Below are 111,975 nucleotides of genomic sequence, written 5' to 3'. Positions count from 1 at the left end.
GATCAAGAGAGCGGCTTGTCCGGTGGCCACTTGCGGGTATGGTGTCGGCATGACGACAGATCAGATTATTCTATTTACCCTTTTTGCAACTGTATTTGGAATGCTGCTGTGGGGGCGTTACCGGTATGATCTCGTGGCGTTTTCCGCCCTGTTGATCGGGGTCCTGCTTGGGGTCGTACCAGTGGACGATGCCTTTGCCGGGTTCGGTCATCCGGCCACGATTATCGTGGCGCTGGTTCTTGTCGTTTCCGCCGGGCTGGTGCGGTCGGGTGCCGTTTTCATGATCACACGCACATTGGTCGATGCGTCGCGCGGCCTGGGTGCTCATATCGCTCTGATGGGCGGAATCGGGGCTGTTCTGTCAGCGTTCATGAATAACGTGGCAGCGCTGGCGCTTTTGATGCCTGTCGACATTCAGACCGCGCGAAAAGCGGGGCGGTCCGTCGGGCTAACGCTGATGCCGCTTAGCTTTGCGACCATTCTGGGCGGTATGGCCACGCTGATCGGCACACCCCCCAATATCATCATTGCCTCGATCCGCGCGGAAACACTGGGTGAGCCGTTCCATATGTTCGATTTTGCCCCGGTTGGCGGTCTGGCAGCTATTGCGGGCCTGGCTTTTGTCTCGTTGATTGGCTGGCGGCTGATTCCCAATCGCGGACCGCAAGAAGAAAGCTCCGAGGCGCTGGCCGAGTATATTGCCGAACTGACGATCCCACCGGATTCGGCCCACATCGGCAAACGGGTCAGCGAACTGTACGAGGTCGCCGAAAAATCGGACGTCGCCATCATCGGCCTGATCCGGGATGGCAAACGGCGGTACGGCCGTTCGGCACATGCAACCCTGCGCGAGGGCGACGCGCTTGTATTGGAGGCCCGCCCCGAAGCACTTGACGAATTCCGCGCGGCGCTGAACCTGAATTTCTCGGACACGCGTCGACAGGAATTGCTGACGGCCGAAGGTGATGGGCTGGAAGTGATCGAAGTCGTCGCCACCGAGAGCGCGCGCATTACTGGACGTACCGCGCAAGGGTTGGGCTTGGCTTGGCGCCAAAGCACGGTTCTTATGGGTATCTCGCGCCAGGGTCGCAGGATCACCCAGCAAGTTCGGAAAACTGAAGTCGAGGCCGGTGATATCCTTTTGCTGCTCTGCCCACGCGACCGGAGTGCGGATGTCACCGAATGGCTTGGATGCCTGCCTTTGGCTGAACGCGGGTTGAATGTCACCGCCAATGACAAGGCTTGGCTGGCGATTGGCCTGTTTGCTGCTGCCGTTATTGCAGCCAGCGTTGGGCTGTTCTACCTGCCGATTGCGCTGGGGCTGGTGGTCGTTGCCTACGTGCTGACCAAGATCATGCCCATTGCAGATCTCTACAACCATATCGAATGGCCCGTGGTCGTTCTGCTGGGGTCGATGATCCCGTTGGGCAGCGCGCTTGAAACCTCTGGCGGTACGGAACTGATTGCAAACGGGCTGATCCAACTCACCAATGGAATGCCCGCCTGGGCTATTTTGACGGTGCTGATGGTCGTCACGATGACGCTGTCCGATGTGCTGAATAACACGGCAACGGCGATCGTTGCCGCCCCGGTGGGCATCCAGATGGCCCGCACGCTTGAGGTTTCGCCTGACCCGTTTCTAATGACCGTCGCCGTCGCAGCCTCGGCCGCGTTCCTCACGCCGATCGGACATAAGAACAACACGCTGGTGCTGGGCCCCGGCGGGTATCGCTTTGGCGACTACTGGCGCATGGGGCTGCCGCTGGAAATTCTGATCATTGCGGTTTCGATCCCCGCAATCCTTGTGTTCTGGCCGCTGTGACGGGTAAAGGCTGCGTATGAAACGATTTCTGATCCTGCAACTGCGCCCTGAAACCGATGCATCAGACGCTGAGTATGCCTCGATCCTGGACAAGACCGGGCTGACACCCGACCAGACGCATCGTTTCCAGCTGGACCGCGAAGACCTGCCCGAAGGTTTGAACGTGACGGATTATGCAGGCGTGATTGTCGGCGGAGGTCCCGGTTGTGTCAGCGACGACCCGGCGACAAAATCTGCGGTCGATGCGCGGGTTGAGGCGGCGATCATGGGGCTGATGCCGCAGATCACCGCGCAGGACCATCCCTTCATGGGGTGCTGTTACGGTTTGGGGATTCTGGCGGCCCATCTGGGCGGAGAAGTCAGCAAAGATCGCTTCGGCGAACCCGTCGGCCCATCTACTTGCCGCCTGACGGAAGACGGAATGCAGGACCCGCTGACCTCGGGGCTAGAGCCACGCTTTGACGCCTTTGTTGGCCACAAGGAAGCGGTTCAGGCCTTGCCCGAGGGTTGCGTGCACCTGTTGGCCTCGGACCCCTGCCCGTTTCAGATGATCCGTTGGGGCCAGAACGTATATGCCACTCAGTTCCATCCCGAAGCCGACGCACGCGATTTTGAAGAACGGATCAACATCTACAAGCATCACGGCTATTTCCCGCCCGAAGATGCCCAGCGCCTGATCGACATCTGCCATGCGGCGGACGTCACCCAGCCGCGCAAAATCCTTCGGCGGTTTGCACAACGGTATGGATGACCCTACGGCGCTGTTGCCTGATCGCGCGCCCCTCGCATAGGCTGCCCGGAACGGCTTTGGGAGGAGTTGTTCTTGGATCTCATAATAAATGTCGGCCTGCCCTTGTCGCTGGCCATCATAATGCTGTCATTGGGCATCGGGCTGGAAGTCGCCGATTTTCGCCGTGTCCTAAGCAGGGGCTACCCGTTCGCGATCGGCGCCATATCGCAGATTATCCTGCTGCCCGTTGCGGCCTTTGCGACGGTCAAACTGTTTGCCTTGCCGCCGGAAATCGCGGTCGGCTTCATGCTTCTCAGCTTTTGCCCCGGCGGGGTCACAAGCAATATCCTGTCCAAACTGGCCAAGGGCGACGTCGCGCTTTCCGTTAGTCTGACAGCGGTCATAAGCCTGTTGTCCATGCTGACCGTTCCCATTCTGGCCGCTTGGTCCATTGCTCATTTCATGGGAGAGGACGCGCCCGAAGTCTCGATCACAGGGTTGGCCATCGCCCTGTTCCTGATCACCACACTGCCCGTCGCCATCGGCGTCAGCATCCGACATTTCGCAACCGGGTTCGCCAATCGGGTCGACGCGCCGTTATCAAAGCTTGCCACGATCCTGTTTGTCCTGATCGTCATTGCCGCGCTTGCCGGTAACTGGCAGTTGTTCGTGGACAATCTCAGCGTTATGGGCGCAGGCTTGATTACACTGAATATCGCCTTGCTGCTGATTGGCCTTGGTTTAGCGCGCGCCGCAAATCTGTCGTGGGATGAGAGTAAGACGGTCTCAATCGAAACCGGCATTCAGAACTCGACCTTAGGAATAACACTGGCCGCCTTGATTACAGGCACCGAAAGCGGGTTTAGTCCACTTGCGCTTCCGTCCGCCGTTTACGGGATCACGATGTACGCGGTCGCCCTTCCCCTGATCCTTTGGTTCCGCCGCCGCTGAGAGGAGTTTTCATGTCCAACAATACTGCTGACGCCATTGTCGTCGGGGCTGGTCTGGCTGGTCTGGCCGCCGCAGCCGAACTAGGGGATCGCGGCAAGAAAGTGATCATACTGGATCAGGAGCCGCAGCACTTTCTTGGCGGGCAAGCGTTCTGGAGCCTTGGCGGACTGTTCATGGTCGACACGCCCGAACAGCGCCGGATGGGAATTCGCGACAGTCACGAACTGGCCATGAGAGATTGGCTGGGCAGCGCCCAATTCGACCGGGACGACGACGCCTGGCCGCGTAAATGGGCGGAAGCCTATGTCGAGTTCGCCGCCGGGGAAATGCGCCCCTGGCTGCATGATATGGGTCTGCGGTGGTTCCCAATCGTCGGCTGGGCAGAACGCGGCGGGTCCTATGCGGACGGTCACGGAAACTCGGTTCCCCGGTTTCACATCACATGGGGTACCGGTCCGGGCGTTTTGGAACACTTCATCCGCCGTGTGCAAGAGCATGTCGCCACCGGACTGGTCGAGATCAAGTTCCGCCATCAGGTCAGCCACATCATCATGCAAAACGGCTGCGCCAAAGGTGTCTCGGGCGAAGTGTTAGCCGATGACCCCGCCCAGCATGGGGCCAAAACCAACCGCGACGAAGTCGGAGAATTCGAGATTTACGCACCATCTGTCATCGTCAGTTCCGGCGGGATCGGTGGTAATTTCGAGATGGTCCGCAAGAACTGGCCCCGCGACCGGCTTGGGGAACCCCCAAAGGATATGGTTGCGGGCGTGCCCTTTCACGTTGATGGCCGAATGATCGCGATCAGTGAAAAGGCTGGTGGGCACGTGATCAATGGCGACCGGATGTGGCATTATACCGAAGGGGTGCGAAACTGGAATCCGATCTGGCCCTCGCACGGAATTCGTATCTTGCCCGGCCCAAGTTCGATGTGGTTTGATGCGCGTGGAAACCGGATGAAACCACCCTGCCTGCCGGGGTTTGACACACTGGGCACACTGAAGGAAATCTTGAAAACCGGGTATGAATACAGCTGGTTCGTCCTGACCCAGAAGGTGATCAAAAAAGAATTCGCGCTTTCGGGGTCCGAGCAGAACCCTGACATGACCGATGGCGGTTGGCGCGAAGTTCTGTTGCAGCGCATTTTGACCGGCTCGAAGGCAACAGCCCCGGTTGAGGCGTTCAAGGAACACGGTGAGGATTTCATAGTCGCCAATACGTTGACCGAGCTGGTGAGCGGCATGAATCAGATGGGCAGTGGTCTGATCGACGAAGCCCACCTTCGCGCCCAGATCGAAGCGCGGGACTCACAGATCGACAATCCGTTCACCAAAGATGCGCAGATGGCGGAGATTCTGGCGGCGCGCAACTATCGCGGGGATCGTTTGATCCGAACCGCCAAACCGCACAAGTTTCTTGATCCGGCCAATGGGCCACTGATCGCGGTTAAGCTGCACGTTCTGACCCGTAAAACTCTGGGCGGTCTGCAAACAAATCTCGACAGTCAGATGGTCGGAGCCGACGGTCAGGTCGTCCCCGGCCTGTTTGCCGCCGGAGAGGTCGCCGGGTTCGGTGGTGGCGGCTACCACGGGTACAACGCGCTCGAGGGCACGTTCCTTGGGGGCTGCATTTTCTCTGGCCGCAATGCCGGGCGGTCTCGGGCCGTCGCGTGACGGCCCCAGCTATCAACTCGCGCGTGCGAACTGGATAACGGCCTGCCCTGCGCTGTCTAGCAGCACAAGCGTGTCGCCTTTGAACGCATAAGCCGTCACGCCGGACAGGGCTTTGAAGAACTCGCGCTCGATCTCATCCAGCAGCGGCGGGCAAGCCATCAGGGTCGCGGCCATGTTGTCCGGAAAATCAATCTGACTTCCGGTAATCTCGGCCTCGCCTGCGAACCGGTTGCAGCCGCCGCTGCCTGAAAACGCCCCACCTTCGGCAAAGGCCAGTTCTGGGCGCTTTTCTGTCTCAAGCGGTTTTCCGTTAAGCCCGGTCGCCATCCACTTTGTGTTTTCCAACGTGGCGACCCCCTGTGGTTGGGCTTGGACCAGAACCAGATCGACAGTGTTTCCTTCCCCATTCGTCAGAACCGGATACGCCGTGTCCGTCGTGAACAGCAGCTTGTCACCCTGAAAGATCGACCCACGCACCACATACCGCATCCTGTCTCGGATCAGCGCATCGTCATAGCTAAGCTCGAATTGGGCGGGCACTCCGGTCAATGCATAGCGTTTGGAAGACAGCGTCACTGACGGCGCATCGGCGCGCGAAACATCCTGCAACTGCACCAACAGGGTTGCATCAGGCGGCACTGCGATACGTTCGCGATAGGTGGCCGTGCCTTCAATCGTTCCGGCACTCGCAGCGCCCCCCAGAACGGCGGTCAGCGCGACAGCGGCCAGGGCAGAAGATCCGGATTTGAGCATATGTTTGCTCCTTCCAGCAAAATCATTTCCAGAAACATTGTAATAGAGGTCGATTTTACAAGGACTTCGCCGAAAAACCAGCGGTAATACGCCGATCTTACAAAGGCCAGATCAGAGGGATTAGAAGCGACGCCAGCAAGCCCACGGTCAGGTTCAGTGGGATACCCACCTTCATGAAGTCGACGAACCTGTACCCGCCCGGACCATAAACCATCATGTTGGTTTGATACCCAATCGGAGTAGCGAATGACGCTGAGGCCGCAACCATTACCGCAACGACAAGTGGGCGCGGGTCAATACCAACGGCCTGCGCCAACCCAATGGCGATGGGCGTTACAACGACAGCGACCGCATTGTTGGACACCAGTTCGGTCAGCACTGAGGTCAGCAGGTACACGGCCCAAATGATCAGGAAAGGCGGCAGCGCGCTAAGTCCCGGCGCGACAGCTTCGACGATCAACGAGACTGCGCCCGATTTGTCCAGCGCGGCACCAATGGCGAGCATGAAAAAGATCAGCGCCAACAGGCGGCCTTCGACAAAGGAAAACGCCTCGTCCGCGTCGATACACCGTGTCAGCAGAACCACGGCAACGGCCAGAACCGACAACAGCAGAATTGGCGCAATGCCCATTGCGGCCAGAACGACGATGCCTGCAAGTGCGCCGATCGCAATCGGTGCATGGCTGCGGCGGAACGCGCGGGCCGAGGGCTGCGTGACATCGACCATCTCCATATCTGCCGCAAGACGCTGAATATCCTCCGGCGAACCTTCCAGCAGCAGAGTATCGCCTACCCGCACCACAAGTTCATCCAGTTGCCGGCCGATATTCTGGTTCCGGCGGTGTACCGCCAGCACATAAACGCCATAGCGCCGCCGTAAGCGCATCGCGCCCAGCGTACGCCCAACCATGCGGCAACCCGGAGTGATCAGTACCTCGACCGTTTTGGTCTCAACCGCTGAAACCTGATCCACACGCTTCAGTTCCTTGTTGCGCTGCAGGCTTAACAACTCGGTCATCTGGGTACGCAAAACCACGCGATCACCAAGCTGTAGCTGAACGCCTTTAAGGTTCCGACGTAGCGATTCGTCACCCCGGATGACGTCGATCAGGCGCACGCCGGGGCGTTTGAAAAGCTGAACACCGGTGACTTCGCGGCCGATCAGGTTGCTTTCCGGGGGGATAACCGCCTCGGTAAAGAACTTCATCTTGGACCTGTCGCTTAACAGCGACGCCATGCTGTCGCGCTCGGGCAGTAAACGTGGCGCGATGAATCGGAGGTACACCATACCATAGATCACCAGCGCGACCCCCAGCGGCGTAACCTCGAAGATCGTGAACGGAGTCATGCCCTGCGACCGGGCGACACCGTCCACCAAAAGGTTGGTCGACGTGCCGATAAGGGTCAGCGTTCCGCCCAGAATGGCCGCATAGCTGAGTGGGATCAGCAGTTTTGAGGCCGGGACGTTAAGCGTCCGCGCAATCTGCACAAATACCGGAATCATCACGACAACGACCGGTGTGTTCGACACAACCGCCGACGCCAGAACCACGAAGGCCATCAGTAGTCCGATAGCGATACGCGGGTTCACCTGCGCCTGTTTCTGGGCAGTCGAGGTGAACGCATCCAACGCTCCGGTCCGTACCAGCGCGCCCATGATGATGAACATCGCGGCAATGGTCCAAGGCGCGGGGTTTGACAGGACAGCCAAGGCACTTTGGTATGGAAGAATGCCTGTCACCAGCATCACGGCCACGCCGCCAATGGCGACGACCTCGGTCGGATAGACCTCTCGCAGGAACATGACGAACATGCCTGCGACGACCAACAGCGCCAGTATCGCGCTTCCTGTTTCTGTCAGTTGGAGGAATTGCATTCTTGGTATTCTGTCCGAACCCTGGCTTGGCATACGCGCCCGGCACGCAGTTTCCCGCATTGCGCGGGTCAGAGCAAGCCTTACTGCGGCCCCGCCTGCTGTAACCGCCCGCCAACGCGTACCATTTGAACAGATTTTGCCTGCCCGTTCTGATCGTCGGTCTCGACGAACACCCCGCTGAGGGTCGCCTCACCATTGGCCGGAGTAAATCTGGCCTTAGGCATTCCGGTGATAAAACGGCGCATGGGTTCTACCTTGTCCATGCCGATCACCGAGTCATAATCCCCGCACATACCCGCATCGGTCAAATAGGCCGTGCCGCCCGGAAGGATCTGCGCGTCCGCCGTTGGCACATGCGTATGCGTGCCCACCACAAGGCTGGCACGTTTGTCGCAATAATGGCCCATCGCCATTTTTTCCGAGGTCGCCTCACAATGCATGTCGACGATGATCGCCTGAGCTTGCCCACCGCGCGGATGGGAATTCAGGATTGGCTCAACAGCCGAAAACGGGTCATCAAAGGGTCGCTTCATGAACACCTGCCCCAGCACCTGCACCACAAGCACCTTGCGTCCCCCCGGCGCGGTATACAGACGATGCCCCCGCCCCGGTGCGCCTTTGGCAAAGTTCAAGGGGCGCACAATGCGCGGTTCATTTTCGATGAACTGCTGCATGTCCTTTTGGTCGAATGCGTGATCGCCCAACGTCAGGCTATCCGCGCCCGCATCCAGCAACAGTTTTGCGTGATCCCCGCTCAGCCCCATCCCGTTCGAGGCGTTCTCACCATTGACCACAACAAAATCGAGCCGCCATTCGTCGCGCAAACGCGGCAAGTGCTGCTGAACGGCCGAGCGTCCCGCCCGGCCCATGACGTCACCCAAAAACAGAATCCTCATTTAAACCGTCCTAAGTGTGGCATCCATCAAGCACAAGTGGTTAAACTGACACCATAAACCGCAAATTCCCATTCCAAAGGAGCTCTTGATGAACCGATTCCTTTTGTTGGCTGCAATTCTGACGCCGCTTGCCGCCTGTGACCCAGTGCCTGAGCAATCAGCCGAACTGGCGAATCCCGCAGCGACATTCTGCGTTGAAAGCGGTGGAACATACGAAATCCGTGACGGTGCCGACGGGCAGACCGGAATCTGCAAACTGGCAGACGGTCAGGAAGTCGATGCCTGGGATTATTTCCGCGAGAACCACTCGGGATAATATTCCATTCACGACGGAAAGGTCAGTACACGACTTTCTGTAACGACCATGTCCAACGGTTGATCGGTTGACTCAAGAGGCAGCCGATCGGCCTGTTGCGCATCGAACGCAAAACCAATGGCAAGTGTTGGCCGCTTTGCCCGCAGCCCTTCCAGCGTGCGGTCATAAAAGCCGCCGCCATACCCCAGTCGTCCCCCTTGGGCGTCAAACGCGACCAGTGGGACGATCAGGATTTCCGGCTCGAAATAGTCATCGACCTCGGGAACCTTGGCCCCGAATGGCCCGTCCTTCAACGCGCCCTCAGGTATCCAGCGAGAGAACTTCAAGGGCTGTCCTGCGGCCTGTATGACAGGCACACCAACCGGGCCATAAGCCGATGCCTCGGCCATTGCCGGAAGTGGGTCAATTTCGGTTCGGATCGGCATATAGCCAGACAGAGGCACACCCCGGTGCCCCGCCAGAACTTCGGACAGGCGCCCGGCCGCACCGGGTAAGCGCGCATCAAACGCGGCCTTTCGACGGGCGAACGCCTCTTTCCGTGCTGCCGCCTTAATTTCGGTCAGATCGGTCACAATAGCACCACGCTGGCAAGTCCAAGGAACAGGAAGAACCCCATGACATCCGTCGTGGTTGTCACAAAGGTGCCGGACGCAAGCGCCGGGTCAGCGCCCAGACGGTCCAGCACAACCGGTACTACCGTACCAACGAAACCAGCGATGATCATGTTCACGACCAAGGCGGCCCCGATCACGACACCCAAGAGCGGCGAGTCGAACCACAGCATCCCGACCGTTCCCAGCACGATGGCGAAACACAGGCCGTTCAACATCCCCACCAGCAACTCACGACGGATCACCCGCAGCACGTTCGACGGCGTCAGGTCGCGCGTTGCCAGTGCGCGCACGGCAACCGTCAACGACTGTGTCCCGGCATTGCCGCCCATCGACGCCACAATCGGCATCAGGATCGCCAGCGCCACCAACTGATCAATCGCCGCCTCGAATTGCGAGATAACCAGCGAAGCACAGATCGCTGTGCACAGGTTCACGGCCAGCCACGGCAGACGCCGCTTACTGGTTGCCGCCACCGAGTCGGACAGCGAGCTTTCGTCGCTCACCCCCGCCAGACGCAGGATGTCTTCCTCATGCTCTTCGTCCAGAACCACCATGGCGTCGTCGATTGTGATGACCCCGACCAGCCGACCGTCAGCATCGACAACCGGGGCCGAGATCAGGTGGTACTGGTTGAAGGCATAGGCCACGTCTTCCTCATCCTGATCGACGGGAATTGTGTGAAATTCCTCTTCGGTGATGTCCTGCAACGGCACGTCGCGCCGCGCCGCCATAAGCTTACCCAACATGACCTGAGCCGAGGGCTTCAGGCGGGGATCAACCAGCACGACGTGATAGAACTGCTCGGGCAGACCATCATTGGCTCGCATGAAATCGATGGCTTGTCCCACTGTCCAATGCTCAGGCGCCATGACGACTTCGCGCTGCATAAGACGACCGGCTGAATTTTCGGGGTAGGACAGGGCCTGTTCCGCCGCGATCCGCTCGGAATCCTCCAGCGCGTCCAGAATGGCTTCTTGCTGCGGTTCTTCAAGGTCCTCGAGCAGGTCAACGACATCGTCGCTTTCCATGTCGCGGACGGCATCGGCCAGAACGTCCGGCTTGAGGATGCCGATGATCTCCTCACGAACGGCCTCATCGAGTTCCGACAAGATATCGCCGTCGAATTCCTTGTCATAAAGCCGGATCAGCCGGGCGCGATCATATGGGTTGATCTGCTCAAGAAGGTCCGCAATATCAGCCGGGTGCAACGGCTCCATCAACTCGATCAACTTGTCGCGGTCATCCACATCCACCGCGTAAAGGATCGAAGCCACGGTTTTGCGATCCAGCGCATAGACGTCTTCGTCGCTGTGCGTATCTATTACGGGTTCATCAAAGCCTGTGGTCATATCTGCCCCCGTTCCGTTCGGTCATTGCCCCCTAATTAGAAGAAGCAGCTACCGGAAAACAATGACAATGCGCCGATTTACCGGCAAGTTTCCCGCCCTTATGCTGTTTCGCAGTCCCATACAGGCGGAGATGAATGAAAATGGCGCAAAAAACGCTGCTGAAAGGGCGTGTTCTGAGCTTTACAGGTTCCCCCTTAGAAGGAGAGCCGACCGAGGCCGTCAAGATCAGCGAGGCCGTTCTGATCGAAGACGGCCGGATTTCGGCGGTGGCGGATGCTGACAGCCTGCGTTCCGCACATCCCGAGGCCGCCGTGGTTGACCACGGCAATCATGTCATCATGGCTGGGTTCGTGGATGCGCATGTGCACTATCCCCAGACCGCGATGATCGCCAGTTGGGGCAAACGCCTGATCGACTGGCTGAACACCTATACTTTCCCCGAGGAGATGAAGTTCGGCGATCCGGCTTATGCCTCGGAGATTGCGAACCGCTATCTCGATCTGACGGCAGCCCATGGAACGACGACGATGTGCAGCTTCTGCACCATCCACCCCGAAAGCGTCGACGCCTTTTTCACAGCCGCACAGCAGCGCAATCAGCGCGTGGTTGCGGGCAAGACCTGCATGGATCGCAATTCACCCGAGGGGCTGCGGGACACGGCCCAGACGGCCTATGATCAGTCCCAAGCGTTGCTGGAGAACTGGCATGGAGTCGACCGCCTGTCTTATGCGATCACGCCCCGCTTCTCTCCTACATCCACGCCCGAACAACTTGAGGCGATGGGTGCGCTGTGGGCCGAGCACCCGCATTGCCTGATGCAAACCCATCTTAGCGAGCAGACTGACGAAATCGCATGGGTTCGCGAGCTGTTCCCCGAGGCGCGGGATTATCTGGATACATATGAGAAATTCGGCCTGCTGGGATCGTACGGCGTCTACGGCCACGTCATCCATCTGGAGGCGCGCGAACGCGATCGCCTGCGCGAAGTGGATGCGGCCCTGATCCACTGCCCGACGTCCAACACGTTCATCGGCTCAGGCTTGTTCGACATGACCGGCCTGATGCAGGACGGCCACCGCGTCGGCTTGGCAACGGATACAGGCGGCGGGTCAAGCTTTTCGATGCTGCACACCATGGCTTCGGCCTACGAGATTGGCCAACTGCGCGGCGCGCCTTTGCACGCGGCGCAACTGCTTTGGCTGGGCACCGTCGGTTCCGCCCGCTCGCTGCGGCTGGATGACAGCATCGGCAACGTCGCACCGGGGATGGAGGCGGACTTGGTCGTACTTGACCTTGCCTCAACCCCCGCGATTGCCCAGCGTGAAGCCTGCGCCGAGGATCTGTGGGAAGCCATTTTCCCAACCATCATGATGGGCGACGACCGTGCCATTGCTGAGGTTTGGATCGGCGGGCGGGCCGTATCGCGCTGAAAGGAATGGGCCTACGGCCCATGCCTCCGGCGGGGATATTTTGAGCCAGATGAAGAGCGGACCCTGACCTAGCCTGCCAAAGCGCGGGCGAGGCGGTTTTGGGTTTCGATAGTTCTGGGCAGGTCGAGCGTTGTGATCTGCCCGTCACGCACGATCTGGCGGCCTTCAACAAACAGGTGCTTGACCTTCATCGGCCCCGCCAGCAGCAAGGCTGCCGGGTCCCAACTGCCGGCGCTTTCGATGCCGCGCGTATCCCAGATGGCAATATCGGCGCGTTTGCCGGGCGCTAACCGTCCGCAATCGGGGCGGTTCAGCACATCTGCACCGCCTCGGGTTGCGATTTCCAGTGCCTCGCGCGAAGACATTGCATCTGCTCCGTTTGCGACCCGTTGCAGCAACATGGCCTGCCGTGCCTCAAGGACCAAACTTCCATTATCATTGCTGGCCGAACCATCCGCGCCGAGCCCGACTGGTACGCCGCGATCTCGCATGGCGCGCACTGGTGCGATGCCGGACCCAAGGCGGCAATTCGAACAGGGGCAATGAGCCACCCCGGTTTGTGTGCGGGCGAACAGGTCGATCTCAGCCCCGTCCAGCTTAACGCAGTGGGCGTGCCAGACATCTGATCCGGTCCAGCCCAATTCTTCGGCATATTGCCCCGGTCGGCAGCCAAACTGCGCCTGCGAATAAGCGATATCCTCGTCGTTCTCAGCCAAATGTGTATGAAGCATTACACCCTTGTCGCGGGCCAGTACCGCGGAGTCCCGCATAAGGTCGCGGCTGACCGAGAAAGGTGAACAGGGTGCTAGCCCCACCCGGCACATGGCTCCGTCAGAAGGGTCGTGGAATGTATCAACCACGCGGATCATGTCCTCGAGAATGGCGGGTTCGGCCTCGACCAGAGAATCCGGCGGAAGGCCACCTTCGCTTTCACCTATGCTCATCGCGCCGCGTGTGGGATGAAACCGCATACCGACCTCAGCCGCCGCAGCAATGGTGTCGTCCAGCTTGGCGCCGTTCGGATACAGGTACAGGTGATCTGAGCTCAGGGTGCATCCCGACAGGGCAAGCTCTGCCAGTCCAATCTGTGCTGAGACAAACATCTCTTCCGGTCCGAACCGGGACCAGATTGGATAGAGCGTTTTCAACCAGCCGAACAACAGCGCATCCTGCCCCCCCGGAACAGCGCGCGTCAGGGTTTGATACAGGTGGTGATGCGTGTTCACCAGTCCGGGGGTCACAACGCAACCCGAAGCATCGTGGATATCGCCGCCCGTCTGCAACGCATGCCCGACCTGGGCAATCTGGCCGTCACGGATCAGGATATCCGCGCCCGAAAGCTCTTGGCGCGTGTCATCCATTGTCAGGATTGTGTCGGCATTTTTGATAAGGATTTCGGTCATTTCGCCCTCCTTGCACAAGCCCGTTTCATGCATGGAGTGCGAAGGCTGGCGGAAAACGGGCATAAGAACCAGCCGGGCTGAACCTACCCGACCGGCTCCGCCACGGCAACAGGTTTCAATAGTTGCGCAGGATTTCCAAAGCTGCGGCATGGACATCCGCATTTGCCGCAGCCAGTGCGCGCCCTCCATTATGGGCAGCGCCGCCTTGCCAGTCGGTGACAATACCGCCTGCGGCCTGGATCACCGCAATTGGGGCTTGGATGTCATAGGCGTTCAGACCCGACTCGATCACCAGGTCAACCTGACCAGCGGCCAGCAAGGCATAAGCGTAGCAATCCATGCCGTACCGGGTCAGGCGTACGTGTTGTGCGACGGCCTCGAACCCTGCACGATCCTGCAAAGATCCGACTTCGGGGAACGTCGTGAACAGAATCGCTTCATCTAAAGTGCGCGTCGACCGCGTGCTGAGCTGCATCGTCCCAGTCGGCCCGACCGCCTGAGCGATATCTGCGGAACCCAAAAACCTTTCACCGATATAGGGCTGGTCAATGACGCCCATTATCGGGCCGTCCTGACCGCTCAACGCGATCAGAACACCCCAGGTCGGCGTGCCACTGATGAACCCCCGCGTACCGTCGATCGGGTCCAGAACCCAAGTGCGACCTGTGCTGCCTTGGACCTGTCCGAATTCCTCGCCGAAAATGCCGTCATCGGGCCGGTGACGGGCAAGAACTTCGCGCATGGCTTTTTCAGCCTCGCGGTCGGCAATGGTGACGGGATCGAACCCACCAGACAGTTTATTGGATGTTTCCAGGTTGGATTGCCTGAAATAAGGAAGAATGGCCTCGCGTGCTGCATCGGCCATTTCTTCAGCGACTTCCAAGTCATTCAGCGAAGTTTTTTGCATGCGCTACCCGTGCGGCCCGCACGCACCGAAGTCAACCCGGCAAATTACGCGACATCGCTTAGGACACGCGCCAGTTCGAACAAACGGCGGCGCTGATTTTCGGGGATCGCGTAATAGGACCGGACCAGATCCAGCGCTTCTTTGTCGCCCATCAGATCGGCAGGAACAGACTTCTTGCCGGCTGTGTCTTTCTCGGTCTCTTCCAGACCTTCAAAGAAAAAACTGACGGGAACATCCAATGCTTCGGCAATATCCCACAGACGAGAGGCGCTGATCCGATTGGCGCCGGTCTCGTATTTTTGGATCTGTTGAAACTTAATACCAACCTGCTGCGCCAGCTGCTGCTGGGTCATGCCTATCAGCCAGCGGCGATGCCGGACGCGTTTGCCCACATGGACATCGACGTGATGAGTCATTGGTATTCTCCTCTCCTACACACAACCACAGGGGGCGCGCGACCGCTTTCACTGCCGCATCACTAGTGAGCTGTGCTTAACCACTCCCTAATTTGGATCATGCCCCCAAATCAGCACCATAGCGCAATATTGCTTCTTTTGGCTATTTTTTCAAGAAGGTTGAATCTTCGTCCGGTAACAAAGGTTTATGGTTGTACGGATCCACCAAATCCTGCACGTGCACTTATTACATATAATGTTCAATATTGAGATTTCCGCCCCAATTGTCTCGTGGGGTAAACGATTGACATTCGCAGGCCAAAACGAATCTATGCACATAAAATACGGAGCGTGATCATGCTGGCCTATAGAATTCAATCCAAAGGGGCTGAGGCCCAACTTTGCAACATGCCCCAGCCCGAACCCGGCCCCGGCGAAATACGCATCCGGATCAAGGCCTGTGGTTTGAATTTTGCCGACCTTCTGATGCAGAAAGGCACGTATCAGGACACACCTGATGCGCCGTTTACTCAGGGTATGGAAATCGCAGGTGTCGTAGATTCACTGGGCGCAGACGTCACGCATCTACGCCCCGGAGATCGCGTGGCGGTGTATTCCGGCCAAGGCGGACTGGCTGAGTTCGGTGTTTTCGACGCCGCTCGCGCGATTTCTTTGCCCGACTCGATGAGCTTTGAAGACGCAGCAGCGATCCAGATTGCCTACGGCACAAGCCATATCGCGCTGGACCATCGCGCGCGCCTTCAGCCCGGTGAAACGCTGTTGGTCACCGGTGCGGCTGGGGGCGTGGGTCTGACTGCTGTCGAGATCGGTAAACTGATGGGGGCGACGGTCATCGCGCAGGCGCGCGGCGCCGACAAGCTTGAAGTGGCCCGGGCCGCTGGCGCTGACCATCTGATCGACGCATCGGAAGACCTGCGTGAGCGGGTTCGGGATTTGGGCGGGGCAGACGTTGTTTACGACGCGATTGGCGGAGAGGTTTTCAAAGCGGCGTTTCGCGCGACAAACCCCGAAGGCCGTCTGCTTCCGATCGGTTTCGCGGGCGGGGATGTTCCTCAAATCCCCGCAAACCACCTGCTGGTCAAAAACCTGACCGTGATCGGCTTCTACATTGGCGGATACTTAAAATTCCGCCCCCAGATCGTTCAGGACAGCTTTGACACCTTGTTTCGGTGGCATACCGAAGGCCGGATCAAGCCCCACGTCAGCCACACCCTGCCTTTGGCCGAGGTCGAAAAAGGGTTGCAGCTTTTGCGGGACCGTACAGCGACAGGCAAAGTCGTGATAACCCCCTAGCCCACTACGGCCTTCAACTGCGTCCCACCAACCAGACGGAAATTCTGCCGAACCAAAGAGGCCAATGCCTCAACAACCGCGCCGCGACCGGCTTCACCGCCATAGAGGTTGATCATGTGCGCCGGCAGTTCCGGCAAAACGCCCCCGTCGTCAATTTGCGCAAGATGCGCCGCTTCGGTTCCGTCCAGCATCGCATGAACGGCCAGATCCGCGCTGACCGTCGCTTCGATCGTGCGGTCGTTTTCGGTTTCGACCGACAGCTCCCACGGGATTTCTGCTTCGTCCAAGGCCGCGATTACTTGCGGGCGGAACAAACACCGACGACCAAGCGCCAAGGGTAAAGGGCGTTTGCGCCAGGCAGAGCCGCCGGGGGCCCCTATCCAACGCAGCGGAAGCTCGGCAATTGTTTCGGCCCCATCGCCGACAGACGCTTCTGTTGTCAGGATCAGGTCGCACTCTCCCTTTTTGTACATATCCTTCAGTTGCAGCGAATAGGACGACACCAACTGAACACGCACGCGCGGGAAATCGGCATTGAAGCGTTGCAGTACCCGAGGGATGGCCGGGTAGACGATGTCATGGGGCACACCCAAAACAACTTCTCCTTCAAATGCCTGATCCGTGAGCTTTGAAATCACCTCATCATTCAGGGCGATCATGCGACGGGCATAGGCCAGCAACTGTTCGCCGGACGCGGTCAACGCAATCGTTCTGCCGCTGCGGTCCAGCAATTCAAGCCCCAGCAGTTCCTCCAGACGTTTCAATTGCATGGAAACGGCGGATTGCGTCAGGTGCAAAAACCCTGCCGCCCGCGTCACACCGCCCTGATCGGCAACCGCCACGAAAGAGCGCAACGTGGTGATGTCCAGATTTCGCATGTTCACGTTTCCTTATGCATCAGTTCATAAATATTCATTTTTAAAATGTGTCATATCGAGCCATATAAATCAAGGAAGTTGATAAGATCGACGCAAACCATCGAAATTCACGGAAAGGACATAAGCTATGACCCAGTTAACACTCGCTTCGAATTGCAATCCACGCAGCCGTTTTTCAGTAACTTCTCTTTGGGACGCGCTGTCGCTCATGCGTCAACGCCGCGCCCTTGGCCAACTGGACGACCGGGCGTTAGAGGATATTGGAATCACAAGAGAACAAGCCCAATCAGAGGCAACCCGTCATATTTGGGACGCACCGGAGTTCTGGCAAAAGTGACCATAGGATGCATCTTTTTTCGCTGAATGGCGGCCCGTGTCAGCAGGCCGCCATTTTTGTAGCGTGTTTTAGCCAGTTTCCGGTGTTAAACCCTTGAAACGTAGCTCGCACTTGCCGATATTTGCGGGGAACGCGCACTGATTTCAGGGCGCAACAAGAATAAGTAAAGGGAGACCCTTTAATGGCACAATTTGACACGATCCGGACAGCGGCCGGTGCCCGCGCTGCCGAGATTGATGAGGGCCTGCGCGCCCATATGAACAAAGTCTACGGCACAATGTCCGTTGGCATGCTGATCACCTTTGCTGCGGCTTGGGCGATTGCTGGTCTTGCAACGACAACCGATCCGTCGGCCGCCGCCGCTCAGCTAAGCGCCAACAAATACCTGACCTCGTTCGGCGCAACGCTTTTCGCGTCGCCCCTGAAGTGGGTCATCATGTTTGCACCGCTGGCCTTTGTTTTTGGCTTCAGCGCCGGAATCAATCGCCTGTCCGCATCGGGCGCTCAGTCGGTCTTTTACTTGTTCGCCGCCGTCATGGGTGTTTCGATAAGCTGGATTTTCCTGGTCTTTACCGGTCAGTCGATCATTCAGGTCTTTCTGATCACGTCGATCGCCTTTGCCGGTCTGTCGCTATACGGCTACACCACCAAGAAAGACCTGTCCGCAATGGGCACGTTCCTGATCATGGGCGTTATCGGCCTAATCGTCGCGTCCATCGTGAACATCTTCATCGCCTCTTCCGCGGTGGCCTTCGCAATTTCGGTGATTGGCGTTCTGATCTTTGCTGGTCTGACGGCCTATGACACGCAGAACATCAAAACTACCTACCTGCAGATGGCGCACTCGGGCGATCAGGAATGGTTGGGCAAAGCCGCGATCATGGGCGCACTGAGCCTGTATCTGGACTTTATCAACATGTTCATGTTCCTGCTGCAACTCTTCGGCAACCGGGAATAACAGACGAACAAGCTTCGGCTTTTTGGGGCGGGCCGTTGGGTCCGCCCTTTTCTTTTGGCCAGTGATGCAAGATTTTCCTGTGGCGCACTGCCCCCATTACGTCCAGCAGGGCAAGAAAAAGCCCCCACCGATTGGTGGAGGCTCTGTCAGTTATATGTGATTTGCTCTTAGCTACAGTTCAGAGGAACCGCAAAGCCCGAACTGCGCTGCGACGAACCTTTGCGGAACACGTCACCTGCTGCAAGGCATCCGGTAAACTGTTCGGCATTCTGGCCGAACGCTGCGCCAATTTGATTGTCGACCCGGGTACTGTTGTTTTCCGTGCGCAGGACGCCATAGAGCGTGCCGTTTACGCTTACAGTGCTCAGGAACATGTTCGTGGACAATCCGGTCAGAACAACCGAGTTGGTGTCGCTGCGTCCGCCATTATCAATGGCAACCCGTGCAAGTTTCTGCGGATCGGTCTCACCGGAAGTCACCCGGATCGGCGGCAACACGGCCAATTCTGCGGGTACGTTGGTTGCCCGAGGCAGGAAAGCCACGGCTCCGGGGACATCAGACAAGGTTCGTGGTTCACCATCGATACCCGTGAACCCGACCCCCTGACGGTTGTAAGGGTCTTCACAAGCCGCAAGGGCCAACACAGTGATTGTGGATAACAAGATTTTTTTCATGACGGCCAACATTTTGGAACGAGTTGTTGAAGCGTAGTGGCAAGCCATTCAAAAAAGCAACCCATGCCCCATTCGATTGATCTGACCGCTGATGCTTCGTTGCAACGCGTGCTTTTCGATCGAGGGTCCGTTTTTTGTCTGCCACCCCATCATATTGCAAAGAAAAAGGGGCCTGCAGCAGCAGACCCCTGAACTTGTCCAAGCTGGACGGCAGATTACTTAATCTTGCCTTCCTTGTACTCGACATGCTTCCGAGCGACCGGATCGTATTTACGAACGGTCATCTTCTCGGTCATGGTGCGCGCGTTCTTCTTGGTCACGTAGAAGTGGCCCGTGCCCGCGGTCGAGTTCAGGCGGATCTTGATTGTCGTCGGCTTCGCCATGGTTATCTCCTGCGTCCGAAAAGGCAGGGCCTTTCGGTTGAATTCCTATGAGCGTGCGCTTTTACGCCCTGCACCGCCCATGTCAAGCGCAATCGCACCTGAAAACCAGCCTAAGCGGGATTGGCATCAGACGGACGGGTTGGCGAGCTGAAACGAGACTGAATCTAACCCGAATTAACTGCACGGAGCGCACTCCGCAGCACTTTCTGCATCAAGTCCGATGATCCATGATCGGTATCCGCCCGAATCGCGCCCTGCCCTCAGGATGTCAGATTTGGCGATCCGTTTAACCTTAGAGGTCGCGCAAAAAGCGGCATCTCAATAAAACGATTTATGGCGAAAACCCCCAAAGTTTGTGGCAATCACTTAACCGTGATAACTTCCCCTCAGTTCCAAAATCGAAGAAGCCCCCGAACGGCTCGGTTTCGAGGCACCAAAAACAGGCAAGCACCAATGACAGCGGTGTTTGTAGCTATATTTTTTTGGGGGGACATCATGACGGAATGGGCGATTCAGGGCGAAGAACTGGCCAATTGCAACTGCAACTTCGGGTGCCCGTGCCAGTTCAGTGTGTTGCCGACGCACGGCAATTGCGAGGCGGTCGTCGCGTATGACATTCAATCCGGGCATTACGGGGACACCGATCTGGCTGGGCTGCGCGCGGCAGGCGTCTACTACTGGCCGGGCCCCATCCACGAAGGCAATGGCCAGATGCAATTGATCATCGACGAAAGCGCCTCGGCGGATCAAAGGGCTGCTTTGGAAGCCATCATGAAAGGCGAAGACACCGACGAGATGGCGACCTTCTGGTACGTCTACAGCGCGATGGCGCCGAAAAAACACGAAACACTTTACCTTCCGATTGAGTTGGATTGGTCCCGCGAAGACCGCAAGGGTTATGCAAAGGTAAAAGGTATCTTCGATCTTGAGGTGAACCCGATCCCTCATATCGTTTCCGGGCTGCCGCATCGAGCGTCCATCCAACTGCCCAACGGTTTTGAGTATCGGCACGCTGAGTCCGCATCCGGGACAACAAAAACCACGGGTGGGGAAATCAGCCTGACCTTTGATGCGACGCACGCGCATCTGGCCCACCTCAATATCTCTGGCCACGGCGTAATCGGCGCGTGATACCCAGCCGATATGACCTCTGAGACAAATCAATCGCACGCAGGAGCAGTAGATTACGTTCTGCGGCGGGACAGCGGCGTCGTTTTGCTTTGCGTCACCCTGATCGTGTTGGCGGCCGCGTGGTACACCATTGTCGGCATCGGGATGAACATGACCGCCGTCGAGATGACCCGCATGGCCGGGCCAATTGGCGAACCTATGCAGATGGGCGGACCAGTCGTCTGGTCCCTGCCCTACACCATCCTGATATTCCTCATGTGGTGGGTCATGATGATCGCGATGATGACGCCCAGCGCCGCCCCAACCGTGCTATTGTACGCCGCCATCAAGCGTATGGGGCCGGATAAGAAGCGCACGACATGGCTCAGCCTGGTTTTTCTAAGCGGCTACCTCGTCGCTTGGGCTGTGTTCAGCGCGCTTGCGACTGGTGGGCAATGGGGGCTGGAGCAGATTGGTTTGTCGGACGGTCCTATGATGACGATCCGGTCCAAGGTTTTTGCCGGGTGTGTTTTGCTGGCAGCGGGTCTGTATCAATTGTCCAGTCTGAAGTCCGCATGTCTTCGACACTGCCGCAGCCCGGCCCAGTTTCTGGCCGAGCACAACCGACCCGGCGCAACGGGTGCCTTTCGCGTGGGCGCAGTGCACGGGGCATATTGTCTGGGCTGCTGCTGGGCGTTGATGCTGCTGCTGTTCGTCGGAGGCGTGATGAACCTCTACTGGATTGTCGGTATTGCTATTTATGTGGGGCTGGAAAAGCTCCTGCCGCGTGCGCGATGGCTAGGCCCCGCAACCGGGATTGCCCTGATCGTTGCGGGTCTGTGGCTGATTGGAAGCGCAATTGCTGTGGGGACTTAAAGGAAGAATACGCGCGGAGGGCCTGTAAGCCGGATCTTGTTCCAGGGTTGCCCCCTTCGATGACCATTCCTCTAGGCCGTGCATTGCTGCGCGGCTCAAGCTGCCAACCCGGTCCCTCTCGGCCAAGACGCGCTTAGCGGCGGTATCGGCTTGCGCCGACCGGCCCGCGCGGGGACCCTATTTGGCATTGCTCCCGGTGGGGCTTGCCGTGCCGCCCCTGTTACCAGGGGCGCGGTGGGCTCTTACCCCACCCTTTCACCCTTACCTTTGACCGAAGCCGCAGGCGGTCTGATTTCTGTGGCGCTTTCCGTCGGGTTGCCCCGCCCGGGCGTTACCCGGCACCGTTGTCTTGTGGAGTCCGGACTTTCCTCTCGGGCCTAGGCCCCAGCGGCCATCCGGCCCTCCGCGCAGTGCGGTGGGTATGCTTTGGGTTGGGTGGCGTCAAGGGGTTAGGACGTGAAGGGGCCAGCCCCTTCTTGGCCTGCGGCCAATTCAACCCCGGGATATTTTTGGCCAGATGAAGAGCGGATCAGCTTGATCCGGTCTTCTCTATTAGCGGAGTGAAGTCGTCGGGTGTCAGAGGTCCCCTGGCCCAAGGTCGATATCGAAGGCGAACTGTATTTAGAAGTTTCTCATCGTCGACGTTTGCGGTGAAACCAGCCGCGCGCGCCGAGCTTATGAACTCTTGCATTTCAGCGATCTGTGGGGGCTGACCTTTACCGCGCGGCTTTGCTAGCCCCTGATGCTCGAGGCGTTGCCAGTCAAATCGGGAACCCGGGTCCAGCTTGCGGCCGGGCGCCATATCAGAATGGCCGATGACGCCATTGGGGGGGATCTTCCATCTATGTAAAAGAGCGGTCAGAAGACGCTCAAGAACCATCATCTGCGGCTCAGCGAACGGATGGTCGCCGCGATTATCGAGTTCGATGCCGATTGACCGAGAGTTGATGTCGGACTGACCATGCCATTCTCCTGCTCCGGCGTGCCAGGCGCGATCCTTTTCGCGCACCATCCGCCAGAGTTTACCGTCTGAACCGATCAGGAAATGGGCGGAAACTTCGTGTTGCGGATCGCATAGGCGCTTTAAGGCGTCCTGCGCGCTGTCCATTGCGGTGTAGTGGATAACCACCATCGACGGCTTCAAACCGCCCCGGCGTTCCCCGAAATTGGGTGACGGGTGCCAGATTGGGTTAAGGTCAGTTATTGACGGCACTGCGGAACGCGCTTGGGTCCCAACCACATGCGTAGCCGTCCCCGTCCGGGTCCAGCCCTTTGCGATCGCGCTGGGGGCCGCCGCTTGCGAGGAATTCGATCTGTGCCTGATCTGACGACGGATACCGGGCGCAATTACGTTGTGCCTTGGCCTGCAAGTTAAACCCCGCGCGGCTGTAAAGCTGTGTGCCAACCGGGTTCGATGTATTCAGAGCGTATTGCACGATATTGGGCTGACCATCCGTGCCCCGTTGCGGCACGGCGGTCGGTGCCACAACTTCGTAGGTTTGGCGATTTTGCTCGATCCGGGCCGCGTCGGATTCAATGGTACGGCGCCCGGACACGGCCTCAAAATCCTGCTCGTCCGAAATCGCGTTATTGCTTGCGACTGGCGTCGTCGCAGGAACGGAGGTGTTGGCCAGGGCCACAGCAGTTGCCGACGCGATATCCGCGTTCTCTCCGGTTGGTGGAAGCGGATCGCCGGGGGCGCCAAGCTGTTGTTCGGTCACATCAACCGGTCCCAGCAAGGGGTTACCGGTCAGCCCTTGCCCAGCCAATTCAGCCTCGCGCTGCGCCTGATATTGCGGCGTATTGAAGCTTGTGCTCTGTATCGGGGCCACCGTATTGCAGGCGGCCACCAAGCCAATGGCGGGAATCAGAAGCGTAATGCGCATTCGGCTGCTCCGTTTTAAGTCGTCTTGCCTGAACCGAGATTTACCACCATTTGCCCGGCTTGGCTACAAAACCCGCCGCGTTTTCCAGCGCGTAAGCCGTGTTCAGCAGATCGCCTTCGTCCCATGGACGACCGATCAGCTGAAGGCCAAGCGGCAAGCCCTGCGCATCCAGACCCGCAGGTACCGAAATGCCCGGAAGACCAGCCAAGTTTACGGTCACGGTAAAGACGTCGTTAAGATACATCTGCACCGGATCGGCCTCGGTCATCTCACCAAGACCAAACGAGGCCGACGGGGTGGCCGGGGTCAGTATCGCGTCGACACCTGCGGCAAAGACGTCTTCGAAGTCTTTCTTGATCAGGGTGCGAACACGGCGGGCGCGGTTGTAATATGCGTCGTAGAAACCTGCCGACAGTACGTAGGTGCCAACCATCACGCGGCGCTGGACCTCGTGACCGAAACCTTCAGCGCGGGTTTTCTCGTACATCTCGGTGATGCCGTCGCCCTGCGCCAGCGTCGCGCGGCGGCCATAGCGGACACCGTCATAGCGCGCGAGGTTCGAGGACGCCTCGGCCGGGGCAATCACGTAGTAGGCTGGCAGCGCGTATTTGGTGTGCGGCAGCGAGATATCGACGATCTCGGCCCCCGCGTCCTTGAGCATTGCCGCGCCGTCGGACCAGAGCTTTTCGATCTCGGCAGGCATACCGTCCATGCGGTATTCTTTCGGGATACCGATTTTCTTGCCCTTGATATCGCCGGTCAGCATCGCCTCAAAGTTCGGCACGGCCAGCTCGGCGCTGGTGGAATCCTTTGGGTCGTGGCCGCACATGGTTTCCAGCATGATTGCCGCGTCGCGCACGTTCTTTGTCATCGGACCAGCCTGATCCAGCGAAGAGGCAAAGGCCACGATGCCCCAGCGTGAGCAGCGCCCGTAGGTGGGCTTGATACCGGTGATCCCGGTGAAGGCCGCAGGCTGACGGATCGAACCGCCGGTATCTGTACCGGTCGCGGCCAGACACAGATCAGCGGCCACAGCCGAGGCCGACCCACCGGACGAGCCGCCCGGTGTCAATTGCGCATCGTCATTGCCGCGTCGCCACGGGCTGACGGCATTGCCGTAGACCGAGGTTTCGTTGGACGAGCCCATGGCGAATTCGTCCATGTTCAGCTTGCCCAACATGACAGCGCCCGCATCGGCCAATTGCTGCGAAACGGTCGATTCGTACTCGGGCTTGAATCCTTCCAGAATTTTGGATGCCGCCTGTGAGGGCACGCCTTTGGTGCAGAACAGATCCTTGATGCCGATCGGCAGACCGCACATGGCAGGCGCGTCGCCTTCTTTGATTCGGGCATCCGCAGCCTTGGCGCGCTCCAGAGCAATCTCAGGTGTTTTGTGGACGAAGGCGTTCAGCGCGTCTGCGTCATCAATGGCCTTCAGGCAGGATTCGGTCAGCTCGACCGAGGTCACATCACCCTTGCGCAGCGCGTCGCGGGCCTCGGACAAACCCAGTTTATTCAGATCGCTCATGTCTTACTCCACCACTTTGGGGACTGCGAAAAAGCCCTCGCGCGCGTCGGGGGCGTTGGCCAGAACTTTGTCCTGCTGATTTCCGTCGGTGACCACATCCTCACGACGTTTCAGGCGCATCGGCTCGACCGAGACCATCGGTTCGACGCCTTCGACATCCACTTCGTTAAGCTGTTCGATAAACCCAAGGATGGTGTTGAATTCGGATGCCAGCGCAGGCAGCGCATCATCCTCGACCTTGATACGGGCCAGTTTAGCCACCTTTGCGGCAGTGCTTTGGTCAATCGACATCGGAAAACCTCATATGCGTTAGGGGGCGTTTACCTGTCTGATGCTTCGGTCGCAAGGGCACCGCTTAGCTGATCTGAGACTACGGCGCAGAGTTTTCCAGGGTGATCATTCATTTTTGCATATCGGGTATGTGAAAAAGTGAACCGATTAGTTCACTTTTGATCTTGAAAAAGTAAACTGAACTGTTCATTTCAATAACACGACACAGCCATCACCGGAGTAAGACGATGAAAACCCTCATGACTGCCTTTGTATTGGCAACCACGGTTCTTGCCGCGCAAGCCCATGCGTTTGGGCCAACAATGGACAGCATGTTTCCAGATCTGAGCTTCCCCGATCAGGTCTCGGAACCGGTATCACAAGATAAGGCGAAGCCTGCCAGCTAATTTGCCCGCTTCGTCCGGGCCGGGTACTCCTCTCCCCGGCCCGAAAATTCATTTGGCTGCTGCACGCAACGCGGCAACTCGATAGGGTAGCTTTGGATATACGGCCAGACATGACCGCTGAGCCGGCACAACAACGGAGCACCCAATGAGCCCCCGCAAGCAAGCTGTACTGGACGCAATAGATGCGGCCAACGCCAAGGACCCCAATCTGGAAGACGGCCAGCCCGCCGCCCTGCTCTATGGTCAGCGCATGAGTGCCGAGCTGGACAGGTTATTTCCGGACGCCTCGGATGCGCTGACAATTGCCGCGCGCGGTCAGCACGTTGAACGCTGGAAACTGGCGCGTACCGAATTCCCGGAAGGGCGTGCAGGATATTTGGCCTGGCGAAAAGCGCAGGGCGTGCATCATGCCGAGATTGTCATGGGCCTGATGGAGCTGAGCGAATATGGCGCCGAAGATACCGAAGCGGCCGGTCGGATGCTGCGCAAACAGGGACTCAAGCGCGATGACGAGGTTCAGGCACTTGAGGACGTGATCTGCTTCGTTTTCCTAAAATGGTATTTTGCCCCTTTCGCTGCCAAACATTCGGCTGAAAAAATTCAAAGCATTGTCGAAAAGACAGCCCGCAAGATGTCAGCCGAAGGCCGCTCACGTGTGCTGGAAGAATTTGACCTGCCCGCAAACCTTGCCACTGCTTTTCAGGCCTGAGACGTTCGTTTCAGGTGCCTGCGATATACTTCGATCATCCAGCCCAACATGGTCGCGTTCAAGATGTGCCACATGAAATGCGTTCCAGTTTCGAATTGAACGCAGATCGGTTCATCCAGTGCGCGGAACGTAATTGAGGCAATCAGGATCACAGCACCAAACGCCAGCCCTGCTGCCGTCTCGGGAAACCTACGGCGCAGGAAGACTGCGTAGATCAGGATCAGCAGCGGAACCGGCGCGTAAGCCGCCGACCCGCCCAGACCGGGCACCAGTTGAAAGACCGGGATTGTCGCAGTGGAATAGGGTACAAACAGCGCGGTGGCGACACCGGCATAAAGCGGACGCATTTGCCAGACGTCGCGATTGATCGCGTATATATAGACCAGAATATACAGCAGGATTGGCGCCACGTCCGCCAGTGCTGCCCATACCTGCGCATGGGTGTGAAACAGGTAGCTGCCCAATCCGATCGCGGCCAGAATCACCACCAATGCCACTGCCAACGGCATCCCCTGCCCGCGCACCCGCCTCCACATGATGAAAGCGGCGACGATAAATGCGGCGTTTGTCACCGCATTGATCGGCTCTGCCCAATAGTCGGGCGACAATCTCTCGCAATATCCGTCAATTTCCTGAAACCAATCCATGAAATTTTACATAGCCGATGCTAGGTTAATGCCAACAGTCTGTTTCGGAGGATTTTTTCATGAATATCATTTGGCTGGGCCACGGCAGTTTCCGCATCGAGACCGGAGGGCAAGTGCTGCTGATCGACCCTTGGCTGACCGGCAACCCCGTTCTGCCCGAGGATCAGCACGACGCGGCCCTTGACGGCGCGACGCATATCCTTCTGACACATACGCATTTCGACCACGTGGCCGATGTAGTCTCGCTGGCCAAACACCTCAAGGTTCCGGTTGTGGGTCAGTACGACCTGATGGGGTACTGGAGCGAGTCCGAGGGGATTGAGACCGTAGGCTTCAACAAAGGCGGCACTGTGAACTTGAACGGGGTGATGGTGTCGATGGTTCCGGCCTCGCATAGCTCGACCTTTTCCACACCCGACGGACTGCGTACCGGCGGCAGCGAGGTCGGGTTCATGATCGCGGGGGATGGTCACATGCTATATGTGTCAGGTGACACAGATATCATGGCCGACATGGACTGGATGGGGGATTATTACAAACCCGACATCGGCATTCTGTCGGCAGGCGGACACTTTACCATGGACATGAAGGGCGCAGCTTACGCCGCCAAGCGCTATTTCAACTTCAAGACCGTGATCCCCTGCCACTACAAGACTTTCCCGATTCTGGAACAATCGGCGCGGCCTTTGGTCGAGGGCTTGCCCGGCGTCGATGTAATCGAGCCCGAAGTGATGCAGCCCATCAAGTTATAAAAAAAACCTATAGGCCGGGCTTCAGCCCGGCACATCCCCCCGACGCGCCGCGAAGAATGCCTTTAGCAGTTCGGCAGCTTCCTGCGCTGCGATACCATCATAGACTTCGGGCACATGGTGCGCCTGCGAATGGGTGAAAACCCGCGCGCCATGGGCCACGCCACCCGATTTCGGGTCAGCCGCGCCGTAGTAGATCCGCCGGATACGCGCCGCAGCTAAAGCCGCCGCACACATCGCACAAGGCTCCAGCGTGACGTACAGGTCATGATCCGGCAAACGCTCGGACCCAACAGCGGCACAGGCTGCGCGCAAGGCAAGGATTTCGGCGTGTGCAGTCGGGTCGTTCATCTCGCGCGTGCGGTTGCCTGCTGCGGCCACGACGCGATCGCCTGCGACAATCACGGCCCCCACTGGAACCTCACCCCGGTCTGCCGCGGCGCGTGCCTCTTGCAGTGCGATATTCATGAATGATCTGAACTCCATGCCTTTGACTGCATCAGAAACGCGTCTTTCGCAAGGCAACGGGATGCGCTATGGGCTGCGGATGAGCAAAACCCCTCCTCCCGGCGACCGGATCGCCAAAGTGATTGCCCGCGCGGGCGTTGCCTCGCGCCGTGAAGCCGAACGCATGATCGAAGCCGGTCGTGTGAGCGTGAATGGCAAGACCATCACCAGCCCCGCCCTGAACGTCACCGGCAAAGACAAGATCACCGTGGACGGCAAGCCGGTGTCCGAACCCGAGCCGTCGCGCCTGTGGCTTTATCATAAACCACCGGGTCTGGTGACGACGACACGGGACGAAAAGGGCCGCGCGACGATCTTCGACAACCTGCCTGAGGACATGCCCCGCGTCATGAGTGTCGGACGGCTGGACCTGAATTCAGAAGGGTTGCTGCTGCTGACGAATGACGGCGGCATCAAGCGTAAGCTGGAGCTGCCCTCGACCGGCTGGCTGCGCAAATACCGCGTGCGGGTGAATGGTCGCCCCAAGGACGAAGACTTCGCCCCCCTGCGCAAGGGTCTGGTGATCGACGGCGAACGGTTTCTGCCGATGGATGTCTCGCTGGACCGTCAACAGGGCGCAAACGCATGGCTGACAATCGGTCTTCGTGAAGGCAAGAACCGCGAAATTCGCCGCGCGATGGAGGATATCGGCTATGCCGTGAACCGGCTGTTGCGCGTATCTTATGGCCCATTCCAACTGGGCAATCTAAAGCCCGGCGAAGTCGAAGAAATCCGACGCCGCGTGATGCGCGACCAACTTGGTTTAGACGCTGATCCCGCAACTCCGGCCAAACGCCCCGCGCGGCCGCAAAGAAAACGTGCGCCCATCGGCAAGAAACCTCGCAAGTGACGCCAGTTAAACAACCTTCCCCCTAGCTTCGCAGGGTCTCTTGCCCTAGATTTTCCAGTAGGAAAGTCTTTGGGGGGCGTCATGTCCGGGACCGGAGTACAAAAACTGGCCTATGTGGTCCTACTTGTACTGCTCTTCGGTGTTTGCACCGGCGTACTTGGGGGCTTGTGAGCAGATGGCCAAACGCTATGGCGGAAAATTTAGTCCTCAGGGCGACGCTTCTCAGCCAGACCAACCCGCGCGCGGTCAATTCGACGGCGCGCGCGTAGAACCTGCGGGCGCGCGCGCAAACCTGCTTTTCCTGCCTGCCGTGCCGCTGGTGTTTCTGTCGCTCAACGATGGCGCGGTTGGAATGACGATCGGATTGATCGCGGCGGGCGTTCTGACTGCGGCAGCGTTCCTTTTGCGTGAAGGCTTGCGCGCCGAAGCCGCGTATAACGCGCGCCGCGTTGCGCGAAAGCCCGCATTTCCACGAAAAATTTTCGCAAGTATTCTCACCGGCCTCGGCGCAGCGCTGGCCTCCTATCGTTCCGAATTTTTGGACGCGGCCTCTGCGTCTGAGGTCAGCTTGATCGCGCCAATCCTGTTTGGCTGTGTGGCGACGGTATTGCATTCGGTTTCCTTCGGGTTTGATCCGCTTTCAGACAAAGGGATGGAAGGCGTCGACACATTCCAGCAAGACCGCGTTGCGCGGGTTGTAGAAGATGCCGAACAGCACCTGACTGAGATAACAGACGCCATTAAGCGCGCTGGCGACCGAAGGATCGAGGCCCGCGTGGAACAGTTTCAGGACACCGCCCGAGATTTGTTTCGAACCGTCGAAGAAGACCCCCGCGATCTGGCCGGGGCGCGCAAATACATGACTGTATATTTACAGGGCGCGCGGGATGCGACGATTAAGTTTGCTGATGTGTATGCACGTACCCGCGACGCGCAGGCATTGGCTGACTATTCGGCCCTTTTGGATGATCTTGAACAGAATTTCGCGGCGCGAACCCGTAAATTGCTTTTGGATGACCGCAGCGACCTGAATGTTGAAATTGACGTGCTGCGCGAAAGGTTGCAGCGCGAAGGGGTTCGGTTGGATTGACCGGCCATTTTTTGAGAAAGGATTTCAAATGTCCAATGAGATCAAGAACAAGGCGGTAGAAGCAGAAACGCTTGTGCAGGAAGTAACGGCCGTCGCGCTGCCCGAACCCGCAGCCGAAGTGGTTTCGCTGGAAGAAGCAGATGAACCCGTCAGCGCGGAAATTCGCAAACGCATGGACGAGATTGACATGGACAACACGAATTCGATTGTCGCGTTCGGTTCATCGGCCCAGGCCGAGTTGCAGGAAATCAGCCAGGCGATGCTGGCAGACGTACGAAACAAGGACGTCGGCCCAGCCGGAGACAGCCTGCGCAATATCGTCACCACGATCCGGGGATTCTCGGTTAGTGAACTGGATGTGCGCCGTGAAAGAAGCTGGTGGGAAAAGCTGATCGGAAAAGCGGCCCCATTTGCAAAGTTCACCGCGCAATACGAAGAAGTCCAGGGCCAGATCGACAAGATCACGGACGACTTGCTGGGGCATGAACACACGTTGCTCAAGGACATCAAGTCGCTGGACTTACTGTATGAAAAGACGCTTAGTTTCTATGACGAACTTGCGCTTTACATCGCCGCTGGCGAAGAAAAGCTGACCGAGCTGGACAGCCATGACATTCCTGAAAAGGAAGCCGAAGTTAACGCCGCGCCCGAAGAAGAACAGGTGATGAAGGCGCAGGAATTGCGCGACATGCGCGCTGCCCGTGACGATCTGGAGCGCCGGGTCCACGACCTTAAGCTGACGCGGCAGGTGACGATGCAATCTCTGCCCTCGATCCGGTTGGTGCAGGAAAACGACAAGTCGCTTGTAACCAAGATCAACTCGACATTGGTAAACACCGTCCCGCTGTGGGAGACTCAACTTGCGCAGGCCGTCACCATCCAGCGCAGCGCGGAAGCAGCCTCGGCTGTGCGGGATGCGAATGATCTGACCAACGAGTTGCTGACATCCAACGCGGCCAACCTGCGGCAATCGAACAAGATGATCCGCGAGGAAATGGAACGTGGCGTATTTGATATCGAAGCGGTCAAACAGGCCAATGCCGACCTGATCGGGACGATTAACGAAAGCCTGGCAATTGCAGACGAAGGCAAAGCGCGACGCGCAGCCGCGGAACAAGAATTGCAAAAGATGGAGGCCGAGTTGCGCGATACTTTGGCCTCGGCCAAAGCACGCAAGGACGGCACTGGCGACAACGCCGGCAACGCTGTGCCGGGATAACCGAATGCGGAGACCGGGATTTCCAAAAGCTGTTCTGGGCATTGTTTCGCTGTTGGCGCTGGCCAATTGTGATGAGACACTGACGTCTTCCGTCGTCCCTGAAACGCGGCCTGCGCCCCCAGCACCTGCGGCGAATGCCTATGTCGCTCCGTCTGCCGCCAGCCAGGACCTTGCGCGATTTTATGAACGGGTTGAGCGTGATCTGCTGACACGCGGTTTGCTACGCACCGATGGCGGCGGGCCGGACACCCCGTTCGATGCAGACGACTTGGCGCGGAACTTTGAAGCTATCGCTTTCTACAGCGAATATCCCGATCACGCGGTCGCAGCATCGTCCCGGCAGACAGACGGGCAACTCAGTCGCTGGTCGGGGCCTGTGAGGGTACAGACAGAGTTCGGTCCCTCGGTCTTGCCTGCCACACGCACGCAAGATGCAACCGAGGTTGAATCCTTTACCGCACGGCTGGCAAAACTGACCGGGCACCCGATCTCGGTCGTGAATCGCCGCGCAAACTTTCACGTCTTTTTCGCAGGCAAGGATGACAGCGCCTACGTCGTGACCCGTCTGAAAGAACTGATCCCGAATATCAGTCAGGCCTCGCTGGAACTGGTTGCCAATCCGCGCGCGAATATCGACTGTTTCGTCTTTGCCTCAGCCACAAGTTCTTCACCATATAAATACGTGCGTGCCGTCACCTTGATCCGAACCGAGTTGCCGGAATTGCTGCGTCGTAGCTGCATCCACGAAGAAATTGCACAAGGGTTGGGATTGTCGAACGACAGCCCTGCAGCGCGGCCTTCGATTTTCAACGATGATGATGAATTTGCGCTGTTGACCAGCCATGACGAAAAGCTTCTGACCATGCTGTATGATCCGCGCCTCGAACCCGGCGTGACGGTGGATAGCGCGCGCCCGGTAGTCCGGATTATTGCACGCGAATTAATGGGCCAGCCGCTCTGAGCCCCCTGAAAGGAGACCCCAAATGGGTATTTTCGATTTTCTGACCGGCGAATTTATTGACGTCATTCACTGGGTCGATGACACCCGCGACACAATGGTTTGGCGGTTCGAGCGTGAAGGTCATGAGATCAAATACGGGGCCAAACTGACCGTGCGCGAAGGTCAGGCCGCCGTGTTCGTGCATGAAGGACAATTGGCGGATGTGTTCACGCCGGGCCTTTATATGCTTGAGACCAACAACATGCCGATCCTGACAACCCTGCAGCATTGGGATCACGGGTTCCAGTCACCGTTCAAGTCCGAGATCTATTTCGTCAACACCACCCGGTTCAACGACCTGAAATGGGGCACCAAGAACCCTATCATGCTGCGCGACCCCGAATTCGGACCGACCCGAATTCGCGCGTTCGGAACCTATACAATCCGCGTCAAAGATCCGGCGAAATTCATGGTCGAGATTGTCGGCACTGATGGCGAATTCACGATGGATGAGATCAGCTATCAGATCCGCAACGTCATCGTGCAGGAATTCAGCCGCGTGATCGCCGGATCGGGCATTCCGGTTTTGGACATGGCCGCCAACACCGCGGATTTGGGCAAGCTGATCGCGGCCGAAGTCTCACCGGTATTGGACAGCTACGGGCTGGAGATGCCCGAGTTTTACATTGAGAATATCTCGCTTCCGCCTGCGGTCGAGGCGGCGCTGGACAAGCGCACGTCAATGGGGCTGGCGGGCGATCTGGGTAAGTTCACGCAATATTCAGCGGCCGAGGCAATGACAGCGGCTGCCAACAATCCCGGTCAGGGCGGCGGTATGGGCGCAGGTCTTGGAATGGGCATGGGAATGGCGATGGCCCAGCAGATGTCGAACATGGCAGCGGGTCAACAGAGCGGCCCGTGGGGAAGCCCCGCCCCCGCTGCCCCGCAACCGTCGGCGCACGCGGCACCGCCGCCGCCACCCGTCGAACATGTCTGGCATATCGCCGTGGATGGGCAGACCAGCGGACCATTTTCGAAAGCTAAGATGGGACGCATGGCCGCCGAGGGTGAAGTCACACGCGACACCCATGTTTGGACAGCAGGTCAGGATGGGTGGAAAAAGGCCGGCGATGTTCAGGAGCTTGCTCAGTTGTTCACCATCCTGCCACCACCTCCGCCGGGGACCTGATCCGGTCCGCGTTTATTTTTGATGAACGAGGGGGCAACATGACCAAAGAGCACAGATTTCCCTGCGATCAATGCGGTGCGGACTATCGGTTCAATCCGGGCGACGGAACGCTGAAGTGCGATCATTGCGGCCATTCCCAGAGCATCGCCGCCGGCCCTTGGGGCGGCGCAACCCTGAAGGAACTGGATTTCAACGCCGCCCTGTCAGAAAACCTGCCGGAAGGTGAAATCGAAGAAACCCGCGTTCTGACCTGCCCCAATTGCGCAGCCCAAGTCGAGTTTGACCCCGACACCCATGCAGCGGAATGTCCGTTTTGCGCCACCCCAGTGGTCACAGGTACCGGCGTCAGCCGACATATCAAGCCACGCGGTGTTCTGCCCTTTGCACTGGACGAGCGTTCCGCGCACAAAGCGATGGGGGATTGGCTTGGTCGTTTGTGGTTCGCGCCCAACGGTCTCAAGGACTATGCCCGCAAAGGGCGCAAGATGCAGGGTATCTACGTACCCTACTGGACATTCGACGCGGATACGCAATCCTCTTACCGGGGCGAGCGCGGGACGGTTTATTACGAAACCCACACGGTGATGCGCGACGGAAAGCGGGTGCAGCAGCAGGTCGCCAAGATCCGCTGGTCACCAAAATCGGGGCGGGTCGCGCGCTTTTTCGATGACGTTCTGGTCCTGGCTTCTCGATCCCTGCCCAAAAGCTATACCGATGCGTTGGAACCGTGGGACCTACCTGCGCTGGAACCTTATCAACCCGAGTATCTGGCGGGCTTTCGTGCTGAGGCTTACACCGTCGAACTGAACGAAGGTTATACAGAGGCTCGGGGGTATATGGCTCGTGTGATTGAACGCGACGTTCGGTTCGATATTGGTGGTGATCGCCAACGCATTCATTCGGTCGATACGGACGTTCGGGATGTGACCTTCAAGCATATTCTGCTGCCGGTCTGGATGGCCGCCTACAAGTACCGTGGCCAGACCTATCGGTTTGTTGTCAACGGACGTACCGGTCGAGTTCAGGGTGAGCGTCCATGGTCGGCGATCAAGATCACGATCGCGGTTGTTGTCGGCCTGCTGGTCGCGGCAGGGGTTGGGTATCTGCTGGCGACTGGGCAACAGTGATCGGGCGAACGGCATCAGGACCGGTTTCGCCGTTTAAGCGCTTGAACATCCTCAAACCACACGCCATCCTCGCCCCGTCGACGCCGATGGGGAGGCCAGTGTGACGTTATCGGACCTGAACACGCTATTGGCTGCGCGCCACTCCTGCCGGGCATTCCGCCCCGATCCGGTTCCACGGGAACACATCGAGCAAATCCTGATCAGCGCAGGCCGTGTGCCCAGTTGGTGTAATGCACAACCTTGGAATGTCGTGGTCACCAGCGGCACTGAAACCGAGCGTTTTCGCAATGCCCTGCGAGAGGAGGCAATGTCCGGCGCGCCAGCCCCTGACCTGCCCTTCCCCACATCCTATTCGGGCGTCTATCGGGATCGCCGCCGCGAATGCGGGTGGGCCCTTTATGAAGCCGTCGGCGTGGAACGTGGCGACCGCGCGGCTTCGGCACGACAAATGATAAAGAACTTTACTCTGTTTGATGCGCCGCACTGTGCGATCTTGTCTAGCCCGGCTGAGCTTGGGCCCTATGGGGCGATGGATTGCGGCGGGTTCGTCACCGCTTTTACGCTTGCGGCCCAAAGCCTTGGCGTGGCCACCATTCCGCAAGCGGCAGTTGCAAGTTATGGCCCGTTCCTGCACCGCTATTTTGACATCCCGGAAGACCGTCTGATCCTGTGCGCGATATCCTTTGGCTATGCCGACAAAGACCACCCGGCTAACGGTTTTCGTACGGATCGCGCCAGCCCGGACGCTTTTGTCGACTGGCTCGGCTAAGAACATTTTGGAGAAACAGATTGCGCGCAGTTTTACAACGGGTCTCTCACGCCAAGGTTTCGGTGGATGGCGACGTGATTGGTCGAACTGGCCCCGGCCTCATGGTGCTTGTTTGTGCAATGCAGGAAGATGACGAGGCGTCTGCACAGCGGCTTGCGACCAAAATCTCCAAGCTACGCATATTCAAGGATGATGCAGGCAAGATGAACCGGTCCGTTCTGGATATTGGCGGATCCGCTCTTGTGATCAGTCAGTTCACGCTGGCCGCTGACACATCGCGCGGAAATCGCCCCGGGTTCTCAGAAGCTGCCTCGCCTGAGCTTGGTAAGCATCTGTACGAGGTGTTCGCTGCACAGTTGAGTAGTCTCGGTATTCCTACGGAAACAGGGCAGTTCGGGGCGGATATGGCGGTGGAGCTGGTCAATGATGGCCCCGTCACGATTTGGGTAGAAAGCTGATGGATCAAAAACAACGTGCAATTCGCATCTGGCAAGCCGGTGTGGATGCAGTCGGCGGGCACGCGGCGACCACAGCAGTCTTGGACAGCATTGCGGCACCCGATCAAATTCTGGCCGTTGGGAAACCCGCCGCAGCGATGGCGCGAGCCGCGCTGGAACATTTTGGGCCTAAACCGACATTGGTTGTCACCAAAGATGATCACGGACGCGATCTGCCTGACCATGTGACGATTATAGAAGCCGCACACCCCGTGCCGAATTCTCGCAGCCTTGACGGGGGCCGCGCCCTACGTGAGGCGGTAGAAGCGATGGGCCCTGCCTCGCATTTGCTGCTGTTGGTGTCAGGCGGCGCATCCTCGCTTGCCGAGGATCTTGTTCCCGGCAAAACGCTGGCTGATTTGGAGCAGTTGAACCAAAAGCTGCTGTCTGAAGGGCTGGACATAACGGCCATGAACGCCGAGCGTCGCAAGCTGTCGCGCATCAAGGGCGGTGGGCTTCTCTCGCATTTTCGCGGCGACAGGGCGACTGTACTTGCGATTTCTGACGTGCCCGGCGATGACCTGAATGTCATCGGGTCGGGAATTGGTGCATTGCCCGACGCACCAAAGTTTCAAGCCTCGACTCAGATCGTGGCCTCTAACGCCATTGCCCGGGCTGCTGCGGTTGCTGCCGCAAAGTCAGAAGGCTGCGATGTGATTGCGAATGAAGAATGCTTGCACGATGACTATCTGAGCGTCGCAAGTCAGTTGGGACAACGTCTGCGCGACATGCCGAAAGGCGTCATGGTCTTTGGCGGAGAACCAACGGTTGTTCTGCCAAAAAAACCCGGACGCGGTGGGCGCAATCAGGCACTGGCGCTGGCCTTGGCCAAAGAGGTTTCGGGCATTCCGGGCTTAACGATCGTGGTCGGCGGCACTGATGGAACCGACGGCCCGACAAACGCAGCGGGGGCCGTGATTGATGGGGCCACCTGGAATCCAACAGCGGAAGAATTTCTGAGAAACGCCGATAGCGGCAGCTATCTGGATCAGGTTGGGGCCTTGCTGGTTACGGGTCCGACCGGGACAAACGTAATGGACTTGCTTGTCGCAATCCGCACGTAGTTTGACGATTTTCAATGGACCGAAAAAATCAAAGACGCTGAGACTGAGACAATGACGCCCAATCCCAACACGCTGTACGATATTCAGGATCTGCCGGATGTTGGCATTCACATGCCGGACGGTTGCCGCCTTTCGGCGCGAATCTGGATGCCCGAAAAAGCTACCGAGACCCCCGTTCCTGCCATTCTGGAATTTTTACCGTATCGCAAACGCGACGGGACCGCGACACGCGACGAGCTGACCCATCCCTGGTTTGCCAAACGCGGTTACGCCTGCGTTCGTGTCGACATGCGCGGCAATGGCGACAGCGAAGGGCTGATGGAGGATGAATATACCCAGCAGGAACTGGACGATGCAGTCGCGACGATCGAATGGTTGACGAAACAGCCTTGGTGCACGGGCAGCGTCGGCATGATGGGTATCAGTTGGGGCGGTTTCAACGCGCTACAGGTCGCGGCCATGCAGCCCGAGGCGCTGAAGGCGATCATCACGCTCTGTTCGACGGCTGATCGCTATGCGGATGACATCCATTACAAGGGTGGTTGCCTGCTGAATGAAAACCTCGGATGGGGCGCGACAATGTGGTCCTATTCTTCGCGCGCGCCCGATCCGGCCTTACGCCCGAATTGGCGTCAACTTTGGCTGGACCGGCTTGAGAATGAACCGTTCCTGCCCTCGGTTTGGCTCCGCCATCAAACGCGGGATGCGTATTGGCAGCATGGCTCGGTTTGCGAGGATTTCAGCGCGATCCAAGCTGCGACTTTGGCCGTCGGGGGCTGGGGCGACGCGTACAAAAACACGGTTCCCTTGCTGGTTGAGCAGTTGAAGGCCCCAGCCAAAGGCATCGTTGGGCCTTGGGTTCACAAGTACCCGCATTTCGCCGTGCCCGAACCCCGGATCGGGTTTCTACAAGAAGCGTTGCGCTGGTGGGACCACTGGCTGAAAGATGCAGATACCGGGGTTGAGAGCGACCCGGATTACCGCGCATATCTGATGGACGGGGTTCGCCCGCAACGCTGGTACAACGACCGCCCCGGACGCTGGATCGCAGAAACCGAAGGCGCCACATCCCATTTGCCGACGCAGGATTGGCACCTGACCAATTCCGGAATGGGCGCGTCGGGTTCTTTGGATGTTAGGGTCTGTTCGCCTCAGACATGCGGTATGGAAAGCGGTGAGTATTGCGCCATCTGGCTGGGTCCGGACATGCCGGGTGACCAGCGCACAGACGATGCCATGTCCGCCTGTTTTGACGGCGAACCATTGAGTGCGGATCTTGATATCGTCGGTGCACCCCGCATTCGGTTGCGGATCAGCGCAGACCAACCTCAGTCGCAGGTTGCCATACGTTTGAATCACCTGCACCCGGACGGGGCCTCTACGCGCATCACATATGGCGTGTTGAACCTGTCCCATCGTGACAGCCACGCGCAGCCTGCCCCCTTGTCCCCCGGCGTCGCGTATGATGTCACGCTGGATCTGGACCACATCGCCTATCGGGTTCCGAAAGGTCACCGCCTACGCGTGGCTGTTTCAAGTGCCTATTGGCCCTTGATCTGGCCGTCGCCGGAGCCGGTTGAACTACATCTGACTCAGGGCGAAGTCTCGATCCCTGTTCGTCCGACAGAAACAGATGAATATGTTTTCCCGCCCCCCGAATCCGAGGCGCCGCGTGACGCCACCATCCTACGCAAGGCCCAAAACAACAGACGTGTCGAAACGGATATGAACACCGGTGAGACCCGCCTGATCATCGAAGATGACTTTGGCCTGACAAAGGACAATCACCACGGCCTGACAAATGGCGGAACCGCTTACGAATGCTGGTCGATCCACCCGGATGACCCTCTTTCAGCCAAAGGGCATTGCCTCTGGACGCAGGAATTGCAGCGGGACGGTATTGAATTGCGAACCGAAACATCCTGTCTAATGTGGTCAGATCACACTAGTTTCTTCCTCAGGGCGAAATTGACAGCCTATGAGGGGGAGGTTGAGGTGTTTTCGAAGGAACTGGAGGATACCATACCGCGCAACCAGATGTGATTTTTCGGGCTGAAAAGGTAAGACATTTATCCTTGCTCAGAAGCGCGAATTGCGCCTAACTTGACTCATGCGTCAATAAAAGCCCGCAAAGGGCCAAAAATATCCAACCAATTGGGAGATCATTGGATGAACGAACAACTCACTCACATGACCAAAGAGGTCACAGCGGGCAAGCTGACCCGCCGCGAATTCATGGGGAAAGCTGCGGCCTTGGGTGTATCGACAGCGATGGCCAGCACACTGTTCGCAGATGCTGCACGCGCGGCAGGCCCGAAAAAAGGCGGTGATCTGAAATTTGGTCTGCAAGGCGGCGAATCGACCAACTCGCTTGATCCGGCAACCTATGCAAGCTCGGTTCCGTTCCAAAACGGCAAGCAATTCGGCGACCAACTGGTCGAAGTTGCGCCTGACGGCTCGATCGAACCGCGCCTTGCTGAAAGCGTTGAAGGCAGCGCCGACGCTAAGGTCTGGACCTTCAAGCTGCGTCAGGGCGTGGAATTCCATAACGGCAAAACCATGACCAGCGAAGACGTGCTGAAGACGATGGAGCGCCATTCGAACGAGGACTCCAAGTCCGGTGCTTTGGGCATCATGAAGGGCATCGAGTCGATGAAGGCCGATGGCGACAACTTCCAGGTCACGCTGACCGAACCGAACGCCGACCTTCCTTACCTGATGGCCGATTATCACCTGATCGTTCAGCCCGATGGCGGCATGGACAACCCAGGCGCGGGTATTGGCACCGGCCCATACCAGTTGGAAGTCGATGAGCCCGGCGTGCGCCACGTGTTCAAGAAGTTCGCCAACCACTGGAACCCGGATTTCGGCAATTTCGACAGCGTCGAAGTGGTCGTCATCAACGATGCCACTGCGCGTACCGCTGCGTTGCAATCCGGTCAGGTTCACGCGATCAACCGCGTCGAGCCCAAAGTCGCAGACCTGCTGGGTCGTGCGCCCAACCTGACCGTACACTCGACGGCCGGTCGTGGGCACTATGTGTTCATCATGCATTGCGACACTGCACCGTTCGACCAGAATGAGCTGCGCCTGGCACTTAAGCACGCAATCAATCGTCAGGAACTGGTGGACAAAGTTCTGCGTGGCTATGGCACCATCGGGAACGACATGCCAATCAACGCGGCCTATCCGCTGTTCGATGGTTCGATCCCGCAGCGTGAATTCAGCCTCGAAAAAGCGGCCGAGCACTATAAGAAGTCCGGCCATGACGGCTCGCCGATCATTCTGCGTGTTGCAGACGGCGCCTTCCCCGGTGCTGTCGACGCGGCGGCGCTGTTCCAGCAGACCGCAGCGCAAGCTGGTATCCCGCTGGAAATCAAGCGCGAGCCCAATGACGGCTATTGGTCCGAAGTCTGGAACGTACAGCCTTTCTGCGCCTCGTACTGGGGTGGCCGTCCGGTGCAGGATCAGATGTACGCAACCGCGTATCTGTCGACAGCGGATTGGAACGACACGCGCTTCAAGGTCCCGGCCTTTGACGAGATGCTGTTCCAGGCCCGTGCAGAGCTGGATAACGACAAGCGTAAGGACATCTACAGCCAGATGGGTCAGATGGTCCGCGACGAAGGCGGCCTGATCTGCCCGATGTTCAACGACTTTGTCGAAGGCATCAGCAACCAGCTTGCCGGGTGGGATTCCGATCCGACCCAAGAGATGATGAACGGCAACGTTTCTCGTAAGATGTGGTTCGCCTGATACGGGTCACGGATTTATGCATCCTATTTTGAAACTGGTTTCCCAGCGCCTGGCGCTGGGACTCCTTTTGCTGCTCGGCGCTTCGGCCCTGATTTTTGGCATGACCGAAGCCCTTCCCGGAGACGCCGCGCAAGCCGTCCTGGGGCAGTCCGCAACCCCAGAAGCCCTTGAAAACCTACGCGAAGAGATGGGCCTAAACCGGCCTGCGCTGACCCGCTATTTCGAATGGCTGGGGGGCCTTGTTCAAGGTGATCTGGGACAATCCCTGACCAACAAGCTCGACATTGCCGAATCCGTCGGTGGCCGTCTGAGCAATACCCTGTTTCTTGCATTCTGGGCGGCGGTTATATCCGTCCCGCTTGCTATCTTTCTGGGCCTGCTGGCCGTGCGCTACCGCAACCGCTGGCCCGACAAGCTGATCTCGGCGGTCACCCTAACCACGATCTCGATCCCCGAATTCCTGATCGGCTACGTTCTGGTCTATTTCGTGGCTGTGAAGCTGGGCATGTTCTCACCGCTTGCGATGATCAATGACAGCATGACACTTGGTCAAAAGCTGAACTCGATCGCATTGCCTGTTATCGTTCTGACGCTGGTGGTCCTTGCGCATATGATGCGAATGACACGCGCAGCGATCCTGAACGTGATGCAGTCGGCCTATGTCGAGACTGCTGAACTGAAGGGGTTGACCAACTTCAAGATCATCTACCGCCACGCGCTGCCCAACGCGGTTGCGCCAATTGTCAACGTGGTGATGCTGAACCTGGCCTATCTGGTGGTCGGCGTCGTCGTGGTCGAGGTGGTGTTCGTCTATCCCGGCATGGGACAGTACCTTGTGGACCACGTGACCAAGCGTGATGTTCCGGTGGTTCTGGCCTGCGGCGTGATCTTTGCCGCGATCTATATCGGGTTGAACATGGTTGCCGACATCGTTGCCATTCTTGCCAACCCAAGGCTGAGGCATCCGAAATGAAGAACATCCCAATCTCTGCAATGATCGGGCTGGCCTTCACAGCCCTCTACTTCATCATCGCTCTACTTGCGCCCCTGTTGGCCCCTTATGGCATGGCCGAGGTCGTGGGCGACGTGTGGGAGCCTTCGAGTTCTCAGTTCTGGCTTGGCACCGACAATATTGGGCGCGACCTTCTCAGCCGCATGATCTATGGCGGGCGGACGACGATCTTTATCGCTACTGCTGCGACTATCCTCAGCTTTGTGACCGGTTCTATCCTTGGGTTTCTGGCTGCTGTGCTGGGCGGTTGGGCCGATCAGGTCATGTCGCGGACCGTCGATCTGATCATGTCGATCCCGACGCTGATCAGCGCGCTGGTCGTTCTGGCGATGGTCCCCGTGACCATCCCGGTTCTGATCCTGGTTATGGGGCTGCTGGATTCCACCCGCGTCTATCGTCTGGCCCGTGCGGTCGCGGTAGATATCGCTGTGATGGACTATGTCGAGGCCGCAAAACTGCGCGGTGAAGGCCAATCGTGGATCATCTTCCGCGAAATCCTACCCAACGCTTTGTCACCGCTGGTTGCGGAACTAGGTCTGCGCTTTATCTTTGCGGTTCTCTTTGTGTCGACACTGTCGTTCCTTGGCTTGGGTGTTCAACCACCCTTGGCCGATTGGGGCGGGATCGTGAAGGAAAACAAGGACGGTATCGTCTATGGCATCGGCGCGGCGCTATACCCGGCTGTGGCCATCGCAACGCTGGCGATCTCGGTCAACCTGGTGGCTGACTGGGTCTTGAACCGCACCACATCGCTGAAAGGAGGCCGGGGATGAGTGATACCCTTCTCAAGGTCCGCGACCTCAAGATCGGCGCGACCGTTTATCCGCCGGGTGAAAAACCCCATGACATCGAGATCGTGCACGGGGTCAGCTTTGACCTCGAACGCGGCAAGGTGCTGGGGCTGATCGGAGAATCCGGCGCTGGTAAGTCAACCATCGGTCTGGCCTCGATGGCCTATGGCCGGGGCGGTGTGCAGATCACAGGCGGTGAGGTTTGGGTCAACGGGCGTGACATGCTGAAGACCTCATACGGCGATATCCGAAAGCTGCGCGGGGGTGAGGTTACTTACGTGTCTCAATCTGCAGCGGCGTCCTTCAACCCCGCCAAGAAGATCATGGATCAGGTGGTTGAGGCTGCGGTGGAACAAAAGAAGTTCAGCCGTAAAGAAGCCGAAAAACGCGCGCGGGAATTGTTTGCCAAGCTGGGTCTGCCCGACCCCGACAATATCGGTGAGCGTTATCCGCACCAGGTGTCAGGCGGTCAGCTACAGCGCTGTATGACTGCTTTGGCGCTATGTCCCGAACCCGATCTGGTGGTGTTTGATGAACCCACCACGGCGTTGGACGTGACCACCCAGATCGACGTTCTGATGGCCATCAAAGAAGCCATCGCGGATACCGGTGTTGCCGCGCTTTATATCACGCACGACCTTGCCGTGGTCGCGCAGGTCAGCGACGACATCATGGTTCTGCGCATGGGCAATACGGTCGAGTACGGCAACACCGACCAGATCATCAACAACCCGCAGGAAGAGTATACCAAGGCTCTGGTCTCGGTCCGCTCGATCGAACACGAAGAGAAAAAACCCACACCTGAACCGGTGCTTAGCGTTGACGGCATCACCGCGCGCTATAAGGGGCTGAATTTCGACGTGCTGCACAACGTCAATGTCGAGCTTCACCCGGGGCAGACGCTGGCGGTTGTGGGTGAATCCGGCTCGGGCAAGTCGACGCTGGCGCGGGTGATCACCGGCCTTCTGCCGCCGCGCGATGGTGAGATCACCTTTGCCGGGCGCAAGCTGTCGGCAGACCTTAAGGGTCGCACCCGCGAGGACCTGCGCGAGTTGCAGATGATCTACCAGATGGCCGACGTTGCGATGAATCCGCGTCAGACTGTCGGGACCATCATCGGTCGCCCGCTAGAGTTCTATTTCAACATGCGCGGCGCGGAAAAGCGCAAGCGGATCATCGAACTGCTGGATGAGATCGAGCTGGGCGAAAAGTTCATCGACCGTTATCCGGCGGAACTGTCGGGCGGGCAGAAACAGCGTGTCTGTATCGCCCGGTCTCTGGCGGCCAAGCCCAAGATGATCATCTGTGATGAGGTGACCTCGGCACTGGACCCGCTGGTGGCAGATGGCATCCTGAAACTGCTGCTGGACCTGCAAAAGATCGAGGATGTGGCCTATCTGTTCATCACGCACGATCTGGCGACGGTCCGCGCGATCAGCGACAGTATCGCGGTGATGTATCAGGGCCGTGTGGTCCGTTACGGCCCTAAGTCACAAGTGTTGAGCCCACCGTTCGACGACTATACCGACCTTCTGCTCAGCTCGGTCCCCGAGATGCATCTGGGCTGGTTGGAAGAGGTTGTCGCCCACCGCAAAATGGAAAGCGCGGGGAACTGATCCCGCAAAAAACACTCATGAAATCCCGGCACGTGTCACAAACAGGTGTCGGGATTTTGCTATTTGGGACGGGAATGGGCGGCTTATCCGGGGCGAATCCCCTAGGCTCACCCAATGAACTAACGAAAAGGCCGGACCATGGACCGCAAACTCCTCCTCATCATTCTTGACGGTGTGCCGTGGCGCAATTTCCGCCGCTTGTTCGGCAATCTTGAGGGCTGGGTCGAGAGTGGTGAGGCGCGGGTCTGGAAGCTGCGTTCGGTGCTGCCATCGACCTCGGCCAGTTGCTATGCCTCGATCCACACGGGCGTCACTCCACAGGAACATGGGTGCACCGGCAACGGCAATGTCTTCCGCCTGAGTCACAAGGACGTGTTCAGTCAGGTGCGCGAGGCCGGGGGCATCACCGGGGCCGTCACCCACAGCTATTGGTCGCAATTCTTCAACCGCCACCCGTTCGATTACGTGCGCGACGTTGAATATGATGAACTGGACAGCAAGACGATCAATCATGGTCGGTTTCACACCATGACCGGCTATGGCAAGGCCAACCAGATGACGCCCTGCGACGTAGACCTATTTGCCCAGCTCACCAACATGTGCCTGCGCTTCGGGCTGGATTACGGCATCCTGCACACCTGCACGCTGGACAGCATGGGACATCGCTTTTTCCATGAAAGCGAGGAAATGGACCACGCCTGTTTTGTCATGGACGAGATGCTGGCCCCTTTCATCCCCCGTTGGCGGCAACTAGGATACGAGGTGATCGTCACGGCCGACCATGGCCAAGATGAACGTGGCCACCACGGAGGCCGCAGCCCATTGCAGCAGGAAACGGCGCTGTATTATTTCGGCGATGCAGAAGGCCCCGAGGCGGATGTGGTCATCGACCAGCTTCAACTTGCCCCTACGATCCTGACCCGGATGGGCACGCCCGTGGCCGAGACCATGAAGGCACAGCCATTCCTCAAGTAATCAGTCATAAGGCCATATCTGCTGACCCAGCGCTTCGATCGCCACGGATATCCGCTCAAAACTGTCCGCGGCACGCTTGACCGAGGTTCGCGCCCGTAGATAGCCGTGCACCAGCCCCGCTTCGTTGATGCAGTGTGCTTTGCCGCCGGCCTCGGTGATCCGGGCGCAATAGTCTGGCCCGTCATCGCGCAACGGATCGCAGTCTGCCGTTACGACCACAGTCGGCGGCAGGTTTGAGAAATCGCTATCGTGCAACGGAGCATAGGTCGGATCATCCTGCGGCGCTGGTCCGCCGCACCGCACCTTTTCATAGAAGACGATATCCTCCAGCGTCAAAAGCGGCGCATGGGCATGTTCAAGATACGACCCCTTCGACCGGTCCCCGCCCAGACCGGGATAGATCAGCACCTGCCCCAGAATCATATCCAAACGTCCGCGCGCGTGATGAGCGACAGCCGCTGCCAGATTCCCTCCGGCGCTGTCTCCGGCCAGTACCAGCGCATCCCCGAATTCCGTTGCAGCCCAATTCACTGCAGTCCAGGCGTCCTGAAATTGGGCGGGATGAACATGTTCCGGGCACAGCCGGTAATCCACTGAGACAACCCGATAACCAGTTTGCGCGCAAATCTCGGCGCAAACATCATCGTGGCTGTCCAAGCCGCCTACGACAAAGCCGCCCCCATGCAGGTAAACTACCGTTCGTGTGGGATCGCCTGCAGCATAGACGCGAACAGGCACGCCGTCGGCATGCCTGTCTTCTGTTTCTACCCCCGCGGGACGCGGTTGGCGAAAGTCCTGACACATCGCGTCATAGACGCGGCGCTGGTCGTCAATCGACAGCTCGACCGCGTCATCGGGATAGCTTTCGGCGGTACGTCTTATGAACGCCCAGGTTTCTTCGTCAATCAGGCGTTCATAATCCATGTCCCCTCCGCGATCAGACAGCCCATTCCCATGGCTGGGTGAAAGAGCCCAGCACTTTGCTGACATCGTCGTCCGAGGAACCGTTCGCGTCAAGCTGTGCAACCAGCCCGCGCTTTTTGTCGTCAATCACCGATACAACGCGGGCATCGACGCCTGCTTTTTCCAGCGCGCCGTTATAGATACGTGTGATTGCCTGTTTGCGCAGTTCGGGTTTGAACACCTTGCCAACTGCGGTCTTGGGAAGCTCGTCCAGAATGGTCATGTGCTTGGGCTGCGCCGCACGTTCGTGAACATGGACGTCGCAATATTCCAACAGCTCCTTTTCGGTAACCGAGGCGCCCTCGACTAGTTCGACAAAGGCACAGGGTACCTCTCCCGCATAGGCATCGGGCTGTCCAATGGCACCGGCAAAGGCAACGGCATCATGTCCCAGCAGCGCCTCTTCGATTTCGGCGGGGTCGATATTGTGACCGCCACGGATGATCAGGTCCTTGGCGCGGCCTGTGATCCACAGATAACCGTCCTCGTCGAAACGACCCAGATCGCCGGTGCGCAGATATGTGTCAAAGTGGTAAAGATCCACGTTCTTGTCGGCTTCGGTATAGGTGTTGCCGGCATAGACACCTGGGTTCGAGATACAGATCTCACCGATCTCGTTAGGGGCGGCTTCCGCTGGCCCATCCTGTCCATCGTTCAGGATTTTGACATCCGTATAGGGGAACGGAATCCCGATCGAACCGATCTTCTTCTCTCCATCTGTCGGGTTACAGGACACCAGACAAGTCGCCTCGGTCAGGCCATAACCTTCGATGATGGTCACACCGGTCGCTTCCTCGAAGCGGCGGAACAGCTCTACCGGCAGCGGGGCCGAGCCCGAGAACGCAGTTTTCACGGTCGAGATATCGGCATCCACCGGGCGCTGCATCTTTGCGGCAATCGCGGTGGGCACGGTAATGATGAACGTGACTTTCCAACGCTCGATCAGTTTCCAAAAATTGTCGAACACGCCGTCGCCGCGATATCCGGCAGGTGTCGGGAACACCACATGCGCACCCGAAGACACAGCGGACATCATGATCACGTGAACCGCAAACACGTGGAACATCGGCAATGGACACATCACCACGTCCTTGTCCGTAAACAGCAGCGTGCCGCCCAGCCAGCCATTGTAAATCAGGCCAGAATACTTGTGCTGCGCCACCTTCGGCATACCCGTGGTTCCGCCGGTGTGGAAATAGCAGGCGACGCGGTCTTCCTTTCTGTCCTCGAAGGTCAGGGTCGTCGGCTGCTTTGCCAACTCTTTGTTGAAATTTTTATAGTTCGCGTGGGCCAGATGTTCCTTGTCGCCCATCTTGGGGCGCAGGAACGGAACCAGCCATGACTTGGGAGGCGTCAGATAACGGTTCAGGTCAATTTCAAGAATGGTGTTGACCTTGGGCGCATGGCGCACGGCCTCTTCGACCTTTTGCGCCACATCCGTCTTGGGAAAAGACTTCAGCGTGACAACAACCTTGGCGCCGGTTTCGCGCAAAATGGCCGCGATCTGTTCGGGTTCCAACAGCGGGTTGATCGGGTTCACGATCCCTGCCACTGCACCACCCATCATGGTGATCAGCGTCTCGTTACAATTGGGCAGGATATAGGCCACCACATCCTTTTCACCCACACCCAACGAACGGAACAGGTTCGCCGCCTGATTGACCTTTCCAAGCAATTCAGACCACGTCAGCGTTTCGGCCTTGTCCGTCGGACCGGACATAAGTTGAAAACTTATCGCGTTGTTATTGGGAAACTTACCCGCAGTCCGGGACAGCAGTTGGTGGAATGTGACCGGAACGTCCCGATCCTCCCACGGCATTTCCTGCTCCAGTTTTAGCTTGTCTTCCACTCCGACAAAGGCCATGCGGCACCTCCCTGATTGCTTCCCGCGTCACGCACGGGTTTTAAGTCCACCGTAGGATGGAAGCAAAACCGTGTACGCGCAAGCAGGCGCATAGCCAAAAAATGTGCAATTAAGCAGCGTGACGCAGCGGAGTGTTCAATACTGCCCCGACGTCATTTTATTCTGCGGCGACTCCATCAGTAAACTGCAGCCGCGCCAAACGCGCGTAAAGCCCGTCCTGGGCGACCAGATCATCATGGGTACCCTGCGCCACGATCTGCCCAGCTTCCATCACAATGATCCGATCTGCCTTTTTGACCGTTGCCAAGCGGTGGGCCACGATCAACGTCGTCCGACCCGCGCGCATCTGATCGACCGCCCCCTGAACCGCACGCTCACTTTCGGCATCCAGCGCCGAGGTTGCCTCGTCCAGCAACAGAACTGGCGCATCTCGCAGGATTGCCCTGGCGATGGCAATACGCTGTTTCTGCCCCCCTGACAGCATCACACCCCGTTCGCCAACGAAACTGTCATACCCTTCCGGGAGGGCCGAGATGAAATCATGCGCAGCGGCAGCACGGGCAGCAGATTCCACTTCCGCGTCAGAAGCGTCCAGACGCCCAAAGCGAATATTTTCGCGGGCCGACGCCGCAAAGATGATCGGGTCTTGCGGCACAAGGGCCATGTGGCTGCGAAAATCACTCCTGTCCAGATCGCGCAAGTCAACACCATCAAGGCTGACACGGCCCGAATCCGGATCGTAGAAACGCTGGATCATTTGAATGACCGTCGTCTTCCCAGCACCCGACGGCCCCACGAACGCAACAGTTTCACCGGGTTTGACCGAAAGGGACAGGTGATCCAGCGCCACGACATCGGGTCGCGCAGGATAGTGGAATGTAACCTGATCAAAGTTGATCTCGCCCCGCACAGGCGTCGGCAAGTGAGAGGCGGATATGGGATCGGTCACGGTGTCCTGCGCGTTCAGCAATTCAACCAAACGCTCGGTCGCACCAGCCGCGCGCTGCAATTCGCTCCAGATCTCGGATAGGGCGGCGACCGAACCCGCCATTATGATCGAGTAGATAACGAACTGGATCAGAACACCTTCCGTCATCACACCGTTGCGAACGTCATTCGCCCCCATCCACAACACCCCGACAATGCCGGAGAACACCAGAAAGATCACAATCACGGTCAGCACGGCGCGCGTGCGAATACGGCGCAGCGACACGACATATGAGGTCTCGGTCATTTCACCAAACTGCTGGCGACTGGCCTGTTCATGGGTGAAGGCCTGCACGGTCTGAACGGCCGTCAGTGCCTCGCCTGCATTACCGGATGAGGCGGCGATCCAATCCTGATTTTCGCGGCTTATCACCCGTAGACGACGGCCCAGCACCAGAATCGGAACCACGACCAGCGGGATCAACAGCAACACCATTCCCGTCAGCTTGGCCGAGGTCAAAAGCATCAGGACCAGCCCACCGAAAAACATCAGCATGTTCCGCAGAGCGATGGAAACCGATGAACCGATTACGGACTGAATCAGCGTCGTGTCCGTCGTAATTCGGCTTAGGACTTCCCCCGTCATGATACGTTCATAGAACTCGGGGCTCATCCCGATTACCCGGTCGAAAACCGCCTTGCGAATATCCGCCACCACGCGTTCGCCCAACTTGGTAACCAGCGCATAGCGGATGCCCGTCCCGACAGCCAGAACAGCGGCAATTGCAAGCGCGGCAAGAAAATACCAGTCGAGCAACTCGCCATCTTCGATCCGAAAATTGTCAACCACGCGCCGCACCGCCAGGGGCAAGGTCAGGGTCATGCTAGCCGTCAAAACCAAGGCAAGCCCTGCCCCCGCCATGAGCAATCGGTAGGGTTTCATAAAGGGCCACAAAGACCCAAGAACGCCTATCTTCCGTGAGCGCGCACGCTCTTCGGTCGCGCTGGGGGCGGAATTTCCTGCGGGCTTGGCGGCGTCGGATCTTGCCATGTCTGGGCCTTATATCGTGTTCGCACTTGGGTGAACGCTTCTTGACCGCAGGAACAGTTGGGGTCAAGCAAAGCACCAGATTTTGGGCCTTCACAGGGCCTTTTGACGCAGAGATTTGGGCTGATTTGGAGCGGGCGGCGGGAATCGAACCCGCTTCATCAGCTTGGAAGGCTGAGGTAATAGCCAGTATACGACGCCCGCTCAGCGGAGGTCGGTTTAAGCGATGCGCAAGGTGCCGTCAAGCGCAGTTCTTGGGCTGATTTCGATTTCATCCGATATAGGTTCAATCGGGCCATCCATGCCGGGGCCGGCCCGGAAATCGGACTGGGCCGGGCGATGTTGATCAATCCCGCTGCGGCAGCCAATCACACGAATCCAGCGTGGCCGAGATACGGATCATCGACGCATACCGAAGCTGCTGCGCACCAGAATGCGCGATCAATTGCGATGGATAGGACGTCGCCGCAGCCAAAGCTTGCGGCAAGGGTACACCAACCTGCGTGACCAAAACGCGAATGGCCGTCGTCAAATCCAAGTCTGCACCGGCCAATGTGCCATCCTCAAGCGTGAGTTTCCCGTTTGTCCGCGTGATCCTGCGGCCCTCCAACTCGAACGCGGTCAGGTCGGTGCCCGCAACAGCCATCGCGTCACTGACAAGAAATATCTGCCCCGGAGACGTCTTGGCTGCCCATGCAGCCCGCATGACTTCGGGATGCACGTGAATTCCATCAGCGATCAAACCGGCGGAAAGCCCGCCATTTGCCAGCGCAGCCCCCACCAGACCTGGTTCGCGGTTTCCAAGCTGGCTCATGGCGTTGAACAAATGCGTCACGCACCGCGCACCAGCCGCCGCATAACGCTGACACGTCGCGAAATCCGCATCGCTATGACCCAGAGATACCAGAACCCCGGCGTCATGGAGCACGGCGACTTGCCGCTCGGTCACGGCTTCGGGCGCAACCGTGACCATCAGACAGGGCAGCGCGTCTGCCGCGGCGATCAGCGCGGCCAAATCCGTGTCGTCCATTGGCCGGATCAGATCCGCGTCATGGGCGCCTTTGCGCGCTACCGACAAGTGAGGCCCCTCCAGGTGCAGCCCGGCCACACCCGATACACCTTCGCGAACCGCCTGCACGGTCGCTTCAATTGCTGCCTGCGTTTTCTCTGCCGTATCCGTAATCAATGTGGGCAACAGCGACACAACGCCCAAACGCCGGTGAGCCGCCGCAATGCGTTGAACAGTCTGGACCGAGGGGTTGTCATTGAGCATGATCCCATCGCCGCCATTGACTTGCAGGTCGCAATAGCCGGGGCTTAGAATATCGCCCTTCAGGTCGACAACTTCACCACCAACGGCATCAGACTCGGGCCGGATTTCACCTTCCTCCCCATCCCGGAAGGTGATCGCGTGGTCATACAGCAAACGGTTACCGTCGAAGATGGGACCGTTACGGAAGGTTACCGTGTTATTTGTCATACCGTCTCAGTCACTTTCTTCAGATGCCGCGGCGCATCGGGGTCGATCCCGCGGGCGCTGGCTACGGATTCAACCATACCATAGAAGGCGGTGATCGCGGTGATCGGGTCGGTGATCCAATGGCCGGTCTTGACGACCGGAAGCGGGCCGGCCTGCGTGACTTTTTCCGTAGTTGCAAAGACAGCCGCGCCCTTCCCTGCCAATGCATCGGCGGCTTCAGCCGTTGCTTGCTCGGCCGCGTCACTCGCGGCGAACACGATAGCTGGGAAGCCCTCCTCTACGATCGAGACCGGCCCATGCAGAACTTCGGCCACCGAATAGCTTTCGGCGTGGATCTGACAAGTTTCCTTGATCTTCAACGCTGCCTCACCGGAGATTGCAAAGGAAGGGCCCCGCCCAAGGGTAAACAACGATCTACCCGTGATGGTGTCAGCCGCGGCAGACCAATCGCAACGAGCGGCCTTTTCAAGCAACGGCGGCAAGGCATGTATGGCCTTCAAAAGATCTGCATCACGCTTGACCTCTGCCAGCAGCCAAAACCCGGCAACCAGCGACGTCACGAAGGTTTTGGTGGCCGCTACACTCAACTCGGGCCCGGCGTGCAACGGCAGGACGGCACCGGCGACCTCGGCCAACCGAGAGCTGGTGTCGTTGGTGATCGCGACCGTAGCAGCACCTGACCGACCCAACGAGCGCGCAAGGTCCACAATATCCGGGCTTTGCCCGGACTGCGAAACGGACAGGCAGACCGCGCCTTTTGCCTGCAACTCAACCCCGTAGATCGAACTGACCGATGGCCCGACCGAAGCGACGGGAAGGTTCAGCAACAGCTCGCTGGCATACTTGATGTAGCTGCACGCGTGATCAGACGATCCGCGCGCCACCGTGATCAGAAAGCGCGGGTCAGCCTCGCGGAAAACCTTAGCGGCATTCTGGATGTCCTGCGCGCCTTGGGACAGCAATCTGTCAACCGCCGCAGGGATTTCCAGAATCTCCTGGCGCATTTTCGAAGTAGTTTCTGACATGAATTTCCGGTCCTTCCGGTTACAACCGTAGCTCGGCCACAAAGTCGTAGGCGTCGCCGCGATATAACGACCGGGTCAGTTCTGCGACCCGCCCGTTCTTGAGAAATGAGATGCGCTCGATATTCAAACCGGCAGCACCTTCGGGAACTTCCAGCAACTCAGCCTCGCGCGCAGCAAGGTTGAGTGCCGAGATTTTTTGAACAGCCCGCACCGGACGACGCCCCAGACCTTCGAGAACTTCGTAGAGTGAGGTCGTCACTTCAATCGGATTAGGCAGGATATCCAAAGGCAACGCCGCGCGTTCAAGCGCAAGGGGTCGACCATCGGCCTCTCGCAATCGGTAGATGCGGGCAATTTGTTCACCCTCCGACAGGTTCAGCGCACTGATTTCTTCGGCAGTCGGTGCGAAAACTCCGCGCTCAAGCCATTTGGACGCGGTTTTCATACCACGGGTCGACATATCCTCGGTGAACGATGTTAGGTGGGTCAAAGATTGTTCGACCTTTGGAACGCGTTCGCGAATAAAAGAACCCGACCCCTGTCGCTGCTCAATAACGCCTTCCTGCACAAGCTCTTGTATCGCCTTGCGCACAGTGACCCGAGACAAGTCGGTGATTTCCACCAATTCACGTTCGGACGGCAACGACGAATTGGGGGCAAGCACACCCTTGTCGATCCCTTCCTGCAACCTGCGTCGCAGTTGAACGTATCGCGGGCCGTTTTCGGGCGAAAGCCACAGGTCTGCACGCAGGAAATCAGTTATGCTCATGCTGAATCTCCTTCGCCAATTCCAATGCTCCGACCAAAGGTTCCGCCAAAGGGGCAAGCACGGCAGACTGCATCTCCGGTGGCAAGTAATCTGCGTAATGCGACGCGATCCCTCCTGTGAGGCAAAACGCCTGATCCGGACGCCAGCCCAATTTCGCTGCCATCGACGCTATGTAATCGCCCCCTGCCTGCATGATCCGCTTGGCGATCGCATCGTTTCCACGCGCAGCCGCAGTCACCTCGGGCGCGAGCGCGCCGAATTGGTCAGGCGTTGCAGTCCCGGCAAAGCCGACAATACCGGCCGTACCGTCGAAGCGATCCAACAGCTTGCGCGTCAAGCCGGTTTCCTCCTCGACCCCGTCCATCACATTCAATGTCTCGGCCAGGGCGCGGCGACCAACCCACTGAGCCGAGGCTTCGTCACCCAAAACAGGCCCCCACCCCCCGGCAAACCGCATTTCTCCATCCATCTGCGCCGCAAGAAACGATCCCGTGCCGCAATGTGCAATCAAACCGTCCTGCGCGCCCAAGGCACCGCGTAGGGCCGCAGGTCGGTCGTCCTTAATCCGCGCCTGCGCCAATCCCAAAGACACGCGCAATCGGGACGCTATCCCGGCGTCCGTCACGCCGGCCAGCCCAACGAAGGACGGCCAGTGCAGCATGTCATCCGTTCTGCAGCCCACACTTTTGGCCAACCGTTCAAATCCGATGTTGATCTGCTTAATCGCGCCCTCAAAATCGCTCGAAACATTGGCTGGTCCGGTTTCTACTGAATGGACGGCACCATCCATGTCGCAGGCGACACGGCACCGCGTTCCACCCCCATCAACCGCCAAAACGGCACTATTTCGAGACTCAGTCATAACAATACCATTATAATACCTATTGCCGTCAGGAAAGACAAAAATAGACCAATTTGAACCAATTCTCTCTTTCCTTTGTAGATTTCTCCTTTTATCCGAGCGTGGGAAGAAAATTATAGACAAGTGGTATTGAATAGGTATTGTAAGGAAAACCAATGGGGGATTCTCTTGACGCTGCCGTCGACTGAACAACTGCATCAAGAAGCTACGCGGCTTGACCGCAGCGACCTGACGCTGTCTGCCCGCCTTTTGGCTTCGGGGCAGGTTGCTGCTGCAAACACCGCGCTTGAGGCGGTGGACGCCATAGCAGGCGGAGCGGAATCAATGGCAAATACCATTCGTTCCGGCGGCGTGATCCATTACATCGCTGCGGGCTCTTCTGGCCTGATGGCCGCTGCCGACGCGCAAGAGCTTGGGGGCACCTTCTCGATCCCTGCAAGCCAGTTGCGGATTCACATGGCGGGTGGCTTGCCGACCAGCGTGGAAATGCCCGGCGCTGCAGAAGATGAAGACGAAGGCCTCAGAAATGACCTGCAAGACCTTCAGGCCAAAGACACAATTATCGCGGTGTCAGCCAGCGGTTCCACGCCTTACACATTAGCGGCCTGTGAAATCGCCAGAGAAAAAGGGGCCACCGTCATCGGCATCGCCAACAATGCGCAAAGTCCGCTGCTGGAAGGTGCCGACATCCCGATCCTTTTGGCCACACCGCCAGAGCTGATTTCCGGATCAACCCGCATGGGTGCTGGAACGGCGCAGAAGATCGCCTTGAACATGCTGTCTTCGCTAATGGCGCTGGAACTTGGTCACGTTTATCGGGGCATGATGGTCAACCTGCGTGCTGATAATGACAAGCTGCGCGCTCGGGCCGCTGGCATCGTTACACGGATCGCCGAAGTGGATACGGACACGGCACAATCCGCTTTGGAAACGGCTGACGGCGACGTTAAACCCGCCATTCTGATCGCAGCGCGCGGCCTGTCTCTGGCAGAAGCAACAGAACGACTGAACGCGACAAACGGCATCCTGAGCACCGCATTGGAAATATAAAACAACTGCTAACCAACTGGGAGAATACAATGAAACGCAAAAGCCTGAAACATGCCCTATTGGGCACAACGCTTATGGCCACTTCGGCCTTGGCCGAGGACGTGACGCTGACCATCGAAAGCTGGCGCAACGACGACCTGACGCTGTGGCAGGAAAAGATCATCCCGGCATTCGAAGCCGCCAATCCGGGCATCAAGGTGAACTTCACGCCCTCTGCCCCCGCGGAATACAACGCGGTTCTGAACGCAAAACTGGAAGCTGGCTCTGCGGGCGATCTCATTACCTGCCGCCCCTTCGACACGTCGCTTTTGCTGTTTGAAAACGGAAACCTGGCGGATCTGAGCGATCTGGGTGCGATGGACAACTTTTCGGATGTAGCGAAATCCGCATGGCAGAACGATGACGGCTCCGCCACGTTCTGCGTGCCGATGGCTTCGGTGATCCACGGGTTCATCTACAACAAAGACGCTTTTGCCGAGTTGGGTGTCGACGTTCCCACGACGGAAGACGAGTTCTTTGCCGCTTTGGACAAGTTCAAGGAAGACGGCACCTATATTCCGATGGCGATGGGGACCAACGACCAGTGGGAAGCCGCCACGATGGGCTACCAGAATATCGGCCCTAACTACTGGAACGGCGAAGAAGGCCGTCTGGCGCTGATATCGGGCGAGCAGTCCTTGACCGATCCGCAGTGGGTCGAGCCGTATGAGACCATTGCGCGCTGGAAAGACTATCTGGGCGACGGGTTTGAGGCACAGACCTACCCCGACAGCCAAAACATCTTTACCCTTGGACGCGCCGCGATTTATCCGGCCGGTTCGTGGGAGATTTCGGGCTTCAACGCACAGGCCGATTTCGAAATGGGCGCGTTCAAGCCCCCGGTCCGTAATGCGGGCGACGAATGCTACATCTCTGACCACACGGACATTGCGATGGGTCTGAACGCAGCGTCGGAGAATGCCGAAGCAGCGCGCACCTTCCTTGACTGGATGGGCACGTCGGAATTCGCCACGATCTATGCCAACGCTCTGCCGGGCTTCTTCTCACTGTCGAGCCACGACATCGCGATGGAAGATCCGCTGGCGCAGGAATTTGTAAGCTGGCGGAATGACTGCGGCTCGACAATCCGGTCTACCTATCAGATCCTGTCGCGCGGCACGCCGAACCTTGAGAACGAAACCTGGAACGCTGCGGCTCAGGTCGTCAAAGGCGCGGAAAGCCCCGCCGATGCAGGCGCACGGCTGCAAGAGGGTCTGGCCTCGTGGTACGCACCGCATCAGTAAGCTGACACATACCCGGGCGGAACTGTTCGCCCGGGTACACCCTTTACTCCTTTGAAAGCTGATCCATGAACCGCCCCCGCTTCCGCTGGCATATCGTTGTATTTCTGGCACCTGCCGTGCTGGTTTATACGGCAGTGATGATCTTCCCGCTGTTCAACACGCTGCGTCTGGCACTGTATACAGAGATTGATCAAAGCCGCGTGTTCGTTGGATTGCAGAACTTTCAAACCCTGTTTTTCGATCCGATCTGGTCCGAGCAGTTCTGGAACGCCTTGGGCAACAATTTCTGGTTCTTCCTGATCCATATGCTGGTGCAAAACCCCATCGGGATCGCACTGGCGGCGCTGCTCAGCCATCCACGCCTGCGGTTCTCGGCGCTGTACCGGTCGGCAATTTTCATCCCGACGATCCTGAGCTTTGTGATCGTTGGCTTTGCGTGGAAGCTGATCCTGTCGCCCATCTGGGGCATCGCACCTTCGATGCTGGATGCCGTGGGCCTGAAATCCCTGTTCGCACCGTGGTTGGGGAAAGAGGAATACGCCCTGACCACACTGGCGCTGATCTCGGTCTGGCAATTTGTGGGCATCCCGATGATGCTGATCTATGCCGCCCTGCTGACCATCCCCGAAGAAATTCTTGAGGCCGGAGAGATTGACGGCATCACCGGCGCCTCGGCCTTTTGGAAGATCAAGCTGCCGCTGATCCTGCCGTCGATCGGCATCATCTCGATCCTGACTTTCGTAGGCAACTTCAACGCGTTCGATCTGATCTATGCCGCGCAGGGCGCGCTGGCCGGGCCGGATTTCTCGACCGATATTCTGGGTACCTTCATGTACCGCACCTTCTTTGGCTTCCAGTTGCAACTGGGCGATCCGCATATGGGGTCGGCCATCGCCGGGGCCATGTTCGCGATCATCCTTGTGGGCGTCTGTATTTACCTCTTCGGCATCCAGACCCGGATGCGCCGATACCAGATGTGAGGGGGCTGAAATGAACAAAGCACGCCATAACCCGATCAACACCGCCGCAATGCACGGGGCGCTGATCCTCTATACGCTGATCGCCCTGTTCCCGGTCTTTGTGATCCTGATCAACAGCTTCAAATCCCGCCGCGCGATCTTCCGGGAACCACTGGCGCTGCCGAATGCCGACAGTTTTTCGATGATCGGGTATGAGACAGTGATGAAGCAGGGGGATTTCTTCCTCTATTTCCAGAATTCGATGATCGTCACCGTGGCGTCGCTGTTCTTTATTCTGCTGTTCGGCGCGATGGCGGCTTATGCGCTGTCGGAATACCAATTCAAGGGCAATTTGGTGATGGGGCTGTATCTGGCGCTGGGGATCATGATCCCGATCCGCATCGGCACCGTGGCAATCCTCGAGATGATGGTGGCGACCGGGTTGGTGAACACGTTGTGGGCGCTGATACTGGTCTACACGGCACAAGGGTTACCGCTGGCGGTGTTCATCCTGTCCGAGTTCATGCGACAGGTCAATGATGATCTGAAAAACGCAGGGCGCATCGACGGGCTGTCGGAATACACGATCTTTTTCCGGCTGGTGCTGCCTTTGGTCCGGCCCGCGATGGCGACCGTGGCTGTGTTCAACATGATCCCGATCTGGAATGATCTGTGGTTCCCGCTGATCCTTGCCCCGGCCGAAGAGACCAAGACGCTCACACTGGGCAGTCAGGTCTTCATCGGCCAGTTCGTTACGGACTGGAACGCGGTTCTGTCGGCGCTGTCCATGGCGATCCTGCCGGTACTGATCCTCTATGTCATTTTCTCGCGCCAATTGATCCGCGGCATCACTTCAGGAGCTGTCAAATGACCAAAGTTCTGATCGCTGGCCTTGGGAATATGGGCCTGAGCCACGCGCTGGCCCATCATAACCACCCCGACGCACAGATCGTGGGGCTGGTGAATCGGTCGGGCCATGTGGATCACCCCGAACTGGGCCACTACCCCGCCTATTCGGATTTCCAGACCGCGCTGGCCGAAACCAAACCCGATCTGGTGGTCGTCGCCACCTATTCCGACAGCCACGCCGATTTCGCCTGCGCCGCGATGGAGGCAGGCGCGCATGTCTTTGTAGAAAAACCGCTGGCCACCAATGTCGCCGATGCGCGGCGCGTGGTGGAAACCGCCACACGGCTGAACCGAAAGCTGGTCGTGGGCTATATCCTCCGCCATCACCCCTCGTGGATGCGCCTGATCTCCGAAGCGCGCGATTTGGGCGGGCCTTACGTGTTCCGCCTGAACCTGAACCAGCAATCCTCGGGTGCGGAGTGGGAGACACATAAGGCGCTGATGCAGACCACCTCGCCCATCGTGGATTGCGGTGTGCATTATGTGGATGTGATGTGCCAGATCACTGATGCACAGCCGGTCCGTGTTCATGGCATGGGCCTGCGCCTGTCTGATGAGATCGCCGAGGACATGTATAACTACGGCCAGTTTCAGGTGATCTTCGACGACGGATCGGTCGGCTGGTACGAGGCCGGATGGGGCCCGATGATGTCCGAGACTGCGTTTTTCGTAAAAGACATTGTCTCGCCCAACGGCTCGGTCTCGATCACCGACGGCAACAAGGGCGCTTCAGCGGATATCGACGGGCACACCAAGGTTGGTGGCCTGCTGATCCACACGCCGGGCGGCGACCGTACCGTCGACATGCCGGATGAGCCCGGCCACCAGGAACTGTGTGACGCCGAACAAGCCTTTATGCTGCGCGCCATCGCTGACGATATTGACCTGACGCGCCATATGAATGACGCCGTCCAATCCCTTGCCATTTGTCTGGCTGCCGATGAAAGCATCCGCACCGGCCAGCCCGTTTCGCTCAAGGAGCCCACGACATGACCGCTCTGACCCTGACTAATGTGAACAAGTCCTTTGGCGAGGTTCATGTCCTGAAAGACATTTCGCTTGAGGTGGAGGAAGGTGAGTTCGTCGTCTTCGTCGGCCCCTCGGGCTGCGGCAAGTCCACCCTGCTGCGCGTGATCGCAGGGTTGGAAGATGCGTCCTCGGGCGAGATCAATATCGACGGGCAAACCGTCAATCTGGTGCCGCCGTCGAAACGCGGGATCGCGATGGTTTTTCAAAGCTATGCGCTCTACCCCCATCTAAACGTGCGTGGGAACATGACGCTGGCTTTGAAACAAGAGAAGCAATCCAAAGCGGTGATTGAGGAACGTGTCGCCACGGCCAGCCGGATGCTGAACCTTGAGGAATATCTGGATCGCTACCCCTCGGAACTGTCCGGCGGTCAAAGGCAGCGCGTCGCCATCGGGCGCGCTATTGTGCGCGAGCCGAAACTGTTCCTGTTCGATGAACCGCTGTCGAATCTGGACGCCGCCCTACGGATGAACACCCGGATCGAGATCGCAAACCTGCACCGCGCGCTTGATGCTTCGATGATCTATGTCACCCACGACCAGATCGAGGCGATGACGCTGGCCGACAAGATCGTCGTGCTGCGTGACGGGCGGGTTGAGCAGATCGGCACTCCGATGGACTTGTACAACAACCCCGCCAACCAGTTCGTCGCCGGGTTCCTTGGGTCGCCGTCAATGAATTTCTTGCCCGAGGGGTTGTTGGGCGAAGGTCAAAACACCATCGGCATTCGGCCAGAAGACCTATTTCTGTCGGATGACGGCCCGCTGAAAGCGCGCGTCAGCCATGTCGAAAAGCTGGGCGGCGATACAAACGTTATCGCCAAGGTCAACGACCATTCCGTCACCGCCCGCTTGTTCGGCCAGCACGCGATCAGCGAAGGCGAAGAACTGCGATTCGCCTATACCGCCGACAAAGCCTATCGGTTTGACACCAATGGGCAGCGTTTGCGTTAGGCGCGCCCATTAACACCCCAAAACCTGAAGCGCCTGAACAAGCACCAAAGCTGCAAATTGCGGCGCTTTGGTTGGAATTACGGTGTGGTGGAACATATATATCTGGCAATGTCGGCCTGACAGAAGACCGGACAGACACATTTGCAGGACCGTTATTCCACTGTCACAATGGGGCACTAAGTCCGTTTCATAGCTATCCATTTACAGCCAGGAGCCACCCCATGAAAGACGCTGATCGCATGTCTCTCTCTGCAGACGATTGGGACGAACTGCACTTTCCCCGCCCCGAGGAAAACGAATTTGACCGCGTCGTCGAAAGCGCCATTTCTCGCCGAGGGTTTCTGGGTGGCGTTCTGGCGTTCGGCTCGGGCGCGGCGGCGATGGGCGCCGGTCTAATGGGGTCGACTTCGGCGCAGGCGGTCGAGGCCTCGCGCTTTGCCTTCACCCCTATTCCCGCGCAAACCGACGGGACCGTACATGTGCCCGAAGGGTATGACTGGAAGGTGCTGATGCGCTGGGGCGACCCACTGTTTTCGGACGCGGATGGCTATGACATCACCGACGGTGGCCCAGTTGAAAAATCCGACCGTATCTTTGGCGAAAACACAGACGGGATGGAGAGCTTTTCATATCAGGGTCACGAACTGATCGCGATCAACCATGAGTTCCCAAATAACGGCATCAACCTTCCCTCTGCGCAAGAAGGTGTTCCCGCCAACGCAGGCGACGTTCTGAAAATGCAGAACATTCAGGGCGTTACGGTGATGGAGATCAAGGAGGCTGCTGACGGATGGTCTGTGGTAAAGGACAGCCCGTTCAATCGCCGCATCCACCACAATACGCCTATGAAAATCGTGGGTCCCGCTGCTGGTCACGACCTGTTGAAAACCAAGGCTGACCCAACTGGCACGACGTCGCTGGGCACCATGAACAATTGTGGTGCAGGCAAAACGCCTTGGGGCACCTACCTGACCTGCGAAGAGAATTTTAACGGCTATTTCGGATCGTCCGATGAAACCGCCGTTTACGATAAACCGGTCGCGGACGGATATGCGCGCTATGGCGTCAAAGCCAAAAGCTGGAACGGCTACGAACTGTTTGACCCGCGTTTCGACACGTCGAAAAACCCGAATGAACCCCACCGCGTAGGCTGGATCGTGGAAATCGACCCGACCAAACCCGACAGCACACCTGTCAAGCATACCGGTCTGGGCCGCTTCAAGCACGAAAACGCCGAGGTAACTCTGGCCGCAGATGGTCGTGTGGTCGTCTACATGGGCGACGATGAGCGGGGCGAGTACTTGTACAAGTTCGTCTCGAACGGCACCTATCAGCCGGGCGGCGAGACCGAGAGCCTGCTGAAAGATGGCACCTTATACGCAGCCAAGTTCGACGACGACCTGTCGGGCGTATGGTTGCCTTTGACGCCCGAAACAACAGACATGAACGCCGCAGAGATTTCGATCTTCACGCGTCTCGCGGCCTCGAAAGTGGGTGCCACGACCATGGACCGCCCCGAATGGGTTGCCTCCAGCCCGGTTGCGGTCGAGGCATATTGCTGCCTGACCAACAACAAGAACCGAGGTATCAAGCCAAATGCCGGTGGTGACGATACGTCGGTCAATGGACCTAACCCGCGTGAGGCCAACAAATACGGTCAGATCGTGCGTTGGCGCCCAAGTAACGACGACCACGCAGCAGATACGTTCGACTGGGATCTCTACGTCATGGCCGGCAACCCAAACGTGCATACGGATGCCTATGCCGGGTCGCCCAATGTCAATGAAGGCAATCTGTTCAATTCGCCGGATGGTATGGTCATCGACACAACCGGACTGATCTGGATTCAGACAGACGGCAATGACAACAACGCCGAGGACTTTGCCGGAAACGGGAACAACCAGATGCTGGTTGGTGACCCGATCACCGGAGAGATCGCGCGCTTTATGACGGGTCCGAATGGGTGCGAAGTCACTGGGCTCGCGTGGTCAACCGACCTGCGGACAATGTTCGTCGGAATTCAACACCCCGGCAGCAATTGGCCCGATGGCGGAACGCCACGGTCTTCGATCATCGCTATCAAGCGGAATGACAACGGCTTAGTCGGCTAATACATCTTTTGGGGGTGCCCTCTTCCGAATACGGGTGAGGGCGCTGTCAGATATCCTCGCCCGGCAAAGCCAACGGCCCGCCGGGGGCCATCAGGTGACGCTCTGACAGCCACGGGTTCAACTCCAATGCCTGCTGCAGAGCTTTGCGCGCTTCGTCCGTTCGCTGAAGACCAAGTAATGTCAGCGCACGACCGCTGATCGCGGCGACGTGGTTCGGTGACAGCTCAATCGCCCGGTCCAGATCGGGCAATGCAGCCTGAAAATCCTGCCTCAGATAATGGGCAAAGGCACGCTGGTTATATCCCTCGGCGTAGGACGGGCAGTACTCGATCAGCTTGTCGAAATCCTCGATCGCGCCCAACAAATCCCATGCATTCCGACGCGTCATACCCCGGTCCAGAACGGCCTGAGCCGTTTCGTCCGGTGCATCCGTCCAGAACTCCCACAATTGATTGGACAGCGCGCGGGCGGCCTGTTCGTTTTCGGCCTGTTGTATCTGCGAGATCAACCCGGTCACTCCAGCAGAATGATCCGGTGCCATGGGGCAATCATCGGCAAAGGCAGCACCCGAGGTTGCGGCAACAAAGGCAGAGGCAAGGAAAAGCTGTTTCATGCAGCAATGGTGACGCTTGCTCGGCTTTCGTCAACCCGGCCTTCAGAACGCGCCCGAGACGCCGGTTTCCTTCACCGCCTCCATCGCAACAAAGGTCGACGTGCTGGCCACACGGGGTAACGACGAAATTTTCTCGGCCAGAACGGCGCGATACTCGGACATCGAACCGGTGCGAATTTTCAGAAGATAGTCGAAATTCGATGCAATCATATGGGCTTGCTCAATCTCGGCCACTTTGCGCACCGCCGCATTGAACTCGGCCAATGCCTTTTCGCGAGTATCTGTCAGACGCACCTCGACAAAGGCCACGTGGTCCAGACCAAGGCGGATCGGGTCAAGCAAGGCGCGATATCCGGTGATGATGCCATCGGCCTCAAGTCTCTTCACACGTGCTTGAGTGGGCGATTTCGACAACCCAATCCGCCGCGCAAGGTCAGCGATGGGGATGCGCCCATCCTCAGACAGAATCGTCAGAATTGACTGATCGAACCGATCAAGACCGGGAAAGTCTTTTTGCACTGTATTCTCCCAAAACTTCAGTCCATTCGCCTTAGTTTGGAAAGAAATAAGGCAATCCTCCTGTCAAATCGACCCTATATTTATCAAAAGCCCCGGAGGATACATGTCACACAGCCTGCGCGCCCATATCGACGGTCAGACCTATGCCGATCAGTCAGCCGTACTGGACCACCTGATTGCACAGTCTGATCTGACCCAAGCCGATCGTCAGTCCATATGCGCCTCTGCCGCTCAGTTGGTGCGCGATATTCGTTCCAGCACGTCGCCCGGCATGATGGAGGTATTTCTGGCCGAATACGGCCTGTCCACTGACGAAGGCGTGGCCTTGATGTGCCTGGCCGAAGCACTGTTGCGTGTCCCCGATGCCGACACGATCGACGCGCTGATCGAGGATAAGATTGCGCCATCCGATTGGGGTAAACATCTGGGGCAGTCCTCGTCCTCGCTGGTCAATGCCTCAACCTGGGCCTTGATGTTGACGGGCAAGGTTCTGGATGAAGGCAAATTGTCTCCGGTCGGTGCCCTGCGCGGCGCAATCAAGCGATTGGGTGAGCCGGTGATCCGCACGGCCGTAGGCCGGGCCATGAAAGAAATGGGCCGTCAGTTCGTACTGGGCGAAACCATCCAGGCCGCAATGGACCGCGCCAAGGGGATGGAAGCCAAGGGCTATACCTATTCCTACGACATGCTGGGCGAGGCCGCCCGGACCGAGGCCGATGCTGCCCGCTATCACCTGTCCTATTCGCGCGCGATTGCGGCCATTGCCGATGCTTGCACCCATGACGACATACGCGCCAATCCGGGAATTTCGGTGAAGCTGTCGGCGCTGCACCCGCGTTATGAACTGGCGCAGGAACAACGCGTGATGGATGAGCTTGTGCCCCGCCTGCGTGCGCTCTGCCTGCTGGCCAAGGCCGCCGGGATGGGCCTGAACGTAGATGCCGAAGAAGCCGACCGCCTGTCCCTGTCGCTGCAGGTCATAGAAGAGGTCATGTCCGAGCCCGCCCTGACCGGATGGGACGGGTTCGGGGTCGTGGTTCAGGCATATGGCCCACGCGCCGGGATCGTTTTGGACACACTTTATGACATGGCCCAACGCCACGATCGCAAGTTGATGGTCCGGTTGGTCAAAGGGGCCTATTGGGATACCGAGATCAAGCGTGCGCAGGTCGAAGGCGTCGATGGCTTCCCTGTCTTCACCCGCAAGGCGGCGACCGATATTTCCTACATCGCCAATGCGCGCAAATTGCTGGGTATGACCGACCGGATCTATCCGCAATTCGCCACCCACAACGCCCATACCGTCAGCGCGATCCTGCATATGGCCAAGGATCAACCCTATGAATTCCAGCGCCTGCACGGGATGGGCGAAACGCTGCACGGGTTGGTCAAAGATCAGAACTCTACCCGCTGCCGTATCTACGCTCCGGTCGGTGCGCATCGCGACCTATTGGCGTATCTGGTGCGCCGACTGTTGGAGAACGGTGCGAATTCATCTTTCGTGAATCAGATTGTGGATGAGACTGTGTCGCCGGAAGAAGTCGCCGCCGACCCGTTCAACGAGATCCGCGAACCGGCACGGCCACTTCCCACCGGACCTGAACTATTTCAGCCCGAACGCCCGAACTCGCGCGGGTTTGACTTGCAACATACGCCCACACTGGATCGGATCGACGCCGCCCGCGACGGGTTCCGAGCACATCACTGGTACGCGCGGCCACTTTTGTCCGGGGATGCCACGCCCGAGGACGACCAGCCTGTCATCAACCCGGCCCAACCTCAGGACCGGCCCGGCGCTGTCGCCCCAGCAAGCGCCGAGGACGTCGAACTGGCGCTGGCCTCTGCGGCACCATGGCAATCGCCAGCGACCGAGCGGTCCCGCATTCTGAACGCCGCCGCCGTTCTGTACGAAGACCATTACGGCGAGCTTTTTGCGCTGTTGTCCCGGGAGGCTGGGAAATCGCTTCCGGATGCAGTTGCTGAACTGCGTGAAGCCGTTGATTTCCTGCGGTACTATGCTGCGAATATTCCTGATCTTGCGCCTGCTGGAACCTTCACATGCATCAGCCCGTGGAACTTTCCGCTGGCCATTTTCACCGGTCAGATTGCAGCGGCGCTTGCCACTGGTAACGCTGTACTGGCCAAACCCGCCCCGCAAACACCCCTGATCGCGCATCGCGCCGTGCAGTTGATGCATGAAGCAGGTGTGCCACTGGATGTTCTGCAATTGCTGCCGGGTGGCCCTATGGTGGGTGCGGCACTGACCTCGGATGCGCGGGTTTCGGGCGTGGCTTTTACAGGCTCGACCGCGACGGCGCTGAAAATCCGCGAGGCAATGGCAGAAAACCTGCGGCCCGGCACCCCGTTGATCGCGGAAACCGGCGGGCTGAATGCCATGATAGTGGACAGCACTGCCCTGCCAGAACAAGCCGTACAATCCATCATCGAAAGCGCGTTTCAATCGGCGGGTCAGCGCTGCTCGGCCCTTCGGTGCCTTTATGTGCAAGAGGACATTGCGGACGACCTGCTGACGATGCTGAAGGGCGCGATGGAGGCCCTGCAGGTTGGCGACCCGTGGTTGATTTCAACCGATTGCGGCCCCGTTATCGACAACGATGCACGGCAGGTCATCACGGATCACGTTGCAACGGCCCGTCGGGACGGGCGCATCCTGAAAGAGATGCCAACGCCGCCCGACGGCACATTCGTCGCTCCAACGCTTATTGAAATCCCTGGCATTGCCGCGCTAGAACGCGAGGTTTTCGGCCCGGTTCTGCATGTCGTGCGGTTCAAGGCGTCCGAGATTGATCAGGTGATCGCTGACATCAATGCCACGGGGTACGGCCTGACCTTTGGCTTGCACACGCGCATTGACGACCGTGTTCAGCACATCACCGAAGCCGTTCACGCAGGCAATATCTATGTGAACCGTAACCAGATTGGAGCGATTGTCGGATCGCAACCTTTTGGTGGTGAAGGGCTTTCTGGAACTGGCCCCAAAGCCGGCGGTCCAAACTATATGACCCGTTTCTGCGCACCCGACCGCCAGAACAGCGCCGGGACGTGGGACGCAACAATGGGCGGCATGCCTGCCCCGGACGGCGAGCCGGCATCAGTTCAAACCCGTTCCCTGCCCGGCCCCACCGGAGAATCCAACCGCCTCAGCGAGTTCCCCCGCCCGCCTCTCTTGTGTATGGGGCCGGGTGAGGCTGCAGTTCAGGCACAAGCGGTGGCCGTGCAGGAATTGGGCGGTTCGGCAATCCGCGCCACAGGTACAATCGACCTGCATCGGCTTGAAAATGCGACAGGTATCTCCGGCGTTTTGTGGTGGGGTGATGAAGCCACGGCCCGAGACATTGAACGGCATCTGGCCCGCCGCACTGGTCCGATCCTGCCCCTGATCCCCGGCTTGCCGGACAAGGCCCGAGTACTGGCCGAGCGCCACGTCTGCGTCGACACAACCGCCGCAGGGGGTAACGCGGCGTTGCTGGGTGGTGCGGCCTAAACAGACCTTGACGCTGGGCTAAGGAAAGCCCAGCGTCGCGCCATGTTTCCGATCCGCGATCATAACCCTTCGGGGCGTACTCCGTTCGTCGTTTACCTGCTAATGGCGGCGAATATTCTGATCTTTATCAGCTATGCAGGCGCCATGGACGACGCGCGGCTGATCAACCAGATTTACTATGATTACGCCGTTATTCCGGCTCGGATCACTGACGGATTTGCGTTCGATACTTTGGTGACATCAATGTTCCTGCACGGGGGCTGGATGCACCTGATCGGCAACATGCTGTTTCTGTGGATCTTTGGCGACAACCTCGAAGATGAGATGGGCCACCTACCCTTCCTTCTGTTCTATCTGGCCGCCGGGATCGGCGCTGGCCTGATTCACGTCCTGACAGCCCCCGGCTCATTGGTTCCCACAATCGGTGCATCGGGCGCGATTGCCGGAGTGATGGGCGGCTATTTGCTGCTGTTCCCCAAGGCGCAGGTCGATATCCTGTTGATCTTGATCGTTTATATTCGCGTCTTCACCATTCCGGCCTTCGTTATGCTTGGGGTCTGGCTTGGCATGCAGTTTCTGGGCAGCTTCTCCAGCAACCCGGACGAAGGTGGGATTGCATATTGGGCGCATACAGGCGGTTTCTTCGTCGGTTTGGTGCTGAGTATTCCCTTGTGGTTGCGGCGCGGTGGCATCAGATACTGGAACCGGACACACGGCCATCCACCCCACCCAGAGCAGACCTACAAGTTCTCGCAATCACGCATTCCCCGCATTCCGCGCAGGTAGACGCCCACCGCTTAGTTCAGTGATTTCCCGGGCAGCGGCCATAACCAACCCGCCCAAGTCCGGCGCGCGGTCCGCTTTGAATCGCACAGTCGGGCCGGACACGGATATCCCGGCACAGGGCTCGGCACGGTCATTGAATATCGCCGCGCCAATGCAGGACATGCCTTCATAGCGCTCTTCCCGATCATGCGACCAGCCCCGCTTTCGCGTCAGCGCCAAGTCCGACTGCAACTTTGACCCGGGCAGCAGAGTACTCTCGGTAAAGGCAACCGGTTCCCCCAAGCCTAGCGCTTTGGTCAACCCGGCCTCGCCCAGTTCGGCCAGGATCGCCTTGCCAGTTCCCGATGCATACATCGGGGTCCGGGCCCCCGGCGGAAAAAACGCCCGGATGGGGTTCCCGGTTTCGACCTGCCCAACAAACACAACCTCGAACCCATCGGGCACCGCGAGATTGGCTGTCTCACCGCTGTCCTGCATCAAGCGCCGCAGGATGGGTCGTCCGATCTCGATCACGCTGTTTCTACGCAGGAAAGACGCGCCGGTTCTGTATGCCTCGATGCCAATCACCCACTCCTGACGCTCTTCGTCAAAGCTGACGAAGCCGTGTTTTTGCAACGTGACCAGAATACGGTGCGTAGTGGCTGTGGGGACCCCGATCTCTCTGGCCAGATCACTCAGCGCGGCCCGCTCCATGCGCGCAACCGTGGTCATAACGCCCAACGCGCGATCCAAAGACTGCATGGTCCCGGCCGAGCTTTCCTTGAACATGGATTTCGGTCGACCTCGTGGTCTTTTTTGCGGCTCTTGTCCCAATTTCCCTTCCTCCTTTGCCCGATATTTTTTGTCGCGGTTGAAATTCGCCATCAAAATGAAAAACGGAAATCTTCACGAATTTCGCCGGTTACAGATTTTTTGGCAAAAATGAAAATATTTTTCAAGAAAATTGCATGACGCCACATAATCCCGGAAAATGTCCTCCAAAGCGGAGGAATAGAAGATGTCCAACCAAAACCCGGTCTTCATACCAGGGCCGACAAATATCCCCGACCGGCTGCGGCTGGCCATGCAGGTTCAAACGCAAGACCACCGCGCACCGGATTTTGTCGACACGTTCGCCCCTGTTCTGGAAGAGACAAAGCGTGTCTTCAGCACTCAAACCGGTCAGATCGTGACATTCCCTGCCTCGGGCACCGGCGGGTGGGAAGCGGCGATCACCAATACCCTCAGCCCCGGAGACAAGGTTCTGGTGGCCCGTTATGGCGTTTTCAGCCATCGCTGGATCGACCTGTGCCAACGGCACGGGTTGGACGTGCAGATTATTGATTGCCCTTGGGGGACAGGTGCACCAGCAGACCTGTTTCAGGCAGCCCTTGCCAAGGACACGTCGCACGACATCCGCGCCGTTCTGGTGACCCATAACGAAACTGCCACCGGCGTGCTTTCGGATATCGGTGCTGTGCGTCAAGCCATGGACGCCGCAAACCATCCCGCGATGCTATTTGTGGATTGCGTAAGCTCGCTGGCCTCTGTGCCATTTCAGTTTGACACATGGGGCGTCGATATCGCCGTGTCGGGGTCGCAAAAAGGATTCATGCTGGCGACCGGGATGGCGATCCTGTGTGTCAGCGAAAAGGCGCAAGAGGCGATGGCGTCCGCCAAGCTGCCCCGCACCTTCTTCGATTTCCGCGACATGATAGCCGCGAATGCATCGGGCGGGTTTCCCTATACCCCGCCGCTGCAACTGATCTACGGGATGCGCGAAAGCCTTAAGATGCTGTTTGAGGAAGGTTTGGACAACGTCTATGCCCGCCACCACCGGCTGGCCGAAGGGGTTCGCCGTGCCACCGACGCGTGGGGCTTGAAGCTGGTTGCACAGTCGCCCGACCTTTATTCCGATACGGTCAGCGCAATCTATGTCCCCGATGGGTTCGACAGCAACGCCCTGACAGATCACGCGTTCAACGCATATGGCGTGTCCTTCGGGATCGGCCTTGGGCAACTGAACGGCAAGGCGTTTCGCATCGGTCATCTGGGCAGCCTGACGGACGTGATGGTCCTGTCTGGCCTCAGCACGATCGAAATGGCGATGGCGGACCTGAATTACCCGATCTCACTGGGCAGCGGGGTCGCGGCCGCGCAGGAATTCTATCGTTCCGGCTCGTCCGGCAACGCAATGGCGGCAGCCTGAGGAGATTGATCATGCTGGATCACACCCCCGCCGCGAAGCTGACAATCGACGACATGCGAGCGGCGCATGAACGGATCAAACCATATATCCGCCGAACCCCGGTCATGGTGTCCGACTACCTGAATGACCTGACCGGCGCCGATCTGTTTTTCAAGTGCGAGAACTTTCAAGAGGCCGGCGCCTTCAAGGTTCGCGGAGCAAGCAACGCCGTGTTTGGCCTAAGCGATGAGATGTCGGCAAAGGGTGTCTGCACCCATTCCAGCGGCAACCACGCGCTTTCGCTGTCCTATGCGGCCGGGCGGCGGGGCATTCCCTGCCACGTGGTCATGCCGCGCACGGCGCCACAGGCCAAGAAAGATGCGGTCCGGCGCTTTGGCGGAGGGATTACCGAGTGCGAGCCGTCGACCACCTCGCGCGAAGCGACGTTTGCCGAAGTGCAGGCCAAAACGGGCGGCGAATTCGTCCACCCCTATAACGACCCCCGCGTGATCGCTGGGCAGGCGACATGTTCGGCGGAATTGCTGGAACAAACCGACGGTGTGGATGCGGTCATTGCGCCGATTGGCGGCGGCGGTATGGTGTCCGGAACCTGTTTAACAGTGTCAAACCTGGCTCCCGGTACAGCGATCTATGCCGCGGAGCCGGAACAGGCGGATGACGCTTATCGTTCGTTCAAGGCGGGTCGCATTATCGCGGACGACGCGCCCAAAACGGTTGCCGATGGTCTGCTGGTGCCGCTCAAGGAAAACACGTGGCACTTTGTGTCCAACCACGTGACGGACATCTTCACCGCCTCGGAAGATGATATCGTCGAGGCGATGAAACTGACGTGGAAATATCTGCGCGTGGTGATGGAGCCGTCCTCGGCGGTGCCTCTGGCAACCATTCTCAAAAATCCGGACGTGTTTCGCGGAAAACGCGTCGGCGTAATCATCACCGGCGGCAACGTGGATTTGGACAAGCTGCCCTGGCTCAAAGGGTAAGGAGGAATAACATGAACAAACCTGTGAAATTTGACGACCTCGAAGTCGGCTTCGACATCCCCGCCTCAATCGGTATGGACGAAAAAGACATTCAAACACCGTGCCTGATACTCGATCTGGACGCGCTGGAGCGGAATATCAGGAAGATGGGCGACTATGCCAAGGCACATGGCATGCGCCACCGCGTACACGGCAAGATGCACAAGTCCGTTGATGTCGCCAAACTTCAGGAAAAGCTGGGCGGCGCGGTGGGTGTCTGCTGTCAGAAAGTCTCGGAAGCAGAAGTTTTTGCGCGCGGCGGCATCAAGGATATCCTTGTATCAAATCAGGTGCGTGACCCGGCCAAGATCGACCGCCTGGCGCGACTGCCCAAGACCGGTGCGCGCACCATCGTCTGTGTGGACGACGTCAATAACGTCGCGGACCTGTCCGCTGCGGCAGTCAGCAACGGCACCAAATTAGAGGTTCTGGTCGAAATCGACTGCGGCGCGGGGCGGTGCGGCGTGACCACAACTCCGGCTGTAATCGAGATCGCCGAGGCGGTCGTGGCAGCCCCAAACCTGAAATTCACAGGCATTCAGGCGTATCAGGGCGCAATGCAGCATCTCGACACGTATGAGGCCCGAAAAGAGAAACTGGATGCTGCAATCGCGATGGTCGAAGACGCGGTTGGCGGGTTGAAAGCCGCAGGAATCGACTGCGATCTGGTCTCGGGCGGCGGCACCGGATCGTATTATTTCGAAAGCAATTCAGGTGTTTACAACGAGCTGCAATGCGGTTCCTACGCCTTCATGGATGCCGACTATGGCCGTATTCTGGACAAGGATGGCAAGCGGATCGACCAGGGTGAGTGGGAAAATGCGTTGTTTATCCTAACCAGCGTCATGAGCCACGCCAAAGCAGATAAGGCGATCTGTGATGCAGGCCTAAAGGCGCAGTCCGTCGATAGCGGCTTGCCGTTCATCTTTGGGCGCGACGATGTCGAATACCTCAAGTGCTCGGATGAGCACGGCGTGATCGGTGATCCCGGCAATGTTCTCAAGGTCAACGACAAGCTGCGTCTGGTTCCCGGTCATTGTGACCCAACCTGCAACGTCCATGACTGGTATGTGGGTGTGCGGGGCGGCAAGGTTGAAACGCTCTGGCCTGTTTCGGCCCGTGGAAAGGCGTTCTGAGCAATGAGGGATATCATGACTTCTCAAGACGGGCTGCTGATCGTAGGCGAAGATCTTTGCAAGCAACTGGTCGGCCGCCAGCAAGCCTTTGACGCGGTTCAGTCGGTCTTTGGCGCAATGGCCAGCGGCGGGGCGTGGAATTTTCCTGTTGTGCGCGAGGCGCTGGGTTACGCGGACGCATTGTACGGCTTCAAGTCAGGGTTCGACAGGGAAGGACAGGTGCTGGGTGTAAAGTCGGGCGGATATTGGCCCGGCAATGCCGAAAAAAATCTGACCAACCACCAATCCGCCGTCTTTCTGTTCGATCCTGACACCGGGCAGCTCTCTGCGCTTGTCGGGGGCAATTACCTGACGGCGGTGCGCACGGCGGCCTCGTCAGCGGTCTCGATTGCACATCTGGCGCGGCAAGATTCGAAGGTTCTGGGGATGGTTGGTGCAGGTCATCAGTCCGCCTTTCAACTGCGTGCGGCAGCCGAACAGCGCGCGTTCGAAAAGGTCGTCGCCTGGAACCCCCACCCGGACATGCTGCCGCGTCTGGCTGCCGTGGCCGAGGAAATCGGGTTGGAGTTCGAGGCCGTCAGCCAGCAGGAACTGGGCGCGCAGGCGGATGTGATCATCACGATCACCTCAGCCTTTGAACCGCTATTGATGAATGACTGGATCAAACCCGGCACGCACCTTGCCTGCATGGGTACCGACACAAAAGGCAAGCAAGAGGTCGACCCCGCGCTAGTGGCCGCAGCAACCGTCTTCACAGACGAGGTCGCCCAATCCGTTACGATCGGCGAAGCCCAGCACGCTGTAAACTCGGGGGCGCTGAAGCAGGATCAGATCACACCAATTGGTGCCGTGATCAACGGGGATCACCCCGGCCGGACCAGCGAAGACGAAATCACCCTGTTCGACGGAACCGGGGTCGGTTTGCAGGATTTGGCAGTTGCGTCGGTCGCCGCGCGATTGGCGGATGAGGCAGGCTTGGCGCAGCGCGCGGCCCTATGAAACGAAAAAGCGCGCCTCGTTCGGGGCGCGCAACTTCGATCGTGGCGATCAGGTCTTAGCCCCGGATCACCTTTGCAAACTGGTCAAAAATCGGTTCGTTCGAACAGATCACCTCGCCATCTTCCAAGACACTGCCTTCCGGGTTTAAAGCCTGCACAAAGCCACCGGCCTCTTTCACGATGATGATCCCGGCCGCCACGTCCCATGCGTGCAGGCGGCGTTCCCAGAACCCTTCGTATCGACCTGCGGCCACGTATGCCAAGTCAAGCGCAGCAGAGCCCCAGCGACGCACACCGGCGCAGGTCGGCATCAATCGCGCCAGATCCTGCAGCGTTGCTGGCAAGTCCGAACGGCCACCAAAGGGCAGGCCCGTCGAAAAGATAGACTCGATCATACGATGACGACTTGAGACGCGAATGCGGGTGTCATTCATCCACGCACCTTCACCTTTTTCGGCAAAGAACATCTCGTCCTTGGCCGGGTCGTAGATCACGCCAGCGACGATCTTGCCCTTATGCTCCAGCGCGATTGAAAGCGCCCAGTGCGGCAGGCCGTGCAGGAAATTCGTTGTCCCATCCAGCGGGTCCACGATCCAGCGGCGGGTGGGATCTTCGCCGGGGATTTCGCCGCCCTCTTCGGCCAGCCAACCATAGGTCGGGCGCGCGCCCAGCAGTTCCTCTTTCAGGATCGCCTCTGCGGCGATATCCGCCTTTGAGACAAAATCGCCTGCGCCTTTCATCGACACCTGAAGGTTCTCGACTTCGCGAAAATCTTTGACCAAAGACCGCCCCGCCTTGCGCGCGGCTTTAATCATGATGTTGAGGTTTGCACTGCCAACCATTGTCCAAAGGCTCCTGTTCGGTCAAACCGCGCGTATACTGATGCAAAGCGCCCTTGCCAAGAGGAATGATACGCATAGCAGACCCGCGATTTGCGCCTATTGCTGTTGCAGCTTGCGGGCCTCGGTTCCGGCCAGTTGAATCAACTCCTGCACATAGGGCTTTTCAAGGTCTTCCGTGCGAACCGCTGCGTACAAACTGCGCGTAATCCCATCCTTGGTCAGTGGGCGTGTCACATAGTCGGAATTGTACTTTACCTCGCGCACGACCCAGTCGGGCAACACCGAAATCCCACGGTTCGAGGCAACCAAAAGCAGAATGACCGCCGTCAGTTCCACCTGCCGGATCGCGGCCGGTTCCACCCGCGCAGGGATCAGCAACTGGCTGAACACATCCAGTCGCGTGCGCTCGACAGGATAAGTGATCAAGGTCTGCCCCCGGAAATCTTCGGCTTCGATATAGTCCTTTTGCGCCAAGGGATGCACCGACGCGGCGACAAATACGGCGTCATAGTCGAAAAGCTCGATGAACTCGACACCCGGCAGGTCTTCGGGGTCGGACGACACGACAAGATCGACCTCTTCTTTTTGCAGCGCTGGCAAAGCGTCGAACGCAAGACCTGGTTTGATATCTACATCGACATCCCCCCACGACTTGCGGAAGGTTTCCAGCACGGGAAACAACCACTCGAAACAGGCGTGGCACTCGATAGCGATATGCATCCGACCGGTACGACCATCACGCAGGGACGAGAATTCGTGCTGGGTCGCTTCGACCTGCGGCAGGATTTGCTCGGCCAACCGCAACAGGCGCAGACCAGCCGCCGATAATTTCATCGGCTTGGACCGACGTAGGAAGAGTTCAACACCCGCCTGATCTTCCAGCCCCTTGATCTGATGGCTCAGCGCAGACTGCGTGATGTTCAACTGGTCCGCAGCGCGGGCAAGCCCACCACATTCATGGATCGCCTTGATTGTGCGCAGGTGCCGGAATTCGATGTGCATTTCAGATTCACTCATGTTGTTCTTGAACAATATGAGTTTGTCTCACATAGCAGAAACTGGCACAAGACCCGGGACCGCAGCAAATGAGGCCAAGATGACCAAGCCAGAAATTTCATTCGAGTTCTTCCCGCCGCAATCGCTGGAAGCCTCTTTTCGGTTGTGGGACACTGTTCAGACATTGGCCCCACTTGATCCTCGGTTTGTGTCCGTCACTTACGGTGCAGGCGGAACCACGCGGGAACTGACCCGCGATGCGGTGGCAACTTTGCACAAATCTTCTGGCCTGCCTGTCGCGGCCCACCTGACCTGTGTGGATGCGACGCGCGAGGAAACATTGGCCATTGCCGACAGTTTTGCCAAGTCAGGCGTCCAGGATATCGTCGCGTTGCGCGGTGACCCACCAAAAGGTCAGGACAGTTTTGTTCCGCACCCTGACGGCTTTCAGAACTCGGTCGAACTGATTGCGGCGCTGGCTGAATCAGGCAAGTTCAACATTCGCGTCGGCGCCTACCCCGATATCCACCCCGAGGCGCAAAATGCGCGCACAGACGTAGACTGGCTCAAGGCCAAATTGGACGCCGGTGCCGACGAAGCCCTGACGCAGTTCTTCTTTGAGGCCGAAACCTTCTTCCGCTTTCGCGACGACTGCGCCAAAGCGGGGATCGACAAGCCCATCGTGCCGGGAATTCTGCCGATCGAAAACTGGAAAGGGGCGCGCAACTTTGCCCGCCGCTGTGGAACGCGCATCCCGGCATGGGTTGAACAGGCGTTTGACAAGGCCGTTCGCGACGACCGCGAAGACCTGCTGGCCACGGCCCTATGCACCGAGCTGTGTTCCGACCTGATCGAAGGCGGTGTCGACAAGCTGCATTTCTATACGCTGAACCGCCCGGAACTTACCCGTGATGTCTGTTTTGCATTGGGCATCACACCCAAAACCGAGCTTCAGAACGTCGCCTGACCCAAAGGTCCGAACACACGATATTGTCGAGCCAAACCCGGGAGACAATCCATTCGCAAACACCCCTATTGTTCCCCCTTCATATTCAATTTTTTGCCTTATTTGACAAAAATTCACCCGTCCTGACACTGGTTCTCGTAGTTGTTTAACGAGTGATTTGTTATGGAACCTGTTGATAGAATCAGGGCGCGTGCTGAGGCACTTCATGCCCTTGGATTGAACCAGCAAGCTGGTTCTGCGGACATCAGGAACGCGTGGCGACAGATCGCGTTTCACGCACATCCCGATTGTTCCACGTCTGATGCGGCAGACTTCACACGCGCCAAGGAAGCTTACGATCTTTTGCGCGAAGAAGGGTTGGCTGGGAAAGCTGCTGATGCCGGAAAACCAAAGCGTCCCAGGTTGCGCAAACGCGTAATCACGCTGGAAGATGCGGATATCGATGCCTGTCGTTCATTGCTCGACAAAGCGCTTGCGCATGTTTCGGAAGAACAGGAAGCCAATCAGACCGAAGCGACGGTCGATTTGCGGGCCGACTCGGATCATATCCCCGAGGCTGTCGGCTGCTATGGCCGCAACCTGACGTATTTCGTGCCATCTCCGGTTTGTGAAGGTGCAAACCGTATCGCGCTTCCTACGTCGATTTTGGCTGGGACTCGCCGCACCGAGACTGAGGTCCTCAGTTTTCAGTGCAAAGAGGCCGGTGCTGGCGAGGTGGTTGTCCCCGAGACAATCCTGAACCGCAAGTTCCCCGGCGCAAAAAGCGTCCGCATCCGGTTCGAGGCGGATCAGAAAACTCAGGATGAGTTTTGGCTGGCCAGTTGACTTCGTCACAGGAAAACCCGGCTGAATCAGCCGGGTTTCCGTTAGAAATTCCAGTTATCAGTTTGAAACCGGAGCGTCCGAGGTGAATTTCGGAATGACGGCGGTTGATGCTGCGTCGGCCTCGATCCCCGGCCAGTTCCCTTCGGCAAGGTTGATGTTGCCGGGAATGTCTTCCTCAAAGAAACCTACGACCACATCCGTGATATTGAGATACAGCTTGTCGTCCACGATCCGCCAAAGGTTGGGATTTGCCGGAACCTTGCCGCCGCGCGACACGCCATAAGCGCAATGGCCATCGTATTGGGGCGCATAAAAGGCGGGGTTCTCAAGGAACTTGTCGCGGTTTTCTTCGGTCGAAAACGCCCAGGTTGCACCATTGTATTCAGCGGTGATATCAGCCCGGCCGCGCACTCCTTCGGGCTGCGCCTGACCGACCGGAGACTGATCGAGGCTGCGATAGGCTACGACGTCATAACCAGAAACCGCAAAACCAGTGCCATCAACATACTGATCTCCGGCAAATGCGGGTAACGACAGCGCAAGAGTAGCGGCTAGGGTCAGGGCAAAGCGTTTCATGTGTTCAGTCCTCATGTCCGAGGAGCGGTTCATCGCTCCGGTTTCCGGGTTCGGTCTGAGGATAGGTGATTTGTGTGCTCTGCGCAGTCCCGCTCGCGCCGCTGTGACATCGCACGTGAAAACGTGAAGGTTTCGCCCCGTTTGTTACAAAAACGACCCAACTTCCGGGGTTGGACTCTGAAGTCTGCAATATTAGCTGTTGTGACGGACGGACAATTTACATGAAATCTTCTGGGAAAGACGGACAATGACCGAACAAACGACCTATACGCCCCCCAAGGTCTGGACATGGGACAGTCAGAATGGCGGCCAGTTCGCCAATATCAACCGGCCGATTGCCGGGGCCACACATGACAAGAACCTGCCGATCGGGCGTCACCCGCTGCAGTTGTACTCCTTGGCGACCCCGAACGGGGTAAAGGTAACCGTCATGCTCGAAGAGCTGTTGGCGCTGGGGCACGAAGGCGCCGAGTATAACGCGTGGCTCGTCAATATTGGTGACGGTGACCAGTTTGGATCAGGTTTTGTCGAAGCCAATCCAAATTCGAAGATTCCTGCCCTTTGGGATCGCTCGGGTGAAAAGCCCGTACGTGTGTTCGAAAGCGCTTCGATCCTGTTTCATCTGGCGGAAAAGTTTGATGCCTTCCTTCCCAAATCCGGCCCAGAGCGCGTAGAGGTCATGAACTGGGTATTCTGGCAAATGGGCAGTGCGCCTTATCTGGGCGGCGGGTTCGGACATTTTTACGCCTACGCGCCCGAAAAGTTCGAATACCCGATCAACCGGTTCGCCATGGAAACCAAACGGCAACTGGACGTGCTGGATCGTGAACTGGCCGACAAGACCTATATCGCGGGTGACGACTATTCGATCGCGGATATTGCGATCTGGCCTTGGTACGGCCAACTGGTTCTGGGGCGTCTTTACAGCGCGGCCGAATTCCTGGACGTCGACTCCTACAAGAACGTCATGCGTTGGGCCAAAGCGATTGACGAGCGCCCAGCCGTCAAACGCGGCCGGATGGTGAACCGCGCATTTGGTGAGAAACATACGCAGCTTCACGAACGTCACGAAGCCAGCGATTTCGAAACCCGCACGCAGGATAAGCTTGAGGCCGCGGCGGAATAAGACACCTAGACCTCGCGGGGAACGCTCCGCGGGGTCTTGTTCTACTTCAGGACAGGCGGTTTATCCGGGTCGCTGCCCGGCGCAACCTGCGTCATGGCCCGCGCTTCGGGCTGCGGCAGATCAAATCGCAATCCCACACGGGCCAGAGATGCCGCCGCTGCATCTTGTGCACTGAAAAAACCGACATCCATCGCCCCGGCCTCAATCCCCGAAAACGTCAAAGCCTCGGACGCGGCTTTGGCCAAGGCGGCCTCGGCACCGTCTACCGCGTCGACGAATCCCAGCATGTGCCCTGAGCCACCTTCTTTCGATCTGGTGCCCACAAGAAACGCGGCCTGAGCCAGCCCAACAGCGGTGGCCAACTTGGTGTCCAGCGCGGTCAACAGTTCATCTGGCAATCCCGCAGGCGGTACAAACTCAGCAAAGTGCTGCTCAACTTCTTCGGGGCCATGTTGAAGGGTTGTCGCCAGCCAGCCCAACGCCTCGGACGGAATCAACATCGAAGACGGGGCTGTCTCCAAATTCAGACCCAACCCGATACCTTGCCCCGCCAGCATCGACGACAGAACGCGCCCCGACACCGCGACATAGGGAACCGGGCGGCCAGCGAACTGCGCCAGACGGTCCTCACGATCAAAGGCCAGCACGAAACTGCCATCTGCAACGTCAAAGAGTTCGGGTGAGATGTTTTCGTCCCGTGCCTCTTCGGTCAGCATCAGGAACAGCTCGCTGTCCGCCAACCGTTCAAAGAACCTCAGACGCGCGGCGTCGTCCTGAGGCGCAGCGTCCATCGCGGCATGAGCCGAATCCAGCGCGGTTATCTCAGTCATTCAATACCTCTTGCACCCGCGCGCGCAGAACCGGCAACAGGTCGGACACGAACCACGGATTTTTCTTGATCCATGCCGTATTCCGCCACGACGGATGTGGCAAGGCAAAGACCCGCGGCGCGTGGTCCCGCCAGTTGCGCACAGTGTCCGTCACCGACCCGCGCGCTTTGAGGTGATACTTGAATGCATGGCCGCCCACGAGGACAGTCAAAGGAACCTCACCGAGCGTCCGCATTACCTTGTCATGCCAGGTTTGGCCGCAAACCCGCGGCGGCGGCAGATCGGCCTTACGCACATCATACCCCGGAAAGCAAAACGCCATCGGCACAATGGATAGGCAGGTGCGGTCATAAAACGTGGTTTCATCCACCCCCAGCCATTCGCGTAGCCGATCACCTGAGGGGTCTGTAAAAGGCCGCCCCGAGGCATGCACCCTTGCGCCCGGTGCCTGACCGGCTATGAGAATCGGGGCGCCTTTGCGAAACCAGACCACCGGTCTTGGTTCATGGGCCGTCTCAGTGGCCGCGAACCGATCCGCGCAAAGACGGCAGGCCGCAATTTCTTCTTCGAGTGAATTCATAAGATCGCAAGGTTTCCTGAAGCAAACTGCCCGAGAGTTACTCATAACCTAGTCACGGCGAGGTTCTTCCGAAACAGGTGGAAAAGTCACAATCAAAACAGGCCGCAACAGGATGCATTGAACATTTGTTTCATAATTCGACATAATGCAGCCAACGTGAATGGATAAAAACTCTGCTTTTCCGCCTCCCTGACCGGTAGGAATTGACAAGAAATATAGCAGGCCCAGAATGCTTGAATTCGAAAATGTCAGTAAGTCCTTTTGGACCGGGACACGCCGCAAAGTGATCCTGGACAGGGTTTCGTTCAGGGTCGAGCTGGGCAGATCCGTTGGCATTCTCGCACCAAACGGAACCGGAAAAACCACACTGATCAACATGATGGCCGGGTTAGAGAAACCCGACGACGGGGTCATTCGCAAATCTTGCCGGGTGTCGTTTCCCATGGGCTTCACCGGCGGCGTGTCCAACAAGTTGTCAGCTTTGGAAAACGCACGCTACATCGCCAAGATCTATGGCATGGACCCGGACTACGTCGAAGCTTATTGCAGTTGGCTTTGTGGTTTGGGCGAGTATTTTGATCAACCGCTCGCCACCTATTCGTCAGGCATGAAAGCGCGCTTTACCTTTGCGCTCATGTTGGCGCTGGACTTTGACATGTACCTCATAGATGAGGGGATGCCAGCCACGACAGATGTGGAATTCAACAAAAAAGCGGGCGACATCCTGCGGGAAAGACTGCGCACCACCACTTTGGTGATCGTGTCGCACAGTCCGCAAGTTCTGGAGAAATTCGCGCGCCAAGCGGCTGTTCTGGTGGACGGCCAGCTATACATGTTCGACACCTTGGAAGAGGCAAAACAGCTATATGACTACCAAACCCAAGGCTAGAATCTATAACTGGCGGCGCAAGCGCAACGGATCGGGCACTGCCGAAGCCCGCGCCGACGCAATGTCGCGTATCCGAGAGGCAACCAGCGCACCCGAGGCGGCCAACGAACCGCAGCCGGGCACGGATATTGACGATATCAAGCGTGAAGGTCTGACAGGACGCCAACTCAGGATCGCCCGCCGTCTGGCCCATAAACACGGTTTGGCGGCAACGTCGGATTACGATGCGGTTCGGTTGTTGCGAAAGAAAGGCATAGATCCGTTTGAACGCGCCAGCCTGCTGGACCTTGCAGCGGAAAAGAAGCGGGCCGAGGACGAGACAACAGACAAGGTCAAAATCCAACTGCCGCAGACTTTTTCCGAAGGCCCTCAGACCCTACCCGGCCCTGAACTGAACCCTGCACAGCGCCGGGAATTCGAGATCGGCGAAATACAAAAGGACATCGCCCGCCGCCGCCGTCGCAAACTGTTTGCCCTGTTTGCGCGACTGGCTGTGTTTGTGCTGCTGCCGACAGTGGCCGTCGGCATGTATTTCTACCGCTACGCGACACCGATGTATGCCAGCGACTCGGCCTATTCGATATTGCAGGCCGATGGCGGCGGTGCAGCGTTTGGCGGTTTTCTGGCCGGAACACAGTACGCCACCGCGCAGGATTCGGTCGCAACACAGGAATTTTTGGAATCCAAGGACGCTCTGATCAGGTTGGAGCGGGACATGGGCTTTTCGGACATCTTCAAACAAGAATGGATTGATCCGATCCAGCGCCTTGCCCCGGACGCAAGCCTCGAAGAAACCTACAAGCTCTACAAGCGAATGGTCACGATTGGATATGATCCAAGCGATGGCATCATCCGCATGGAAGTTGCGGCCCCGGACCCTGATATCGCGGTGGGCTTGTCCGAAAAACTGCTGTCCTACGCGGAAGAAACGATCAACGGCCTGTCCGAATTGAAGCGCGAAGACCAGATGCGGGATGCACTGGAAAGCTTTGAACTCGCACAGGAAGATCGCAGGCAGGCGCAGGAAGCACTTATCGAGCTGCAATTGCAGGGTGCGATTCTGGACCCCGAAAATGTCATTGTCGGCTTACGCACGCGCATTAACACACTTGAAACCCAGCTTCAGGAGAAAGAGCTGCAATTGGCGGCGCTATTGGACAACTTGCGTCCGAACAAGGCCAAGGTGGACGGCGCGCGCGCTGATATCGCCCGGTTGGAAGCCGTTCTTGAGGAACTGAATGCCGAAATGCTGGACGTTTCTGGCGGCGAAAACTCTCTGGCCCGCCTAAGCGTGCGGATTCAGATGGCGCAGGCAGATCTTGCCGCACGCGACATGATGCTGCAAACGGCCATGCAACAGATGGAAACCACCCGAACCGAAGCAAACCGCAAGGTCCGTTACTTGTCGGTATCGGTGAATCCGGTTCCCAGCCAGGATCCGACTTATCCGCGCAAATTCGAAAATACGATTTTGGCTTTCCTGTTGTTTGCTGGTATCTACCTGATGATCTCGCTAACAGCGTCGGTCCTTCGTGAACAGGTATCCTCGTAAGACATATGAAACATGTAAAAATCTCCGACCTCACGGTCGGCAATGATCTGCCTCTGACGATCATCGCCGGCCCCTGCCAACTTGAAACGGCCGATCACGCCCAGATGATCGCCGGCAAAATGAAAGAAGCCTGCGATGCTGCGGGCGCGCAATATATTTTCAAGGCCTCGTATGACAAAGCGAACCGGACCTCATTGTCCGGGAAACGGGGTATGGGGATCGACGCCGGACTGAAGGTTCTTGGCGACATCCGCAAGACCATGGGTATTCCGGTTCTGACCGATGTCCACACCGAAGCCCAATGCGCCGTTGCGGCCGAATCTGTGGATGTCCTGCAAATCCCGGCGTTTCTGTGCCGGCAGACGGACATGTTGCTGGCTGCAGGTAACACCGGCAAGGCCGTGAACGTCAAAAAGGGTCAGTTCCTTGCCCCGTGGGAAATGACCAATATTGTCGACAAGGTCGAAAGCACAGGAAACCAGAACATTCTTTTGACCGAGCGTGGAACCTCGTTTGGGTACAACACGCTGGTCGCTGATATGCGGGCGCTGCCTCAGATGGCTCAGACCGGGTACCCCGTTGTTATGGATGCGACCCACTCGGTTCAGCAACCCGGTGGCAAAGGCGGATCATCCGGCGGACAGCGTGAATTTGCGCCAGTCATGGCCCGGGCTGCTGTCTCTTTAGGCGTTGGGGCGGTTTTCATTGAAACCCATCAAGACCCGGACTCGGCACCTTCTGATGGTCCGAATATGATCCCCTTGGATCAAATGCCTCAATTAATTGACACATTGATGCGCTTTGATGCGCTGGCGAAAGCCAACCCAATTCAAATTTGAGCACGAGCTATAGAATGAACAAACCCATCCCCGAGGTGACCCCAAACACCTGGAGCTTTCTGCGCGACGCGATGATCAAACCCACCGGATTTCGCGAATATGACGCCCGTTGGAAATATCCCGAAGAGATCAACCTGCCCGGCATGACCGCGCTGGGTCTGGGTCTGGGCACCCAAATGCGCAAACGCGGGATCGAACCTGTGATCGCAGTGGGCAACGACTATCGTGATTATTCGCTGGCCATCAAAAACGCGTTAATTCTGGGCCTGATGCAGGCTGGGATTCAGGTCAAGGATATCGGCCCCGCACTTAGCCCCATGGCTTATTTCGCACAATTCCATCTGGACGTACCTGCGGTCGCGATGGTCACTGCCAGCCACAACCCGAACGGCTGGACTGGAGTGAAGATGGGCTTTGACCGTCCCCTGACCCACGGCCCGGACGAGATGTCAGAACTGCGCGATATCGTCCTGAACGGCGACGGTGTGGCGCATGAAGGTGGCTCGTATGAGTTCGTTGATGGTGTGAAAGAAGCGTATATCGACGATCTGGTCGGTGATTTCAAAATGTCACGCCCGCTGAAAGTGGTCTGTGCGACCGGGAACGGCACCGCCTCGGCCTTTGCGCCCGAGATATTTGAGCGGATGGGCGTCGAAGTGGTCCCCAGCCACAATCGTCTGGATTACACCTTCCCCAACTATAACCCCAACCCCGAAGCCATGGAGATGTTGCATGACATGGCCGATACCGTGAAATCCAGCGGCGCGGATATGGCGCTGGGGTTTGACGGTGATGGCGACCGGTGTGGCGTTGTCGATGATGAGGGTGAAGAGATCTTCGCCGATAAGGTCGGTGTCATCATGGCGCGCGATCTGGCGAAGCTTTACCCCAACTCAACCTTTGTGGCCGATGTGAAATCGACTGGCCTGTTCGCCAGCGATCCAGAGTTGCAGGCCCTTGGGGTTAAGGCGGACTACTGGAAAACCGGCCACAGCCACATGAAGCGCCGGGTCAAGGAAATCAACGCGTTGGCCGGGTTCGAGAAGTCGGGTCATTACTTCTTGGCCGAGCCCATCGGGCGCGGATATGACTGCGGAATGCGCGTGGCGGTCGAGATTTGCAAGCTGATGGACCGCAACCCAAATCAAAGCATGTCGGATCTGCGAAAGGCCCTGCCGAAGACCTGGTCAACGCCGACCATGTCCCCCTATGCGGCGGATACCGAGAAATATGAAATTCTCAAGCGGTTGGTCGAAAAGCTGGTCGCCAAGTACGAAGCGGGCGAGACATTTGCTGGCCGCGCAATCAAAGAAGTCGTGACCGTCAACGGTGCGCGGGTCATTCTGGACAATGGCAGTTGGGGTCTGGTGCGCGCATCGTCAAACACACCCAATCTGGTTGTCGTTTGCGAAAGCAGCGAAAGCGAAGACGAAATGCGCGCAATCTTCGCAGATATTGACGCCGTTATTCGCACCGAACCCGGCGTTGGCGACTACGATCAAACTATCTGATTTTATCGTAGGGCTGGGGCGTAGATAACGCCCCAGCCCATCAATCTGCACCCAGCAGTTTTAAAAGCCCTTTCTTGGCTTCCTCTTCCAGCTTCTTCTTTACCGCCTTTTCAAGGCTTTCGCTGTCGGTGACGGTGGTACCCAATTCATCCCCGACCTTATCAAGGACTTGCTGTTTGGCGTCGCCTTCCAATTCCTTGATCTTTCCCTCTGCAGCGGCCTCGATCACTTTGCTCAGGTCCGGTTGAATCGAGGGGTTGCTCCACGGTCCCACGATTCTGACTGGTACCGACAACCCCTGCCCCGAGTTGGCCCTCAAGGCAGTCGGCGTGAAAAGATAGTCGATATTGCGGGCGCCTATACCAACCGTGCCCTTGCCGTCTGCCCTGAAGTTATCCAGCGACATCAGCAGGTCCTCATTCCTGAGAACCCCTTGATCAATGGTGAAACTAGCCGTCAGACTGTTGAACACCGTCGCACCGCCATTGCCGTCTCCGCGCCCCATTATCCGGTCCAGATCAATGCCCGAGATTACCCCCCTGCCGACATCAAGCCGACCCTTGCCACTGAGGGAGCGCATGATCTGATCTTCGGTCTGACCCACCCCCAGAAACTCGAACGATCCAGAGCCGGTACCAGATAGTCGCGTGACATCTGCCAAAGTGGTCAAAGCGGATTGGATGTCGATGCCCTCAGCCTGAAGATTACCGCCAACCGACAAACCGTTTCTGTTATTTGCCACGACCTGACCGGTCAGTTTTCCGGAAAACAGCGTGGCGGGATTCATTTGAAGCACCGCTCTTGAACGATCGAGGTTCAGCGTCAGGTCACTTGGCCCCAGAGTTAGCTCAGGCACAGCGATCGAATTGGCCGTCAGCCGGATTTTTCCATTGGCCAAAGCAAGGGCAGAGGCGTCAATTGGTGCGGTCGACCACCCTTCTGCGGCCGTAACCGCCGCCGATCCGCCGCCGTCACCTCCTTCGCCTGAAGGCGCGTTAAAACGTGAAAGATCAAGATCCCCGCCGTTCAGCCGTGCCGTAATCTGCGGAGGGTCCGAGATCACGATATCCGCTTCTCCGGTCAGCCGGTTGTCGTCCAGTTGCGCCACCATTTCTCGCAGCGAGATACGTCCCTCGCTGGTATAGGTCATATGGCCCGCGACTTCGGCTTTCCGCCCCAGACCAAGCGGTACGCCAACGCCAGCCTGCCCAAAAGCGGCCAGCATCCTTTCGGTGTCTTGCGCTTTGACATGCAGCTTGCCGTCCATCTCTCCGGCAAGGTTCACCAGGCCATCGAAATCCACTTCTCCGCCCGGTGCGCGCAAGAGCAGTTCCAGCGGCGCCGCGACGCCTGTGGCGTAGGCAGGCAAGTCCGGAATTTTCAGGTCAACCTCGACCTTGCCGCCGGGGACACCCATCTTGGCCTCGACAAATAGCGGGGCAGTCACGTCAGGCCAGTTCGCGGAAAGATCCACATTGGCAAAGTCGAACTTCACCGCGTTGTTTTCTACATAAACAAGACGTGCGTTGGTCAGTTCCAGAAAGTCCAGTGTTACCGTACCCGTCGTACTTTGAGATGGGGCACTGACAGCGTTGCCAGAGGATACAGGTGCGGCCCGGTCAAATTGCCAGTTGCCGCGCCCTTCGGACAGTTCAAGCCGCAGCGTCGGGTTTTCCGCGATGATCCGACGTATCCTCAGATCCCCCGAGATCAACGCCGCAGCATCCACGCCAACCGCCATGCTGTCGGCGCTCAGCATGGGCTCTGGTCCGGCCCAAGACGCGTTACTGAATGTCACGGGGCCAGTTTCCATGCCCAAGACCGGCCAGAACGACAGGTTTACATCGCCGGACAGTTTCAAATTCCGCCCCGTCTGGCCGCGCACCTGCTCGGTCAGGATGGCCGCAAGCTTGTCACCGGGCATCATCAACAATGCTCCGATCACCAGCCCGATAACGACCACAAGAAGGAAGACGATGCGCAACAGCCACTTCATTTTTCTGCTCTCCGCTTATCTGGCATGCGTTGAAAATATCATTCAAAGCCCAGCGGCCATTTGCAAGGGGAAGCGTTCCCCACTATATGGCGCGCCATGACAACGAACCCGCCGAACATCCGCCCCGACCTGGCGCCTGCCGCCCGGATCACCGATACGCCCCGTTCAAACCAGCCAACAATCGGCATGGTCTCTTTGGGCTGCCCCAAGGCCTTGGTGGATAGTGAACGCATCTTGACCCGCTTGCGGGCCGAGGGGTACGGGATTTCGCCCGATTATTCAGGGGCGGATGCCGTGATCGTGAACACCTGCGGGTTTCTGGACAGTGCCAAGGCGGAATCGTTGGACGCCATCGGTGAAGCGCTGGTCGAGAACGGCAAGGTGATCGTCACGGGATGTCTGGGGGCCGAGCCGGACTACATCCGCGAGCACCACCCGCGTATCATGGCCGTCACCGGACCGCATCAGTATGAACAGGTATTGGATGCAGTACATCAGGCGGTGCCGCCCGATCCCGACCCGTTCGTGGACCTGCTGCCTGCTGCCAGCGTGCAACTGACCCCGCGCCATTACAGCTATCTGAAAATTTCCGAGGGCTGTAACCACAAGTGCAAGTTTTGCATCATCCCGGACATGCGCGGCAAGCTGGCCAGCCGCCCGGCTCATGCTGTCCTGCGCGAGGCGGAAAAGCTGGTCGACAACGGCGTGCGAGAGCTGTTGGTGATCTCGCAAGACACCTCGGCCTATGGGCTGGACCGCAAATACGACGTGAACCCGTGGAAAGACCGTGAGGTCCGCAGCCATATCACCGATCTGGCGCGCGAGCTTGGGCAGTTGGACGCATGGGTGCGCTTGCACTACGTCTATCCCTACCCGCATGTGCGCGAGTTGATTCCGCTGATGGCCGATGCGGGCTGCAGCGTGCTGCCTTATTTGGACATTCCGTTCCAACACGCCCACCCCGACGTTCTGAAACGCATGGCACGCCCGGCAGCAGCCGCCAAGACGCTAGACGAGATCGCCGCATGGCGCGCCACCTGCCCCGATATCACCCTGCGCTCGACCTTTATCGTCGGTTATCCCGGCGAAACCGAGGCCGAGTTCCAAACCCTTCTGGATTGGATGGACGAGGCACAGTTGGATCGCGTTGGCTGCTTTCAATACGAAAACGTTGATGGCGCACGGTCGAACGATTTGCCGGATCACGTTCCAGCCGACGTCAAACAGGACCGCTGGGAACGCTTCATGGAAAAGGCGCAGGCGATATCCGAGGCAAAGCTGACCGCCAAAGTGGGTCAGACACTCGACGTGATCGTGGACGAGGTGGATGACGAGGCTGCCACCTGCCGTACAAAAGCCGATGCACCGGAAATCGACGGCAACCTATTCATCGACGAGGCCTTCGAAAGCCTGAAACCCGGCGATATCGTTTCCGTCGAAGTGGACGAGGCTGGCGAATACGACCTATGGGGCAAGCTGGTCTGATCTGCTCACCCCAAGTCGTTGGTGCGTGAAACAAGTTTATTGGCGTTTTGCGCGCATATGGTGGATCATGATAGGGCAACCTGCTTTGTCGCCAGGAGGGTCCCTTGTCCAGTTTTAACGGCTTTGCCCCGAAGGTGTTCGCGCTTACCTTCATCGCCCAGCTTTGCGCCATGCCCGTTGTCGCAGATAGCAAAGGAACAGGCGGATTCATTTTCATCGGGTCCGACTCGGTCAGTCTGCACCTTCGCAGTAAGCATCAGGTCCATAGGCACTATGCCGCCCCGAAGGTGTATCAACGCAAGAACAAGCCTTCGGTGCATGGTCACAAATCCAGTGCGACAGGGATTGAATACACGGGAAAACCCAAGGCGCATTACCACAAAGGCCATCGCTACAAAGCCAAGTCAAAACGGTACTACCACAAACCAGCAAAGCGGTATCACTACTCGGTCCACAGCCCCTTCAACCGTTTGTCTTCACCCTATTACATTCCGCAAAACTATGGCATTCGGCGTCGGTAACCGTGGCCGAAATCTGACTTCAGAACAGGCTGACAAGCCCGATAATCCACGCCACGCCTGCGGCAAGAGCCGTCAGCGCAACAGCGGCACTTGCCGCGTCTTTCGCCTGTCCCGCCAATACATTGTGATCCGTTGAAGTATGGTCAACTGCGCGTTCAACCGCCGTATTGAACAGCTCTGCCACCATCACCAAGACGCCCAACACAATAATAAGCGCACGCAGACCGTCGGACAGGGGCAAGAAAAGGGCCAGCACAATAGAAACGAGGTTGGACCATACCCAAGCACGAAACGAATACTCTTCCTTCCACGTCGCGGCCAAACCCTGCCAGCTCCAACGCGTGCGGTCTTTAAGACGAACAAAGAAATTTTTCATGGGCCCTCTGCTTTCAGACAGAGCCGACAGAAACCTGATGGAAGGCGACTAGGCAAGAAAAAACCGCCCGGAAAGGCGGTTGAACGTCGGGTGCAGGTGGCCCGAACATGGGCCACCTGCAAAATTCTTATTGTGCGACAGGGTTACAAACGGTCTGTCCGGCTTCGGTTGTTGCCAGTTCAGTACCTGCCGGGCAGCTCGGCGTGCCGAACTTGTCATACTCAGGTGTGATGTAGACTGGTGTAGGCTCTTCTTGCTGCGAGCATGCAGCCAGAATCAGGGCAATTGCGCTAACGGCAGCGAATTTAATTTTCATGTCCGTCGTTCCTCTATCAATTTTCTAGTATTGCCCTGAAATTCGGGGCTGTCCTAAAACTACGCCCTTCAAGGGTTTTTTGCAACAAAATCAATCACGAAAATGTGAAAGCGGCAAAACCATGCTGTCTGGTCGGCATGGATGGTCACCCCTACAGTTTTGCCAAAAGCGCCCTACAGTTGGGAAACGCCTTTCGCAAACCACGGAGTAGCCATATGTCAGAAGCGCCAATTATCGCACAAAAAGCCCCATATCCTGTCGAGGTAACCGAGGGTAAAACCTATTTCTGGTGTGCGTGCGGCCAATCCAAGCGGCAGCCGTTTTGCGATGGCTCACACAAGGATACAGGCATCGAGCCAGTGAAATTCAACGCGGACGCAATCAAGAAAGTGTTTTTCTGCGGCTGCAAACACAGCGCAAATCCGCCGCTGTGCGACGGTTCACACTCCAAGCTCTGACTACTTTTTTCAAGGAGTTGAGGATATCAGCGTTGGCGCAGAACTTCGGCGCCGACTTTGCTGTGGTCTGACGTTCTGCCAGCCACGCCATGCACCGCTCACTGCACTGAGATGCGCGGCAGCGGGTGACCATTTCGGCGTACAAAGTGGGGGAGATCTGCTTGTCTGCGATCGCCTCGGTCAGTGACACGTCAAGACTTCTGGCCACGGACCGGGTCAGCCAGAAGTGCTTTTCAATGTCGCCCAGAACATCCTGCATCGTCAGCTACCCTTCGACTGCTGCGCCTTTAGTACCTCAAATCGCTTGTGATTGGGACATGTATTGGGGGGCTGTACTACACTGTCAGCTTTATCCAGCCAATCGGGACACTTGGCGGCCCACGTGCACCCCTGACAAGAGCGCACCATCTTGGCCCAGTCCTGCTGGGACAGCCGCCCCTGCCGGTGTGCGGCAACGACATCCGTGCCGGTTGCCTGTCCCATGCGCAGAACAAGACGCAGATGAGTCATAATGTGACCCAACCTTTGCATCACTTGTTCGCTTCTGGGATCAACTTGGCGAATAAGTCAGAGTTCCGACAATATTCTGGCGTCTTTTCCAGCCCCTCGGACCGCTCCATCAGGCTTTCGCAATGATCCGGGTTTGGGCACCCACTGCATCGAAGAACAGATTCCGAAATCTGGTCGATCGAGATTTCGCCGCCAAGCGCGGCTGCTTCCAGATCAACACCGATTTTCGTCGCCATGTTGTCTACCAAACCGGCGTGCCGCCTAAGCGTTTCTCGGCTGCGCATTCGACATCCTTTCCCTGACACGTGTAGGTCAGGATAGCCGATGCCGAACCGCAGACCTTTGACTCAGGTCAAGAGGGCGACGCGATATGATCGAGATAGGCGCGCGTGGCGTCCTGCACGCGACGAAAGCGGTCTCCGCCCAGTTTCTTGCCGCCATACCAGCGCGTGACGATGATCACATGACCTTCCAGTTCGGCACGCTCCATCATCCGCAGAATCACCATACCCGCACCACTTTCGCCATCGTCGGCCTTTAGTGCGCCGGTGGGCAGAACAGCGGCCCAAGTGTTGTGGGTGGCCTTGGCATAGCTCTTGTCAGATTTCAGTTCTTGCAGGACGGCGTCCACATCATCGCGCGTAGCCACAGGCGCGCCGGACACAGCGTATTTCGATCCGCGATCCGTCAGGATCACGCCCATGCGTTCAATTGCGGTCATTGCGAAAGCCCAAGCTGTCTTGCGGTTTCCACAACGATCTGAACACGTTGCTCGTTGGGTGGATGTGTTCCCAGAAAACTGTCATCCGGGTCAGGCAAGCGGTCAAAATACTTGGCACCGATCAAAGGGTTGTACCCGGCCTTATACGTTATGACCGTGCCCAATTGATCTGCTTCCAGCTCGAAATCCTTGATGTAAACCTGTGCACCGACCTGAGCTCCCAATTTCTGAGCCTTTTCAACTCCGGCCCCGTCTGCCCCACCTAATCTGGCCAGTTCGCCAAAAATCTCGGCACTTTCCCGGGCGTTTACGGTTTGGCGCGGAATATGTCTTAGGATGTGATGCGCGGCCTCATGTCCCATGACAAAAGCCAATTCATCAGCGTTTTGCGCAGATTCGATCATGGAACGGGTAAAGATGATGACCGGTTGATTGTCTTCGTCCAGCGTCTGAAAAGCATTGGCCGGGGCCCGCGGGTTCAGATCAACCACAATCGTGAAATCGCAATTGGAGACATTCCCACGCCTGAGGCATTCTGATCTGGCCTGTTGCCCAATCTGTCGGCTGATCTCCTGAAAGGTCGCAGCCTCAACCTGAAAATCGTCCCTGTCCTGTTGCCACTCTTCCGCTGGCTGAACACGCAAAGTGTCGGCAACGCAGGCCGTCAGCATCAGGGGAAGCAACAGTAAAGTCAGACGGCGCATGGATCTTCCTTTGAAACGGTCATGCCGTTTTTCGGACCATAGCGCGGGACGTGAAGGACCGCCACAGCCTGAATGCGATTGAACGGGTTGCAATGCGGTTCGCCGCCCTTCACTGTTGGCTCATGTTTTCGATTGAGCATGAATTCGACTCGACGGTGATCACTCTGGTGGACGAAGGCGCAAAGCCTCTGCAAGAGGATGTGGTCATCAATAATTTCGCTGAATGCGTGACGCTAGAGCAATTGGACCCGCGCACGGACAAGTTACAGAAGATTACTTTGTCCCCTGAACAGGTCCGGGATCTGGCGGCGGCGTTGGATTTACCCGAAGGGGTCTATCAAATCCACGAAACGCCAGATCAGGGTTCGTAGACAAATACCTTGTCCCGCGCCGCATGTCCGCGCGCCAGCAACAATTGGGCCGGCGCAACCCCCAACGCAGACGCAAGAATGCGGCTCACCGCCTGATTTGCTTTGCCATTCTCAGGAAAAGCTGTGACGTGAATGCGGATGAACCCATTTTCAAACGTCATTCGGTCCGACGTGGATTTGGGGATGACTTTAGCCTCAAACCTAGCACCCGGCTTGGCCAGTCGGGTTAAGTCCGGCAAGTCGCGCGGTTTTGGTCTGGCCATTCCATCCTCCAATTCGCGAACATTCTTGCACGACCGGCAATTGAATGAAATTGATCTGGGAAACCAAGCCGGTTCCACTTGAAACCCGCCAGGTGTTCGACCAGATAGACACTGCCCATGTAAAGGAAGTTAACATATGTCCTTGAAAAATCCGGCCGCCTTGGAGTTTCTACAATCGCGCCGGTCCCGGCCTGCCAAAACTCTGATCGCCCCTGCCCCGACCCGTGAACAGTTGCAGCCGCTTTTGACCGCCGCCGCGCGCTGCCCGGATCACGGCAAGCTGGAGCCATGGCGATTCATCGTGATCGATAAGGGAGCAATGCCGCGATTGTCCAAGCTGACGCACGACCGGGGCGTGGCCTTGGGCAAGTCACCCGAGGACATCATTAAGGCGCGCAGTCAGTTCGAATTGGGCCATCTGGCGGTTGCCGTGATCGAGGTACAGAAGCCTTCAGAAAAAATTCCGGCGATTGAACAAACCTATTCGGCGGGTGCCGTGTGTCTGGGGCTTTTGAACGCCGCACTTGCGTCGGGCTGGGGGGCAAACTGGCTGTCGGGCTGGCAAACTCATGATCCGGATTTTTGCCGCTCCGCATTTGGGCTTGCAGATAATGAGCGCGTGGCGGGCCTGGTCCATATCGCAACCGAAGGTGTTGCCCCGCCTGAACGCCCCCGCCCTGATATTGAGGCGCTGACAGAATGGGTTTCAGAATGATGATCCTGAACTCTTTTTTTGCGGCACTGGGTCAGATCGGAGACCCCAAGTTTCGCTCGGTCCTGTTTCGCGGTGTTGGTCTGACGATCGCCCTGCTGATTGCGGCCTGCGCAGCGGCGATCTGGCTGATCAACTGGTTGGCCAGTGGTGAGATTTCGTTGCCATGGATTGGTGCCGTCCCGTGGTTAAACGACGTGCTGAACTATTCGGGTATTTTTGTGGTTCTGGTTCTTCCGGTTTTCCTGATGATGCCGGTCGCCTCGGCCATTATCTCAATGTTTCTGGAAGAGGTCGCGCAGGCGGTCGAAGATAAACACTATCCGGCCCTGCCCTCTGTTCCCGGCATTCCGTTCAGCGAAGGGTTGCGCGATGCGATCAGCTTTATGGGCGTGCTGATTGTTGCCAACCTTCTGGCGCTGGTCCTTTACGCCATCTTCACGCCGTTGGCCCCGTTTATCTTTTGGGCCATGAACGGGTTCTTGTTGGGGCGTGAATACTTCACTCTGGCCGCCATGCGCCGGATTGGGCGCGACGGCGCGCGCAAATTGCGCGCAAAACACTCGGCTACGATTTGGATGGCGGGGACGCTGATGGCGATCCCCTTGTCAGTACCGCTGGTGAACCTGGTGATCCCGATTATCGGAGCCGCCACATTCACCCATATCTATCACAAGCTGTCTACCTGAGGATCAGTTGCGCGGCTCCAACTGGTTCAACCAATCAAAGTCGCGCACCGAGATTACGCCTGAGATGATGATCCCCGCGATGATCGCCCAGAGCACCACCGAGACACCGGTGGTGATCCACAGCTTTTTCTTCATGTGATGCACTTCCGGGGCACCCGCGTGTGTGCCCGGAACGATCTCACCGAGATCGCCCTGCGTCTTGATGCGGACCGGCAGCACGACCAACAGCGTCATGAACCAGATAACGGCGAACAGAACCAGTGCAGCAGTGATCGTCATGACAGCCTCGCTTGGGTTAGACCTGTTCTAGTTCGACCAGACAGCCGTTAAAGTCCTTGGGGTGCAGAAACAGCACCGGCTTGCCATGCGCACCAATCTTGGGCTCACCCGAGCCCAGTACCCGCGCGCCGGTTTCCTTCAGGTGGTCGCGCGCGGCGATGATATCTTCAACCTCATAGCAGACATGGTGGATGCCGCCTGCGGGGTTTTTCTCTAGAAACCCGTTGATCGGGCTGTCTTCGCCCAATGGGTAAAGAAGTTCGATCTTGGTGTTTGGCAGCTCGATGAATACGACCGTTACACCGTGATCGGGTTCGTCCTGCGGTGCGCCAACTTTGGCCCCCAGTGCGGCGCGATACTGTTCGGACGCGGCCTCAAGGTCCGGTACGGCAATGGCAACGTGGTTCAGGCGACCAATCATGGAACTCTCCTATGTTCTGCGTTGCAGCGGTTTATGAGGGCAGTTCGGCCAAAGAACAAGTGCGCCAAATTGCCGTTAACGTGGTGTTAGCCAGAAGTTCCTAGCGTGAGGCATCTGCTGATTAGGAGTTCTGCCATGGACGATTCGAGCCACCTTGCCTCTCCCGCGCAGCCGACCGCCACGCGGCCTCTGCTGGGTCAAACAATCCTGGTTGTCGAGGACAGCCGTTACGCCTGCGACGCTATCCGGCTGATGTGCCTGCATTCCGGCGCGCGTATTCGTCGGGCGGATTGTCTGAAGTCGGCCAGACGGCACCTGCAAATCTACCGGCCGTCCGTCATCCTTGTGGACATGGGGCTACCCGACGGGTCCGGGGCCGAGTTGATTGCCGAACTGGTAGAAGCGACCCCGCGCATCGGTGCCATTCTGGGAATGTCGGGGGATGATCGCACCCAAAGCACAGCATTGGAGGCGGGCGCTGACGGCTTTCTGGCAAAGCCGCTAAAGTCGCTAGCTTATTTCCAAACCTCGATTTTGGAACGCTTACCGCAAGACCGCCGCCCAAACAGCCTCCACGCCGTTCGGGATGAGGTGATCATCCCGGACCCGATGGCCTATCAGGATGACATGGCCCATATCGCCGATGTCCTTGCTGGCCCGAACGATCACCGCACGCTGGATTATGCGGCTCAGTTCCTGCGCGGCGTCGCTCAGGACGCGGATGACGCGGTGCTTGCCGACGCAGCCCGGAAACTTGCCACATCCCGGGCCGAAGGAACCCCCGTCACCGCGTTGGCTGCGCAGGTGGCCGGGATCGTACAGTCCCGGCTTGAACAGCGTGAGGCGATCTGAATGGCCGTTGCCTATTTCGTGACAGCCACCGTCTTGTGTCTTTGGATGTACCTGCAAACACGCGCAGCGGCACGAAAGATAAGGCTGGCGCGGGACGAGCTGACCGACCCGGTCAAAAGGACCGGGCGGCTGTAGCAACAGTTCTATGGTAAGTTCGGACGTCAACCCGCCACACGGTCGGCGACGGGCTGCTTCTTACTCCTGAGGGATGATCCGCAGACCCAGTTCCATCAACTGATCCGACGTCGGGTCAGAGGGCGCGTCCATCATCAGGTCTTCGGCGCGCTGGTTCATCGGGAACATCATGACCTCGCGGATATTGGCCTCATCTGCCAGCAGCATCACGATCCGGTCGATGCCCGCTGCACAACCACCGTGCGGCGGCGCGCCATAGTGGAACGCATTGAACAGCGCACCAAAGCGGGATTTCACTTCATCCTCACCATAGCCAGCCAGTTCAAAGGCTTTCAGCATGATCTCGGGCTTGTGATTCCGGATCGCGCCCGAGACCAGCTCGTACCCGTTACAGGCCAGATCGTATTGATACCCGCGCACGTCCAGAGGGTTGCCGTTCAGCGCTTCCATCCCGCCCTGCGGCATCGAGAACGGGTTGTGTTCAAAGTCGATCGCGCCGGTTTCCTCGTCCTGTTCGTAGATCGGGAAATCCACGATCCATGCAAAGGCAAAGCGGTCTTTTTCGGTAAGGCCAAGTTCCTCACCGATCACATCGCGTGCTTTACCGGCGACCTTTTCAAAGGCTTTCGGCTTGCCGCCCAGGAAGAACGCAGCGTCACCGACGCCCAAACCCAGTTGCTGACGGATCGCTTCGGTGCGTTCGGGGCCGATGTTCTTGGCCAGCGGGCCAGCGGCCTCCATCCCTTCGCCCTGATCGCGCCAGAAGATATAGCCCATCCCCGGCAGACCCTCTTTCTGCGCAAACGCATTCATACGGTCACAGAACTTGCGGCTCCCGCCAGTCGGCGCTGGAATGGCGCGAATTTCGGTGCCGTCCTGCTCCAACAACTTTGCGAAAATCGCAAAGCCAGACCCGCGGAAGTGGTCGGAGACTACTTGCATTTTAATCGGGTTCCGCAGGTCGGGCTTATCGCTGCCATACCACAGCGCCGCGTCCTTGTAGGAGATCTGCGGCCACCCCTGATCGACTTTGCGGCCACCGCCGAATTCCTCGAACACGCCGGTCAGCACGGGCTGGATCGTGTCGAACACGTCCTGCTGCTCGACAAACGACATCTCAAGGTCAAGCTGGTAGAAATCGGTCGGCGAACGATCCGCGCGCGGGTCTTCGTCACGGAAGCACGGAGCGATCTGGAAATACTTATCGAAGCCCGACACCATGATCAGCTGCTTGAATTGCTGCGGTGCCTGCGGCAGCGCATAGAACTTGCCCGGATGCAGGCGCGAGGGTACCAAAAAGTCACGCGCGCCTTCGGGCGACGAGGCGGTGATGATCGGCGTCTGATATTCACGGAAACCCTGATCCCACATGCGGCGGCGCATCGAGGCCACAACGTCCGAGCGCAGGGTCATGTTCTGCTGCATCGCCTCGCGACGCAGGTCCAGATAGCGATAGCGCAGGCGGGTTTCCTCGGGGTATTCCTGATCGCCGAACACCATCAGCGGCAGTTCGTCGGCAGCACCCAGCACTTCCAACTCGCGCACGTAAACCTCGATCTCACCCGTGGGCAGTTTCGGGTTCACCAGATCGGCGTCGCGCGCTTTGACGGTGCCGTCGATGCGGATACACCATTCCGAGCGGACCTTTTCCAACTCGGCAAAAGCAGCGCTGTCACCATCGCATAGAACCTGCGTTACGCCGAAATGGTCGCGCAGGTCGATAAACAGCACGCCGCCATGATCTCGGACACGATGCACCCAACCGGATAGGCGGACAGTTTCACCGACATTGGCGGCGGTCAGAGCGGCGCAGGTGTGGCTGCGATAGGCGTGCATGGAATATCCCTTCGGGCGCAGAATTCGTCGCGCCGATACACCCTGTCAGGCTTGGAAAGTCAAGGCGGGTTGCGCCGTCAAAACGGCCTTTGCACGTTGCCCGAGTAGAAATAGATGCCCAGACCCGCCGCAAAGATGATGTTCCCCGCAATCGCGTGCAACAGCACCGCGTAGAAAAACGAGCCGCGCTTGCGATAGGCCCATGTGAACAGCAGCCCGCCGCCAAAGGTCATGATGGCAACGATCCAGCTCCAATACATAAGGTGAGCCAGTGAAAACAGGGACGCATTCAGCAGGTAAAAGGCACGGCCATCCGGCAGGATCACGTGGTAACGGCGGCAAAACAGAACGCGGAACAGCAATTCCTGCGGCAATGCCGAGACCACTGGATAGAAGGTCCAGATGACGATCAGAAACTCGGGCCGGTTGCGTAGCAGAAAGAATGCGGCGTCGGGCCTTGTGGCCATTACAAGGGCGCTGCAAAACAGCGTCATCGCGACGGCAAAAACTGCCACTTCGCCCCAGGACCAGTTGCGCCAGTTATACCGCAGCTCAGCCCAGGCGAAACCCGGCGTGAAATGCAGCAATACGATGCCTAGCCCCGTAAAGCCAAACAGGGACGGGAACATCCAGTTGGGCGGGAAAAACACCGCGATCAACACCGGTACAGCAATGAAGAATAGCCCAAACTCCAATCGCAACCGCATGTGCGGTGCCGCGCTGTTGGCCCAATCAATTTGTTTGCTCACGGTTATGCCAACTCCGCCCGGATCAGACCACGCAACGAATTGCCCATATGGAACTTTGTCGCGTTTTTCAGGTCGGTCAAGGTCAGGGTGGCTTCGGTAACCTGTTTATTACCCAGCAATTCTTCGCGCAGGATGCCCGGCAGCACGCCACTGGACAGTGCGGGCGTCAGGCGACGGCCGTCGGGCATATCGACAAACAGATTGGTGATGGTGCCTTCACACAGCTCGTCACGTTCGTTCAGGAAGAGCAGTTCATCGACCCCGTTGGGCAAGGCCGCGCGGGCGGCGTCGTAAACCACGCGCTGTGTGGTTTTGTGCTGCAACCAGATATCGGACGCGCACAAACGAGGCTCGGCAACAGCTACCTCCCAAACAGGTGGATTGTCGGCCAGTGCGCCGGTGGTCACCTCCAACTGCCCGTCTGCGGCCAGAGTTAACCGGCAGCGCAGCGGTGACTCGCCAACGACCGTATCAAGTGTTTCAACTGCCAGCCCACCGTCGAATGGAATACCAAAAGCGGCGGCCGATCGCGCCATACGGGCCAAATGGCGATCCCGTCGTACAAACCCCTGCCCCGGCCGGAAGGCCAGCGTTTCAATCAGGCGGAAGTCAGGGTCATCTGGCGGGCGAAGCGGGCTTTCCATAGCGCCTCCTCATATTCTGACGGAGCGGTGCTGTCCCAAACGACGCCTCCCCCTACGTTTAAGGTCGCTTTGCCATCCTCGACCATCAACGTGCGGATTGCCACGTTGAATTCCGAACGCCCATCCGGCGCGGCCCAGCCAATCGCGCCGCAATAGATATCGCGCGGCCAAGGCTCGAGGTAAGACAGAATCTCCATCGCGCGGATCTTGGGCGCGCCGGTGATCGAGCCGCAGGGGAACAGAGCCATCAAGATATCCGACAACTCTGCCCCGAGATGCAGTTGCGCCTGCACGAGTGAGATCATCTGATGCACAGTCGCGTAGGTTTCGACCTTGAACAATTCGGGCACCTTGACCGAACCGGGCATCGCCACGCGGCTGATATCGTTGCGCAGCAAGTCGACGATCATCAGGTTTTCGGCACGGTTCTTGTCGTCACGCGATAGGAAATCACGACGGAAGGCATCTTCCGCCATATCTTCGCTTCGCGGCTGGGTACCTTTCATCGGCCGGGTCTCGATCATCCGATCGGCATCCGTTCGAAAGAACAATTCGGGTGAGCGGCTAAGCAAGTCGGGCAAGCCGTCCTGCTGCACAAGCGCGCCATGGCCCACAGACTGCCCCTCGGTAAGCGCAGCATATACGTCGGCGCTGTCGCCCTCGACCGTCAAATCAATCGGAAAGGTCAGGTTGGCCTGATAGATGTCGCCTGCGCCGATAGCATCGTGCACCTGTTGGAACGCGCGCGTGTATCGTGCCTCGTCCCAGCGTGGTTCAAACCCTGTCATTCCGCCCCGGTTGGCGGGCAGATCGGTAGAGCGCGGTGTGTCATACACCCCGAAACACAGCTGCGGCAAACGTCGACCTTGGGGCATCCGGTCCGCAAGGCGCGGCTCTAGCGCATAGCCCAGTTCGTAACTGGCATAGCCTGCCAGCCACGCCCCACCCATGCGCGCGCCATCCAGCGCCGCCAAAGCCTGGGGCACCTCGTCCGCAGTATCAGCGCGGATCACGTCTGTTGGCCGGTCGAACGTTGTCCCCTGCCCGGCCGGGCCCTGATCAAAACGAATACGCAAGTGCATCCTCATTTGCCGTGCTGCGCGGTATAGAGAATACGGCGCTAAGGGAAAGAGGGGAAAGCGGCAATTTTGCCCCCGTTTCCGATACCCCTTGAACCTTTTCGCGCGGTCCCTATAACGCAGGACAATTTGGGCGCTCGGGGGGTGCCCTGACTCGCGAACAATCGAAGGAGCATGGCCATGCCCAAAAGAACCGACATCCAGTCGATCATGATCATCGGGGCCGGCCCCATTGTTATTGGTCAGGCCTGCGAATTCGACTATTCCGGCGCGCAAGCGTGTAAAGCGCTGCGGGAAGAAGGGTACCGGGTTATTCTGGTGAACTCAAACCCGGCCACGATCATGACCGATCCCGGGCTAGCGGATGCGACTTACATTGAGCCGATCACCCCCGAAGTTGTCGCCAAGATCATCGAGAAAGAGCGCCCTGACGCGCTGCTGCCTACCATGGGCGGGCAGACCGGGCTGAACACCTCGCTGGCGCTGGAAGAGATGGGCGTGCTGGACAAATTCGGCGTCGAGATGATCGGCGCAAAACGCGACGCCATCGAGATGGCCGAAGACCGCGCCCTGTTCCGCGAGGCGATGGACCGGCTGGGCATCGAAAACCCCAAGGCCGAGATTGTCACCGCCCCCAAAGATGCGGATGGCAAGAAAGACCTTGAGGCTGGTGTTGCGCTGGCACTGGAAACGCTGGAAACGGTTGGTCTGCCCGCCATCATTCGCCCCGCTTTTACACTGGGCGGCACTGGCGGCGGCGTAGCTTATAACCGCGAGGATTACATTCATATCTGCCGTACAGGCATGGATGCGTCCCCCGTGGGTCAAATCCTGATCGACGAAAGCCTGCTGGGCTGGAAAGAATATGAGATGGAGGTGGTGCGCGACACTGCCGACAACGCCATCATCGTGTGTTCCATCGAAAACGTCGACCCGATGGGTGTGCATACGGGTGACTCGATCACCGTGGCCCCGGCGCTGACGCTGACTGACAAAGAATACCAGATCATGCGCAACCACTCGATTGCCGTGCTGCGCGAGATCGGGGTTGAGACCGGCGGATCGAACGTGCAATGGGCGATCAACCCCGTCGATGGCCGCATGGTTGTGATCGAGATGAACCCCCGTGTGTCTCGCTCGTCCGCGCTGGCCTCCAAGGCGACCGGCTTCCCGATTGCCAAGATCGCGGCCAAGCTGGCCGTGGGCTATACTCTGGATGAGTTGGACAACGACATCACCAAGGTCACGCCCGCCTCGTTCGAGCCGACCATTGACTATGTCGTGACAAAAATCCCGAAATTCGCGTTCGAGAAATTTCCCGGCTCGGAACCCTACCTGACCACCGCAATGAAATCGGTGGGTGAGGCGATGTCCATCGGCCGCACGATCCACGAATCGATGCAAAAGGCGCTGGCCTCGATGGAATCGGGCCTGACCGGGTTTGATGAAATTGAAATCCCCGGCCTGAACGTGGGTCTGTGGGACGAAGCGGACGACAAGGCCGCCGTCATCAAGGCTATCAGCCAGCAGACACCCGACCGCCTGCGCACCATCGCGCAGGCGATGCGTCATGGTTTGACCGATGATGAAATCTTCGGTGTCACCAAGTTTGACCCGTGGTTCCTGGCCCGCATCCGCGAGATCATCGACGCCGAGCGTCAGGTCCGCGCGGATGGCCTACCGGTGACCGAAGATGGCATCCGCAAGCTGAAAATGCTGGGCTTCACCGACGCGCGTTTGGGCAACCTGACTGGTCGGGATGAGGATAACGTCCGCCGCGCCCGCCGTAATCTGGGCGTCAACGCTGTGTTCAAACGCATCGACACCTGTGCCGCCGAGTTCGAGGCGCAAACGCCTTATATGTACTCGACCTACGAGGCCCCGATGATGGGCGAGGTCGAATGTGAGGCACGCCCGAGTGACCGAAAAAAGGTTGTCATCCTCGGCGGTGGCCCCAACCGGATCGGTCAGGGGATCGAGTTTGATTATTGCTGCTGCCACGCGTGTTTCGCGCTAACCGAGCAGGGCTATGAAACCATCATGGTCAACTGCAACCCCGAGACCGTCAGCACCGACTATGACACCTCGGACCGCCTGTATTTCGAGCCGCTGACCTTTGAACACGTCATGGAAATCCTGACGAAAGAGCAGGAAAACGGCACGCTGCACGGCGTCATCGTTCAGTTCGGCGGCCAAACGCCGCTGAAACTTGCCAACGCGCTTGAGGCCGAAGGCATTCCGATCCTCGGTACGACGCCGGATGCGATTGACCTCGCTGAAGACCGCGAACGGTTCCAGGCGCTGGTCAACGATCTGGGTCTGAAACAGCCCAAGAACGGCATTGCCTCGACCGACGAACAGGCGTTGGAGATCGCGGACGAAATCGGTTTCCCGCTGGTGATCCGCCCCTCTTACGTTCTGGGTGGTCGCGCGATGGAAATCGTGCGCGATATGGAGCAGCTTAAGCGCTATATCAACGAGGCCGTTGTGGTCTCGGGCGACAGCCCCGTTCTGCTGGACAGCTATCTGGCGGGTGCGGTTGAGCTGGACGTCGATGCGCTGTGTGATGGCACCGACGTGCACGTTGCGGGCATCATGCAGCATATCGAGGAAGCGGGCGTGCATTCGGGCGACTCGGCCTGTTCGCTGCCGCCCTACTCGCTGTCCAAGGATATCCTCGACCAGATCAAGGATCAGGCGTTCAAACTGGCCAAGGCGCTGAACGTCGTCGGCCTGATGAACGTGCAGTTCGCGATCAAGGACGGCGAGATCTACCTGATCGAAGTGAACCCTCGCGCCTCGCGCACCGTGCCATTCGTCGCCAAAGCCACCGACAGCGCGATTGCGTCGATCGCCGCGCGCATCATGGCTGGTGAGAAACTGGCAAGCTTCCCGATGCGCCCGGCGTACAAAGAGGGGCAGGACACCAAGATTGCGGACCAGATGACACTGGCCGACCCGGACATGCCGTGGTTCTCGGTGAAAGAGGCAGTGCTGCCCTTCGCCCGCTTCCCCGGCGTCGATACGATCCTTGGCCCCGAAATGCGATCGACTGGTGAGGTTATGGGCTGGGACCGCGACTTCCCGCGCGCCTTCCTCAAGGCGCAGATGGGGGCCGGTATGGTGCTGCCGTCCGAGGGCCGGGCATTTATCTCGATCAAGGATGCCGACAAGACGCCCGCAATGCTTGAGGCAGCGCAGGTACTGACCGAACAGGGCTTCTCGCTGGTCGCAACCCGCGGCACGCAGTCGTGGCTGGCCGAACGGGGCGTGGCCTGCGACGTGGTCAATAAGGTCTATGAAGGTCGCCCCGACGTGGCGGACATGCTGAAAGACGGTCAGGTGCAGTTGCTGATGAACACCACCGAAGGCGCGCAGGCGGTCGAAGACAGCAAGTCTATCCGCTCCATCGCGCTCTATGACAAGATCCCCTATTTCACCACAGCGGCCGCCAGCCATGCGGCCGCTCTGGCAATCAAGGCGCAGGCCGAGGGCGATGTCGAGGTCAAATCGCTGCAAGGCTGACCCAGCCACCCCGCACCAGAATAAAGCAAAACCCCCGGTCAGTGACCGGGGGTTTTTCGTTTAAACAACCGGCTGCGGCGCTGATTTCCGCCGGTATTCAGGCAGGAAGAACACCATATAGAACACCGGAGCCGCCACCATGGTCAGGATCGTGGCAAAGGCCAGCCCCCCCATGATCGTCACCGCCATCGACTTGAAGAACGCATCCGTCAACAGCGGCGCCATCCCCAGAATGGTAGTAATCGCCGCCAGCATCACCGGCCGCAGACGCGAGACCGAAGCTTCGATGATCGACTCGCGCAGCCCCTTGCCGGATTCGCGCACAAGGTCGATTTCCTCGACCAGAACGATCCCGTTCTTGATCAACATACCCGACAGGCTGAGCAGCCCCAGAAGGGCGGTAAAGGTGAAGGGCAGACCGGTTCCCAACAGGCCAATAACAACACCGTTGACCGACATGGGCACAAGCAACCAGATTATGATCGGCTGACGAATGGCGTTGAATATCAGAACCGAGATCAAGATCATGATCAGCAGGCTCAAAGGCAACTGACGGCCAAGGCTTTCATTCGCGTCACCCGCATTCTCAAACTCACCGCCCCATTCCATGCGATATCCTGGCGGAAGGTCCATGGATTCTATGGCGCTTCGCACTTCCGAATGCACTTGTGCCGCCGTCAGGTCAGACGGAATATCCGCCCCTACCGTGATGGTCAGCACCCTGTCGCGTCTATGCACCAGTGTGTTCAGGGCTTTGTATTCAAACCCATCAACCATTTGCTCGATGGGAACGAACTTTTCGGACTGATCCGAGAATACGACCTGATCAACGATTGAAAAATCCCCGTCGGCTGGTCGCCGCAGAATAATCGGGATCAGGCGATCGCGTTCGCGCAACATGCCGCCAGATATCCCATCCGTCGAGAATTGCAGCGTGGCGGCAATATCCTCTCGCGTGACCCCTGCTGTCTGCGCCCGTTCGGTTGCATAGATCGGCTGCACCGCCAGTTCTTTCTCGCGCCAGTCGTGGTGCACATTCAGGACGTTGTCCGACGCTTCTCGCATCAGCAAGACGGCCTCATCCGCAAGCTGCCGCAATACGGCCGGATCACTGCCCGAGAAGCGCGCCTGAATGGGATCTCCTCCACCGGGACCGAATACCAGACGCCGGGTCCGGAATTCACCCTCGGGGAACTGGGCCGTTCCGAAGGTTTCGAGTTCCGCCTGCAGCGGCGGAATGTCGTCCAGCGTTTTTGTACGGATGATCAGATGACCGTAGCTGGGATTAGGCTTTTCCGCTGAATAGGTCAGCAGGAATCGGGTCGCGCCCTGCCCGACAAAAGTCGTGACCGAGACCACGTCTTCCCGTTCGGCCAGCCAGTCTTCGAAGACAGCCATGTCCTGCGCAGTGCGCGAGATTGGCGTGCCCTGAGGCAATTTGTAATGAACGAAGAATAGTGGTGTGTTCGAGTCGGGAAAGAACTGCTGTTTGACCAGGCCGAAGCCAGCATAACAGGCAACGGTCACCCCGATCAATCCAGCGATCACCAGCCAGCGGAACCGCAGCGCCCAGCGCAGGATAGCGCCGTAGAAACGGAACATGATCCCGCCATAAGCATCCACCGCACCCTCTTTGCCCTGCTTGAAAAAGTAGTGGCCCAGCAGCGGCGTTACGGTCAGCGCCAACACCCAGCTCAGCAGTAGCGAGATGCCGATCACGGCAAATAGCGAGAACAGGAATTCGCCCGTCGCATCAGGGCTGAGACCGATACCGGCAAAGGCCATGATACCAATGATCGTCGCGCCCAACAGCGGGATCTGTGTCTTAGAGGCAGCCTCGTCCGCAGCATCGCGTGAGTTCTTACCCCGCAACATCGCGATCTGCATACCCTCGGCGACCACGATGGCATTGTCCACCAACATCCCCATGGCAATGATCAGTGCGCCAAGCGAAATCCTCTCCATCTCGATCGAAAAAATCGACATGAACAAAAGCGTCCCGACAACCGTCAGCAATAAGGTCGAACCGACGACAATCGCCGCACGCCAACCCATAAACAGGGCCAGCACTGCAACCACGATGGTCACAGAAAGCGCAAGGTTCACGAGAAAGTCGTTCGAGGCTTGTTCAACCACGACATGCTGCTGATAGATCGGCTGGATTTCGACGCCGAAGGGTACCTGAGAATCCAGCTCGGCGAACTTGGCGTCGGCCCGCTTGCCGACCTCGACAATATTCTCCGACGACAGGCCAGCAATGCCCAGCGTAAAGGCCTCGGCTCCGTCAAAGCGGATGATGACATCAGGATCAGTTTGACGTCCACGATATACGTCGGACATGTCGAACAGATTGATCACCTGCCCCTGTGACCCCACCGACAGCCCGGCGATGGCCGAAACGCTGTCAGACCCTTCTGCTGTCAGAATAGTCGTGCGCTCGTCCTCTGACCGCACGGACCCCGATGCGTTGACCGAATCCGCGTTGGCGATTGCTTCGTTGACCGCCTGAATAGGAACATTCTGGTTCACCGTGATCGCCAGATCGGGTTCGACGAAAATAGCCTCTTCTGGCAGCCCCATCACTTCAACATCGGCCACGCCTTCTACTGTTAGCAATTCGCGCCGTAAAAATGTTGAAAGCTCGTGCTTTTCCGCGTCTGAGAATCCATCCGCAGTCACGGCATAGAACAAACCGAACACATCTCCAAAACCGTCGTTGACCAACGGTTGCCCAACACCCGGGGGAAGATGGCGGGCGGCATCGCGCATTTTGGCACGCAGTTTGGTCCAGACCTCGGGCAATTCGGTGCCGTCATAGGTGGATTTGATCTCAACCTCGATCAGCGAAAATCCGGGCTGGTTGATAGAGGTGATAGTGTCGACCTCGCCCATCTGCTGAATGGCGGATTCCAAAGGTTCAGAGACTTCCAGCGCCACTTGTTCAGCCGTGGCACCGGGATATTGAGTCGAGATGACCGCGTTCTTGATTGTAAATGCAGGATCTTCAAGCCGACCAAGCGACAAGAATCCCCAAATACCGCCAAACAAGGCGATCAAGATGATCAGCCATGTGTAGATCGGGCGGTCGATGGAAGCGCGTGCGATGTTCATCCCTTGCCCCTCAGTTCGCAAATCCGACAAAGCGGCGCACCGCCTGCCCGTCGGTTAGGGCGCCGCCTCCGGCAACCACGATCTCATCGCCATTGTTCAGGCCCGTCAGAACACGAACATCACCTGATTCAGTGGGTTCGATCGTGACCGCAACCCGACGAACAGTGCCTTCATCTGCCCCGGCTGGTGAAAACACCATGATGCCCAGTTCCCCTTCCGCATCAGCGACAATGGCCGTCGACGGGACAATGATGCCAGTGCGCTGATCTTGCACCTGCACGTTTACCGTCACCGAAGAGCCGGGCAGAATCTGCAATCCTTCCGGCGGGGTAAGACCGAACTGGATGCGGAAAGTCTGCCCCACACTTGACGATTCCGCGTCAAACTCGCGAATCTGCAACGGGAAGACCTCGTCACTGACGGGGAACTTGGCGGTGATTTCGATGTCATCCTGCTGCCCAGAGCGCTGGAACAGAATTTCAGGCACATCGACTTCGATCCGTAATTCGGACATGTCGTGAATGCGCACAATCGGAGTGCCCGCCGATACGGTGGTAAAGGACTCGACCGCCCGACTTGATACCAAAGCATCAAACGGCGCGGTCAAAGTGGCCTGTTCCAGATCGTACTGCGCATCGCGTACTGCAATTTCGGCAAGCTGCGCGGCGGTTTCCGCGTCATCCACCGCCACCTGACTAGCTGCTGTCCCCCGCAAGCGCGACAAACGAGCCAAAGTGCGATCTGCCTGATCCTTTTGCAGCACCGCGCGGTCATACCGACGCTGGAACGGTTCCTGATCCAATTGGGCGATCAACCCATCCTTCGGGATAACGAAGCCCTGCGTCACGGGAAGCTCGACGATCTGCCCGGCCACCTGAAACGCCAGATCAACCGTCTGGCGCGCTGCCACCCGCCCGAAAAACTGACGCGAAAACCCCGGGCTTGTTTCCTTTGCAACCATGAGCTTAACCGGCTTTACAGCTTCCTGTGCCACCAAGGGGGCTGCCAGAACGCTCAGAGCAAGGCTTAGAACAGAGAAAAGCTTCATTTCGTCATTCCCTCGGGTATTCCCGTTTTTAAGATGTTTTCCCGGATTTTCCGGGCCAGCCGCGCAAACTCGGCGGTTTCAGCATCGTTCAATCCAGAGGCCCGGTTAAACAAAGCACCGGCCTCGGCTAAAATTTCCTGTCGCATTTCCAGACCCTTGTCCGACAAAACCAACAGCCACGCGCGGCGATCCTCGGGATCGCGCTGACGCGTCAGGTATCCCGCCGCCTCAAGCGCGTCAGCCGTTGAGGTGATGGTTGAAGGAACCGTCAGCATATCCGCCGCCAAGATGCCCATACGTTTGGGTTGATCCAGCTTGATCAGCATGTGGCATTCCTGCTGGCTTACCTCTACGTCGATGAGATCCAGGCTTTCCTGCAACTTCCAGTAGAGAGCATAGACCCCCATCATTGCCTGCATTTCAGGGCTAAGGCGCTTTACCAGCTCACTGTCGTCTAGGGTCATTGGTCGAATCCATTTCAGATTTCGTCCTCGCCGTATACTTCGAAAAATGAAATATTCAACAAGTGAAGCTGATTAAATCCCCAACTTTGATATTCCCTTAGGTCAATCTACCTTGAACTAACCCCAAGTTGACTGCATTTTGGGCAAATTCGAGATATCCAGGGATGATCATGTACACGCCAGCTATCACCGGCACCGGTGTATTCACGCCAGAGAATGTCATCACGAACGCCGAACTTGTCACCGCGTTCAATGCCTATGCCGACAAGATGAACGCCAAGAACGCAGACGCGATTGCCGCAGGCGAGATGGAGCCCATGCAACATTCGTCGGAAGAGTTCATCCTGAAAGCCTCTGGTATCGAAAACCGCTACGTGATGGACAAAAGCGGCGTTCTGGACCCTGACGTCATGCACCCCCTTCTGCGTCAGCGCAGCGATGACGAGCCGGGCATCATGACCGAGATGGCTGTAGACGCTTGCAAGAAAGCATTGGCACAGGCCGGGCGCACGGCGGAAGATGTCGATCTGGTCATCTGCGCGGCTTCGAACCACGAGCGCGCCTATCCCGCGATCGCGATCGAGATTCAGCAAGCACTGGGCATAAACGGTTTTGGCTTTGACATGAACGTCGCCTGTTCTTCGGCGACGTTCGGCATTCAGGCCGCCGCCGACATGGTTCGGTCGGGTTCAGTCAAAAGCGCGCTGGTGGTGAACCCCGAGATTTGCACGGGGCATTTGGAATGGCGAGACCGTGATTGTCACTTTATCTTTGGTGACGTCGCAACAGCGACCCTGATCGAAAGGATCGAAGACGCGGATGGCCCGCATTTCGAAATACTCTCGACACGTTGCGCAACCGAGTTTTCCAATAACATCCGAAACAACAACGGATTTCTGCGCCGCACCCGACCTGCCGGACTTGAGGATCGCCGTGACATGCAGTTCATGCAGAACGGCCGGAAGGTGTTCAAAGAGGTCTTGCCGATGGTCAGCAAGCACATCGCGGACCACATGGAATCCGAGGGCGTCAGCAGCGCAGACCTAAAGCGCCTGTGGTTGCATCAGGCGAACAAGACTATGAACGATTTCATCGGTAAGAAAGTGATGGGCCGGCAACCGGCACCCGAGGAACAGCCCAACATTTTGCAGGACTACGCCAACACGTCTTCGGCTGGGTCGATCATCGCGTTTTCAAAATACTCCGATGATTTTGCAGAAGGCGAAGTCGGCCTGATCTGCTCATTCGGGGCGGGGTATTCAGTTGGGTCGGTGATTGTGAAGCGCCACGGATAAGGCACTCATCCTGGCAAACCGGACTCCCTGACTGAAAGCTTTGGATTGGCCCCGGCCCGACAGGGGCCGGTGGTGGCGTCAGCTCACGCTTTCTTCTTCTAGGTGCAGCTTCATTTCGATCAGAACCTGTTGCAGCAGGCTGGTTTCTTTCAGCAGCCGTTTTGCTTCGTTGACCGTAATGATGCCATCTTCAATCGCGGCTTGATACTCGGTCATCAGCATCGCAAAGCGCTGGCTCAACGCAATCACGTCAGAATTCACCCCGCCCGTGCGCGGTGTTTCACTGTTTCGTCCATCATAGGACAGCGTGATATTTTTCAGATCCGCCAAGGCCGAGGTGACGTGCGGAAAATTGGCAACTCCCTCCAGACGGGCAACGGCGTCGACGGGCATAAAGCGGTCGGCATGTTCAGCGTTGTCAGAATAATAACGCCCAAGCGTCGCCTTGGATTTTCCGGTAATCTCGCACGCTGCTTCGATTCCGACATCCTTAACCAACGCTTCGGTATGCTTTTTCAGATAAGCCCCAATATCCGCCATGCTCCACCCTCTGCTGCCTGCCTCCCCAGTGTATTCTTCGTTGCGGGGGAAAGGGAAAAGAAATTTCCCATAACCGAGTCATAATTCAAATGGCATATATTGGCTATCCCTCAGATATGCGGGGGTTTTGTGAGTGAGTGGCGGCAGTTCTTGCCGAGTACGAGTGATTGTGGGGTAATTTTTGAATGCCCTGCTTTGTTTAGGCCGCATGTTGGCCGACGACGTCGCTGTTGTTGTCGTTCGGGTATCCATCCCCATTGAGCCTATGCTCGGCCCTGACAGCAACAACGGCGGCGTCGCTTCTACTGCGACATATGATGGCTTGTCCGCACCGTTCAGGCGTTTTAGACCCGGGACCATGGCAAAGCTGTACTTCAATTATTCTACAATGAACGCAGGCAAATCGACCGTCCTGTTGCAAGCCTCGCACAACTATCGCGAGCGGGGCATGGATACCTATTTGATGACCGCCGCGTTGGACGGACGTGCAGGTGTGGGCAAGATTGCATCCCGAATCGGGATATCGTCGGACGCCGACACGTTCACGGCTCAAGACGATGTTTTCGCAATGATCGAAGGGCGATTGGCGAAAGGTAAAGTCGCCTGCGTGTTTGTCGACGAAGCCCAATTTCTGACCGAAGATCAAGTTTGGCAACTGGCGCGCGCCGTAGACGACCTGAAAGTGCCAGTGCTTGCTTACGGGCTGCGCGTGGATTTTCAGGGCCGTCTATTTCCGGGCTCGGCTGCGTTGTTGGCATTGGCTGACGAAATGCGTGAGGTCCGCACCATATGCGAATGCGGGCGCAAGGCGACGATGGTGATTCGTCAGGACGAAAACGGAAACACCATCACCGAAGGCGCGCAGGTGCAGATTGGCGGGAACGAAACTTACGTCTCGCTATGCCGCAAACACTGGCGTGAGGCTGTGGGCACTTAGACCGGGTTCGGCAGTGGGCGTCCGTCGATAAAGGCGGCCACATTGTCCAGGGCCATATTCCCCATATCGCTGCGCACTTCTTCGGTCGCGGTGCCCAGATGGGGCAACAGTGTCACGTTCTCCATGTCGCGTAGGGCTTGCGGGACCGCGGGCTCAAACTCATAGACATCCAATCCCGCCCCTGCGATCTGGCCGGCACGCAGCGCGGCAATCAATGCAGATTCGTCCACGACTTCTCCGCGCGCGATATTGATCAGAAGGGCCGACGGGTTCATAGCTTCTAGTATCTGCGCGTTGATCAGGTGACGGGTTTCCGCACCGCCAGGGACTGCCAGGATCAGAAAATCGACCCGAGCACCCAGCTCTTTCAGGTCAGGAACATATTCCGCCGGAAAGTCGATCTCTTTCTTGCTGCGGGATTGATAAAGGACCTGCATTCCAAACCCGAAATGACACCGACGGGCGATAGCCTGACCGATGCGCCCCATACCAACGATCCCAACACGTTTGCCCGTCACGTGGTGGCCCAGCATCTGCGTCGGATGCCATCCCTGCCAAGTGCCAGCCCGGACCTGCCGTTCCCCTTCCCCCGCACGCCGGGCTGTAGAAAGCAGCAAGGTCATCGCTATGTCAGCGGTTGCATCCGTGACGGCGCCCGGTGTGTTCGTCACGGCAACGCCTGCGGCCCGCGCCGCATCCACGTCGATGTGATTATACCCAACCCCGAAATTTGCCAGCAATTTGCATCGGGGGTTGGGCACCAGCGCGAATACCTGTTCCGAAAAAAGATCGCCCAAAGTCGGGACCACCACATCGAATTCGGTCAACGCACGCAGCATCTCATCCCGCGTCATCGGTAATGTATCTTCGCGAAACTCGACATCAAACTCTGCCCGCGCGCGGGCTGTGACTACTGCTGTCATAGGGCGGGCAACAAGTAGTCTCATCAGTGCATCCGCCCGCCAACAGGAACGTCACCATCAGGGCCGATCAGAACAATCTCGCCACTTTCATCAGGAAGACCCAACACAAGCACTTCGGACATAAAGCGACCTATTTGGCGCGGGGGGAAGTTCACCACAGCCATCACCTGTTTACCCACCAGCGTGGCCGGGTCGTAATGCGCGGTGATCTGGGCCGATGTCTTACGCTCACCAATTTCA

Annotated in this window: 113 protein-coding genes, 1 tRNA gene and 1 other RNA gene (1 of these 115 cut by a window edge); 60 read left to right on the top strand and 55 right to left on the bottom strand. The window is 58.1% G+C overall.

Annotated features, from left to right (window positions below; all coding sequences use genetic code 11):
• The first annotated feature begins 49 nt into the window (after positions 1 to 49).
• The 4 genes from GOV87_RS14695 (at position 50) to GOV87_RS14680 (ending at position 5,176) form a co-directional block, all read left to right on the top strand.
• Positions 50 to 1,822: an SLC13 family permease gene (locus GOV87_RS14695; RefSeq protein ID WP_171212282.1), complete on the top strand. Its 1,773-nt coding sequence runs from the start codon at positions 50 to 52 to the stop codon at positions 1,820 to 1,822.
• Positions 1,823 to 1,838: 16 nt separating this feature from the next.
• Positions 1,839 to 2,573: a glutamine amidotransferase gene (locus GOV87_RS14690; protein WP_171122393.1), complete on the top strand. Its 735-nt coding sequence runs from the start codon at positions 1,839 to 1,841 to the stop codon at positions 2,571 to 2,573.
• A gap of 72 nt (positions 2,574 to 2,645) precedes the next feature.
• On the top strand, positions 2,646 to 3,503 hold the full coding sequence (locus GOV87_RS14685; protein WP_171212281.1) for a bile acid:sodium symporter family protein: 858 nt from the start codon (positions 2,646 to 2,648) through the stop codon (positions 3,501 to 3,503).
• A gap of 11 nt (positions 3,504 to 3,514) precedes the next feature.
• On the top strand, positions 3,515 to 5,176 hold the full coding sequence (locus GOV87_RS14680; protein ID WP_171212280.1) for an FAD-binding dehydrogenase: 1,662 nt from the start codon (positions 3,515 to 3,517) through the stop codon (positions 5,174 to 5,176).
• Positions 5,177 to 5,188: 12 nt separating this feature from the next.
• On the opposite strand, the gene GOV87_RS14675 is transcribed toward GOV87_RS14680, so the two are convergent.
• The 3 genes from GOV87_RS14675 to GOV87_RS14665 form a co-directional block, all read right to left on the bottom strand.
• Positions 5,189 to 5,929, bottom strand: a complete 741-nt coding sequence (locus tag GOV87_RS14675; protein WP_171212279.1) for a YbaY family lipoprotein — start codon at positions 5,927 to 5,929, stop codon at positions 5,189 to 5,191.
• 97 nt (positions 5,930 to 6,026) lie between these two features.
• On the bottom strand, positions 6,027 to 7,805 hold the full coding sequence (locus GOV87_RS14670; RefSeq protein WP_171212278.1) for an SLC13 family permease: 1,779 nt from the start codon (positions 7,803 to 7,805) through the stop codon (positions 6,027 to 6,029).
• A gap of 80 nt (positions 7,806 to 7,885) precedes the next feature.
• Positions 7,886 to 8,701 carry a TIGR00282 family metallophosphoesterase gene (locus GOV87_RS14665; RefSeq protein ID WP_171212277.1) on the bottom strand — a complete coding sequence of 272 codons (816 nt, stop codon included), beginning with the start codon at positions 8,699 to 8,701 and terminating at the stop codon, positions 7,886 to 7,888.
• A gap of 88 nt (positions 8,702 to 8,789) precedes the next feature.
• Between GOV87_RS14665 and GOV87_RS14660 the strand changes: the two genes are divergently transcribed.
• Positions 8,790 to 9,017, top strand: coding sequence for a DUF333 domain-containing protein (locus tag GOV87_RS14660; RefSeq protein WP_171120467.1), 228 nt, complete (start codon positions 8,790 to 8,792; stop codon positions 9,015 to 9,017).
• A gap of 8 nt (positions 9,018 to 9,025) precedes the next feature.
• Here the strand turns inward: GOV87_RS14660 and GOV87_RS14655 are convergent, their stop codons facing one another.
• Both GOV87_RS14655 and mgtE read right to left on the bottom strand, forming a co-directional pair.
• Positions 9,026 to 9,589, bottom strand: coding sequence for a 5-formyltetrahydrofolate cyclo-ligase (locus tag GOV87_RS14655; protein WP_171122381.1), 564 nt, complete (start codon positions 9,587 to 9,589; stop codon positions 9,026 to 9,028).
• Positions 9,586 to 10,980: a magnesium transporter gene (gene mgtE / locus GOV87_RS14650; RefSeq protein WP_171120463.1), complete on the bottom strand. Its 1,395-nt coding sequence runs from the start codon at positions 10,978 to 10,980 to the stop codon at positions 9,586 to 9,588. The genes GOV87_RS14655 and mgtE overlap by 4 nt, the downstream gene beginning before the upstream one ends.
• A 140-nt stretch (positions 10,981 to 11,120) precedes the next feature.
• Between mgtE and guaD the strand changes: the two genes are divergently transcribed.
• Positions 11,121 to 12,410 (top strand): guanine deaminase, encoded by a 1,290-nt coding sequence (gene guaD, locus GOV87_RS14645; RefSeq protein ID WP_171212312.1) that lies wholly within the window; start codon positions 11,121 to 11,123, stop codon positions 12,408 to 12,410.
• 68 nt (positions 12,411 to 12,478) lie between these two features.
• On the opposite strand, the gene GOV87_RS14640 is transcribed toward guaD, so the two are convergent.
• The 3 genes from GOV87_RS14640 to GOV87_RS14630 all read right to left on the bottom strand — a co-directional run bounded on the left by GOV87_RS14640 (position 12,479) and on the right by GOV87_RS14630 (position 15,136).
• Positions 12,479 to 13,813, bottom strand: coding sequence for an 8-oxoguanine deaminase (locus tag GOV87_RS14640; RefSeq protein WP_171212276.1), 1,335 nt, complete (start codon positions 13,811 to 13,813; stop codon positions 12,479 to 12,481).
• Positions 13,814 to 13,928: 115 nt separating this feature from the next.
• Entirely contained in the window at positions 13,929 to 14,720 is a 792-nt protein-coding gene (hisN, locus tag GOV87_RS14635) for a histidinol-phosphatase (RefSeq protein WP_171212275.1), read from the bottom strand.
• A 44-nt stretch (positions 14,721 to 14,764) separates the two neighbouring features.
• Positions 14,765 to 15,136: a helix-turn-helix domain-containing protein gene (locus GOV87_RS14630; protein ID WP_171120458.1), complete on the bottom strand. Its 372-nt coding sequence runs from the start codon at positions 15,134 to 15,136 to the stop codon at positions 14,765 to 14,767.
• Positions 15,137 to 15,472: 336 nt separating this feature from the next.
• Here GOV87_RS14630 and GOV87_RS14625 point away from each other — a divergent pair, with 336 nt between their 5' ends.
• Positions 15,473 to 16,429 (top strand): NADPH:quinone oxidoreductase family protein, encoded by a 957-nt coding sequence (locus tag GOV87_RS14625; RefSeq protein WP_171212274.1) that lies wholly within the window; start codon positions 15,473 to 15,475, stop codon positions 16,427 to 16,429.
• On the opposite strand, the gene GOV87_RS14620 is transcribed toward GOV87_RS14625, so the two are convergent.
• On the bottom strand, positions 16,426 to 17,307 hold the full coding sequence (locus GOV87_RS14620; RefSeq protein ID WP_171120455.1) for a LysR family transcriptional regulator: 882 nt from the start codon (positions 17,305 to 17,307) through the stop codon (positions 16,426 to 16,428). The two genes, GOV87_RS14625 and GOV87_RS14620, sit on opposite strands and share 4 nt — an antisense overlap.
• 127 nt (positions 17,308 to 17,434) lie before the next feature.
• Between GOV87_RS14620 and GOV87_RS14615 the strand changes: the two genes are divergently transcribed.
• Both GOV87_RS14615 and GOV87_RS14610 read left to right on the top strand, forming a co-directional pair.
• Entirely contained in the window at positions 17,435 to 17,644 is a 210-nt protein-coding gene (locus GOV87_RS14615) for a DUF1127 domain-containing protein (protein ID WP_171120453.1), read from the top strand.
• A gap of 181 nt (positions 17,645 to 17,825) precedes the next feature.
• On the top strand, positions 17,826 to 18,602 hold the full coding sequence (locus tag GOV87_RS14610; RefSeq protein WP_171120451.1) for a Bax inhibitor-1/YccA family protein: 777 nt from the start codon (positions 17,826 to 17,828) through the stop codon (positions 18,600 to 18,602).
• A 167-nt stretch (positions 18,603 to 18,769) separates the two neighbouring features.
• Here GOV87_RS14610 and GOV87_RS14605 read toward each other — a convergent pair whose 3' ends face one another.
• Together GOV87_RS14605 and rpmG are read right to left on the bottom strand one after the other, a co-directional pair.
• Positions 18,770 to 19,276 carry a hypothetical protein gene (locus tag GOV87_RS14605; RefSeq protein ID WP_171120450.1) on the bottom strand — a complete coding sequence of 169 codons (507 nt, stop codon included), beginning with the start codon at positions 19,274 to 19,276 and terminating at the stop codon, positions 18,770 to 18,772.
• 215 nt (positions 19,277 to 19,491) lie between these two features.
• On the bottom strand, positions 19,492 to 19,659 hold the full coding sequence (gene rpmG / locus GOV87_RS14600) for a 50S ribosomal protein L33 (RefSeq protein ID WP_005630270.1): 168 nt from the start codon (positions 19,657 to 19,659) through the stop codon (positions 19,492 to 19,494).
• Between the two features lie 495 nt (positions 19,660 to 20,154).
• Between rpmG and GOV87_RS14595 the strand changes: the two genes are divergently transcribed.
• Both GOV87_RS14595 and GOV87_RS14590 read left to right on the top strand, forming a co-directional pair.
• Complete coding sequence (locus GOV87_RS14595; protein ID WP_171212273.1) at positions 20,155 to 20,790, top strand: DUF1326 domain-containing protein; 636 nt, start codon at positions 20,155 to 20,157, stop codon at positions 20,788 to 20,790.
• A gap of 12 nt (positions 20,791 to 20,802) precedes the next feature.
• A complete protein-coding gene (locus tag GOV87_RS14590) occupies positions 20,803 to 21,645 on the top strand; it encodes a DUF2182 domain-containing protein (protein WP_171212272.1) in 843 nt (280 codons plus the stop codon).
• A 9-nt stretch (positions 21,646 to 21,654) separates the two neighbouring features.
• Here the strand turns inward: GOV87_RS14590 and rnpB are convergent.
• The 5 genes from rnpB to gatC form a co-directional block, all read right to left on the bottom strand.
• An RNA gene (gene rnpB, locus GOV87_RS14585) (RNase P RNA component class A) lies at positions 21,655 to 22,052 on the bottom strand.
• A gap of 122 nt (positions 22,053 to 22,174) precedes the next feature.
• Positions 22,175 to 22,858, bottom strand: coding sequence for an N-acetylmuramoyl-L-alanine amidase (locus GOV87_RS14580; RefSeq protein ID WP_371813520.1), 684 nt, complete (start codon positions 22,856 to 22,858; stop codon positions 22,175 to 22,177).
• Positions 22,842 to 23,531, bottom strand: coding sequence for a hypothetical protein (locus GOV87_RS14575; RefSeq protein ID WP_171212271.1), 690 nt, complete (start codon positions 23,529 to 23,531; stop codon positions 22,842 to 22,844). The genes GOV87_RS14580 and GOV87_RS14575 overlap by 17 nt, the downstream gene beginning before the upstream one ends.
• A gap of 40 nt (positions 23,532 to 23,571) precedes the next feature.
• A complete protein-coding gene (gene gatA / locus GOV87_RS14570; RefSeq protein ID WP_171120443.1) occupies positions 23,572 to 25,059 on the bottom strand; it encodes an Asp-tRNA(Asn)/Glu-tRNA(Gln) amidotransferase subunit GatA in 1,488 nt (495 codons plus the stop codon).
• Between the two features lie 3 nt (positions 25,060 to 25,062).
• Positions 25,063 to 25,350 carry an Asp-tRNA(Asn)/Glu-tRNA(Gln) amidotransferase subunit GatC gene (gene gatC, locus GOV87_RS14565; protein ID WP_170325838.1) on the bottom strand — a complete coding sequence of 96 codons (288 nt, stop codon included), beginning with the start codon at positions 25,348 to 25,350 and terminating at the stop codon, positions 25,063 to 25,065.
• Between the two features lie 227 nt (positions 25,351 to 25,577).
• On the opposite strand from gatC, the gene GOV87_RS14560 reads away from it, so the two are divergent.
• Both GOV87_RS14560 and GOV87_RS14555 read left to right on the top strand, forming a co-directional pair.
• On the top strand, positions 25,578 to 25,736 hold the full coding sequence (locus GOV87_RS14560; RefSeq protein WP_171120441.1) for a hypothetical protein: 159 nt from the start codon (positions 25,578 to 25,580) through the stop codon (positions 25,734 to 25,736).
• 145 nt (positions 25,737 to 25,881) lie between these two features.
• Positions 25,882 to 26,445, top strand: a complete 564-nt coding sequence (locus GOV87_RS14555; protein WP_171120439.1) for a DUF4202 domain-containing protein — start codon at positions 25,882 to 25,884, stop codon at positions 26,443 to 26,445.
• On the opposite strand, the gene GOV87_RS14550 is transcribed toward GOV87_RS14555, so the two are convergent.
• On the bottom strand, positions 26,436 to 27,092 hold the full coding sequence (locus tag GOV87_RS14550; RefSeq protein ID WP_171212270.1) for a ceramidase domain-containing protein: 657 nt from the start codon (positions 27,090 to 27,092) through the stop codon (positions 26,436 to 26,438). The genes GOV87_RS14555 and GOV87_RS14550 overlap by 10 nt on opposite strands.
• A 59-nt stretch (positions 27,093 to 27,151) precedes the next feature.
• On the opposite strand from GOV87_RS14550, the gene GOV87_RS14545 reads away from it, so the two are divergent.
• Positions 27,152 to 27,844, top strand: a complete 693-nt coding sequence (locus tag GOV87_RS14545) for a metal-dependent hydrolase (RefSeq protein ID WP_171212269.1) — start codon at positions 27,152 to 27,154, stop codon at positions 27,842 to 27,844.
• A gap of 21 nt (positions 27,845 to 27,865) precedes the next feature.
• On the opposite strand, the gene GOV87_RS14540 is transcribed toward GOV87_RS14545, so the two are convergent.
• Positions 27,866 to 28,327, bottom strand: coding sequence for a nucleoside deaminase (locus tag GOV87_RS14540; protein WP_171120433.1), 462 nt, complete (start codon positions 28,325 to 28,327; stop codon positions 27,866 to 27,868).
• Between GOV87_RS14540 and GOV87_RS14535 the strand changes: the two genes are divergently transcribed.
• The 15 genes from GOV87_RS14535 to GOV87_RS14465 all read left to right on the top strand — a co-directional run bounded on the left by GOV87_RS14535 (position 28,308) and on the right by GOV87_RS14465 (position 45,243).
• Complete coding sequence (locus tag GOV87_RS14535) at positions 28,308 to 29,198, top strand: pseudouridine synthase (RefSeq protein ID WP_254447381.1); 891 nt, start codon at positions 28,308 to 28,310, stop codon at positions 29,196 to 29,198. The genes GOV87_RS14540 and GOV87_RS14535 overlap by 20 nt on opposite strands.
• A gap of 175 nt (positions 29,199 to 29,373) precedes the next feature.
• Positions 29,374 to 30,288, top strand: a complete 915-nt coding sequence (locus GOV87_RS14530; protein WP_171212268.1) for a 5-bromo-4-chloroindolyl phosphate hydrolysis family protein — start codon at positions 29,374 to 29,376, stop codon at positions 30,286 to 30,288.
• Positions 30,289 to 30,316: 28 nt separating this feature from the next.
• The gene (locus GOV87_RS14525; RefSeq protein WP_171120429.1) at positions 30,317 to 31,507 is read left to right on the top strand and encodes a toxic anion resistance protein; all 1,191 of its coding nucleotides are present in this window, start codon (positions 30,317 to 30,319) and stop codon (positions 31,505 to 31,507) included.
• A gap of 4 nt (positions 31,508 to 31,511) precedes the next feature.
• Positions 31,512 to 32,468, top strand: coding sequence for a DUF2927 domain-containing protein (locus GOV87_RS14520; RefSeq protein WP_171120428.1), 957 nt, complete (start codon positions 31,512 to 31,514; stop codon positions 32,466 to 32,468).
• Positions 32,469 to 32,490: 22 nt separating this feature from the next.
• Entirely contained in the window at positions 32,491 to 33,636 is a 1,146-nt protein-coding gene (locus GOV87_RS14515) for an SPFH domain-containing protein (RefSeq protein WP_171212267.1), read from the top strand.
• 38 nt (positions 33,637 to 33,674) lie between these two features.
• Positions 33,675 to 34,763, top strand: coding sequence for a TFIIB-type zinc finger domain-containing protein (locus GOV87_RS14510; RefSeq protein ID WP_171212266.1), 1,089 nt, complete (start codon positions 33,675 to 33,677; stop codon positions 34,761 to 34,763).
• Between the two features lie 100 nt (positions 34,764 to 34,863).
• Complete coding sequence (locus GOV87_RS14505; RefSeq protein WP_171212265.1) at positions 34,864 to 35,532, top strand: nitroreductase; 669 nt, start codon at positions 34,864 to 34,866, stop codon at positions 35,530 to 35,532.
• A gap of 20 nt (positions 35,533 to 35,552) precedes the next feature.
• A complete protein-coding gene (gene dtd, locus GOV87_RS14500) occupies positions 35,553 to 35,990 on the top strand; it encodes a D-aminoacyl-tRNA deacylase (RefSeq protein ID WP_171212264.1) in 438 nt (145 codons plus the stop codon).
• Positions 35,990 to 37,093 (top strand): glycerate kinase, encoded by a 1,104-nt coding sequence (locus GOV87_RS14495; protein WP_171212263.1) that lies wholly within the window; start codon positions 35,990 to 35,992, stop codon positions 37,091 to 37,093. The genes dtd and GOV87_RS14495 overlap by 1 nt, the downstream gene beginning before the upstream one ends.
• A gap of 51 nt (positions 37,094 to 37,144) precedes the next feature.
• Positions 37,145 to 39,136 (top strand): CocE/NonD family hydrolase, encoded by a 1,992-nt coding sequence (locus GOV87_RS14490; protein ID WP_171212262.1) that lies wholly within the window; start codon positions 37,145 to 37,147, stop codon positions 39,134 to 39,136.
• A 126-nt stretch (positions 39,137 to 39,262) separates the two neighbouring features.
• Positions 39,263 to 40,849, top strand: coding sequence for an ABC transporter substrate-binding protein (locus GOV87_RS14485; protein ID WP_171122342.1), 1,587 nt, complete (start codon positions 39,263 to 39,265; stop codon positions 40,847 to 40,849).
• Between the two features lie 16 nt (positions 40,850 to 40,865).
• Complete coding sequence (locus tag GOV87_RS14480; RefSeq protein WP_171120413.1) at positions 40,866 to 41,822, top strand: ABC transporter permease; 957 nt, start codon at positions 40,866 to 40,868, stop codon at positions 41,820 to 41,822.
• Positions 41,819 to 42,634 (top strand): ABC transporter permease, encoded by an 816-nt coding sequence (locus tag GOV87_RS14475; protein ID WP_171120411.1) that lies wholly within the window; start codon positions 41,819 to 41,821, stop codon positions 42,632 to 42,634. Before GOV87_RS14480 ends, GOV87_RS14475 begins: the two co-directional genes overlap by 4 nt.
• Complete coding sequence (locus tag GOV87_RS14470) at positions 42,631 to 44,268, top strand: ABC transporter ATP-binding protein (protein ID WP_171212261.1); 1,638 nt, start codon at positions 42,631 to 42,633, stop codon at positions 44,266 to 44,268. Before GOV87_RS14475 ends, GOV87_RS14470 begins: the two co-directional genes overlap by 4 nt.
• 138 nt (positions 44,269 to 44,406) lie before the next feature.
• Entirely contained in the window at positions 44,407 to 45,243 is an 837-nt protein-coding gene (locus GOV87_RS14465; RefSeq protein WP_171212260.1) for an alkaline phosphatase family protein, read from the top strand.
• Here GOV87_RS14465 and GOV87_RS14460 read toward each other — a convergent pair whose 3' ends face one another.
• The 8 genes from GOV87_RS14460 to GOV87_RS14425 form a co-directional block, all read right to left on the bottom strand.
• Positions 45,244 to 46,167: an alpha/beta hydrolase gene (locus GOV87_RS14460; RefSeq protein ID WP_171120405.1), complete on the bottom strand. Its 924-nt coding sequence runs from the start codon at positions 46,165 to 46,167 to the stop codon at positions 45,244 to 45,246.
• 13 nt (positions 46,168 to 46,180) lie between these two features.
• Positions 46,181 to 48,070 (bottom strand): acyl-CoA synthetase, encoded by a 1,890-nt coding sequence (locus GOV87_RS14455; RefSeq protein WP_171212259.1) that lies wholly within the window; start codon positions 48,068 to 48,070, stop codon positions 46,181 to 46,183.
• A gap of 157 nt (positions 48,071 to 48,227) precedes the next feature.
• On the bottom strand, positions 48,228 to 50,048 hold the full coding sequence (locus tag GOV87_RS14450; protein ID WP_171120401.1) for an ABC transporter transmembrane domain-containing protein: 1,821 nt from the start codon (positions 50,046 to 50,048) through the stop codon (positions 48,228 to 48,230).
• A 126-nt stretch (positions 50,049 to 50,174) separates the two neighbouring features.
• Positions 50,175 to 50,249 (bottom strand) — tRNA-Gly (locus tag GOV87_RS14445).
• A gap of 142 nt (positions 50,250 to 50,391) precedes the next feature.
• A complete protein-coding gene (gene nagA / locus GOV87_RS14440; RefSeq protein ID WP_171212258.1) occupies positions 50,392 to 51,525 on the bottom strand; it encodes an N-acetylglucosamine-6-phosphate deacetylase in 1,134 nt (377 codons plus the stop codon).
• Positions 51,522 to 52,550: an SIS domain-containing protein gene (locus GOV87_RS14435; RefSeq protein ID WP_171212257.1), complete on the bottom strand. Its 1,029-nt coding sequence runs from the start codon at positions 52,548 to 52,550 to the stop codon at positions 51,522 to 51,524. The genes nagA and GOV87_RS14435 overlap by 4 nt, the downstream gene beginning before the upstream one ends.
• Before the next feature lie 19 nt (positions 52,551 to 52,569).
• Positions 52,570 to 53,319, bottom strand: coding sequence for a GntR family transcriptional regulator (locus GOV87_RS14430; protein WP_171120395.1), 750 nt, complete (start codon positions 53,317 to 53,319; stop codon positions 52,570 to 52,572).
• Complete coding sequence (locus GOV87_RS14425; RefSeq protein ID WP_171122328.1) at positions 53,306 to 54,181, bottom strand: BadF/BadG/BcrA/BcrD ATPase family protein; 876 nt, start codon at positions 54,179 to 54,181, stop codon at positions 53,306 to 53,308. Before GOV87_RS14425 ends, GOV87_RS14430 begins: the two co-directional genes overlap by 14 nt.
• Before the next feature lie 168 nt (positions 54,182 to 54,349).
• On the opposite strand from GOV87_RS14425, the gene GOV87_RS14420 reads away from it, so the two are divergent.
• The 7 genes from GOV87_RS14420 to GOV87_RS14390 all read left to right on the top strand — a co-directional run bounded on the left by GOV87_RS14420 (position 54,350) and on the right by GOV87_RS14390 (position 62,475).
• Positions 54,350 to 55,231, top strand: a complete 882-nt coding sequence (locus GOV87_RS14420) for an N-acetylmuramic acid 6-phosphate etherase (RefSeq protein WP_171212256.1) — start codon at positions 54,350 to 54,352, stop codon at positions 55,229 to 55,231.
• Positions 55,232 to 55,260: 29 nt separating this feature from the next.
• Positions 55,261 to 56,514 carry an ABC transporter substrate-binding protein gene (locus tag GOV87_RS14415; RefSeq protein ID WP_171212255.1) on the top strand — a complete coding sequence of 418 codons (1,254 nt, stop codon included), beginning with the start codon at positions 55,261 to 55,263 and terminating at the stop codon, positions 56,512 to 56,514.
• A 65-nt stretch (positions 56,515 to 56,579) separates the two neighbouring features.
• Complete coding sequence (locus GOV87_RS14410) at positions 56,580 to 57,494, top strand: carbohydrate ABC transporter permease (RefSeq protein ID WP_171120388.1); 915 nt, start codon at positions 56,580 to 56,582, stop codon at positions 57,492 to 57,494.
• Positions 57,495 to 57,504: 10 nt separating this feature from the next.
• Entirely contained in the window at positions 57,505 to 58,344 is an 840-nt protein-coding gene (locus tag GOV87_RS14405) for a carbohydrate ABC transporter permease (RefSeq protein WP_171212254.1), read from the top strand.
• Positions 58,341 to 59,375, top strand: coding sequence for a Gfo/Idh/MocA family protein (locus GOV87_RS14400; RefSeq protein WP_171212253.1), 1,035 nt, complete (start codon positions 58,341 to 58,343; stop codon positions 59,373 to 59,375). The genes GOV87_RS14405 and GOV87_RS14400 overlap by 4 nt, the downstream gene beginning before the upstream one ends.
• On the top strand, positions 59,372 to 60,364 hold the full coding sequence (locus tag GOV87_RS14395; protein WP_171212252.1) for an ABC transporter ATP-binding protein: 993 nt from the start codon (positions 59,372 to 59,374) through the stop codon (positions 60,362 to 60,364). The genes GOV87_RS14400 and GOV87_RS14395 overlap by 4 nt, the downstream gene beginning before the upstream one ends.
• 221 nt (positions 60,365 to 60,585) lie before the next feature.
• A complete protein-coding gene (locus GOV87_RS14390; protein WP_171212251.1) occupies positions 60,586 to 62,475 on the top strand; it encodes a PhoX family phosphatase in 1,890 nt (629 codons plus the stop codon).
• A 46-nt stretch (positions 62,476 to 62,521) separates the two neighbouring features.
• Here the strand turns inward: GOV87_RS14390 and GOV87_RS14385 are convergent, their stop codons facing one another.
• Positions 62,522 to 63,088 carry a tetratricopeptide repeat protein gene (locus GOV87_RS14385; RefSeq protein ID WP_171122316.1) on the bottom strand — a complete coding sequence of 189 codons (567 nt, stop codon included), beginning with the start codon at positions 63,086 to 63,088 and terminating at the stop codon, positions 62,522 to 62,524.
• A gap of 42 nt (positions 63,089 to 63,130) precedes the next feature.
• Entirely contained in the window at positions 63,131 to 63,607 is a 477-nt protein-coding gene (locus GOV87_RS14380; RefSeq protein ID WP_171212250.1) for a winged helix-turn-helix transcriptional regulator, read from the bottom strand.
• Between the two features lie 103 nt (positions 63,608 to 63,710).
• On the opposite strand from GOV87_RS14380, the gene putA reads away from it, so the two are divergent.
• Entirely contained in the window at positions 63,711 to 67,112 is a 3,402-nt protein-coding gene (putA, locus tag GOV87_RS14375) for a bifunctional proline dehydrogenase/L-glutamate gamma-semialdehyde dehydrogenase PutA (protein ID WP_171212249.1), read from the top strand.
• 42 nt (positions 67,113 to 67,154) lie between these two features.
• Positions 67,155 to 67,898: a rhomboid family intramembrane serine protease gene (locus tag GOV87_RS14370; protein ID WP_171212248.1), complete on the top strand. Its 744-nt coding sequence runs from the start codon at positions 67,155 to 67,157 to the stop codon at positions 67,896 to 67,898.
• Here the strand turns inward: GOV87_RS14370 and GOV87_RS14365 are convergent.
• Positions 67,869 to 68,666 carry an IclR family transcriptional regulator gene (locus GOV87_RS14365; RefSeq protein ID WP_254447380.1) on the bottom strand — a complete coding sequence of 266 codons (798 nt, stop codon included), beginning with the start codon at positions 68,664 to 68,666 and terminating at the stop codon, positions 67,869 to 67,871. The genes GOV87_RS14370 and GOV87_RS14365 overlap by 30 nt on opposite strands.
• A 229-nt stretch (positions 68,667 to 68,895) precedes the next feature.
• On the opposite strand from GOV87_RS14365, the gene bhcA reads away from it, so the two are divergent.
• From bhcA to bhcD, 4 genes are read left to right on the top strand one after another with little or no spacing between them, the layout of a single operon-like run.
• On the top strand, positions 68,896 to 70,086 hold the full coding sequence (bhcA, locus tag GOV87_RS14360; RefSeq protein ID WP_171212246.1) for an L-aspartate--glyoxylate aminotransferase BhcA: 1,191 nt from the start codon (positions 68,896 to 68,898) through the stop codon (positions 70,084 to 70,086).
• An 11-nt stretch (positions 70,087 to 70,097) separates the two neighbouring features.
• Positions 70,098 to 71,069 (top strand): beta-hydroxyaspartate dehydratase BhcB, encoded by a 972-nt coding sequence (gene bhcB / locus GOV87_RS14355; protein WP_171212245.1) that lies wholly within the window; start codon positions 70,098 to 70,100, stop codon positions 71,067 to 71,069.
• Positions 71,070 to 71,080: 11 nt separating this feature from the next.
• A complete protein-coding gene (gene bhcC / locus GOV87_RS14350) occupies positions 71,081 to 72,244 on the top strand; it encodes a 3-hydroxy-D-aspartate aldolase BhcC (protein ID WP_171212244.1) in 1,164 nt (387 codons plus the stop codon).
• A 15-nt stretch (positions 72,245 to 72,259) separates the two neighbouring features.
• Complete coding sequence (gene bhcD, locus GOV87_RS14345) at positions 72,260 to 73,243, top strand: iminosuccinate reductase BhcD (protein ID WP_217360864.1); 984 nt, start codon at positions 72,260 to 72,262, stop codon at positions 73,241 to 73,243.
• 55 nt (positions 73,244 to 73,298) lie between these two features.
• Here bhcD and GOV87_RS14340 read toward each other — a convergent pair whose 3' ends face one another.
• Complete coding sequence (locus tag GOV87_RS14340) at positions 73,299 to 74,084, bottom strand: inositol monophosphatase family protein (protein ID WP_171212242.1); 786 nt, start codon at positions 74,082 to 74,084, stop codon at positions 73,299 to 73,301.
• 96 nt (positions 74,085 to 74,180) lie between these two features.
• Positions 74,181 to 75,086, bottom strand: coding sequence for a LysR family transcriptional regulator (locus tag GOV87_RS14335; protein ID WP_171121671.1), 906 nt, complete (start codon positions 75,084 to 75,086; stop codon positions 74,181 to 74,183).
• A gap of 94 nt (positions 75,087 to 75,180) precedes the next feature.
• Between GOV87_RS14335 and metF the strand changes: the two genes are divergently transcribed.
• A complete protein-coding gene (metF, locus tag GOV87_RS14330; protein WP_171212241.1) occupies positions 75,181 to 76,047 on the top strand; it encodes a methylenetetrahydrofolate reductase [NAD(P)H] in 867 nt (288 codons plus the stop codon).
• Positions 76,048 to 76,209: 162 nt separating this feature from the next.
• Positions 76,210 to 76,872, top strand: coding sequence for a DnaJ domain-containing protein (locus GOV87_RS14325; protein WP_171212240.1), 663 nt, complete (start codon positions 76,210 to 76,212; stop codon positions 76,870 to 76,872).
• Between the two features lie 57 nt (positions 76,873 to 76,929).
• On the opposite strand, the gene GOV87_RS14320 is transcribed toward GOV87_RS14325, so the two are convergent.
• A complete protein-coding gene (locus GOV87_RS14320) occupies positions 76,930 to 77,448 on the bottom strand; it encodes a YHS domain-containing (seleno)protein (protein ID WP_171122298.1) in 519 nt (172 codons plus the stop codon).
• 247 nt (positions 77,449 to 77,695) lie between these two features.
• On the opposite strand from GOV87_RS14320, the gene yghU reads away from it, so the two are divergent.
• Positions 77,696 to 78,574 (top strand): glutathione-dependent disulfide-bond oxidoreductase, encoded by an 879-nt coding sequence (gene yghU / locus GOV87_RS14315; protein ID WP_171212239.1) that lies wholly within the window; start codon positions 77,696 to 77,698, stop codon positions 78,572 to 78,574.
• Between the two features lie 41 nt (positions 78,575 to 78,615).
• Here yghU and GOV87_RS14310 read toward each other — a convergent pair whose 3' ends face one another.
• Entirely contained in the window at positions 78,616 to 79,404 is a 789-nt protein-coding gene (locus tag GOV87_RS14310) for an SseB family protein (protein ID WP_171122295.1), read from the bottom strand.
• Positions 79,397 to 79,984, bottom strand: a complete 588-nt coding sequence (locus tag GOV87_RS14305; RefSeq protein ID WP_171212238.1) for a uracil-DNA glycosylase family protein — start codon at positions 79,982 to 79,984, stop codon at positions 79,397 to 79,399. The genes GOV87_RS14310 and GOV87_RS14305 overlap by 8 nt, the downstream gene beginning before the upstream one ends.
• Positions 79,985 to 80,213: 229 nt before the next feature.
• On the opposite strand from GOV87_RS14305, the gene GOV87_RS14300 reads away from it, so the two are divergent.
• Genes GOV87_RS14300 through GOV87_RS14285 form a run of 4 tightly spaced genes read left to right on the top strand, consistent with a single transcriptional unit; the run spans position 80,214 to position 84,775 of the window.
• Positions 80,214 to 80,873, top strand: coding sequence for an ABC transporter ATP-binding protein (locus GOV87_RS14300; RefSeq protein WP_171212237.1), 660 nt, complete (start codon positions 80,214 to 80,216; stop codon positions 80,871 to 80,873).
• The gene (locus GOV87_RS14295) at positions 80,851 to 82,425 is read left to right on the top strand and encodes a capsule biosynthesis protein (RefSeq protein WP_171212236.1); all 1,575 of its coding nucleotides are present in this window, start codon (positions 80,851 to 80,853) and stop codon (positions 82,423 to 82,425) included. Before GOV87_RS14300 ends, GOV87_RS14295 begins: the two co-directional genes overlap by 23 nt.
• A 5-nt stretch (positions 82,426 to 82,430) precedes the next feature.
• Positions 82,431 to 83,264, top strand: coding sequence for a 3-deoxy-8-phosphooctulonate synthase (kdsA, locus tag GOV87_RS14290; protein WP_171120342.1), 834 nt, complete (start codon positions 82,431 to 82,433; stop codon positions 83,262 to 83,264).
• 14 nt (positions 83,265 to 83,278) lie between these two features.
• Positions 83,279 to 84,775, top strand: a complete 1,497-nt coding sequence (locus tag GOV87_RS14285) for a phosphomannomutase/phosphoglucomutase (protein ID WP_171212235.1) — start codon at positions 83,279 to 83,281, stop codon at positions 84,773 to 84,775.
• A gap of 40 nt (positions 84,776 to 84,815) precedes the next feature.
• Here the strand turns inward: GOV87_RS14285 and GOV87_RS14280 are convergent, their stop codons facing one another.
• On the bottom strand, positions 84,816 to 86,771 hold the full coding sequence (locus tag GOV87_RS14280) for an AsmA family protein (RefSeq protein ID WP_171212234.1): 1,956 nt from the start codon (positions 86,769 to 86,771) through the stop codon (positions 84,816 to 84,818).
• Positions 86,772 to 86,867: 96 nt separating this feature from the next.
• On the opposite strand from GOV87_RS14280, the gene rimO reads away from it, so the two are divergent.
• Together rimO and GOV87_RS14270 are read left to right on the top strand one after the other, a co-directional pair.
• Entirely contained in the window at positions 86,868 to 88,256 is a 1,389-nt protein-coding gene (gene rimO / locus GOV87_RS14275; protein ID WP_171212233.1) for a 30S ribosomal protein S12 methylthiotransferase RimO, read from the top strand.
• A 104-nt stretch (positions 88,257 to 88,360) separates the two neighbouring features.
• On the top strand, positions 88,361 to 88,777 hold the full coding sequence (locus tag GOV87_RS14270) for a hypothetical protein (RefSeq protein ID WP_171120335.1): 417 nt from the start codon (positions 88,361 to 88,363) through the stop codon (positions 88,775 to 88,777).
• Positions 88,778 to 88,796: 19 nt separating this feature from the next.
• On the opposite strand, the gene GOV87_RS14265 is transcribed toward GOV87_RS14270, so the two are convergent.
• Together GOV87_RS14265 and GOV87_RS14260 are read right to left on the bottom strand one after the other, a co-directional pair.
• The gene (locus tag GOV87_RS14265; RefSeq protein WP_171212232.1) at positions 88,797 to 89,153 is read right to left on the bottom strand and encodes a diacylglycerol kinase; all 357 of its coding nucleotides are present in this window, start codon (positions 89,151 to 89,153) and stop codon (positions 88,797 to 88,799) included.
• A gap of 127 nt (positions 89,154 to 89,280) precedes the next feature.
• Positions 89,281 to 89,469 carry a hypothetical protein gene (locus tag GOV87_RS14260; protein WP_171120330.1) on the bottom strand — a complete coding sequence of 63 codons (189 nt, stop codon included), beginning with the start codon at positions 89,467 to 89,469 and terminating at the stop codon, positions 89,281 to 89,283.
• Positions 89,470 to 89,684: 215 nt separating this feature from the next.
• Here GOV87_RS14260 and GOV87_RS14255 point away from each other — a divergent pair, with 215 nt between their 5' ends.
• On the top strand, positions 89,685 to 89,927 hold the full coding sequence (locus GOV87_RS14255; RefSeq protein WP_171212231.1) for a CDGSH iron-sulfur domain-containing protein: 243 nt from the start codon (positions 89,685 to 89,687) through the stop codon (positions 89,925 to 89,927).
• On the opposite strand, the gene GOV87_RS14250 is transcribed toward GOV87_RS14255, so the two are convergent.
• From GOV87_RS14250 to GOV87_RS14230, 5 genes are all read right to left on the bottom strand, one after another.
• Positions 89,851 to 90,186 (bottom strand): DUF6455 family protein, encoded by a 336-nt coding sequence (locus GOV87_RS14250; protein ID WP_174828525.1) that lies wholly within the window; start codon positions 90,184 to 90,186, stop codon positions 89,851 to 89,853. The two genes, GOV87_RS14255 and GOV87_RS14250, sit on opposite strands and share 77 nt — an antisense overlap.
• A gap of 2 nt (positions 90,187 to 90,188) precedes the next feature.
• The gene (locus GOV87_RS14245) at positions 90,189 to 90,458 is read right to left on the bottom strand and encodes a DUF6455 family protein (RefSeq protein WP_256368055.1); all 270 of its coding nucleotides are present in this window, start codon (positions 90,456 to 90,458) and stop codon (positions 90,189 to 90,191) included.
• On the bottom strand, positions 90,458 to 90,721 hold the full coding sequence (locus tag GOV87_RS14240) for a DUF6455 family protein (RefSeq protein ID WP_171120322.1): 264 nt from the start codon (positions 90,719 to 90,721) through the stop codon (positions 90,458 to 90,460). The genes GOV87_RS14245 and GOV87_RS14240 overlap by 1 nt, the downstream gene beginning before the upstream one ends.
• Positions 90,722 to 90,789: 68 nt before the next feature.
• Complete coding sequence (locus GOV87_RS14235; RefSeq protein WP_171212230.1) at positions 90,790 to 91,158, bottom strand: YigZ family protein; 369 nt, start codon at positions 91,156 to 91,158, stop codon at positions 90,790 to 90,792.
• Complete coding sequence (locus GOV87_RS14230) at positions 91,155 to 91,862, bottom strand: M48 family metallopeptidase (protein WP_171120319.1); 708 nt, start codon at positions 91,860 to 91,862, stop codon at positions 91,155 to 91,157. The genes GOV87_RS14235 and GOV87_RS14230 overlap by 4 nt, the downstream gene beginning before the upstream one ends.
• A gap of 122 nt (positions 91,863 to 91,984) precedes the next feature.
• Between GOV87_RS14230 and GOV87_RS14225 the strand changes: the two genes are divergently transcribed.
• Positions 91,985 to 92,233 carry a hypothetical protein gene (locus GOV87_RS14225; RefSeq protein ID WP_171212309.1) on the top strand — a complete coding sequence of 83 codons (249 nt, stop codon included), beginning with the start codon at positions 91,985 to 91,987 and terminating at the stop codon, positions 92,231 to 92,233.
• Here GOV87_RS14225 and GOV87_RS14220 read toward each other — a convergent pair.
• Entirely contained in the window at positions 92,221 to 92,496 is a 276-nt protein-coding gene (locus tag GOV87_RS14220; RefSeq protein WP_171212229.1) for a DUF167 domain-containing protein, read from the bottom strand. The two genes, GOV87_RS14225 and GOV87_RS14220, sit on opposite strands and share 13 nt — an antisense overlap.
• 136 nt (positions 92,497 to 92,632) lie before the next feature.
• Between GOV87_RS14220 and GOV87_RS14215 the strand changes: the two genes are divergently transcribed.
• Together GOV87_RS14215 and GOV87_RS14210 are read left to right on the top strand one after the other, a co-directional pair.
• A complete protein-coding gene (locus tag GOV87_RS14215) occupies positions 92,633 to 93,211 on the top strand; it encodes a nitroreductase (protein WP_171212228.1) in 579 nt (192 codons plus the stop codon).
• Positions 93,196 to 93,897 carry an EI24 domain-containing protein gene (locus GOV87_RS14210; RefSeq protein WP_254447379.1) on the top strand — a complete coding sequence of 234 codons (702 nt, stop codon included), beginning with the start codon at positions 93,196 to 93,198 and terminating at the stop codon, positions 93,895 to 93,897. Before GOV87_RS14215 ends, GOV87_RS14210 begins: the two co-directional genes overlap by 16 nt.
• Positions 93,898 to 93,900: 3 nt before the next feature.
• On the opposite strand, the gene GOV87_RS14205 is transcribed toward GOV87_RS14210, so the two are convergent.
• Both GOV87_RS14205 and mce read right to left on the bottom strand, forming a co-directional pair.
• The gene (locus GOV87_RS14205) at positions 93,901 to 94,176 is read right to left on the bottom strand and encodes a DUF1467 family protein (RefSeq protein ID WP_171120311.1); all 276 of its coding nucleotides are present in this window, start codon (positions 94,174 to 94,176) and stop codon (positions 93,901 to 93,903) included.
• A gap of 16 nt (positions 94,177 to 94,192) precedes the next feature.
• Entirely contained in the window at positions 94,193 to 94,597 is a 405-nt protein-coding gene (mce, locus tag GOV87_RS14200; protein ID WP_171122272.1) for a methylmalonyl-CoA epimerase, read from the bottom strand.
• Positions 94,598 to 94,732: 135 nt separating this feature from the next.
• Between mce and GOV87_RS14195 the strand changes: the two genes are divergently transcribed.
• Positions 94,733 to 95,449: a response regulator gene (locus tag GOV87_RS14195; protein WP_171212227.1), complete on the top strand. Its 717-nt coding sequence runs from the start codon at positions 94,733 to 94,735 to the stop codon at positions 95,447 to 95,449.
• Positions 95,450 to 95,584, top strand: a complete 135-nt coding sequence (locus GOV87_RS20580) for a hypothetical protein (protein WP_256367660.1) — start codon at positions 95,450 to 95,452, stop codon at positions 95,582 to 95,584. It abuts the gene before it with no gap.
• A gap of 60 nt (positions 95,585 to 95,644) precedes the next feature.
• On the opposite strand, the gene aspS is transcribed toward GOV87_RS20580, so the two are convergent.
• The 4 genes from aspS to GOV87_RS14175 form a co-directional block, all read right to left on the bottom strand.
• Complete coding sequence (gene aspS, locus GOV87_RS14190; RefSeq protein ID WP_171212226.1) at positions 95,645 to 97,420, bottom strand: aspartate--tRNA ligase; 1,776 nt, start codon at positions 97,418 to 97,420, stop codon at positions 95,645 to 95,647.
• A 77-nt stretch (positions 97,421 to 97,497) separates the two neighbouring features.
• Positions 97,498 to 98,169: a CPBP family intramembrane glutamic endopeptidase gene (locus GOV87_RS14185; RefSeq protein ID WP_171212225.1), complete on the bottom strand. Its 672-nt coding sequence runs from the start codon at positions 98,167 to 98,169 to the stop codon at positions 97,498 to 97,500.
• Positions 98,170 to 98,171: 2 nt separating this feature from the next.
• Positions 98,172 to 98,813 (bottom strand): aminotransferase class IV family protein, encoded by a 642-nt coding sequence (locus tag GOV87_RS14180; RefSeq protein ID WP_171212224.1) that lies wholly within the window; start codon positions 98,811 to 98,813, stop codon positions 98,172 to 98,174.
• Positions 98,768 to 99,895, bottom strand: a complete 1,128-nt coding sequence (locus tag GOV87_RS14175; RefSeq protein ID WP_171212223.1) for an aminodeoxychorismate synthase component I — start codon at positions 99,893 to 99,895, stop codon at positions 98,768 to 98,770. Before GOV87_RS14175 ends, GOV87_RS14180 begins: the two co-directional genes overlap by 46 nt.
• 177 nt (positions 99,896 to 100,072) lie before the next feature.
• Here GOV87_RS14175 and carB point away from each other — a divergent pair, with 177 nt between their 5' ends.
• A complete protein-coding gene (carB, locus tag GOV87_RS14170) occupies positions 100,073 to 103,417 on the top strand; it encodes a carbamoyl-phosphate synthase large subunit (RefSeq protein ID WP_171212222.1) in 3,345 nt (1,114 codons plus the stop codon).
• 60 nt (positions 103,418 to 103,477) lie between these two features.
• Here the strand turns inward: carB and GOV87_RS14165 are convergent, their stop codons facing one another.
• Genes GOV87_RS14165 through GOV87_RS14155 form a run of 3 tightly spaced genes read right to left on the bottom strand, consistent with a single transcriptional unit; the run spans position 103,478 to position 108,040 of the window.
• Positions 103,478 to 106,528, bottom strand: a complete 3,051-nt coding sequence (locus GOV87_RS14165; protein WP_171212221.1) for an efflux RND transporter permease subunit — start codon at positions 106,526 to 106,528, stop codon at positions 103,478 to 103,480.
• Positions 106,529 to 106,538: 10 nt separating this feature from the next.
• The gene (locus GOV87_RS14160) at positions 106,539 to 107,576 is read right to left on the bottom strand and encodes an efflux RND transporter periplasmic adaptor subunit (protein WP_171212220.1); all 1,038 of its coding nucleotides are present in this window, start codon (positions 107,574 to 107,576) and stop codon (positions 106,539 to 106,541) included.
• Positions 107,573 to 108,040 carry a MarR family winged helix-turn-helix transcriptional regulator gene (locus GOV87_RS14155; RefSeq protein WP_171122254.1) on the bottom strand — a complete coding sequence of 156 codons (468 nt, stop codon included), beginning with the start codon at positions 108,038 to 108,040 and terminating at the stop codon, positions 107,573 to 107,575. The genes GOV87_RS14160 and GOV87_RS14155 overlap by 4 nt, the downstream gene beginning before the upstream one ends.
• Before the next feature lie 170 nt (positions 108,041 to 108,210).
• Between GOV87_RS14155 and GOV87_RS14150 the strand changes: the two genes are divergently transcribed.
• The gene (locus GOV87_RS14150; RefSeq protein ID WP_171212219.1) at positions 108,211 to 109,335 is read left to right on the top strand and encodes a beta-ketoacyl-ACP synthase III; all 1,125 of its coding nucleotides are present in this window, start codon (positions 108,211 to 108,213) and stop codon (positions 109,333 to 109,335) included.
• A 78-nt stretch (positions 109,336 to 109,413) separates the two neighbouring features.
• On the opposite strand, the gene GOV87_RS14145 is transcribed toward GOV87_RS14150, so the two are convergent.
• Positions 109,414 to 109,875, bottom strand: coding sequence for a hypothetical protein (locus GOV87_RS14145; RefSeq protein WP_171120274.1), 462 nt, complete (start codon positions 109,873 to 109,875; stop codon positions 109,414 to 109,416).
• Positions 109,876 to 110,233: 358 nt separating this feature from the next.
• Between GOV87_RS14145 and GOV87_RS14140 the strand changes: the two genes are divergently transcribed.
• Complete coding sequence (locus tag GOV87_RS14140; protein ID WP_171121669.1) at positions 110,234 to 110,812, top strand: thymidine kinase; 579 nt, start codon at positions 110,234 to 110,236, stop codon at positions 110,810 to 110,812.
• On the opposite strand, the gene GOV87_RS14135 is transcribed toward GOV87_RS14140, so the two are convergent.
• Complete coding sequence (locus tag GOV87_RS14135; RefSeq protein ID WP_171212218.1) at positions 110,809 to 111,759, bottom strand: D-glycerate dehydrogenase; 951 nt, start codon at positions 111,757 to 111,759, stop codon at positions 110,809 to 110,811. The two genes, GOV87_RS14140 and GOV87_RS14135, sit on opposite strands and share 4 nt — an antisense overlap.
• Positions 111,759 to 111,975 carry the 3' portion of a tRNA-binding protein gene (locus tag GOV87_RS14130; RefSeq protein WP_171212217.1) on the bottom strand. The gene runs 122 nt beyond the window's last position, so 217 of the gene's 339 nt are visible here — the last part of the coding sequence; its start codon lies beyond the right edge, outside the window — the gene reads right to left on this strand; the stop codon is at positions 111,759 to 111,761. The genes GOV87_RS14135 and GOV87_RS14130 overlap by 1 nt, the downstream gene beginning before the upstream one ends.

Origin of the sequence: Ruegeria sp. HKCCA5426 (assembly GCF_013034585.1) — a bacterium.
Lineage (GTDB): Bacteria > Pseudomonadota > Alphaproteobacteria > Rhodobacterales > Rhodobacteraceae > Ruegeria.
The sequence above is the reverse complement of the archived record's forward strand: the minus strand, read 5'-3'. Positions and strand labels throughout refer to the sequence as shown.

Bases quoted from the DNA above. Each gene is read 5' to 3' on its own strand.
- GOV87_RS14630 (WP_171120458.1), bottom strand. From the start codon at position 15,136: ATGACTCATCACGTCGATGTCCATGTGGGCAAACGCGTCCGGCATCGC.
- GOV87_RS14465 (WP_171212260.1), top strand. From the start codon at position 44,407: ATGGACCGCAAACTCCTCCTCATCATTCTTGACGGTGTGCCGTGGCGC.
- GOV87_RS14520 (WP_171120428.1), top strand. From the start codon at position 31,512: ATGCGGAGACCGGGATTTCCAAAAGCTGTTCTGGGCATTGTTTCGCTG.
- GOV87_RS14660 (WP_171120467.1), top strand. From the start codon at position 8,790: ATGAACCGATTCCTTTTGTTGGCTGCAATTCTGACGCCGCTTGCCGCC.
- GOV87_RS14260 (WP_171120330.1), bottom strand. From the start codon at position 89,469: ATGAAAATTAAATTCGCTGCCGTTAGCGCAATTGCCCTGATTCTGGCT.
- rpmG (WP_005630270.1), bottom strand. From the start codon at position 19,659: ATGGCGAAGCCGACGACAATCAAGATCCGCCTGAACTCGACCGCGGGC.
- GOV87_RS14370 (WP_171212248.1), top strand. From the start codon at position 67,155: ATGTTTCCGATCCGCGATCATAACCCTTCGGGGCGTACTCCGTTCGTC.
- GOV87_RS14450 (WP_171120401.1), bottom strand. From the start codon at position 50,048: ATGGCAAGATCCGACGCCGCCAAGCCCGCAGGAAATTCCGCCCCCAGC.
- nagA (WP_171212258.1), bottom strand. From the start codon at position 51,525: ATGACAAATAACACGGTAACCTTCCGTAACGGTCCCATCTTCGACGGT.
- metF (WP_171212241.1), top strand. From the start codon at position 75,181: ATGACCAAGCCAGAAATTTCATTCGAGTTCTTCCCGCCGCAATCGCTG.
- GOV87_RS14410 (WP_171120388.1), top strand. From the start codon at position 56,580: ATGAACCGCCCCCGCTTCCGCTGGCATATCGTTGTATTTCTGGCACCT.
- bhcA (WP_171212246.1), top strand. From the start codon at position 68,896: ATGTCCAACCAAAACCCGGTCTTCATACCAGGGCCGACAAATATCCCC.
- GOV87_RS14620 (WP_171120455.1), bottom strand. From the start codon at position 17,307: ATGCGAAATCTGGACATCACCACGTTGCGCTCTTTCGTGGCGGTTGCC.
- GOV87_RS14675 (WP_171212279.1), bottom strand. From the start codon at position 5,929: ATGCTCAAATCCGGATCTTCTGCCCTGGCCGCTGTCGCGCTGACCGCC.
- GOV87_RS14690 (WP_171122393.1), top strand. From the start codon at position 1,839: ATGAAACGATTTCTGATCCTGCAACTGCGCCCTGAAACCGATGCATCA.
- guaD (WP_171212312.1), top strand. From the start codon at position 11,121: ATGGCGCAAAAAACGCTGCTGAAAGGGCGTGTTCTGAGCTTTACAGGT.
- GOV87_RS14470 (WP_171212261.1), top strand. From the start codon at position 42,631: ATGAGTGATACCCTTCTCAAGGTCCGCGACCTCAAGATCGGCGCGACC.
- GOV87_RS14605 (WP_171120450.1), bottom strand. From the start codon at position 19,276: ATGAAAAAAATCTTGTTATCCACAATCACTGTGTTGGCCCTTGCGGCT.
- GOV87_RS14180 (WP_171212224.1), bottom strand. From the start codon at position 98,813: ATGGAAAGCCCGCTTCGCCCGCCAGATGACCCTGACTTCCGCCTGATT.
- GOV87_RS14590 (WP_171212272.1), top strand. From the start codon at position 20,803: ATGACCTCTGAGACAAATCAATCGCACGCAGGAGCAGTAGATTACGTT.
- GOV87_RS14300 (WP_171212237.1), top strand. From the start codon at position 80,214: ATGCTTGAATTCGAAAATGTCAGTAAGTCCTTTTGGACCGGGACACGC.
- GOV87_RS14510 (WP_171212266.1), top strand. From the start codon at position 33,675: ATGACCAAAGAGCACAGATTTCCCTGCGATCAATGCGGTGCGGACTAT.
- GOV87_RS14530 (WP_171212268.1), top strand. From the start codon at position 29,374: ATGGCCAAACGCTATGGCGGAAAATTTAGTCCTCAGGGCGACGCTTCT.
- GOV87_RS14615 (WP_171120453.1), top strand. From the start codon at position 17,435: ATGACCCAGTTAACACTCGCTTCGAATTGCAATCCACGCAGCCGTTTT.
- GOV87_RS14145 (WP_171120274.1), bottom strand. From the start codon at position 109,875: ATGGCGGATATTGGGGCTTATCTGAAAAAGCATACCGAAGCGTTGGTT.
- GOV87_RS14165 (WP_171212221.1), bottom strand. From the start codon at position 106,528: ATGAACATCGCACGCGCTTCCATCGACCGCCCGATCTACACATGGCTG.
- kdsA (WP_171120342.1), top strand. From the start codon at position 82,431: ATGAAACATGTAAAAATCTCCGACCTCACGGTCGGCAATGATCTGCCT.
- GOV87_RS14325 (WP_171212240.1), top strand. From the start codon at position 76,210: ATGGAACCTGTTGATAGAATCAGGGCGCGTGCTGAGGCACTTCATGCC.
- GOV87_RS14400 (WP_171212253.1), top strand. From the start codon at position 58,341: ATGACCAAAGTTCTGATCGCTGGCCTTGGGAATATGGGCCTGAGCCAC.
- GOV87_RS14135 (WP_171212218.1), bottom strand. From the start codon at position 111,759: ATGAGACTACTTGTTGCCCGCCCTATGACAGCAGTAGTCACAGCCCGC.
- GOV87_RS14155 (WP_171122254.1), bottom strand. From the start codon at position 108,040: ATGACCCTAGACGACAGTGAGCTGGTAAAGCGCCTTAGCCCTGAAATG.
- GOV87_RS14140 (WP_171121669.1), top strand. From the start codon at position 110,234: ATGGCAAAGCTGTACTTCAATTATTCTACAATGAACGCAGGCAAATCG.
- mce (WP_171122272.1), bottom strand. From the start codon at position 94,597: ATGATTGGTCGCCTGAACCACGTTGCCATTGCCGTACCGGACCTTGAG.
- GOV87_RS14210 (WP_254447379.1), top strand. From the start codon at position 93,196: ATGGGTTTCAGAATGATGATCCTGAACTCTTTTTTTGCGGCACTGGGT.
- GOV87_RS14255 (WP_171212231.1), top strand. From the start codon at position 89,685: ATGTCAGAAGCGCCAATTATCGCACAAAAAGCCCCATATCCTGTCGAG.
- GOV87_RS14515 (WP_171212267.1), top strand. From the start codon at position 32,491: ATGGGTATTTTCGATTTTCTGACCGGCGAATTTATTGACGTCATTCAC.
- GOV87_RS14150 (WP_171212219.1), top strand. From the start codon at position 108,211: ATGTACACGCCAGCTATCACCGGCACCGGTGTATTCACGCCAGAGAAT.
- GOV87_RS14285 (WP_171212235.1), top strand. From the start codon at position 83,279: ATGAACAAACCCATCCCCGAGGTGACCCCAAACACCTGGAGCTTTCTG.
- GOV87_RS14475 (WP_171120411.1), top strand. From the start codon at position 41,819: ATGAAGAACATCCCAATCTCTGCAATGATCGGGCTGGCCTTCACAGCC.
- GOV87_RS14340 (WP_171212242.1), bottom strand. From the start codon at position 74,084: ATGGTTGGCAGTGCAAACCTCAACATCATGATTAAAGCCGCGCGCAAG.
- GOV87_RS14385 (WP_171122316.1), bottom strand. From the start codon at position 63,088: ATGAAACAGCTTTTCCTTGCCTCTGCCTTTGTTGCCGCAACCTCGGGT.
- GOV87_RS14425 (WP_171122328.1), bottom strand. From the start codon at position 54,181: ATGACTGAGTCTCGAAATAGTGCCGTTTTGGCGGTTGATGGGGGTGGA.
- carB (WP_171212222.1), top strand. From the start codon at position 100,073: ATGCCCAAAAGAACCGACATCCAGTCGATCATGATCATCGGGGCCGGC.
- GOV87_RS14205 (WP_171120311.1), bottom strand. From the start codon at position 94,176: ATGACGATCACTGCTGCACTGGTTCTGTTCGCCGTTATCTGGTTCATG.
- GOV87_RS14680 (WP_171212280.1), top strand. From the start codon at position 3,515: ATGTCCAACAATACTGCTGACGCCATTGTCGTCGGGGCTGGTCTGGCT.
- GOV87_RS14610 (WP_171120451.1), top strand. From the start codon at position 17,826: ATGGCACAATTTGACACGATCCGGACAGCGGCCGGTGCCCGCGCTGCC.
- GOV87_RS14625 (WP_171212274.1), top strand. From the start codon at position 15,473: ATGCTGGCCTATAGAATTCAATCCAAAGGGGCTGAGGCCCAACTTTGC.
- bhcC (WP_171212244.1), top strand. From the start codon at position 71,081: ATGAACAAACCTGTGAAATTTGACGACCTCGAAGTCGGCTTCGACATC.
- GOV87_RS14555 (WP_171120439.1), top strand. From the start codon at position 25,882: ATGAGCCCCCGCAAGCAAGCTGTACTGGACGCAATAGATGCGGCCAAC.
- GOV87_RS14195 (WP_171212227.1), top strand. From the start codon at position 94,733: ATGGACGATTCGAGCCACCTTGCCTCTCCCGCGCAGCCGACCGCCACG.
- GOV87_RS14265 (WP_171212232.1), bottom strand. From the start codon at position 89,153: ATGAAAAATTTCTTTGTTCGTCTTAAAGACCGCACGCGTTGGAGCTGG.
- GOV87_RS14560 (WP_171120441.1), top strand. From the start codon at position 25,578: ATGAAAACCCTCATGACTGCCTTTGTATTGGCAACCACGGTTCTTGCC.
- GOV87_RS14220 (WP_171212229.1), bottom strand. From the start codon at position 92,496: ATGGCCAGACCAAAACCGCGCGACTTGCCGGACTTAACCCGACTGGCC.
- gatA (WP_171120443.1), bottom strand. From the start codon at position 25,059: ATGAGCGATCTGAATAAACTGGGTTTGTCCGAGGCCCGCGACGCGCTG.
- GOV87_RS14250 (WP_174828525.1), bottom strand. From the start codon at position 90,186: ATGCAGGATGTTCTGGGCGACATTGAAAAGCACTTCTGGCTGACCCGG.
- GOV87_RS14230 (WP_171120319.1), bottom strand. From the start codon at position 91,862: ATGCGCCGTCTGACTTTACTGTTGCTTCCCCTGATGCTGACGGCCTGC.
- GOV87_RS14235 (WP_171212230.1), bottom strand. From the start codon at position 91,158: ATGACCGCAATTGAACGCATGGGCGTGATCCTGACGGATCGCGGATCG.
- GOV87_RS14305 (WP_171212238.1), bottom strand. From the start codon at position 79,984: ATGAATTCACTCGAAGAAGAAATTGCGGCCTGCCGTCTTTGCGCGGAT.
- GOV87_RS14295 (WP_171212236.1), top strand. From the start codon at position 80,851: ATGACTACCAAACCCAAGGCTAGAATCTATAACTGGCGGCGCAAGCGC.
- GOV87_RS14310 (WP_171122295.1), bottom strand. From the start codon at position 79,404: ATGACTGAGATAACCGCGCTGGATTCGGCTCATGCCGCGATGGACGCT.
- mgtE (WP_171120463.1), bottom strand. From the start codon at position 10,980: ATGACCACAGGCTTTGATGAACCCGTAATAGATACGCACAGCGACGAA.
- GOV87_RS14240 (WP_171120322.1), bottom strand. From the start codon at position 90,721: ATGCGCAGCCGAGAAACGCTTAGGCGGCACGCCGGTTTGGTAGACAAC.
- GOV87_RS14320 (WP_171122298.1), bottom strand. From the start codon at position 77,448: ATGAAACGCTTTGCCCTGACCCTAGCCGCTACTCTTGCGCTGTCGTTA.
- GOV87_RS14435 (WP_171212257.1), bottom strand. From the start codon at position 52,550: ATGTCAGAAACTACTTCGAAAATGCGCCAGGAGATTCTGGAAATCCCT.
- GOV87_RS14485 (WP_171122342.1), top strand. From the start codon at position 39,263: ATGAACGAACAACTCACTCACATGACCAAAGAGGTCACAGCGGGCAAG.
- hisN (WP_171212275.1), bottom strand. From the start codon at position 14,720: ATGCAAAAAACTTCGCTGAATGACTTGGAAGTCGCTGAAGAAATGGCC.
- GOV87_RS14670 (WP_171212278.1), bottom strand. From the start codon at position 7,805: ATGCAATTCCTCCAACTGACAGAAACAGGAAGCGCGATACTGGCGCTG.
- yghU (WP_171212239.1), top strand. From the start codon at position 77,696: ATGACCGAACAAACGACCTATACGCCCCCCAAGGTCTGGACATGGGAC.
- GOV87_RS14160 (WP_171212220.1), bottom strand. From the start codon at position 107,576: ATGAAGCTTTTCTCTGTTCTAAGCCTTGCTCTGAGCGTTCTGGCAGCC.
- GOV87_RS14545 (WP_171212269.1), top strand. From the start codon at position 27,152: ATGAATATCATTTGGCTGGGCCACGGCAGTTTCCGCATCGAGACCGGA.
- GOV87_RS14665 (WP_171212277.1), bottom strand. From the start codon at position 8,701: ATGAGGATTCTGTTTTTGGGTGACGTCATGGGCCGGGCGGGACGCTCG.
- bhcB (WP_171212245.1), top strand. From the start codon at position 70,098: ATGCTGGATCACACCCCCGCCGCGAAGCTGACAATCGACGACATGCGA.
- GOV87_RS14640 (WP_171212276.1), bottom strand. From the start codon at position 13,813: ATGACCGAAATCCTTATCAAAAATGCCGACACAATCCTGACAATGGAT.
- GOV87_RS14460 (WP_171120405.1), bottom strand. From the start codon at position 46,167: ATGGATTATGAACGCCTGATTGACGAAGAAACCTGGGCGTTCATAAGA.
- GOV87_RS14335 (WP_171121671.1), bottom strand. From the start codon at position 75,086: ATGCACATCGAATTCCGGCACCTGCGCACAATCAAGGCGATCCATGAA.
- GOV87_RS14405 (WP_171212254.1), top strand. From the start codon at position 57,505: ATGAACAAAGCACGCCATAACCCGATCAACACCGCCGCAATGCACGGG.
- GOV87_RS14395 (WP_171212252.1), top strand. From the start codon at position 59,372: ATGACCGCTCTGACCCTGACTAATGTGAACAAGTCCTTTGGCGAGGTT.
- GOV87_RS14280 (WP_171212234.1), bottom strand. From the start codon at position 86,771: ATGAAGTGGCTGTTGCGCATCGTCTTCCTTCTTGTGGTCGTTATCGGG.
- GOV87_RS14550 (WP_171212270.1), bottom strand. From the start codon at position 27,092: ATGGATTGGTTTCAGGAAATTGACGGATATTGCGAGAGATTGTCGCCC.
- GOV87_RS14575 (WP_171212271.1), bottom strand. From the start codon at position 23,531: ATGCGCATTACGCTTCTGATTCCCGCCATTGGCTTGGTGGCCGCCTGC.
- aspS (WP_171212226.1), bottom strand. From the start codon at position 97,420: ATGCACGCCTATCGCAGCCACACCTGCGCCGCTCTGACCGCCGCCAAT.
- GOV87_RS14695 (WP_171212282.1), top strand. From the start codon at position 50: ATGACGACAGATCAGATTATTCTATTTACCCTTTTTGCAACTGTATTT.
- GOV87_RS14455 (WP_171212259.1), bottom strand. From the start codon at position 48,070: ATGGCCTTTGTCGGAGTGGAAGACAAGCTAAAACTGGAGCAGGAAATG.
- GOV87_RS14365 (WP_254447380.1), bottom strand. From the start codon at position 68,666: ATGTTCAAGGAAAGCTCGGCCGGGACCATGCAGTCTTTGGATCGCGCG.
- bhcD (WP_217360864.1), top strand. From the start codon at position 72,260: ATGACTTCTCAAGACGGGCTGCTGATCGTAGGCGAAGATCTTTGCAAG.
- GOV87_RS14525 (WP_171120429.1), top strand. From the start codon at position 30,317: ATGTCCAATGAGATCAAGAACAAGGCGGTAGAAGCAGAAACGCTTGTG.
- GOV87_RS14495 (WP_171212263.1), top strand. From the start codon at position 35,990: ATGGATCAAAAACAACGTGCAATTCGCATCTGGCAAGCCGGTGTGGAT.
- GOV87_RS14595 (WP_171212273.1), top strand. From the start codon at position 20,155: ATGACGGAATGGGCGATTCAGGGCGAAGAACTGGCCAATTGCAACTGC.
- GOV87_RS14480 (WP_171120413.1), top strand. From the start codon at position 40,866: ATGCATCCTATTTTGAAACTGGTTTCCCAGCGCCTGGCGCTGGGACTC.
- GOV87_RS14430 (WP_171120395.1), bottom strand. From the start codon at position 53,319: ATGAGCATAACTGATTTCCTGCGTGCAGACCTGTGGCTTTCGCCCGAA.
- GOV87_RS14490 (WP_171212262.1), top strand. From the start codon at position 37,145: ATGACGCCCAATCCCAACACGCTGTACGATATTCAGGATCTGCCGGAT.
- GOV87_RS14540 (WP_171120433.1), bottom strand. From the start codon at position 28,327: ATGGAGTTCAGATCATTCATGAATATCGCACTGCAAGAGGCACGCGCC.
- GOV87_RS14225 (WP_171212309.1), top strand. From the start codon at position 91,985: ATGTTTTCGATTGAGCATGAATTCGACTCGACGGTGATCACTCTGGTG.
- GOV87_RS14245 (WP_256368055.1), bottom strand. From the start codon at position 90,458: ATGCAAAGGTTGGGTCACATTATGACTCATCTGCGTCTTGTTCTGCGC.
- GOV87_RS14390 (WP_171212251.1), top strand. From the start codon at position 60,586: ATGAAAGACGCTGATCGCATGTCTCTCTCTGCAGACGATTGGGACGAA.
- gatC (WP_170325838.1), bottom strand. From the start codon at position 25,350: ATGTCGATTGACCAAAGCACTGCCGCAAAGGTGGCTAAACTGGCCCGT.
- GOV87_RS20580 (WP_256367660.1), top strand. From the start codon at position 95,450: ATGGCCGTTGCCTATTTCGTGACAGCCACCGTCTTGTGTCTTTGGATG.
- GOV87_RS14415 (WP_171212255.1), top strand. From the start codon at position 55,261: ATGAAACGCAAAAGCCTGAAACATGCCCTATTGGGCACAACGCTTATG.
- rimO (WP_171212233.1), top strand. From the start codon at position 86,868: ATGACAACGAACCCGCCGAACATCCGCCCCGACCTGGCGCCTGCCGCC.
- GOV87_RS14215 (WP_171212228.1), top strand. From the start codon at position 92,633: ATGTCCTTGAAAAATCCGGCCGCCTTGGAGTTTCTACAATCGCGCCGG.
- putA (WP_171212249.1), top strand. From the start codon at position 63,711: ATGTCACACAGCCTGCGCGCCCATATCGACGGTCAGACCTATGCCGAT.
- GOV87_RS14535 (WP_254447381.1), top strand. From the start codon at position 28,308: ATGAATGATCTGAACTCCATGCCTTTGACTGCATCAGAAACGCGTCTT.
- GOV87_RS14175 (WP_171212223.1), bottom strand. From the start codon at position 99,895: ATGCACTTGCGTATTCGTTTTGATCAGGGCCCGGCCGGGCAGGGGACA.